Raw genomic sequence first — 98,154 nt, 5'->3', positions numbered from 1 at the left:
CCGGGGGGGTGGGGGGGGGGGGGGGGGGGGGTCCGGGGGGGGCGGGGTGAGGAGGCGGAGGAGTGCTCTCGGGGCGGGGGCCGGGGCGCGGGCCGAGCGGGGGGCCGGACGGTACGTACCGTGCAGGGTCCGGGAGCCGGGGCCGGCGAGGTAGCCGCCGGTGCCGCGGACGTCGACGCCGGGCGCCAGCCGGCCCACCGAGTTGGGGACCGTGTGGCCGGAGTGTCCGGTGAGCCAGATGTGACGACCGCCGCCGGGCGTGAGGATCACCACCGTCGGGGGCAGCACGATGCCGTGCGCCGCGAGCAGCGACTCGAACAGCCCCAGCGCATCCGTCCCCGGTTTCACGTCGAGGTCCAGCCCGATCAGGTGATGCGGCGGCCGGCCGCAGGCGATCCCGTACCCCGTCGCCCAGGGGGCGGCGGCGAAGAGGGTGTGGATCGCGCCGGTGTCCGTCGTCGCGTCGTACACGCCGTGGCCGATGCGCCCGCACTCCCCGCGGCAGGGCACCCGCGGCCAGTCTGCGTGGTGCGGGGAGCGGACCGCGGGCTGCTTCGCGCGGGACAGCGGGAAGACGGGCAGGCCGCGGCGGGCGGCGGCCAGCGCGGCGGTGAGGGCATGGCTGTGTACGGAGCTGTCCATCCCTCCAGTCTCGTACAAGTGTTCGAAACGCGAAAGTGGGCGACTGTGCGGGTTTACCCGCCGCCGATCATGCCTGCGGGGGAAATGGGCGCCGGTCCGCGAATGTCCGGGAGCGCGTGGGAAACGATGCTCTCGCGACGTCGCACAACCGCCGGAGAGCCGGCCGGAACCCCGTCCGGCTCCCGGCAACGGAACCGTCTTCCGTTACACAGGAGGAACCAGATGGCACGCACTCGCACGGCCCGCATCCTGGCCGCGGCAGCTTCACTGCCGCTCGCCGTCGCGCTCTTCGGAGGGGTCGCGCACGCGGACAACGGGGCCGGAGCGTTCGCCAACGACGACTCCAACTCCGCGATCGTCGGCCAGCTCGGCGGCGTCGGCGGCGACAACTACGGCAACAACGCCCAGACCCAGCAGGTCAACAACGGCGGGGGCTACAACGAGTCCAACACCGCCAACGTCCAGGGCTTCGGCAACGCCGTCGACCAATCGGACACGGTGGTCGTCTTCACCAACCTCTGGTAAGGCTCACGCAGTTCGGGGTGCTCATGGGGAGGGCCGCGCGGCCGCACCGTCACGGTGCGGCCGCGCGGTCGCGTCCGGCGCCCCGCGGCGGCGGTCGGCCCCCGGAGGCCCGTCCCGTACGGGCCATGCCTCGCGCGTACGTCCCGCGTCCCGCGCCCCCGCGTCCCGCGTACGGGTCTCCCTCCGCCGTCCGGACGGCCCACCCCGCGTGTCGTACCGGCCGCGCGCCGCCCGCCCGCGCCGTTCCCTGCTCGGCATGCCTCCCAGCCCCACGGCCGCCCCGCCCACCGCCCCGGCCGCAGCCGCCGGCTCTACAGCAGCGCGAACTCCGGCATCCGTGTGATCGAGCAGGCCCGCCGCCCCGGGCGGGACGGCCTGCCGTCCGTGCTCCGGGCGGCCCGCCGGCGCACCGCGCCGTCGCTGTACGGTGAGCCGCACGTCGACCCCGCGGCCTGGCGGCCGCACCGCCGGATCCACCAGTACGCGGGCATGGCCGAGGAGCGGCACGGCGGCAAGCGGATCGTCATCGACCGCAATGTCGTGGACGCGCCGGTCGCGATCACGGGCCCCCGGACGTAGTACCCCGAAGGGCCCGCCGGCCGGCCCTCCACCTACGGGAGGTCCGGCCGGCTCGGCACCTACTCCCTCGGGTGGAGCCCGCACCGCGACCTCCGGCCGATCCGCCGACCCGGGTACCGCTCCTAGCGTGGAGTCATGTCCACAGCCAGCACCACCGACGCCCCCGCGGCGGCGGACACCGCGCGACCGCCCCTTCCGACCTTCGCGGCGTACGTGCACCTGCGGGGGCCGGTGCTGCTGCGCACCGCGCGCTCCCTGACCACCAGCCCGTGGGACGCCGAGGACCTGCTGCAGACCGCGCTGGCGCAGACCTATCTGGCCTGGGACCGGATCGAGGACCCGCGGGCCGTCGACGGCTACGTACGCCGCGCGCTGCTCAACACCCGTACCTCGCAGTGGCGCAAGCGCCGCGTCGACGAGTACGCCGCGGGCGACGACCTCCCCGAGCCCGCCCCCGTGCCGCAACCCGACCCGGCCGAGCACCAGGCGATGCGCGACGCGATGTGGCGCGCGGTGCTGCGGCTGCCGGAGCGGCAGCGGGCGATGGTGGTACTGCGGTACTACGAGGATCTGAGCGAGGCGCAGACGGCGGCCGTGCTGGGGGTGTCGGTCGGGACGGTGAAGAGTGCGGTCTCGCGGGCGCTGGCGAAGCTCCGGGAGGACACGGGGCTGGGGGAGATGACGCAGGCGGCATAGGGGCCGCGCCGCGACTCCCGCAGGGGGTGCCGCGGCTCGCAGGGGTGGCGCCGCGCCTCCCGTACGGGCCCGCGCCGCCGCTCCTTTCCGGGCTTGCGCGGCGTCTCCCGCAGGGGTCTGCGCGGGGACGTACACAGGGGTGCGGGGGCGTACAGACAGCCTCTCCCGAGGTAGTGACAAGGTGCCCGGGCACCAGCAGAATCAGCGCCACCGTCTACTGGCGCGTAACCGCTGCGTATCTCTGCGTGTCCTACCCCAGGGAGGCCCTCCGTGCTGAGCACGATGCAGGACGTACCGCTGACCATCTCGCGGATCGTGACCCACGGCTCGACCATCCACGGCGCCGCCAAGGTGCTCACCTGGACCGGATCCGGCGAGCCTCCGCAGTCCAGGACCTACGCCGAGGTCGGTGCCCGCGCCGCGCAGCTCGCGTACGCGCTCCGGGACGAACTGGGCGTACGGCAGCAGGAGCCGGTCGGCACCCTCATGTGGAACAACGCCGAGCACCTGGAGGCGTACCTCGCGCTGCCCGCCATGGGCTCCGTCCTCCACACCCTCAACCTCCGCCTCGACCCGCGCCAGCTCGTCTGGATCATCAACCACGCCCGCGACCGCGTCCTCCTCACCAACGGCACCCTCCTCCCCCTCCTCGCCCCGCTGCTGCCGCACCTCCCCGGCGTCGAGCACGTCGTCGTCTCCGGACCCGGCGACCGCGCGCCCCTCGACGGCACCCACGTCACCGTCCACGACTACGAGGAACTCCTCGCCGGCCGCCCCGAGTCGTACGACTGGGCCGTCCTCGACGAACGCGAGTCCGCCGCCCTGTGCTACACCTCCGGCACCACCGGCGACCCCAAGGGCACCCTCTACAGCCACCGCTCCGTCTACCTGCACTCCCTCGGCGTCCTGGCCGCCGAGTCCTTCGGCATCACGGTCCACGACCTCGCGCTGCCGATCGTGCCGATGTTCCACGTCAACGCCTGGGGCCTGCCGCACGCCGCCTTCATGGCCGGTACGTCCCTGCTGATGCCCGACCGCTTCCTCCAGCCCGGCCCGATCGCCGAGATGATGGAGACCTGCCGCCCCACCATCAGCGGCGCGGTCCCCACCATCTGGCAGGCCCTGCTCGACGAACTCGACGCCCGCCCCCGCGACGTCTCCTCCCTGCGTACCGCCATCGTCGGCGGCACCGCCTGCCCGCCCCAGCTCATGAAGGGCTTCGACGAGCGGCACGGCATCCGCGTCGTGCAGGCGTGGGGCATGACGGAGACCTCGCCGCTGGGCTGCATCGCGCACCCGCCGCCGGGCCTCGAACCGGCGGAGGAGTTCCCGTACCGGCTGAAGCAGGGCCGTTTCCCCGCCACCGTGGAGGCGCGGCTGCGCGGCCCGGACGGGAGCCTGCTGCCGAAGGACGGCGAGTCGGCGGGCGAACTGGAGGTACGCGGGCCGTGGATCGCGGGCGCGTACTACGGCGGCGCGGACGGGGAGCCGTTCCGGCCGGAGGACAAGTTCAGCGAGGACGGCTGGCTGCGCACGGGCGACGTCGGCACGATCACGGCCGACGGTTATCTGACGCTGACGGACCGGGCGAAGGACGTCATCAAGTCGGGCGGCGAGTGGATCTCGTCGATGGCGCTGGAGAACCATCTGATGGCCCACCCCGACGTCGCGGAGGCGGCGGTCATCGCCGTACCGGACGAGACGTGGGAGGAACGGCCGCTGGCGGCGGTGGTGGTGCGCGAGGGGGCCGAGGTGACGTACGAGGAACTGCGGGCGTATCTGGGGGAGCGGATCGCGAAGTGGCAGTTGCCGGAGCGGTGGGCGCGGATCGGCGAGGTGCCGAAGACGAGCGTGGGGAAGTTCGACAAGAAGGTGCTGCGGCGGCGGTACGCGGACGGGGAGCTGACGGTGACGCAGTTGTGAGGGAGGCCGGGGCCGGGCCGCAGGGGGTGAACGCGGGGGAGGCGGCCGGTGTGCCGTCTACGTGGTGCCGATCTTGGCGAGCAGGTCGACGATTCGGTTCTGCACCTCCGCGCTCGTCGACCGCTCCGCCAGGAACAGCACCGTCTCCCCCGAGCGCAGCCGCGGCAGTTCCGCGCGGTTGATGTCCACGGCCGTGTAGACCACCATCGGGGTCCGGTTGAGCATCCCGTTCGCGTTCAGCCAGTCCACGATGCCCGTACGCCGGCGGCGGATCCGCATCAGGTCCATCACGACCAGGTTCGGCCGGAAGCGCGTCGCCAGGTCCACCGCCGCCTCGTCCGACGTGGCGTGCATGACCTGCATCCCGCGGCGCTCCAGCGTCGCCGCCAGCGCGTCCGCGATGTCGGGGTTCTCCTCGAAGAGGAGCACGCGCGGCGGGTGCTGCTCGCTGTCGCGCGGCGCCAGCGCCTTCAGCAGCACCGCCGGGTCCGCCCCGTACGCCGCCTCCCGCGTCGCCTGCCCCAGACCGGCCGTGACCAGCACCGGCACGGACGCCGCCACCGCCGCCTTGCGCAGCGACTGCAGCGCGGTACGGGTGATCGGGCCGGTCAGCGGGTCCACGAACAGCCCGGCGGGGGAGACGGAGATCTGCGCGTCCAGCTCCTCGCGGGAGTGGACGACGACGGGGCGGTAGTTGCGCGCGGTCAGCGCCTGCTGCGTGGCGGCGTCGGGCTCGGGCCAGACGAGCAGCCGGCGCGGGTTGTCCAGCGGCTCGGGCGGCATCTCGTCGTCGAGCCGCAGCGGGGTCGTCTCGGGGTCCTGCGCGGCGACCTCGATGACGCCGTGGCTGCCGTCGAGCGGCTCGGGGCCCTCGGCGGCGGAGGCGTCGGGGGCCCCTATGGCGAAGGCGCGCCCGATGGCGTCCCGCCGGGCGGTGGTGCCGGGGCGGGGCGCGGGGCGGTGGGGGGTGTGGGCGGCAGGGTGCTGCGGGGGCGCGTCGGTGGGCGGCGGGCCGTCCGCGGGACTGCCGGCGCCGAGGCGGCGCCGGCGGCCGCCGGTGTGCTCGTCGGCGGGGTCGTAGGGGTCGTGGGTGGGGGCCTGCGCGGGGTCGCCGGCGGACGCGTAGGGGTCGTACGCGGAGTCGTGGGCGGGGTCGTAGGGGTCGTGCGGGTCGTGGGCGGGGGTGCCGGTGGGGGTGCCGGTGCCGCTGTTCCGGGTGTGACCGCCGCGGCCGTCCTGGGGGGCCCGGCCGTCCTGGGCGGGCGGGCCGCCCCGGGGGTCCTGGCCGCCTTGAGAGGGCGGGCCGCCCGGGGAGGGCGAGCCGGGGGGCTGGTCGACGTAGGCGACGCCCTGGCCGAGGGTGCGCACGCTGATGGGGCCCGACTGCTGCGCGGGCAGCGCCGGCATCGCGGGGGTCGCGGCGGAGCGGGCGAAGCGGGTGACGCCGCCGCGGGCCGTGGAGGTCGGGGCGGAACCGGACGCGGCGGGGCGTTGTCCGGTGGCGTCGGCGGGGGTGGCCTGGGCGTGGGCGGGGTCCGGGGCGGACCGGGGCGGCCCCTGGGGCGCTGCCGCGGGCGGGGCGTCCTGAGCGGGGCCGGCGGTCGCGCGGCGCGGGTCGACGCCGCGGGCCGGGGTCTGCATCTCGTGCCGCGGGTCCACGGGCACGGGGGTGTGGCCGGAGGCGTGCGGGCCGGCGGCGGAGGCTTGCGCGGCGGCGGGCGTCTGCGGGCCGGGCTGCCGGGGGACGTTGCCGCCGTGGGTACGGGGGTCGTCCTGCGTCCGGGGGTCGTTCTGGGCCCGGGGGTCGTCCTCGGCGCGCTGGGCCCGGGGGTCGTCCTGCGTCCGGCCGTCGCCCCGGGTGCGGGGGTCGTGCTGGGCCGGGACGGCCGGGGCGGGGGAGCCGCGCCGGGGCTGCGGGGCCGGCGGAGTGCCGTGGCCGGGGTGCGGCGTCTGCGAGGTGCGTACGGTGCGGACCTCGCCCGTGTCGTCGCCGGCGGCAGCGCCGCGGTCGGCGTCGTGGGGGTAGGGGCCGGTGTCCGGGTCCTGCACGGGGCGGCCGGTGCCCCGGCGCGGCGCGGGGGCGGCGTAGGGGGGCGGGGCGTCGTCGTAGCCGCCGGGGTTCCGGGAGTGGGGGTACGGGCCGGTGTCCGGATCGGGGCTCGCCGGACCCGGGGGCAGGGCGGGGGCGCCGTGCGGGGCCTCGGCGGGCGCGGCGGGGCGGCGGCGACGCCCGGTGGGGTGCTGCGGCTGCGCCGGCCCGACGCCGCCGGGCGGCACGGGGGTGCCGGGTGCGTTCCGTACGGTGGGGTCGGTGGTGCCCTGGGGCAGTTGCGGAGCGGCGGAGTTCTGCCCGGCGGGCAGTGCGGCGGGGTTCCCCGCCCCGCCCCGGCGCCCGGCGGGATCGGCGGGCTCCAACTGCCCGGCGGACACCCCGCCACCAGGGTCCCCGGGTGCGGCGTAGCCGCCGGGGCCGCTCTGCGCCCGCGCGGGGCCGTGGCCGGGAGCCGTGTCCTCGACGTCACCGGGCCCGTGCGCCCCGTGGCCCGGGGTGCCCCGCCCACGAGCGGGGCCGCGGTCCGGGTCCGCGACGTCGTCGTACGCGCCGGACTCCCTCGGCTCGCCGCGGCCGGCGGGGCCGCCGGGCCCGGGGTGCGCGCCGGAGCCGCCCCGCGCAGGAGCGGGACCGCGGCCCCGGCCCGCGGGGTTGTCGTACTCGCCGTCGTCGCCGGGGCCGGCGAACTCGCCTTGGCCGCCCCGGCCGGGTGCCGCGTCGTCGTACTCGCCGGTGACCGGGGTGCCCGGGTCGCCGCGGCCGGCGTAGGCGCCGGGGTTGCCCGGTGTACGGGGGCCCGGCGCGGCGGAGTCGTCGTACTCGCCCGCCGGGCCGTCGTGCCCGCCGGGCAACTGCCGTGCACGGGAGGGGCCGCGGCCGTCGTCGTACTCACCCGGGCCCGCCGTGTAGCCGGGCCTGGGATGTCCGCCCGGTGTCCGTTCGCCACGGGACGGGCCGTGGCCGGTGTCGTCGTATTCACCCGGGCCCGCCGTGTACGCGGGCCCGCCGCGGCGGCCGCGCGACGGCCGGCCGCCGGGGGCTGCCGGGTCGTCGTACCCGGCGGGGTCCGGGGGTTCGACGTGGCCGGGGGCATGGCCCGTACGAGACGGGGGGTCCGCCGGATCCGCCGGGGCGCCGTGGCCCATGCGGGCGCCGCGGTCGGTGTGCGCGGTGGGGCCGCCGGGGGGCACGGGGCCGGGGCCGGCGGGCCCGTGAGGGCCGACCCGTCCGCCGGGGCCACCGGGCGCCGCGGGGCCGACGGGCCCGCCCGGTGCGCCGGGTCCGCCCGGTCCTGCCTGGCCACCGGGTCCGCCGCGGCCTCCGGGACCGGCGGGGCCGCCCGGACCTCCGGGGCCCATCGGGCCGCCCGGTCCCATCGGGTCGTCCGGTCCCATCGGGTCGTCAGGTCCTTCGGGTCCGTCCGGGCCCTCGTACCCGCCCGGACCGCCGCCGGGGCGCCCCCGGCCGCCACGCCCTTGCGGTCCGCCGGTGCCTCCCTGACCGCTCGTTCCGTCAGGCCCGATCGGGCCGCCGGGGCCGTGACCCTCGTCGTACGGGCCCTGACCGCCGCGCTCTCCGCGACCGCCGTTCTCCTCAGGCGCACCCGGCCCTTCGTACGCGCCCTGACCGTCACGCCCTCCGGGGCCGCCCGCGACCTGCCCCTCGAAGCCGCCCGGTTCGCCGAGTCCGCCCCGTGCGTCCGGGCCGCCCTGCCCGCCCGGGCCTTCGGGTCCTTCCGGCCCCGCCGGGCCCCGTCCTACGGGCCGGCGCCGGCCGACCGTCGTGGGCTCGCCCGACTCGGTCCGGTCCTGCTGCGGTTGGCTGCCCGGGCCCTGGCCCACGGGCCGGCGGCGACGGCCGCGGCCCTGCGTACCGGGGAGGGCGTGCCCGACCGCCGCCGCGCCGGTGTCGACGGGGCCGGTCTCCCCGCCCTCGCCCGCACCGCTCGCCGGGGCGGCGGCCCCGTCCTTGGCACCGTTCGTGCCGCCGCGACCCGGCGCCGGCACACCGTTTCCGCCGTCGTACGGGTCCTGCGCCCCCTCCGGCACCGCCCGCCGCCCGCGTCCGCCGGCCCCGCTCGCACCCTGCTGCGGCGTCGGGCCGCCGGGAGCCGCCTGCCCGGCGACGCCACCGACCGCCTCGGGCGCGGCGGCACCCTGCGGCGTACCGTGCCCCGGCGTGTGACCCGGCTCCAGCGCAACCGCCGGCCCACCGGCCTCCGTTGCACCGGCCCCGCGACCGCCTGCCGCAGCGCCGTCCGCACCCTGTCCCGGCGGCAGCCCCGCCACCGCAACGTCCTGGGCGGCGACCCCGGCACCGGAACCGGCCCCGGCCCCACCGGGGGCCCCGGCGCCCGCCGGCACCCCCGCAGCCGGTGTCGCCCCGCGCCGGCGCCGGCCCGTACCCGTACCGCCGACACCCGTACCGCGCGGGGGCGTCCCCGCACGGTCACCCGACTCCTCCGCGGGCGCGGCGCGTCGCCGCCGCCCACCGCCCGCACGCCCGCCACCGGCGGTTCCACCACCGGCAGCGCCGCCTCCGGGAACAGCGCCATCGGAAGCCCCGCCCCCGGCCGTACCGTCCCCCGCGGCGCCACCCGCACCACTCTCGGTCCCGGCAGACCCGGCCCGGGCCCCGGCCGACGACCCCGACGCCCCCCGCCCCGGCGCCTCCGCGCCCGGCATCACCGTCGTCTCGTTGCCCGTGTCCCGCCCGCGCCCCGCCGTCTCCCGGGCCCGCGCCACCCGCGCCGCCGGACCCGCCGCCTGCACCGGCACCTCCAGCAGATACGCTCCGCCGCTCTGCCCCGGCACCTCGTGCGTCTGCAGGATCCCGCCGTGCAGCAGCGCCACCCCCCGCGCCAGCGGCTCGTGCACCGAACCGCCCCCCGCACCACGGGAACCGGAACCGGCCGCAGAAGACCCACCGGCCCCCCGCGGCCCCTGCACCTCTATCCGCACCACATCGCCCCGCCGGGCCGCCGCCACCACCACCGGCGCGTCCGACGCGCCCGCCGTGCGCTGCCCCGTGGCGTCGATCCCCGCGACCTCCGCGATCAGGTGCGCCAGCGCCAGCGCCAGCCACCGCCCGTCCGCCTCGATCTCCAACTGCGGCGCGTGCACCACGAACTGCGCCCGCCCGGGGCCGATCAGCTCGTCCGCACCCTCGGTCGCGGCGTGCACCACGTCCTCGACGTTCACCGTCTCCACCGACAGCCGCGTCTTGCCGGAGTCCAGCCGCTGGAAGTCGAGCACGCCGTCGATGAGCGCGGTCATCCGCCCGTAGCCGGCGGAGAGGTGGCGCAGCGTCTGGTTGGCCTCGGGCCAGAGCTGCCCGGCCGGGTCGTCGACGAGCGTGTTCAGCTCCGCGCGCAGCGTGTCGAGCGGGCCGCGCAGCGCGACGTCGAGCACCGCCTGCAACTGGGCGAGCCGCGCCTCCAGCGCGTCGCGCCGCCGCCGGTCGGTGAAGGCGAGGACGGCGCCGACGAGTTGGTCGCCGTCGCGCACCGGGGCGGTCGTCATGTCCACCGGCACCGCCTGCCCGTCGCGGCCCCAGAGCACCTGGCCGCGTACGCGGTGCTTGCGCCCCGAGCGCAGGGTGTCGGCGATCGGGGTCTCCTCGTACGGGAGCGGGGTGCCGTCGGGGCGGGAGTGGTGGATGAGGGGGTGGAGGTCGGCGCCGCCGAGTTCGCTGGCGCGGTAGCCGAGGATCTGCGCGGCGGAGGGGTTGACGAGGACGACCTTGCCGGTGGTGTCCGTACCGACGATGCCCTCGGCGGCGGCGCGCAGGATCATCTCGGTCTGCCGGCGCTGCCGGTGCAGCTCCGCCTCGATCTCCGCGGAGCCCGTGAGGTCCCGTACGACGAGCATCAGCAGCTCGTCGCCCGTGTAGTGGTGGCCGGGCGCGTACGGGGACTCGCCGCCGGGGCCGTCTTCCAGGTCGGCGCTGGTGACCTCGGCGGGGAAGGCGCTGCCGTCGGTGCGGCGGGCGGCCATGCGCAGCGGCCTCGTCCGCTCCTCGGGGCGCAGCCCGGCGTCGGGCGCGACGGAACCGGTGGAGTCGCCGCGGGGGCGGCGCATCGAACCGGGGATGAGCTGCGGGTCGAAGTCCGGCAGCAGATCGAGCAGCCCGCGCCCGACGACCGCGGCGCCGGGCCGCTCGAAGGTCTCCAGCGCGACACGGTTGGCGGCGACGACGGTGCCGTTGGTGTCGACGAGGAGCAGCGCGTCGGGGAGCGCGTCGAGTATGGCGGCGAGGCGAGCAGCGCCTCGGGATGGCCTGCTGCTCACGACGAACTTCCTCCTCGACGACCGTTCTTGCTGTGCTCAGCGGCCGGCCTACGCGCCGTCGCGCATCCCGTACGCACCGTGTACACCCCGTGCGCGCCGGTGGCCGTGCCACGAGAGGATTCTACGGTCCCCCGTTGCCCGGGGGACGGCGGATGAGAATCGTCACGCCGCCACCACAACTCCGCCGGGTTCCCACGGGGAGCGGCCGGAGCGGTCCGGGCGTCGTGCGGTCCGCCGACGGTACGGGCGTTACGGCCCCGGGGCGCAACTGCCCGGCGCTGGCGGCAGGGTACGTGAAGAACGGAACCGGGGACGGCGGCATGAGGACAGAGCGCGACGATTCCGGCAGCCGCGCAGGCCGCTCCATCGCCGCCCCGCCCTCCCCGGCGGTCCGGGACGACAGGCCGTCACGCCATCCGCACCACCGCGTCGTCGGCCGTTTCTTCACCGGCCGGACACAGATCCCGATGCCGCTGGGTGCGGGGGCGTAGAAGCACACCGTCCGCCAAAAGCGCCCCAACGCAACACATCGCACTATCCCCCCGACGGCCCCCGACGGCCCCCGACGGCCCCCCGGCGGCCCTCCGCGGCCCCGGCTCTCCGCCGTACCTCTGCCACGGGCGAATCTGCCCCGGGCCAAGAACCCTCCCGTTCGCACCGCCTCCCGCCGACCGTGGAAGCAACGCAAGCAGCACCCGTCCACGAGGGAGGCACGATGACACCACCGGCCCGCACCGCCCTGACACCGCGCGCGGAAGAAGAAGACTCACCGCCCCCGTCGAGGTTCGACGACCACCTCGCCGCCCAACTCCTCGGCCAGCGCATCGTCCTCCTCGGCACCGAGGTCACCGACGCCTCCGCGAACCGCGTCTGCGCGCAGCTCCTCCTCCTCTCCGCCGAGGACCCGCGCACCGACATCGCGCTCTACGTCAACAGCCCCGGCGGCTCCGTCCACGCCGGCCTCGCCATCTACGACACGATGCGGCTGATCCCCAACGACGTGGCCACGCTCGCCATGGGCTTCGCCGCCAGCATGGGGCAGTTCCTGCTCACGGTCGGCACGAAGGGCAAGCGCTTCGCGCTGCCGCACGCGCGGATCATGATGCACCAGCCCTCGGCGGGCATCGGCGGCAGCGCGGCCGACATCGAGATCCAGGCGGACAACCTCGCGTACAGCAAGACGCTCATGGAACGCCTCCTCGCCGAGCACACCGGCCAGGACCAGGCGACGATCTCGCGCGACGGCGACCGCGACCGGTGGTTCACGGCGGAGCAGGCGAAGGAGTACGGGATGGTGGACCAGGTCGTCGAGTCGCTCGCCGACATCCGCCCGGCAGGTTCGAAGCGACGGATGGGGCTGTGACCATGAGCCAGTACACGATCCCGAACGTGGTCGAGCGCACCGCACACGGCGAGCGCGCGTACGACATCTACAGCCGGCTGCTCTCGGAACGGATCATCTTCCTCGGCACCGAGATCGACGACGGCGTCGCGAACGTCGTCATCGCCCAGCTCCTCCACCTGGAGTCGGCGAGCCCCGGCAGCGAGATCTCGATCTACATCAACTCCCCCGGCGGCTCGTACACCTCGCTGATGGCGATCTACGACACGATGACGTTCGTCGGCGCCCCCATCTCCACGTACTGCGTCGGACAGGCGGCGTCCACCGCGGCGGTGCTGCTCGCGGGCGGGGAGAAGGGCCGCCGCTTCGTCCTGGAACACGCCCGGGTGCTGCTGGGACAGCCGGCGAGCGGCGTGCGGCGCGGGACGGTGTCGGACCTGAGCCTGGAGGCGAAGGAGATCCTGCGGATCCGGGCGCAGATGGAGGAGGTGCTGGCGCGGCACACGGGGCACGAGGTGGCGACGCTGCGGGCGGACACGGACAGGGACAAGGTGTTCACGGCGCAGGACGCGGTGGCCTACGGCCTGGCGGACCAGGTGATCAGCAAGCGCGAACTGTGAGAGGGCCGGCACAGCGGGGGCGTCCCCCGCTGTGCCGCCGGGCCCGGGGGATCAGGCGGCGAGCCGCACGTCGCCGGGCCGCGAACGGGCGGTGGGCAGCTCGGTGACGGAGGACACCCCGGCGGCCCGCTCCCGGCCCCGGTCGCGGTCCTGCTCCCGGTCGCGTATGGCGGAGAGGCGGACGATGTCGCCGTGCACGAGCACGAGCAGGTCGGCCAGCCGCAGCCCGAGCGCCTGCGCGGCGGCGGCGAGGACTTCGGACGAGGCTTCCTTCAGGCCGCGTTCGACCTCGGAGAGATACGGCATGGAGATCCGCGCGGCGTCGGCGACGTCCTTCAACGTACGCTCCTGAGCCAACCGCTCCCGGCGCAGCACTCCCCCGACGACCTGCCGCCACAGGGGCTCGCGCCCGTCGGTCGCCTCGGGCGCGTGAGGGCGCAGGGGGAGGACGCGGGCGGGGCGGTTCGACGCGTGGTGGGTCACGGTCTCAGCGTAGGCGGGTGGGGGGCGGAGGGAAGGGGTGGGCGATCTGCCGTCGGCAGAATCGCCGAAGGCGAACGGGTGGCGGAAGTTCCAGCAGGAAACCCCAAGAAGGAGTCCCGAACAAAAGCCCCTCGGCGAAGAAGGCCCTCCGGCGCACAAGGCCCTCCGACGAAGACGGCCCTCCGGCGCAGAAGGCCGTCGGAGGGGAACCCCGGGCCGGCCCGGCTCACTGCCGCCCCTGAGCCTCCCGGGCCGCGTCCTCGACCTGCCGCCGGTAGGACTCCCACCAGGCGCGGTCGCCGTTCGTCATGTTGTCGTTGCCCCGCCGCATCCCGGCGGCGCCGTCGACCAGCTCCCGGACGATGTCGGCGTGCCCGGCGTGCCGGTGGGTCTCGGCGAGCATGTGGACGAGGACCCGGTGCAGCGACACCTCGGCCCGGTCGTCGGGCCAGTGCGGCACGCGGCCGAGGTCGTCCAGCGCGAACGCCGCGATGGTGGCGTCGGAGTGCGCGCAGACGCGCTCGTAGAGCTGGACGATGTGCTCGCGGGACTCGTCGGGGGTGGCCCACATGTCGATGTTGGGCACCTCGGCGTCGGGGCCGTCGAGCCACGGCACGGTCTCGCCGAAGGGCCGCCCGAAGGTGTCGCCGAAGTAGACGATCTCGCAGCCGATCAGGTGCTTGACGAGCCCCAGCAGGTTGGTGGCGGTCGGCGTCAGCGGACGCCGCACCTCGTACTCGGACAGCCCGTCGAGCTTCCACAGCAGCGCGTCGCGGGCTGCCTGCAGATAGCGGTGGAGGTCCGCCTTGGGATCGGTGTCGGCCATGCGCACCAGCATCGCACTGCACCGCACCGCACGAGGGGATGGCCACCACACCCCCGCGCCGGGGGCGCCGGCGGCGGGAGACGTAGGATCGGGGACATGTACTTCTTCCACCTGCGCTAGGCGCCGTCGGCGAGGCGAGGATCCCCCGCCGCCGACGAGGCGGGGCGGCGTAGCGCCGTCCCGGGCCTTGGCGTGGGAGAAGAACAGTCATCATGCGCGACGACGCACACTTCGTCGCTCGGTGCGCCCGCGGTCTGGAACCGCAGTTGGCGGCCGAGATCCTGCAACGCGAACTGGGCGGCATCACCGCGATCGCACACCGCTCCGTGCACGTCAGGGCCTGGCGCCCGTACGACACGGGGGTCACGGCGCTGCGGACGGCGGACGACGTGTTTCTGCTGGCGGCGAGGGGGAGGGACGTAGGAACGAGAAAGGCAGGCGTCCCGGCACTGACGAGACTGGCAGGGGAAGCCGCCCCGGACAGACTGCTCGACCACCGCAACACCCTGCTGGGGAACACCGTCAGTCCCCCGGGGGTGGAGGTATCGGCGTCGTTCCTGGGGAGGCGGAGCTTCAACAGGTACGACGCGGAGGACGCGGTCGGCAACGCACTGGCGGCGTGCCTGAAGGTGCCGTACCACCCGCGCCGGACGGGGACCCCGCCCCCACCGGACTACGCGTCGTGGCGCCTGACGCTGGACGGCGCCGAAGCAACCCTGATGCTCCGCCTCACCCCGCGCCCCCTCCACCGCCGCCCGTACAAGCAGTCGACCGTACCGGGCACCCTGCACCCACCGCTGGCGGCGGCGATGACCAGGCTGGCGGCCATCGGCCCGGGCCACACGGTCCTCGACCCCTGCTGCGGCGCGGGCACCCTGCTCATAGAGGCGGCGCTGGCCCACCCGGAGGCGGCGCAGTACCGGGGCTACGACATCGACGAGACCGCGCTGGAAGCCGCGAGCGCCAACAAGAGGAGGGCAGCGGCGGACCGCATCCGCCTCCAACGGGCCGACGCAGGCAGACTCCCCCTCCCCGACGGGACCGTGGACCGCATCGTGTGCAACCCCCCGTGGGGCACGCAGGTCGCAGCAAAGGCCCGCCTCGCCAAGGCCCCCACAGCCTGGTGGCGAGAACTCCACCGCCTCCTCACCCCCACCGGCACCGCAGTACTCCTCCTCCCCACCCCGACCCCCCTGGCCCCCGCCATCCAAGCCGGCCTCCTCCCCACCCACACCCAACGCATCCACCTCTCGGGCACAACCACCTACCTGATCAAACTGGAACCCAGAAACCCGCAATGACACCACTCCTCCCCAGCGCCAGGGGAGTCGACCGGCGAGCACTCGGTGGGTACGACCGCGCCCATGCGTTCATGACCCCGTTCGCTGCGGTTCGGCGAAGTCTCCGCTTTGTCAGCGTCGTTGGCCGCGCCCTTGCGAGGGGTGCGGTGGCCGGGGTCTCTTGCGTGGTGCCGTTGAGGAGGAGGTCTACGGCGCGTTGGGCCATGGCCCGTAGGGGGTTGTTCCGTGGCCGTCAGAGAGGGGGCCGTGTACGCCGCGTCTGGTGTGCCGTCGAGGCTGACGACGGCCAGCCGTTCGGATACGGGAACGCCGTGCGCCCTGGCCCCGGCGGGGACACCGATGGCCTGTTCGTCCGTTGCCGTGACGAGCGCCGCGGGCATCGCGCCCTCGCCGGTCAAGCACCCGGTCAGGTCGGCCGCCGCGGCACGCGGCCGGACGGCGGCAAGAAGTCGTCCCCCGCTGTCACCGGAACATGGCGCGGATGGCCCTCGCTCGGCGGCAGAGCCGGCGGCGGGGGCCACGACCGGGTTCGATTCTGCGATCCGGCGCAGATCGGAGCCCTCGCCGCCGGCAACGCGGAACGGAGTGCGCTGAGCCGTTTTGGCGTCGGTTGTGGCGTTTTCGTTGCTGGGCGGCTCCAGTCGGGGCAGGTCGGGGCGGGATGAACGATTGCGACGCGGCCGGGACTCGTGCTTGTGACGCTACGCGGTCTCCTGGCGCTGTAGGTGTGGGAGACCGCCCACGGTGGTGTGCCCGGAAATCCGTTAGCTCCCCTCTGAGGTTGCAGCATGAGTCGCCGTACACGAACCACCGGGGGCGGAGGCCATGTGCTGCCCCCGCGCCGGGGGGCCAGGTCGCAGGAGCGTGCTGCGAGCGGGCAGGTCTTCGTGGCCGACAACGGCCGGCGTCGGCGGATGGTCCGGTACGGGATGGCCGCGGCCGGTATCGCCTGTGCGGGCTATCTGATGGTGCTGGTGGCCGGTTTCTTCGGGGCGGGCCCCGGTGGCGGGGCGGCGCCGTGGGTGCGCAAGGGCTCCGAGGGCGGGCAGCCCGCCGCCTCCCCGGCACCCGTGGAATCCGGCAAGACGGCGCCCGCCTCAGCGCCGACGACCCCGCAGGCCGCCCCGTCGCGCACCGCGTCTCAGGCGCCTACCCCCGACAGCACGCAGGAGCCGTCCCAGACCGACGGCAGCGCGGCCTCTCCCAGCAGTGGCCCGACCGCCTCCGCTTCGGCGACATCGGTGCCCGGCGCCACGCGGGGGTCCGGCACCGGTGGAGCCGGTTCCGACAACCGGGCCGATCCTCCGGCGGGCACGGGCGGAGGAGGTCGCCGTTGAGCCGGCACGCGCGACGGCGTGATCCGCGCGCGCACTGGTTCCTGCTGCTGCTGACGCTGACGGTGTGCGTCGCCGCGTTGCTGTTCGAGGGCTTCACCTACCACCAGATCGGCACCGCCGCGCTCCCCGCCGAGTCCTGCGCTGCCCCCGCACCTCGGGAGGTCAGGGACGGGGGGCCTGTGCTCCGCGTGACCGGCGGCACGGTCGAGTCGGCGGCTCCGCCGGACGACGTCGCCGCCCTGACCTTCGACGGCGGGCCCGATCCGGTCCAGACCCCGCGGCTGCTGGATCTCCTGCGCGCGCACCACGCCCAGGCCACCTTCTTCGTCACGGGCGCGGAGGCCGCCAAGCACCCCGGCCTCGTCGAGCGCATCCGCTCAGAGGGCCATGAGCTCGGCTCCTACACCTACACCGCCACCGATCTCGGACAGGCGGGCGCGGTGCGCAGCGCGCTGGAGCTGTCCCTCACGCAGAACGTGCTGGCCGGCAGCGCCGGGGTGCACACCAGGCTGCTGCGCCTACCGCACACCACGACCCCGCAGAAGCTGTGCGCCGCTCAGTGGGAGGCGGCCGAGCGGGCAGGCGGCGACGGGTATCTGATCGTGGCCGCAGGAGACGGTGTTCTGCAATTCGGGCACACCCCCGGCGCCTATACGAAAGTGGCCGACCTGCTGGAGGGACGCTCCGCGGCTGCCAGGTTCACCACCCTTTCCGCGGCGATGAAGCTGCCGGCCGGGTCCGCCGACGCCTCGCTCGCCGCCCAGGTGCGCGGCACCGGGCTGCTGTGGGCACAGGCCGGTGCGCATGCCTTCGCGGTCGGCATGACGTGGCTGCTGGTGGTGGCCGGGGCGCTGACGGTGCTGCGCATGCTGCTGCTGTTCCATTTCGCCCGTCGGCATGTACGCCGGGTACGGCGTGGGCGCGTATCCCGGCGCGCCGGAGAGGTCAGCGAGCTGGTCACCATCATCGTCCCCGCCTACAACGAGGAAGCCGGGATCGAGGCGACGCTGCGTTCGCTGCTGGCCTCCACCCATCCGTACATCCAGATCATCGTCGTCGATGACGGGTCCAGCGACCGCACCTACGAGATCGCGAACGCGGTGGCGGCGCGGGACCGGCGAGTGATGGTCATCCGGCAGGAGAACGCGGGCAAGTCCGCGGCTCTGAACACCGGGCTGACCTGGGCCCAGTTCGACCTGATCGTGATGATCGACGGTGACACGGTCTTCGAACCGGACGCCGTGTACCGGCTCATCCAGCCGTTCGCCGACCCGGCCGTCGGCGCGGTCAGCGGCAACACCAAGGTCGGCAACCGGCGCGGGCTGCTGGGCCGCTGGCAGCACCTGGAATACGTCATCGGGTTCAACCTCGACCGGCGGATGTTCGACCTCCTGGAGTGCATGCCGACCGTGCCGGGCGCCATCGGCGGCTTCCGCCGCCAAGCTCTGCTCGGCGTCGGCGGACTGAGCGAGGACACCCTCGCCGAGGACACGGACCTGACCATGGCACTGTGCCGGGCAGGCTGGCGGGTGGTGTACGCGGAGGACGCCATCGCCTGGACGGAGGCACCCTCCACCGTCAAGCAGCTGTGGAAGCAGCGCTACCGATGGTGCTACGGAACGCTGCAGGCGATGTGGAAGCACCGCCGCGCCTTCGTCGAACGCGGAGCGGCGGGTCGCTTCGGCCGGCGGGGTCTGAGCTATCTGTGGGTCTTCCAGACCCTGCTGCCGCTGCTCGCGCCGATCGTCGACCTGTACGCCGTGTACGGGCTGCTCTTCCAAGACGCCGGGCAGGCGATGCAGGTCTGGTTGGGCTTCACGGCCGTCCAGTTCGTCGCGGCCGTCTACGCGCTGCGGCTGGACCGGGAGAAACCGGGCCCGCTGTGGACGCTGCCGCTGCAACTCTTCGTCTACCGCCAGCTGATGTACCTCGTCGTGATCCAGTCCGTGGTCACCGCGCTACTCGGCGCCCGTCTCGGCTGGCACCGCATGCAGCGCACCGGAACCGCCACCGACACCCTGCGACGCAGCACCCCGGTGGGCTGACCCTTCGACGCAGCTCTGGCGAGCATCACCATCGGCCGGGCCTGTCGAGTGCCTGCCGCGTCTCTCGCCCTCCGGTTCATCACCGAACAGATGGAGGAAGTCGCCTGATGGCCAAGCGACGCGCCCACGGCGGCGAAGGAACCGTCACCAAGCGAAAAGACGGCAGGTACCACGCTGCCGCGTACGTCTACAGGCCGGACGGCACCCGGGTCCGGAAGTCCGTCTACGGCAGGGCCCGCCCGACGTTGCCGAAAGGCTCTCGGAGTTGCAGGAGAAGACCCGGCAGGGGATTCCTGCTGCGACCTCCGCCATGCCGCTCGCGGACTACCTGACGTACTGGCCGGCCACCACCGCACCTGCTCGGCTGAAGCCCGCGACCCTGAGCAGCTACGAGGAACCGACCCGGCTCTACATCGCTCCCACTCCCGAAGGACATACGCCGCTTCCTTGCGGAGTTCAAGGACTCCTGCCTCTGCTGCCGCCGCGGGGTGGATGCGGCCCGCGGCGAGGGCGAGCAGGGGTGCTGCGCGAAGACGAAGTGCTGCCGGCGCCTCCCCTCCGCGCGCACCGTCCAGTACACGCACGTGGTCCTCCGCTCCGCCTTACAGCAGGCAGTGAGGGAGGTCCGGATACTGCTCAAGGCGGCCCGACCCCACCGGCTTTACCCCCTGTGGCCCGTGATGGTCAGCACCGGTCTGCGCCGCGGGGAAGTGCTCGCGCTCACCTGGGACGACATCGACCTGACGACCGGGAGGCTCCGGGTCCGGCGCAACCTCCAGCGGATCCGGCGGGAACTCATCTTCGGCACCCCGAAGACCGCGCGGTCAGTGCGCACCCTCTCATTGCCCAAGCGGTGCGTCTCCGCGCTCCGCGAGCACAGAGAGCAGCAGCTCAAAGAGCGGGCCGCCGCGGGGCTGAAGTGGGACCCGCTTCCGCACCAGCCGAACGGCCTGGTCTTCACCACCGTGACCGGGCGTCCGACCGACCCACGGAGCCTGAACCGCATGCTGACCGTGCTCTGCCGGCAGGCCAAGGTGCGCAGAGTCCGAGTGCACGACCTCCGGCACACGTGCGCGTCGATGCTCCTTGCACAGGGTGTGGACGCCCGCACCCTCATGGAGACCCTGGGGCACAGCGCGATCACGATGACGCTGGACCTCTACGCGCACGTGATGGACACGACCCTCCAGGAAGCGGCCAACCGCATGGATGACGCACTCGGGGAGGACGAGAGCGGAGACGATGACGACGGCTCCGCGGGGGTGCATGCTGTCGCCTGAGCAAGTCGGTTGATGTCAACCGCTGATGTCAAAGGCCCCTGGATTAACGTCCAGGGGCCTTTGACCTGTTGTGTGTGTGGTCGTTGCCGTCACGGTTGCCGTCAGTCCGTCATCCCGTGAGTGGGTAGCGGTGATGCTCTCAACGAGTCGTTAGCCTCAGGGCATGAGTGAGTTCGTACAGGTCTATACGGCGACCGAAACCCGGGAGGCGGCCGTGGCGCTCGGCCGGAGCGCGACACAGGCGCAATTGGCGGCAGGCGTGCAAGTGGTCGGCCCTGTGGTCTCGCTGTTCTGGCACCTGGGGGAGTTCGGCGAGGGCGAGGAATGGCAGGTGATCTTCAAGACCACCGCCGACCGCTACGCGGAACTTGAAACGCACCTGCTGGAGCACCATCCGTGGAACAACCCGGAGATCACGGCCGTCCCGATCACCGCTGGCGCACGGGGCTATCTGGACTGGGTACGTCGGACCGTGGGAGAGGAACCGGGGGGCGATGCGCCGGCCTGAGTCACGCAGCTCGGCGCAACACCTCGGCGACCCCTTCCCATGACCGGTGAGGGTGCAAGCGGGTCAGGAAGGTGCGGGCGCGCTGCCGGGGACGGACGGAGCCGACTCCGGTTGAGAGATCGATGGCCCTGCTGATCACCTTGACAGACTGCTCGACCTCCCCGGCGTCCAGATAGGCGTGAGCGAGCCAGGAGAGGTAAAGGGCCTTGTCCCGCGCATGTGCGTCGTCGAAGTCGGCAAGCGCGGCCTCAAGCTCGGGGACGGCACGCAGCGGGCGGCGCAACTCCGTCCAGCAGCGGCCCTTCATGATCTGCAACTCACGCCCGTCGACCCACGATGCCCAATCCGGCCCCGGCTCGTCGGCGCTGTCGCTCAGGGCCTCCTCTGCTTGAGCAAGCGCACGCTCCGTCTCTTTCGCCTCCCCGGCACGCGCATGAGCCCAGGCCCGGCGCTCGTACAGCAGACCTCGGACGGTGGGACGCACATCGGATCCCGCGGCATTGCACGATGCGACCGCGGTAGCCACCCCCGACGCTGCGCTACTGACCTGCTGGTATGCGAGGAAGGCAAGGGCGTTGCCCTCAAGGGCCGTGTCCTTCGCCTCTCTGGCAGCCTCGTGCGCCCGTCGGTAGAGAGTGGATGCCTCCCGCTGGTCTCCGGCATCGAATGCGGCCCAACCCGCTTGCTGCGCCTGTTCGGCGACAACGGTGAGCAACTGTCTGCCGGTCTTCTCCGAGTAACTGGCGCGGCTCATCAGGCGCACGGTCGCGTCCAGCTCGGCGCGGTAGACGTGGCGTGTGTCTGTCCCGCCTAGAACGTCGTCCAAGCGGCGGAGCCGGGAGGAACGTAACCGCAGGTGCTCTACGTCCCGCTGCCCGAGACGGGATCCCGCCCCGTTCTCGGGGAGCATGCCGGCGACTCCTGCGAGTCCCGTTGCCGCGAGGAACCTCCTGCGCTGCACGTCGTCTCCTTCTTGATCGGCTGTTGCCGCCCTGCTTGGCCAGGGGACACCTGCCGCCCTCGAATGATCAGGCGGGAGCGGCGGTCGATTCCCTTGGCCGCTCGGTGCCCCATCCGGTTCCGCTTGTTCCCACGGACGTGGCGCCAAACCGACGAGGTGACCGGGAACGGCCAGTGCGTCCACAACGCGCGTGATCTTCTCGTAAGTGGTGATCGCGCCTACGCCCCGGGCTAACTTCCCTACCCGCTCGGGCTTGATGTCGCAGGCATCGGCGATCTTTACGAAGCTGATTCCGCCCCATTGCCGTGCCAGCTTGAACACCTTGCCGAAATCATGGCACCGCAGCGCGGCCTGCACATCGGCACGGTTCAAGACGTGGGCCGGCAGAGCGGCTGGCGACATGCGGTCTGACATGCGACTTCCCCGCGATCTGGCTCAACGGATTCATCAGCCAATCCGTTCCCGGAGTGTACCCACCGTGGGTACCCCCCTCGCTGGGAATCGAGATCGGCACCTCCTCTTCCATCCTGTCGGTCATGCGGCTTCAGCAGCTAGACACAGACGGACAAGCGGTGACGTGGCAGTGGCGGCGGCATCCGGGGTGTGTGGCGCTGGCGCGGTCGCAGGTGCGTAAGGCGGTGGCCGGGTGGGGGCTGGTCGGGGTCGAAGAACGGGCTGTGCTGGTGGTCTCGGAGCTGGTCACGAATGCCGTTGTGCATGCCCGTGTGCCGGGTCGGGAGGTCGGGACGCGGTTTGTCCGGCTGGACTGTGGGGTGCGTATCGAGGTGCATGACGCCTCCGACACGCGGCCCGTGCCGCGTGCGCCGGATGACAACGGCGGCTTCGGGCTGCATCTGGTTGAGCAGTTCGCGGACCGGTGGGGGGTGGCGGAGCGTGCGATCGGCAAGACCGTGTGGGCCGTGGTGGTCGACCCGGAGAGCGCGGGGGGACCTCGGGGAGGGCGGGGGTGATGCGTCATGCGGTAACGGCTGATGGTCGTGGCGTGGATCGCGGTCTGCGTGGTGGTCGTGGTCGGGCTGGCCGCCGGGGGCAACTCCGCTTGACCGGGGCCGTGTGCACCGGCCGGCTCCCCCATCCGCGAGCAGGACGGTAGCGAGCAGAGTGAATCGAGGAGGACGGTCATGAAGATGGGTGTGCAGTGGTGGCTGTTGATGGCTGAGGGCGGTAACCCGCAGGATGACAGCGACAGCGGGAACAAGCACGGTGGAGGCGGCTCGGATGAGGGCGGCAACACCAACGACGGCCAGGGCCCGGCGGACGGACGCTGAATGACCACGCCCGAGGTTGCGGAGGCTGGCCCTGAACGGCTGGCCTCCGTGTTACTGGACAAGGGGGTGCTGACCTCCGACTGGCTTCCTGAGTTCGAGGCGGTGCCTCGGCATCTGTTCGTGCCGGATGTCATCTGGCCGGGTCAGGCGGGTATGAACCGGCCTCGCGACCGGGTGATCCGGTCCGAGGAACCGGAGTTGTGGTGGCAGGCGGTCTACCGGGATGCGCCGATCACCACGCAGTGGGATGACGGCGCCTACACCGGCCCCGGCAAAGGCAAGATCCCCTCAAGCTCCAACTCGATGCCTTCCATGGTCTTTTCCATGCTCAAAGCGCTGGACGTGGACGACGGGCACCGCGTGCTGGAGATCGGCACCGGAACGGGCTGGAATGCGGCCCTGCTGTCGCACCGGCTCGGCTCGCCCCACGTCGTCACTGTGGAGGTGGACCGGGCCGCCGCAGAGGATGCCCGCCCCCGCCTGGCCGTGGCCGGGTGCGATCCGGTGACTGTGGTCGGTGACGGCGCCCAGGGCTACGCGCCGCTCGCGCCGTATGACCGGGTGATCGCTACCTGCTCCGTCAGCCGGATCCCGGCCGCGTGGATCGAGCAGACCAGACCCGGCGGCGTGATCGTCGTCCCCTGGGGGCCAACGTACGGCGGGGAAGCAGTCGCCCGGCTCACCGTGGCCGACGACGGCACCGCCTCCGGCCACTTCGTGGGCTCCTCGGCATTCATGCGGTTGCGCGCGCAGCGCACTGCCCGCGCGCACGTGCGTGACTACCTCAAGGGCCGTCCCTGGCCAGCAGACGGTGCCAAGTCGGTGACCTCGCTGTCCCCGGATGACGTGGGGGACTGGGTGGTGATGTTCGCCATCGGTCTTCAGGTGCCGGCGGCGTTTCCATGGATGGAGTCCTACCCGGACGGCTCGTACACGCTGTGGCTGCGCGACGCTGCTGTCACCTCCTGGGCGACCGCGGACTACGAACCGGACCGCAGCGAATTCGAGGTGGTGCAGTCCGGGCCCCGGAAGCTGTGGGATGAGGTCGAGAGGGCCTACCGCTGGTGGAGCGAACACGACCGCCCCGGCTTCGACCGCTTCGGACTGACAGTCAGCCCGCACAGTCAGTGCCTCTGGCTCGACACCCCCGGCAACCGGGTACCGGTGACTGCCAGGTAGACCCCCGCCTGATCCTGCGTCGTAGCTCCGCAGGATCAGGCGAGCAGGGCGGGTCCTCGGGCATAGCTCGATCCGCGTGACCACGGACATCTACACGTTCGTGCGCCACGACGCACAGCGCTCCGCGTTCGAGCGCATGAGCGACGCCCTGGGCGCCGACGACGTTGACGGCAACGGGCATGACGATGACGCCGGTACGGCCGGGAGGCTGGTCGCGGTCTGATCTGCTCCGCCCGGCGGTTGCCGTCAACCACCGCCGTCAGCACTACGACAAGAGCCCCTGCCGATTACTCGACAGGGGCTCTGAGCTGCTGCGCGCTCGGCAGGATTCGAACCTGCAACCTTCTGATCCGTAGTCAGATGCTCTATCCGTTAAGCTACGAGCGCCCGCTTTCGGGCATTGGCGGCCCGGCTGGCGTTGCGGGCACAACTTTACATGACCCTCCGCGCCAGGTGAAATCCGATTCCCGCACCCCCGCCGACCTGCGGAAACCGTGTCTCCCCGGGACATGCAGAGAGCCCGCGCCGTACGGCACGGGCTCGCTGGTCGGGTGGCGGAGGCGGAGGGATTTGAACCCTCGATGGGGGGTAAACCCCAAACCGCATTAGCAGTGCGGCGCCATAGACCAGACTAGGCGACGCCTCCCGCACATCTGCCGGTCAAGCAGGTGTGTGCAGATGATGGCACAGGCGGCGGGGCCGCTGCCAATCGCACCCACCGTACCGGTCACCGGGCCGTCTGGGCAAAGGCATTGCCGGGGTGCGGGGTCGGGGCGAAGGGGAGGAGCCGGGGCGGAGCGGGCATAGCATCGGTGTACGGGCCGTTTCGGTTCGTAGGCCTGTGGTCACGATGCGACAGCACCGCTGGGAGGCGCACGATGGCGTCCGTCCGCCGGAAGGGCCGCGGCGCCCGCGTGAGCATCTGGCTCACCGGGCGGGCGCAGGGGCGGCGCAGGGGGTACGCACCTGCCGTGGGGGAGGCCGGCGGGCTGGATCTGGGGAAGATCGTCGCGGCCACCGTGCGGTTGCTCGACGCCGAGGGGCTGGGGCGGCTGTCGATGCGGCGGCTCGCCGCCGAGCTGGGCGTCACGGCCATGTCCGTCTACTGGTACGTCGACACCAAGGACGAACTCCTGGAGCTGGCCCTCGACCACGCCTACGCCGAGTTGGACCTCCCCGCCGAGGACGGCGGCGACTGGGCCGCGCAGCTCCGGCAGCTCGCGCACGAGCACCGGCGCATGCTCGTCGCCCACCCCTGGGTCTCCCGCCTCGCCGGCGAGTATCTGAACGTCGGGCCGCACGCCATGGCCTGCGTCACCGCCGCGCAGCGCGCGATGCGGCGGGCCGGGCTGCCCGAGGAGTGCCTGACGGGCGGGCTGTCGCTGCTGTTTCCGTTCTCGTACGGGTTCGGGGGCGCCGGCGGGCGCTGGGCGGAGCTGTGCCGGGCGACGGGCGTGTCGGAGGCGGCGGCGGAGCAGGCGGGGGTGCCGGAGGACGAGCGTTACCGCGAGTTCGTACGGACCCTGCGGGAGCATCCCGAGTACGTGCAGCCGCCCGCCGCGGCCGCTCCGGCGCCGGCCGTCCCCCTGCCTGCCGGTCCCGCTTCCCGGGGCTCCGTGCCCACCGGCTCCGCGTCCGCCGGCCCCGTTTCCGCCCTCTCCGGGCACGAGCAGCGCGACCGCGACTTCAACTTCGCCCTGGAGTGCGTCCTCGCCGGCCTGGCCGCCATGCGCGACCGCGTCGCCGAGCAGGTCGGGCCCACCATCACCCCCGCGTGAGTTCCTCGACCCGCCGCTCCGCCGGGGCCGCCTGCTGCAAGCCGCTGCGCGTCCGCAGCGCCACCTCCTTGATGCACGCCACCATCACGAACGCCAGCAGCGCCGCCGGCGCCGCGAACAGGAAGATGTCCGCCAGCCCGTGCCCGTACGAACTCTCCACCACCGTGCGCACCGGCACCGGCAGCTCCGCGAGGTCCGGGATCGCCGTGCCGTCGCCGCCGGCCTCGCCCGCGGCGCGGGCCGGGGGGATGCCGAGGTCGTGGAGGCCGTCGCGCATGTAGCCGGAGATGCGGCCGCCGAGGACCGCGCCGAGGGCGGAGACGCCGACCGCGCCGCCGAGGGAGCGGAAGAACGCGACCGCCGAGCTGGCGGCGCCGAGGTCGGCGGGGTCGACCTGGTTCTGGGTGCAGAGGACCAGGTTCTGCATCATCATGCCGATGCCCGTGCCGAGCGCGGCCATGTAGATCGCGATGTGCCAGTACGGGGTGTCGTAACGCATGGTGCCCAGCAGGCTGAGCCCCGAGGTGAGCAGCAGCCCGCCGGCGACGAGCCAGACCTTCCAGCGGCCGGTACGGGTGATGACCCACCCCGAGATCGTCGACGACAGGAAGATCCCCATGATCATGGGGATGGTCAGCAGGCCCGACTTCGTCGGGGTCTCGCCGCGGGCGAGCTGGAAGTACTGGCTGAGGAAGACCGTCGCACCGAACATCGCGATGCCGACGAAGAGGGAGGCGAGCGAGGCGAGGGTGATCGTGCGGTTGCGGAAGAGGCGTAGCGGAAGGACCGGCTCCGGCACCCAGGTCTCGACCCACAGGAACGCCAGCCCCAGCGCGACCGCGCCGCCGGTCATCGCGAACGTCTGCCAGGACAGCCACGCGTACGACTCGCCCGCCAGCGTGACCCAGATCAGCAGCAGCGAGACGGACGCGCTCATCAGCATCGCGCCGCGCCAGTCGATCGACACCTTCCGGCGCACCACCGGCAGCCGGAGGGTCTTCTGGAGGACGACGAGCGCGAGGATGGCGAACGGGATGCCGATGTAGAAGCACCAGCGCCAGCCCAGCCAGCTCGTGTCGGTGATCACGCCGCCGAGGACGGGGCCGCCGACGGTGGCGACGGCGAAGGTGGCGCCGAGGTAGCCGCTGTAACGGCCGCGTTCGCGCGGGGAGATCATCGCGGCGAGGATGATCTGCGCGAGCGCGCTGAGGCCGCCGACGCCGATGCCCTGGACGACGCGGCAGGCGATGAGCATGCCCGTGCTCTGGCTGAGGCCGGCGACGATCGAGCCGGCGACGTAGATCACGAGGGCGAGCTGGACCAGGAACTTCTTGCTCGCGAGGTCGGCGAGCTTGCCCCACAGGGGCGTGGAGGCGGTCATCGCGAGCAGGGCGGCGGTGACGACCCAGCTGTACGCGCTCTGCGTGCCGTCGAGGTCCGCGATGATCCGGGGCAGGGCGTTGCTGACGATGGTCGAGGAGAGGATGGCCACGAACATGCCGAGCAGCAGGCCCGAGAGGGCCTCCAGTATCTGCCGGTGGGTCATGCCGGGAGATTCGACTTTAGTTTGTTGCACTAAGCAACAGTATGACGAATGGTTGCCGAAGGCAATCGATGCCGGGGCGGGGGCGGCGGGGCCGGGCGGAAGGGGGCCTTCCCCCCGCTGACAGGCGTCCGGGGCGTTCGCTAGTGTCCTGCTCCATGGCTCACAATCCGCAAGGTCAACAGCCCGACCCCAACTACGACCCGGCCGGGAGCACGCAGATGTTCCGCGCCTTCGTGGACGAGGGCGGCGGCCCGCAGACGCGGGGGCCGCAGCAGCCGGCGGCCGCGGCGGCGAGTTCGGGGCCGCGGGTGGGGATGATCATCGGGATCGTCGTCGCGGTGGCGGTGCTGGCGGGAGTGGTGTGGCTCGCGGTGGGATGAGCCGCCGGCCGGGCCGGGGGCCGTGGGCCCGCATGAGGGGTGCCCGGTTCTGAGTTCGGGGCCGGATCCTGGTCCTGGTCCCGTCCCGGGTCCCGCGTACTGCGTCCGGGGCGGGCGCTTGCGTAGTCCCCGTGGTCTTCAGGGGTCGCCTACGGCGCCTTCGCCCTCCGCGCTCCCGTAGACGCGGCTTACGGTGCCGTCCAGGGCACCTGCGCGTACGGCATACGGCGTACGAGCCGGGGCCGGCCCCGCGCCGGCCCCCGTCGTCAGTCCGCGATCAGCCCTGCCCGAAGCTGCGCCAGGGTCCGCGTCAGCAGCCGGGACACGTGCATCTGGGAGATGCCCACCTCGTCGCCGATCTGGGACTGCGTCATGTTCCCGAAGAACCGCAGCATGATGATCCGCCGCTCCCGCGCCGGGAGTTGAGCCAGCAGCGGCTTCAGCGACTCGCGGTACTCCACGCCCTCCAGCGCCGTGTCCTCGTACCCGAGGCGGTCCGCGAGCGAGCCCTCGCCGCCGTCCTCCTCCGGGGCCGGGGAGTCGAGGGAACTGGCCGTGTACGCGTTGCCCACGGCGAGGCCGTCGACCACGTCCTCGTCGGACACCCCCAGGTACTGGGCGAGTTCCGGCACGGTCGGGGAGCGGTCAAGCTGCTGCGCGAGGTCGTCGCTCGCCTTGGTGAGCGCCAGGCGCAGCTCCTGCAGCCGGCGCGGGACGCGCACGGACCAGCTCGTGTCGCGGAAGTAGCGCTTGATCTCGCCGATGACCGTGGGCATGGCGAAGGTCGGAAACTCGGTGCCGCGCCGGCAGTCGAACCTGTCGATCGCCTTGATCAGGCCGATCGTGCCGACCTGGACGATGTCCTCCATGGGCTCGTTACGGCTGCGGAAGCGGGCCGCGGCGTAGCGCACGAGGGGCAGGTTCAGCTCGATCAGGGTGTCGCGCACGTACGACCGCTCGGGGCTGTCCCCGGGCGGCAGCTCGGCGAGGCGGAGGAAGAGGGCGCGGGAGAGCGTACGGGTGTCGATGCTGCCGGAGGGGGCGGTATCGGGCTCCGGGGCGGCGTCGTCGGCCGGGGCGGCGGGGGCCGGGATGGCCGGGGCGGCGGCGTCGGGCGGGTTCGGGGGCGCCGCGACCCCGAGGGGTGGTGGCGGTGCCGGTGGCGCCGGGGCGTGGGCCGCGGCCGCCGGGTCCGGGGACGGGTCCAGGATGCGGTCCGGGCCCTGGGCCATGGCGGCCCGGGCGTCGGGGAAAGCCGCTTGTGCGCCGAGAGGCGCGACTTCGGTGAGCATCTGCGAGCTGCCCAGTTCTGCGGACATGCCACCCCCTTGAGGTCGCGGACGGTTCCAGGCCGCCCCTCCCCGTGAACCGGCGGGAACCTCGACTCCCGCCGGACCGCCGAGAGAAGCAGCCTCCGACTGACTTACCGGGTGCCGGGGCATGCCAAACACCGTTCCAGCAGAATGTCACAAGTCGGCAACGCGCTGTAGCGCCAAGTCGACATATACGCGCAGATACGGAGCCTGCGCGTCAGGGGTGACCTCGAAGAGTCCTACCCGATCCGGTTAGGAATCGATCCGGTTTGCGGATCGCAGTCGTGCGAAGCTGCGCGACAGCAGCCGGGACACGTGCATCTGGGACAGCCCGAGCTCGGCGCTGATCTGCGACTGGGTCATGTTGCGGTAGTAGCGCAGCATGAGGATGCGCTGTTCGCGCTCCGGCAGTTGGACGAGGAGGTGGCGTACGAGGTCGCGGTGCTCGACGCCGGCCAGCGCCGGGTCCTCGTACCCGAGCCGGTCCAGCAGGCCCGGCATGCCGTCGCCCTCCTGGGCGGCTTCGAGGGACGTGGCGTAGTACGAGCGGCCGGCCTCGTGGCAGGCGCGCACCTCGTCCTCGCCGATCTTCAGATGCGCGGCGATCTCGGCGGTGGTGGGCGCGCGGCCGTGCCGTACGGTCAGGTCCTCGGTGGCGCCGCTGACCTGGGCCCACAGCTCGTGCAGCCGGCGGGGGACGTGGACGGTGCGCACGTTGTCCCTGAAGTAACGTTTGATCTCGCCGATCACGGTGGGCATGGCGAAGGTCGGGAACTGTACGCCGCGGGCCGGGTCGAAGCGGTCGATGGCGTGGATGAGGCCGATGGTGCCGACCTGGAGGACGTCCTCCATGGGCTCGTTGCGGCTGCGGAAGCGGGCGGCGGCGTAGCGCACGAGGGGCAGGTTGGCCTCGATGAGCGCGGTACGGACGCGGGTGTGCTCGGGGGTGCCGGGTTCGAGCGCGGTGAGCTGGGCGAAGAGCGCGCGGGTGAGGGCGCGGGAGTCGGGTTTACGGGGCGCGTCGGGGTCGCCGGGATCGCCGGGGTCGGCGGGATCGGGGTCGGCCGCCGCCGCCGGCCCGTCGGCGGCCGGAGGGCCGGGTGCGGCCGGCGCGGGAGCGGGGGCCGGGGCCGTCGTGGCGGCCGGCGCCTGGTCCGGAGCCGGGGCCGGAGCGGGGGGTGAGACCGGCGGGGAGGCGGGTGGGCCGGGGGCGGGCGGGGCCGTACGAGCGGACAACGGCTGCACCACACCACCACCCCTTCGCGACCACGTGACGTACGGCCGGCGTCACGGCGCGCACTGCAGACGAAACCGGCAAATCCGGAGAAGCGGTCATAGCATCACAAGAGATGCGCACTCTGTGCAAGCACCGTAATTTGCCGTGTTGGCGGCCAGTTGGCCGCCGCTGCGCGCCCCGGCCGGGAGCCGTTCGGCCAGGCAGGAGGACTGATCGCCTACGGGCGTACGGGGCCGATCGCGTGGTCGGCGATCACCCGGGTGGGCAGCCGCCCCGGGGCGGCCGTCCCCGGCGCGCGAACCCCGGTGTCACTCGGTGTCACCCGGTGTCACTCGGAGGAGGAGGCGTCGTCGAGCAGGTCGGACATCACGTCGCCGATGGCCTTGGCCAGCTCGGAGATCCACTCGAAGACGACCTGCACGAGGTCGGCCGCCTGCGAGGGGGAACTGATGATGGAGTAGACGGCGAAGAGCCCAAGGAGCCCCAGCGCTATCTTCTTGTAGTCCACGAGCGTCGATGCCTCCCCTGTGCGGCACACGCCCGTTCCCGCTCTCTCCCCAGGCGCAGTCGCACGATTCTATCCGCGCTTGGAGTGGTACCCAGGTTTTATGGACTAAAGGCCCGGTCACAGGGGGCTTTTGCGTCTCACGCCCGCGGTCGTGCCCGGCGCACCATGGACAGGGAGCCCCGCCGGGCCCGGCAGGACCCCGGCGGGCTCGGGGCGGGCCCGCTGCGCGTCCGCCGCGGCTACTCCCCCCTCGCTGCGGCAGGTCGTAGGGCCCACCCCTCCGCGGGGGGAGGCGGCCGGTTCCCCCCGGGGCCGCCTCCCCCTCCGCAGGGCCGCCTGCGGGCGGCGGGCCGTACCGGAGGAAGACGCCGCCGCACCGTGACCCGTGCCCCGGAACCCGGAACCGGGGCCGGGACCGCGCAGACGCGCCCACATCCGCGAAGCGTTCCTCGAACTCGCCTGCTGCCTCATCACCCACCGACAACTCAACTCACTGTGTCAGCCGTTGTCATCGACGCCAGTCCTGCACCAACCCCGGCTCTGCCGGGCAGCCTGGGCCCCGATCCGCTCTCAACGCCCGCCCGGGCCAGGCTGCTGCCACCGATCGTCGACCGGGGCTGATTGATAGCTCCGGGGGCGGTGATCCGCTCAGTCATCATGAGGACCAGGGGTACTTGACAAAGGGGCCCGTGGGCATCGCCATATACCTCACCGCAATCCTTGGTGCTACGCGTCCCCTGCCCCCGGGTGATACCCGGGCGTGAGCACATGCTGGGGATCGAATCGCTCCTTCGCTCGTCGGACCGTCGGCCAGACAGGGCCGAAGTGCTCCGCCCAGTCGTCCGCGGTGAGCTCCAGTGCGCTCACGGGATACAGACACCCGCCGGCGTCCCGGACGCGACGTACAGTGCCCGGTTCTGTTCCAGCATCCGCTCGATCCGGTCGGCGTCGTGTGGGCCCGACCGGATCAGGTGGAAGGTGAAGACGGCCGGCTCGTCGGGGAGCCGGACGAGGGGCGTCGCGATGCCGCGCGGGGTGATCGGGCAGAGCATGATCCGGCCGAGGTCACCGAGGTCGCCGGGCGCGAGATCACGAAGCACGCCGGTGTCAGCGTCCGGGCGGTGTCCATCCGGGGTCGCGGCCGCTGAGCCCCACCACCTGGTCCAGCAGCGGTGCGTCCTCCGGCACCGCGATGACCGGCCCGAACATGCCGGCCCGCGCGGGCCCGTCGGGCGTGGCCGCCAGCAGTTCGTAGGAGACGCGCAGCGTTTCGTCGTCCGGCTCGTACGTCCGGCCGGTGGCGCGGGCGAGGTCCCAGCCGTGCAGGAGCAGCTCGTTGAGGGCGACCCGGCCGGCCACCGCGGCCGGGAGGGTGATGCCGCCGGCCTGGGTGTCGCCCTCCCAGGCCGCGGGGTCGTGCCACGCCTCGGCGAGCTCGGGTAGCTGCCGGGCGAGCTCCTCGCGCCAGCCGGGGCCGATGTCGGGGCGCGGCCCGGAACTCGGGTCGGTGCCGGTGGTGGGGCCGAGGTCCTTGCGGCCCGCGTCGCGGAACGCGGCTGTGAGGCCGACCAGGTGGCCCAGCAGGTGGCGTACGGCCATGCCCTCGCACGGCGTGGGGTCCTCCAGCCGGTCGTCGGGGACGCCGGCGGCGAGCAGGGCGACAACGGTGGTCTGCGGGCCGAGGTCCGGGTGGGCGGCCGGTGCGGCGGGGCTTGTGTCGGTCATGCGGAGTTCCTTTCGTGGCGTTACTGCCTCCACTGATCGTGACTCGCGCAGGGCGCGAAACTCATCGCCGAACCGCCGGCCGTCCCACCCCGCGTATGTGCGGCTTCGTCGTCGGCCAGGAGGCTTACGGCGATCCGGAGTTCGCGGCGCCGGCGCCCGGTATCGACGAGACCCGCGGACCGGCGGGGCCGTGGGCGGGCTCGTCCGGAAGCCGGACGGAAACGGGCCGGACGATGAACCGGCCGGCTGAGACCCAACGAAGGCCCCGGCAGCACGAAGGGCGGACCCGGTCGGATCCGCCCTTTCGTCTACCTGCGGTAGCGGTGGGATTTGAACCCACGGTGGAGTTGCCCCCACACTCGCTTTCGAGGCGAGCTCCTTCGGCCGCTCGGACACGCTACCGCCACGCAGCTTAGCCCACCCGCCGCCGTGAGCAGAAATCGTTACGGGCGCGGTCCGTCCGCCGTCGGGGCGTCGCGGAAGAAGGCGGTGAGCAGGGCGGTGGCGGCCGGGGCGAGGACGTGGGGGATGACCTCGGGACGGTGGTTCAGGCGGCGGTCGCGGAGTACGTCCCAGAGGGAGCCCGCCGCGCCCGCCTTGGGGTCGCGGGCGGCGTAGACGACGCGGTCGACGCGGGCGAGGACCGCCGCGCCCGCGCACATCGTGCACGGCTCCAGCGTGACGACCAGCGTGCAGCCGGTCAGCCGCCAGCCGCCCAGCTCCGCCGCCGCCGCGCGCAGCGCCAGGATCTCCGCGTGGGCCGTCGGGTCGCCCGTCGCCTCCCTCTCGTTCCGTGCCCCGGCCAGGATCCGGCCCCGGGGAGGTGCCTCGATCAGGGAGGCGTACGAGGCTCCGGACGCGTTCACCGGGCCCACGACCACCGCGCCCACCGGCACGTCTCCCGTCTCCAGGGCGCGCTCCGCCTCGGCCAGGGCCAGCCGCATCGGCGGTGCCCACAGCTCCTCGTACGGGCCGCTCTCCCCTTCTCCGCCGGGCTCCGTCAGCGGACAGTCTCCAGCACGTCCGCGGCGCCGAGCAGTTCGGCGATCTCGTTGACCGCGTCGCCGTGCAGCGCCAGCAGTTGCTTCTCCGAGACCCCGAGGTCCTCCAGCAACTCCTTGTCGCCCACCGGGCCCGCCGGCGCGCCTGGCGGGGCGTCCGGGTCGGCGTCGGGGTCCGCGTCCGAGCCGGTGTCGGCGTCCGGCTCGCCGTCCTCCGTGCCGTCCAGGTCCGTCAGGCTGTCCAGGGCGCTGTCGTCCTCCGGCTCCCGGCCGAGCAACTGGGGGGTGAGCAGGATCTCCCCGTACGCGCTGCGCGCCGCCCCGGCGGCGTTCGAGACGAAGACGCGCGGGTCGTCCTCGCCGTCTATGCGGATCACGCCGAACCAGATGCCCTCTTGCTCGAGCAGCACCAGCACGGTCTCGTCGTCGTCGGCCGTCGCCTCGCGGGCGAGGTCGGCCAGGTCGTCCAGCGTCTCCACGTCGTCGAGCTCTGTATCGCTCGCTTCCCACCCGTCTTCGGTGCGCGCGAGCAGTGCGGCGAAGTACACCGTGACTCTCCCACTGGTCCTAGGTGTGCCGGGCCGGGTGGTCGAGCTTGCCTGCTCTCTCCCCCCGACCAGGGGCGGGGGACCCGCCCTCACCGGAATCGTGACAGAAACCTGCGCCGTCTGCGGGGTCTTCCGCTGTGCGTCGTGAATTGCGCCGCCGCGAGGCCTCCGTTCCGCCGCTCATCGGGCGTCTACCAGCGAAACGTCCGCATGCGGTGGACATGCCGCCGCCGCGCCGCCCGGGCGCGCCGCGGCTGGACGCGCGCCCGCAGCTCCTCGGCTTCGTGCAGGTCGTGGAGGAAGGCGGCGCGGCGCCGGCTGCGGTCGTCGGGGGCCTCGGCCAGCGGATCACCGCTGCGCAGATCACGATCCGGCATCACACACCTCCAGCGTCGAAGCGGGCCGGCCGGACATATCCACCTTGCACCCGGTTGGCGGTTGTGGGTGAACCGCGGCCCGTTTCTTCACGCGTACCCCCGCGGCACACAGGTATCCGTGCCCGGCCGGACCTCGGATAGATTCGGGAGCATGCGGATTCACGTGGTCGACCACCCCCTGGTGGCGCACAAGCTCACCACGCTGCGCGACGAGCGCACGGACTCTCCCACCTTCCGGCGGCTCGCCGACGAGCTCGTCACGCTCCTCGCGTACGAGGCGACGCGCGACGTCCGCACCGAACAGGTCGACGTGCGCACCCCCGTCGCCCAGACCACCGGCGTGCGGCTGGCCCGTCCCAGGCCGCTGATCGTGCCGATCCTGCGCGCCGGGCTCGGCATGCTCGACGGCATGATGCGGGTGCTGCCGACGGCGGAGGCGGGCTTCCTCGGGCTCATACGCGACGAGGAGACCCTGCAGCCCAGCACGTACGCCAACCGGCTGCCCGACGATCTGTCCGGGCGGCAGGTCTACGTCCTGGACCCGATGCTGGCCACCGGCGGCACCCTGGTCGCGTCGATCCGCGAGCTGATCCGGCGGGGCGCGGACGACGTCACGGCGATCTGCCTGCTGGCGGCGCCGGAGGGGACGGACGCGGTGGAGCACGAGCTGGCGGGCGCGCCGGTGACGGTGGTCACGGCGGCGATGGACGAGCGGCTGAACGAGGCCGGGTACATCGTGCCGGGTCTGGGCGACGCCGGGGACCGGATGTACGGGACCGCCTAGTGGCGGGCGACTGACGCCTGGCGGCGAGCGCCGAGGGCCGGGCCGGGGGCCGGAGGGCCGCCGGGTCGCCCTGGGCGTCGCGTTCGGCCGCGGGGCGGGGGCGGCGTGCGCGTGCGCCGGTGTCCCGGCCCCCTTCCGGGTCGTGCGCCGTAGGGGCCTCGGCCCGCCCGTGCGCGGGGCTCCGGCCGGTCCGTCACCCCGGCCCGGACGTCCTCAGTCGCACGCTCCCGGCTTCGTCTTCGCCGGTGTCGCCAGCGCCTTCAGCGCGGCCTTCGCCTCCGCTGGCTCGGTCAGCCCGCGGAACTCGTCGCCGATGATCAGGTCGACCACCGCGCCCTTGCGCTCCACCGCCTTCGGCTCCGCCCGCGCCAGTTGCGTGCCCAGGACCTTCAGCTCGCCGTCCACCGTCCCCGGGGCGCCGAGCAGGACGCCCTCGCCGCGGACCTTCTTGTCGTACGCCGCGGGCGCGTTGTCCACCTTGCCGATCTTGAAGCCGCGCTTCTCCAGCTCGTCGGCGGTCTTCTGCGCCAGGCCGGTCCTGGCGGTGGCGTTGAGCACGTTGACCTTGACGTGGCCCGGGGAGGGCAGCTCGGCCGGCTTCCCGCCGGGACCGCTCTCCCGTCCCTTGCCCTCGCCGGACTTCGCGCCCGTGTCCCGCGGGCCGCAGTCCCCGGGCGTACCGGCCTGCACCGCCTTCTCCTCCTCGCCGCCGCCGGTGAAGGCGTCGACGAGTTGGAGCGTGCCCCAGCCGACGACCGCGACCGCGAGCACGGCACCGAGCAGGGCCAGCACTCTCCTCCGCCGGCGGCTTCGCCGCATCCGCGGATATTTGGTGCCCTTGATGCGGTACGGCCCGCCCATCTCGGGGGGCGTCAGCATGCTCATGGCGGCAGCGTAGTAGCCGGAAGGGGCCGTGCCTACTAAATGATCTACGAGGGTGACCCGGGTCCCCCCGAAAGGGGCAACGGACTGGTCAGTCCAGCTCAAGGACGCGCGCGTGCAGCACCTGGCGCTGCTGCAGCGCCGCCCGCACCGCGCGGTGCAGTCCGTCCTCCAGATACAGGTCGCCGCGCCACTTCACGACGTGGGCGAAGAGGTCGCCGTAGAAGGTCGAGTCCTCGGCGAGCAGGGTCTCCAGGTCCAGTTGCTGCTTCGTCGTCACCAACTGGTCGAGGCGTACCGGGCGTGGCGCGACGTCAGCCCACTGGCGGGTGGACTCCCGGCCGTGGTGGGGGTACGGCCTCCCGTTTCCGATGCGCTTGAAGATCACACGGAAAGCCTACCGGGGATGCGCCTCCGGGCGCAGCAGTGAGGCACAGGAGCGACAAGTCAGCGGCAAGTGCGAAGCAAGGCGCAGGCAAGCGGGGGCCCGGCAGAACCAGGGCGGAACAGGACGGGGGCGAGGCGGCGGCAGGGCGGCGGCGGGACGGGCGGCGGGCGGCCGCGAGGGGGAGGAACGACAGGAGCCCGGGCCGTCCGCCGGCCCGGGCTCCCCTCGCGTCTGTGCTACGCCGTCACGCGCTCACCGCTCCGCGTGGTCGTCGTGCGCACCCCCGCCGCTGCCCTCGTTGCCCTCGGTGGGCACGAACGACACCGGCTCGCGCAGCGAGCTGACGTCGTGCGCGTACGTCCCGACCGCGTGGGCGATGACGTCGATGTTCGCGTCGAACGCCGGCATGCTGATGTTGTCCAGGTCGTCGCACGCCGTGTGGTAGCACGGGTCGTACGCCACGCCCGCCGTGCCGCCGAACTTCACGGCCTGCGCCTCGGTCTTGGTCCCCTCCGCGCCCGTGAAGGTACCGCCGGACGGGATGCCGACCGCGATGAACGGGCCGTAGTCGGAGCGGCCGGTGAAGTCGGTGCCCTCGTGCGGGATCCCCTTCTTGTCCATGAAGTCGGTGATCTGCCGCTCAAGCTGCGCCGAGCCCTCCGGGCCCGCGCCCTCGCCGACGCCGTCGGAGTCGTCGCCGTCGTAGACGAAGAGGCCGTAGTTCGGCGAGGCGACCATGTCGAAGTTCAGGTACAGCTCGATGTCCCGCAACTCGCGCGGGGTCAGCCGGCTCACGTAGTCCGTGGAGCCGACGAGGCTCAGCTCCTCCGCCGACCAGAACGCGAAGCGCACCTGGTTGCGCGGCTTCTTCTCGGCCTTCGCCAGTTCCTTCGCGACCTCCAGCAGGGCCGCGGAGCCCGAGGCGTTGTCGTTGATGCCGGCGCCCTCGGGGACCGAGTCGAGGTGCGCGCCGAGCATGACGGTGCGGTCCTCGGCGCCGCGCCTGGTCTCGGCGATGACGTTCCGCGTGGTCCGCGGCTCGACGATCATCTGGATGTCGACGTGGACGGTGACCTCGCCCTGCGCCAGCAGCGCGGTCAGCGCCTCGCCCTCGGCCTGGGTGATGCCGCCGGTGGGCACCTTGACGGCCTCGGCGTCGCCGAGGGTGCCGTTGAGGACGCCCGCGGTGTTGTTGTAGACGACGGTGGCGACGGCGCCCGCGTCCGCGGCGTTGGCCTGCTTGACGGCGAAGTTGCAGCCGCCGCGCTGGACGAGCGCGACCTTGCCGGTGTAGTCGCCGGCCCCGAAGTCGCCCGGCTCGCAGCCCGAGGTGCCGTCGGCGTCGACGGGCGCGGCGGCCAGCGGCGCGTCGAGGCCGCCCTCGGGGGTCGCCTTCGAGAAGGTCATCGCATATATCTCGATGTCCCGCACCTCGGGCGAGACGACGGCGAACTCGTCCTTCAGCGTCTGGGAGTAGGTGAAGTCGAAGGTGTCGTACTCGACGTCGTAGCCGGCCTGCTCAAGCTGGTCGTAGACGTACGCGGCGGACGCCTCGTACCCCGGTGAACCGGCCGCGCGGTGGCCGTCGTTGCGGTCCGCGATCCGCTGGAACGCCTTGAGGTGCTTGTACGCGTCCGAGGCGCTGGACTTGCGCACCAGCTCACGGGCCAGCTTGTCGCCGTCCTTCGCCGCGGGCGCCGCGCCGGCGGGGGCCGAGCTGGCCAGGAGCAGGGGGACGGCGAGGGCGGCCGCGCCCAGCGCAGCCGTGAATCTTCGAGGGAACACAGGAGTCCTTCCGACGTCAAAGGTGGGCGAACCTGTCCGGCGTGTGGGGTCTCCTGTCCGCAAGGCGGACGGGGTGCGAGCAACCTAGCGACTCGAACGGCGTTGCGGAATGGGCCGGTGGCCGACCCGTTCCGGTTCAGGTGGTCTTCTTCGCCTTCGGGTCCGTCGTCGTGCTCGCCTGCGGCCCGGCCGCCTTCGCCGCCGCCTTCGTCTCCTGCTTGAACGCCCGTACCTCCGCCAGCGTGTCAGGACCGGTGATGTCCGCGACCGACCGGCGGCTGCCGTCCTCGCCGTACGCGCCCGCCGCCTCGCGCCAGCCGTCGGGCGTGACGCCGTACTGCTTGCCCAGCAGCGCGGTCAGGATCTGCGCCTTCTGCTTCCCGTATCCGGGCAGCGCCTGCAGCCGCCGCACGAGTTCCCTGCCGCTGCCGGCGTCGCGCCAGAGCGCTTCGGCGTCGCCGTCGTACTCGTGCACGAGGTACGCGCAGAGCTGCTGGATCCGCTTGGCCATCGAGCCGGGGTAGCGGTGCACGGCCGGCTTCTCGGAGAGCAGCGCCGCGAACGCCTCGGGGTCCTGCGCGGCGATGGCGTGGGCGTCGAGGTCGTGGCCGCCCATGCGGTGGGCGATGGTGTACGGGCCGGAGAACGCCCACTCCATGGGCACCTGCTGGTCGAGGAGCATGCCGACCAGAACGGCCAGCGGGCTGCGGCCGAGCAGCTCGTCGGCCTCCGGCTGCTGCGCGAGACGGACGGTGACGTTCATCCGGGCATCATCGCAGCCGGCGGTCGCGGCCCCGCCGGGCAACACGCGGGCCCCCGGTGCGCGCCGTTGCGCACCGGGGGCCGGGTACCGGACGGCGTCCTGCTCAGGCGCCGGCCGGGAGCTGCTTCGCGCGGTGGCGGATGCGGACCGCGGTGGCGATCTCGATGACGCCGACGGCCAGCAGCCAGGCGCCGGTGAGGTAGGTGAGGATCGCGATCGACGTCAGCGGCGACACGATCAGCACGATGCCGGCCAGCGCCGAGATCACACCGAGGCCGATCTGCCAGCCGCGCGCCGGCATCGCCTCGTCGGAGCCGGCGGCCACCGCCTGGGTGATGCCGCGGAAGAGCCAGCCGATGCCGATCCACAGGGCGAGCAGCAGGACGGACTGCAGCGCGCTGCGGAAACACAGCAGGCCCAGCAGGATGCACAGGGCGCCGCTGATGAACGCCATCACGCGCAGCCCGGTGGAGGCGTGCGTACCGAATGCGGCGACGAGCTGCATCACGCCGATGACCAGGAGGTACAGGCCGAAGAGGATGCCGACGACGCGGAGCGTCTCGCCGGGCCAGGCCAGCGCGAGGACGCCGAGGACGAGGGCGGCGACGCCCGCGAGCAGCACCGCCTGCCAGGCGCCTCTGGCGAGGAGGCCGAGGGGGCCTTCCGGGACAATCTCGCGCTCGCGGTGGGCGGTACGTTCCGCGCCGCCGCCGGGCGGCGGGCCGGCGTGTTCGTCGCCTTCGACGACGCTGAGCCGGCGCTCCCGGGGGGTGGCCGGGGAGGCGGCCAGGGGGTCGTCCACGCGGCGGGTGCGGTCGCCGACGGGGCGTATGCCCTCGTCGGCGGAGTCGCCGGGCTTTTCGGGGCGGCCGCCGTGCGGCGCCGGTTCGGTGCTCATGCTCCAGGCTGTGAGCGGTTCCGGCCGGGCTGCCACCGGCGCTGGGCCGTACGGGTGACCCGTACGGCCGCGCGTCAGCCCCGCTCCAGCTCCTCCGCGAGCACCGTCAGGTGGCTGCGCCGCACTTCCTTCGTGCTGGTCACCAGCGTCAGCGGCCCCTGCTCGTACAGCGCGCGCAGATGCGCCAGCGCCGCCGCGCGGTCGTGGTCGGCCAGCTCCGCGCGGTAGCGCTTGACGAAGTCCGGGTAGCGGTCGAAGTCCGCGTGCAGGAAGTGGCGCAGCTCGTCCGAGGGCGCGATGGCCTTCAGCCACTCGTCGATGTGCGCCTTGTCCTTGGCCATGCCCCGGGGCCAGATCCGGTCGACGAGGACGCGGGTGCCGTCGTCGGGGGCGGGGGCGTCGTAGACACGTCGGATCCGAGGAGGTGCGTGTTTTGTCGCCATACGTCCACGGTAGCCGTGCGGCGAGCCCCCCGCGCCCGCCGCACGGCCCCGCTCACTCCTCGCCGGCCGCGTGTCCGTCGGCCGCCACCGCCCGGAGCAGGCCGCCCGCCGGCGGCACGGGCCCGCCCGCCGGAGAGCCGGCCGTCAGCCGGGGGAGCAACTGCGCCGTGAGGAGGGTCGAGAGCGCGGATCCGTCGACGCCGCCGCCCCCGCCGCCGTCCGTGCGGATGACCGTCGGCCGCGGCGCGCTGCCCGCGAGCACCGCGCCCACCTCCAGCCGCCGCCTGGCCAGCTCGTACTGCAGCACCGCGCGGTTGTCGCGGTACGCCTGCGCCAGCCGTCGCTGCGCCTTCGCCTCGTTCTCGGCGGCGATCAGGCCGCTGCGCCCGCGGGTCTCGATCTCGAAGCGGACCTTCTGCGCCTCGGTCTCCTGCTGCTCCAGCAGCCGGGCGACCTCCTCGCGGGCCCGGTTCAGCGCGGCCTTGACCTCGACGAACCGCGCGTCGCGCGCCTTCTTGGCCCGCTCGATGTCCATCTGCAGATTGTCGATGCGGCGCTTGCGGGTCAGACCCCACTCCTGCTCGTACGCGGTCCGCTCCTTCGCCACCCGCTCGCGGGTCGCCAGGTGCTGCTGGTACTGCGCGGGGAGCTGGACGTCGGGGATGTTGGCGCCGGTGATGCGCACGCCGTAGCGGGCCAACTGGCGGTTGAGCAGGTCCTGCATGTCCGCGACGTCCGAGCCGCGCAGGTCGTACGCCCGCTCCGTGCGCACCTGGCGGGCGCGCTGGCGGATCGCGTCCTGCACGGCGCTGGAGAGCACCAGGTCGAAGTTGCCGGCGCCGATGGTGCGGACGAAGAGCACGGCGTCGTTGATGCGGAACTTCAGGAAGAACTCGATCGAGCGCAGCGGCACGTTCTCCTGCGTCGGGCAGGCCATGACCGGTGCCGAGTACGGGATCTCCGTGGCCGTGTCGACGACGAAGTCCACCCGCGACCAGGGGTGCCAGACGAAGTGCCGGCCCGGGCCCAGCGTGCGGGAGATGGCGCCGTAGCGGGTGAGGACGCCGTTGGTGCCCTGCTCGATCTTCACGATCGAGGAGCGCCACCACCACAGCACGCCGACGACCAGCAGGAAGACCCCGGTGCCGTATGCGGCCGCCGCCAGCGCGTCGTACGCGCTCGCGCTCCAGCCGTCCTCGCTGCCGCTCTGCAGCCCGGCCATCACGCCGGTCGCGAGCGCCAGCAGCGACAGCCACAGCGGCACCATCCACCACAGCCGGCGGCGGTGGCGGGGGATGATGACGGGGATCAGGGTGCCGGCCTCGCCGCCGCGCAGCAGTTGGGGGATGTCGCCCCAGGCCGCGACGAGTTCGGAGATGACCGACCTGCGCTTCATGGCCGTCGTGCTCATGCTCCCGCCTCCTCGTGCCCGTGGTTCGCGGGCCCGAAGCCCGTGCTCTCGTGTCCGTGGCCCTCGTTGGCCACTCCGACTCCGACTCCGGCGCCGACCGCCTGCGGCTCCGTCCGCTCCTCCTCGGCGCCGCCCGCCGGGGCCGGCACCGGTGCCGGCCGCTCGGCCTCGCGCAGTGCCCGGATCTCCGGCTCCCGCTCGGCGATCCGCGCGGCGACCTCGGCCAGCCGCTCCCGTACGGCCGCCATCTCGGCCTCCGAGAACAGGTCCGCGCCGTGCTCGCCGATCAGCTCGCGGGCGAGCGCCAGGAAGTCGACGCCGGCGCCGCCGCCGTCCGCGCCGTCGACGGGGCCGCCGATGCGCAGCAACTGCGGCAGGTGGTCGGCGACCTGCTCCAGGGTGTCGAGGACCTGCTGCTGGTAGCGGTACTCCAGGATCTCCGGCGCCTCGGCCGTCGTCACCGCGCGGATGTCGAGCGCCTGCGCCTCCAGCAGCGCGGCGTTGGCCCGCGCCTCCGACTCGGCCTGGACGTACCGCTGCCGGGCCAGCGCCTCGGCGCGGTTGGTCTCGCGCTCGACGGCGGTGTCCATCTGGGCCTGGTACTGGGCGATGTCCGCCTGGATCGCGGACAGTTCCTCCTCGCGGGTCGCCAGCTCCTTGCTGAGGTCGCCCTCGTCCTGCTCCTTGCGGAGCTGGAGCGAGTACTCGTGGGTGTACGCCTCCTTGGCCATCCGCACCATCTCCGGCGCCGCGAGGTCCATGCGGTACGGCTGGTCGGAGGGCTCGGCGTGGGTGATGTTGGCGTTGGTCAGCTCGACCGCGGGCCGGAACTGGTGGTTCAGCGAGTCGAGCAGCCGGGTGGTGTCCTCGCCGACCATGTCGTAGATGCCGGCGGCCTCCTGCTCGTAGATGAGGCTGCGGATCGTCTCGCTGACGGCGTTGTTCAGCTTCTCCTCGAAGCCGCGCACGGCGCCGAGGGTGTAGACGAACTCGACCGGGTCGCTGATCCGGAACTGGATGAACAGGTCGATGGACGCCTTCACCCCGCCCTTCGTCGGGGCCTCGCGCACGGGCGCGTTGAAGGGGTACTCACGGGTGGTGTTGAGGATGTACGAGACCCGCTTCCACGGGTTCAGCAGGATGACGCGGCCGGGGCCGACGACCTGCTCCAGCTTGCCGAACTTGGTGATCAGGGCGTGACACCCGTCGGGCACCATCACCATGCCCTGCCGCCACCACACGAAGCCGACGGCGAAGATCGCCAGCACCCAGTAGTGGGCGCCGAACAGCGGGTTCGTCACCACGTCGTCGCCGGCGGCGGCCACCGCGATGGTGCCGACGGCGCCGACGACGAGCAGCAGCGAGACCGGCAGCATGCTGAGGAACGAGCGCCCGCGCGGCAGCACCATCGGGCAGATGGCGTGCACCTGCTCCAGCCCCTCGCGCTTCAGTTCGCTGCGGTTCAGCACCTCCCCGGCCTCGTCCAGCGGCACGGACTGCTGTGTCATGACGGTGTCGAGGCTGCCGCCCTGGTCGCGGGCGGCGGGGAAGTCGGCAGGATCCATCCCGTCCTCCCGGGGCGCGTCACTGCGCCGGCCCCGGCCGCCTTCCCTGCCCTCGCGGCCCTGTTCCCCGTCGGGCAGTACGCCGCGGCGGCGCAGCTCGTCCTGGGCGAGCTGCCCCGGGTCGATCCCCTGCATCACGGCCAGCCCCGCGTTTCTCATGGTCTGCGCACGCGAACGTGCCATATCGTCCCCCTCCTCAAGTCGCGTGATCACTCTCCGCAATCACCACCGTTTCGTACAGTCGGGCGCAAGCACAGGCGCGGATCGTGACAACACGGGTACGTGGTCATTGCACGATTCCGGCAGTGAGAGGGTTCAACGGAGCACCTGCTCCGCTATTTCGCTGGGGGGACACCCCGTTGCCGGCGTCCGCGCAGCTCTTTCGCCACGACCGCTACGGGGGCGGCAGGGGGATGGCGGTGAGCCAGGTGGCCAGGCGGCGGAGTTCCGCCGCGTGGGCTTCCGGGGCGTAGTCGTCGGCCGTGGCGGCCAGATAGGCCGCGTCGATCACGGTGACGGGCCAGCGGGCCGCCCGTGCCGGAGGGAAGGGGGGAGTGCGGCCCTTCGCCGCCAGGCGGTCCAGGAGCGTCGTCAGGGCCGCCAGGGTCCGGGCCTCGTCGTCGCCCAGGAGTGCGGCGAACTTCTCGTCGCGGCTCGCCTGGATCAGCGCCGCGGCGATCAGGCCCGGGGGTCGTCCAGGTCCGCGGTGAGGCGGTCGAAGAGGAGGGCGAAGCCCTCCTCGGGGTCGGCCAGCGCCAGGGCGCGGTCGCGGATCTCCGCCGTACGGGCCAGGTCGTCGGCGAAGAGGGCGTGGAAGATCGCCTTCTTGGTGGGGAAGTAGTGGAAGAGCGTTCCCGAACCGATGCCCGCCCGGCGGCAGATGCGCGCCGTCGACGTCCCGTCCACCCCGTTCGCCGCGAACTCCTCCGCCGCCGCGGCCAGGATGCGGGCCCGCTTGCACGCGTGCTGCTCGGGGTTGACGGTACGCATCACCGCCGAATATATCGGTGGGGGACCGGGGAGCGATCGGCGTAGGGTCCCGCCCATGTCTGCTGTCCGGATGCACGCCGACGAGGCGGAAATAGACGCCACTCTCGTGCGGCGCCTGATCGCCGCCCAGTTCCCGCAGTGGGCCGCGCTGCCCGTCGAGCGGGTCGCCTCCGGCGGCACCGTCAACGCCGTCTTCCGGCTCGGTGACGAGCTGGCCGTGCGGATGCCCCTGACCGCCGCCGGTGCCAAGGACGTGGATCTGGAGTTCTCCCATCTACCCCGGCTCGCCGCCGTCCTGCCCGTGCCCGTGCCCGAGCCGGTGGCCGTGGGCGAGCCCGGCGCCGGCTACCCCTGGCCCTGGAGCGTCTGCCGCTGGCTTCCCGGTGCGATCCTGCCGCCCGACGCCGGCATCGCCGCCCCCGGGCCGCTCGCCGGACAGCTCGCCGGCTTCGTCAACGCCGTGCGCGCCGCGGACCCGGCCGGCGGCCCGCCCTCGTACCGCAGCGAGACCCTGGCCGACCGGGACGCGGAGACCCGCGCCGCGCTCGCGCAGCTCAAGCCCGAGGACGGCGTGGACGTGCCCGCCGTGACCGCCGCCTGGGAGGCCGCCCTGCGCGCGCCCGCGTACGCCGGGCCGCCGGTGTGGCTGCACGCCGACCTGTCCCCCGGGAACGTTCTGCTCACCGACGACGGCCGCCTCGGCGGCGTCATCGACTTCGGCTGCATGGGCCTCGGCGAACCCGCCGTCGACCTGATCGCCGCCTGGAACCTCTTCACCGGCCCCGCGCGCGAGGCGTTCCGCGCCGCCGTGGCGGGCGGGGACGGTGCCGACGACGAAGAGGCCGCGTGGGCGCGCGGGCGCGGGTGGGCGCTGTCGATCTCGCTGATCCAGTTGCCGTACTACCGGCACACCAACCCGGTCATGGTCGCCAGCTCGAAGTTCGTCATCGACGAGGTGCTGGCCGACGGGTAGGGTGGCGGCATGACCTGGCGACATTGATTCGTACATACCGCCCGCCCCGAGCGGCGGTTGGCGGCCTGCTTCTACGCGTACTCCTTCCTGGACGACTTCGTCCTGCTCTACCCCGTGTACGCGCTGCTCTTCGCCGACCACGGGCTGTCGCTGTGGCAGGTCTCCTCCCTCTTCGTCATCTGGTCGCTGACGTCCCTCCTGCTCGAAGTCCCCGCCGGGGCCTGGGCCGACGCGTTCTCCCGCCGTCTGCTGCTGTGCGCGGGGCCGCTGTTGTCCGGTGTGGGGTTCACGCTGTGGATCCTGGCGCCGTCGTACTGGGCGTTCGCGGCGGGCTTCGTGCTGTGGGGAGCGAAGGGCGCGTTCGCGTCGGGGGCGCTGGAGGCGCTGCTCTACGAGGAGTCGGCCCGGGCGGGCGCGGCGGAGCGGTACGCGCGCACGCTGGGGCGGGGCCGCGCGGCGGGCACGGTGGGCGTGATGGCGTCGATGGCGGCGGCGGCCCCGGTGTTCGCGGTCGGCGGGTACGCGGCGGTGGGGGCGGCGAGCGTGGCGTCCTGCCTGCTGGGGGCGGCGGTGGCGACGCGGTTCCCCGAACACCGGGCCGCGGAGGGGGCGGAGGCTGCCGTACGGGACGGGGGCGCGGGGTCCGGCGCTCCCGGTGACTCGCCCGGCGCTGTTGACTCCCCCGGACCTGCCGGCTCCGGGCCCGACGCCGAACCCGATCCCGATCCCGGCTCCGACTCCGGCTCCGGCTCCGACGACCCCGACCTCGGCTGGGCCGGCACCCTCAGGGCCGGGCTCGCCGAACTCCGCGCCGACCCCTCCGTCCGCGGCGCCCTCCTCCTCGTCCCCGCCGTGGTCGCCGTCTGGGGCTCCCTCGACGAGTACACCCCCTACCTCGTCCGCGAGGCCGGCGTCGCCGACCCCGCCGTCCCGCTCTACCTGCTGCTCGTCTGGGCCGGCGCCGCCGCCGGCGGACTGCTGGCCGGGCGGGTCGAGGAGCGGGGCCGGGCCGCTCACACCCCTGCGGGGGTGCTGGCCGCGCTGCTCGCCGGGTCCGCGGTGGCGCTGGCGGCGGGCGGGCTGGCGGGGACGGCGATGGGGATCGCGCTGGTGGGGGTCGCGTTCGGCGGGTTCCAGGTGGCGACCGTGCTCGCGGAGGCCCGGTTGCAGGAGCGGATCACCGGCCCGGCGCGGGCGACCCTGACCTCGCTGGCCGGTGTCGGTACGGACCTGGGGACGATCGCGGTCTACGGCGCGTACGGCCTGCTCGGCTCGGCGGCCGGGCTCGGGCACGGGGTCGCGTTCGCGGTGTGCGCGCTGCCGTATCTGGTCGTCGCGCCGGTGCTGCTGCTGCGCGGACGGCGGCGGAGCGGAGCGTAGGAACGCGGCGGGGACCGGAGCCGGTGCGTCAGGACACCGCTCCGGTCCCCGACGCTGCTACGCGCCGCCCCCCGACACCGGTGCGCCGCTGGGCACCGAGGTCAGACCGGCGTACAGGACGTCCGGGTCGGCCGGGCTGACGGCGAGGGCGCCGATGCCGTGGTGGCCCGAGTGCCGGATCGTCAGCTTGTCGTCGTCCGCGTCGTGGCGGTAGAGGTTGGTGCCGCTCCACGGGTCGCCGTACTCGAAGTAGACGACGTCCGCGTCGGTCGGGTCGGGGCGCATCCAGCCGCCGTTGTAGATCACCACGTCCTCGCCGTCCTGGAACTGGTCGACCACGGTCCTGAAGGTGCGGCCGCCGTCGGTGGAGCGGTAGAGGTGCCGGCCGCTCTCGCCCGCCTCCAGCTCGGTGACGTTGAGCGCCTTCGCGTAGACCACCCGCGGGTCGACGGGCGAGATCGCCAGGGAGAAGCCGTTGACCTTGTCGCCCGCGGCGCCCAGCTCGGCGCGTCGCCAGGTGCGGCCGGCGTCGTCGCTGGTGAAGCCGCCGGCGTCGCTCACGCCGACGACGATGCGGTCGAAGTCCGCGGTGGAGACCTTCGCGTCGTAGAACATGGTGTGCGGGCCGACCTCGGCCAGCGGCACGGGCGTGCCGATGGGGCGGAAGCTGCGCCCGTGGTTGGTGGACTCCAGCACCCGGCCGTCGTCGGTGACGGCGCGCAGGTGGCCGGCGCGGCGCGGGTTGGCGGTGAGCCCGTAGAGCCCGCCCAGCTTCTCGCCGTCGAAGGCCGGCATCTTGACGACCTCGTTGCCGTCGACCCGGTAGACGCGGTCGCCGCGCAGCTCCCAGACGTAGGCGCTGCCGTCGCGCCCGGGGGCGACGAACCAGTGGCCCGCCCCGAGCCCCGCGATGGTGCGCCAGCGGCAGCCGGAGTCGGTCGACCGGGTGACCCGGCCGTTGATGTCGGTGGCCAGCAGCCGGTTCGGGGTGGCGAGGGTCTCCAGGCCGGTGACGAGCTGGTAGTACGGCGGCCGCTCGGCGGTGGTGGTCGGGGCGAAGGTGGCGCCGCCGTCCCGGGTGTGGGAGAGCGAGCCGTCGCTGACGACCTGGTCGCACTCCGGTGTGTCCCAGTGCCTGGGGTGCGCGGCGGCGTTGGCGGGAGCGGCGGCCGTGAACAGGCTCGCGACGAGCGCTGCGCCGACCGTCACGGTGGTAATCGCGCGGTGAAGGGGTCTCACCCGGATCTCCTCCTCGATGACGTTGTCCTCACCAGGAAGTACCGTGATCGTCTGGATGTCCACGTCCTTCGGCTGGCGGACGGACGCCATGGCGCCCATGCGCCGCTCGCACTGCCCCCATCAGGCGGGACATATCCGATACGCGCCCGGGGGTCCACGTCCATGTTCGAACCGTTCGGCGTCCTCGCGTCCGACGAGGCCCTGTACCGCCTGCTGCTCCGTCATCCGCCGCTCGACACCGCGCGGTTGGCGGCCGAGGCCGGGCGTACGGAGGCCGAGACCGCCCCGGCGGTCGAGCGGCTCGCGGAGCTGGGCCTGGTCACGCTGCTGCCCGGCGCCCCGGTCCGGCTGGTCGCGACCCGCCCCGACGCGGCCGTCGACCAGCTCACGGTCCGCTGGCAGGACCAGGTCGCCGTGGCCAGGACCGCGGCCACCGCGCTGGTCGCCGACCTGCCGGTCGACCGCCGGCACCGCCCCGAGGACCAGGTGGAGATCCTCTTCGGCCGCGGTTCTGTCGCGGCGCGCTTCGACCGGCTGCAGCGGTCGGTGCGGCGCGAGTTGCTGGTGCTGGACCGGCCGCCGTACGCGCAGGAGCCCGCCGAGCCGAACGGGGCGGAGCTGGAGATACTGGCGCGCGGCGCGCGGGTGCGCGGACTGTACGCGCCGGAGGCGCTGGAGGTGCCGGGCGCGTTCGACGTCTTCGAGGCGGTCGTCGCGGCGGGCGAGCAGGCCCGGGTGCACACGGACGTGCCGCTGAAACTGGCCGTCGCCGACGCCTCGACGGCCATCCTGCCCTTCAGCCGCGAGGCGCACGAGATGGTCGACAGCGCCTTCGTGATCCACGAAGGGGCCCTGCTGGACGCGCTGGTGCAGCTCTTCGAGCTGCTGTGGGCCGCGGCCGTGCCGGTGCCGGGGCGGGGGGAGCCGGCCGGCGGCGCCGCGGGCGAGCGGGCCGGCGAGGCCGAGACCGACCGGCAACTGCTGACGCTGCTCGCCGCCGGGCTGAAGGACGAGGCGGTGGCGCGGCGGCTGGGCGTGAGCGCCCGTACCCTCAACCGCCGGGTCAGCGCGCTGATGCTGCGCCTCGGGGCCCGTACCCGCTTCCAGGCGGGGCTGCAGGCCGCCCGCAACGACGCCATCGACCTCTGACGCAGCCGATGCATCGGAGGTGCCCGGCGGAGTGTCGACTCCCGGCCCCCGGGGCCGGGTCGGCTACAGGACGGCCGCCTGCCCGGTCCCGGGCAGCGCCTCGGCGAGCACCTCGCGGTGCGTGGGCCTGGCGTCCTCGTAGAGCCGCCGGCCCTTCTCCGTCAGCAGGATGAAGATGCCGCGCCGGTCGACGTCGCACATCGCCCGCTGCACCAGCCCCGCGCGCTCCAGCCGGGCCGTCAGCCGCGACGTCGCGCTCTGGCTCAGGTGCACCGCGCTTGCCAGTTCGGCCGCGCGGCACTTGTCGTGGCCGCAGTTCGCCAGGCCCTCCAGGGCCTCGAACTCGCTGACGCCGATGCCGTGCCTGCTCTGCAGCTCGCGCTCCAGCGCACCCCAGACCGCCGCGTGACAGGCCAGGAGGCCGTGCCAGCGGTCCACCAGGGCGCGTTCGGCGCCGACGTCGCTCACGCTCACGGAGCAAAGGTAACATGCGCGTGAACCTAATGCGACTTCATTAAATGCGTTGGCATTAGATGTCTCTGCATGTACTGTGGTCCGTCATGAGCTCTTCCGCACATCTGTCCACCACCTCGACGAAGTGGGACGCCCGCCTGTGGGGCATCCTGCTGACCGTCTCCCTCGTGGTCGGCCTCGACGCTCTCGACGTGTCGATGGTGGGGGTCGCCCTCCCCTCCATCCAGGCCGACCTCGGGCTGTCCACGAGCACCCTCCAATGGGTCGTCAGCGGGTACGTCCTCACCTACGGCGGTCTGCTCCTCCTCGGCGGCCGCACCGCCGACCTCCTCGGCCGGCGGCGGGTGTTCCTCGTCGCCGTCGCGGTGTTCGCCGTCACCTCGCTGCTCGGCGGGCTGGTCGACGACGGCGGGCTGCTGATCGCGACCCGGCTGCTGAAGGGCGTCTCCGCCGCGTTCACGGCGCCCGCGGCGCTCTCCATCATCACCACGACCTTCCACGAGGGCCCCGCCCGCAACAAGGCGCTCGGGATCTTCGCCGTCTTCGGCGCCAGCGGCTACAGCGCCGGGCTCGTCTTCTCCGGCCTGCTCACCGAGGTCGGCTGGCGCTGGACGTTCTTCCTGCCGTTCCCCGTCGCGGTCATCGCGCTGATCGCCGCCTTCCGCGTGCTGCCGAAGGAGGGGCCGCAGGAGCGTAACGGCGGCTACGACCTCCCCGGCGCGGTGACCGGAGTCGGCGCCATGCTGCTGCTCGTCTACACCGTCGTCGAGGCGCCGGAGGTGGGCTGGGGCGCGGCCCGTACGCTGCTGCAGTTCGTTGCCGCCGCGGTGCTGCTGGCCGCGTTCTTCGTCATCGAGCAGCGCAGCAAGCACCCGCTGATCCGGCTGGGCATCCTGCGCTCAGGACCGCTGGCCCGCGCCAACCTCGGCGCCGCCGTGTTCTTCGGCGGGTACCTGGGCTTCCAGTTCCTGGTCATGCAGTACCTGCAGTCCGTGCTGGGCTGGTCGGCGATGGAGACGGCGCTCGGCTTCCTGCCGGCCGCGCTAATCGTCGCGTTCGGCTCGCCGCGGATGGTCCCGCTGATCATGCGGTTCGGCACCGGGCGCACCATCGCGGGCGGCGTGGTGGCGCACCTGCTGGCGTACGTGCTCTTCCTCGCCATCGACCGGGACGCGCCGTACGCGGTCGGCACCCTGCCGAGCATGGTGCTGCTGGGCATCGGCTTCACGCTGGCGTTCGCGTCCTTCAACATCCAGGCCACCGCGGGCATCGAGGACCACGAGCAGGGGCTCGCGGGCGGGCTGCTGAACACCTCGCTCCAGGTGGGCGGGGCGATCGGGCTGGCGGTCGTGACCGCCGTGCTCACCGCCAACGCGGAGGGCGAGACCGGCTCGGGAGCGCTGCTGAACGGCTTCGACCCGGCGCTGTACGTGGTCGCGGCCATGGCGCTGCTGGGCCTCGTCATCGCGCTGACGGGCCTGCGCGGGGCGCGCCGCCCGGAGCGGGAGCAGAAGCCGGCGGAGGACCGCGAGTACGTCTACGCGGCCGACTGACCGACGCCGCCACGACCACGGGGAATCGGGGGTACGCGGACCCGGGCCGGTAAGGCCCGGGTCCGCGTCCGTGCGGGCTCACGCCACCGGGGCGTCCTCGTCGTCGTCCGGCGTCACCCCCAGGCTGTGGAGGAACGCCGCCGCGGCCGGGGAAGGACGGGTGCGGGGCCAGATGAGGCGCTCCTCCCGGGAAGGACCGTCGGCGATCCGCACGGTGGCCAGGCCCGGGAGGCGGGGGGCGAAGGCGCTGGGGAGGAGGGCGACCCCCAGCCCGGCCCGTACGAGATCCGCCATGAAGTCCATCGACGACACCTCGAAGCCCACCGTCCGCCGCAGCCCTGCCGCCGCGAACGCCTCCTCCGACTGCGCCCGCGCCGCCGTGCCCGCCGCGAAGTCGACGAACGTCTCCTCCGCCAGCCGCGCCAGATCCGTCTCGCCCGCGTCCGCGAGCGGGTGGTCCGGCGGCACGACGGCCAGATGCCGGTCCCGTACGAGGATCCGCTCGCGGACCCTCGTAGCCCGGAAACCCGCCGGGACGCCGAGCAGCGCCAGGTCGTACGTGCCCTCCGCGACCGCCCGCACCAGGTTCTCGCTCGCGCCCACCGCCAGGCTGATCCGCACCTGCGGGTACGCGTCGTGGAACTCCTTCAGCGCCGCGGGCAGGTCGACCGCCGCCACCGTCGGGATCGACCCGATCGCCAGCCGTCCGCGCACCTCCCCCGTCGCCGCCGCGACCTCTGCACGGGCCCGCTCCGCCGCCGCGAGGGTGGCGCGGGCGGCGGGCAGGAACGCCTCGCCGGCCCGGGTGGGGCGTACCTTCCGGCTCGTCCGGTCGAACAGCCGGGCGCCCAGCTCCCGTTCGAGCTTGCCGATCTGGTGGCTCAGCGCCGACTGGACGACATGGCAGCGCTCGGCGGCGCGGGTGAACCCGCCGGTGTCCGCGACGGCGACGACGTAGCGCAGTTGTTGCAGCTCCATACGATCCATCGTGATACGAGATGGATCAGATGACAACTATGTGTTGGACTCATCAATGGCGGTGGGCGGAGTCTGGGGTCATGACAACGGACTCGGTCTCCCCGCGTGCGGAGCCCGCCACCCTCGGCCGCGGCCTCCTGCTGCTCATGGCGACCGCCACCGGCCTGTCCGTGGCGGGCAACTACTTCGCCCAGCCCCTCCTCGACCTCATCGGCCGCGACCTGCACGTCGGCAGCACGCTGGCCGCGCTCGTCGTCACCGCCGCGCAGGCCGGGTACGCGCTGGGCCTCATCCTCCTCGTCCCCCTCGGCGACGTGACCGACCGGCGGCGGCTGTCCGTCGCGCTCTTCGTCGCCACCGCCGCGTTCCTCGCGCTCACCGCCGCCGCGCCCAACGGGCCCGTGCTGCTCGCCGGTACGGTCCTCACCGCGCTGGCGTCGGTCGGCGCGCAGGTCGTCGTCCCGTACGCGGCCGGGCTCGCGGCGCCGGAGGAACGGGGGCGGGTCGTCGGCGTCGTGATGTCCGGCATCCTGCTCGGCGGGCTGCTGGCCCGTACCGCCTCGGGGGCGCTGTCCGAACTCGGCGGCTGGCGCACGATCTACTGGGTCAACGCGCTGCTCATGGCCGGCATGGCCGTCCTCCTCCACCGCCACCTGCCCCGGCTGCCGGCACCGGGCACGGGGATGTCGCGCATGTCGTATCCCGCGCTGCTGCGCTCCACCGTCGCGCTGCTGCGCGAAGAGCCGGTGCTGCGGCGGCGGTCGGCGCTCGGCGCCCTGTCGCTGGCCTCGTACAGCGTGCAGTTGACGGCGCTGACGTTCCTGCTGGCGCGGCCGCCGTACGGCTGGTCGGAGTCGGCGATCGGGCTGTTCGGGCTGGTCGGGGCGCTGGGTGTGGTGACGATGACGTTCGCGGGGCGGCTCAACGACCGCGGCCACGTGCAGGCGGTGACGGGCGCGGGCGTGGTGCTGCTGACCGGCTCGTGGGTGCTGCTGGGGGTCGCGGGCGAGTCGCTGCCGTGGCTCGTCGTGGGGATCGTCGGCCTCAACGTCGCGCAGCAGGCGGTGCTCAACAGCAACCAGGCGGTCGTGTACGCCATCCGCCCGGACGCCCGCAACCGCATCAACTCCGCGTTCATGACCAGCTTCTTCGCGGGCGGGGCGGTCGGCTCCGCGCTGACGTCGGTGGTCTGGGCGCGGGGCGGCTGGCCGGCGGTGTCGGCGCTGGGCGCGGTGCTCGGGGCGGGAACGGTGGTGCTGTGGGTGGCGGAGCGCGTGGGGGAGGTGCGGGGTGCCCGGGGCGCCGGGCGAGGGACCGACCGGGACGGCGGGCTACGGACCGACCGGGACTCGGCGCCGCGGACCGACCCGGACTCCGTGAGGGCCCCTGACGCGAACTCCGCTACGGCCCCCGTTACCCGCCCCGCACGTCAGAGGAGCGCCGCCTGATGCGTATCACCGTCTTCGGAGCCACCGGCCAGATCGGCAGCCGCATCGTCGCCGAGGCGCAGGCCCGCGGCCACGACGTCACCGCCGTCGTCCGCACCCCGCGCCGGCCAGGCGACCTGCCCGCCGGCGCCGGGATCCGCATCGGCGACGCGACCAGCGCCGCGGACGTCGCGGCCCTCGGCGCCGGACAGGACCTGATCGTCGGCGCCACCCGCCCGGCACCGGGCGCGGAGGAGCAACTGCCCGCGATGGCACGGGCGCTGCTCGCGGGCGCGGCGGCGTCGGGGGTGCGGCTGCTGCTGGTCGGCGGCTCCGCCACGCTGACGCTGCCGGGCAGCGGCGGGGTGCAGGTGATGGACGGCCCCGACTTCCCGGCGCCGTGGCTGCCCATCGCCCGTGCCTGCGCGGTGCAGTTGGATGTCTGCCGGGCGGCGGAGCCGGGGGCGGACTGGGCGTACGCGAGCCCGCCGCACCTGATCCTGCCGGGGGAGCGCACCGGCGCGTACCAGCTGGGCGGGGACGAACTCGTCGTCGACGAGGCGGGCGAGTCGGCCCTCTCGATGGAGGACTTCGCGGTGGCGCTTCTGGACGAGGCCGAGCGTCCGAAGCACCACCGCACGCGCTTCACGGTGGGTTACTGACGGCCCCGGGAGGGGGACCGGCGCCGCGCGAACCCCGGCTAAGCCCCGCCGCCCTGCTGCAGCGGGGCGAGCGCCGCGGCGATGTGGGCCTCCACCGCCGCGCGGTCGACGCCGAGCCGGGAGAGCACGCCGTCGCCGTTCTCCTGTTCCAGCAGCGCCAGCAGGATGTGCTCCGTACCGATGTAGTTGTGGCCGAGCCGCAGCGCCTCGCGGAAGGTCAGCTCCAGGGCCTTCTTCCCCTCCGCGTTGTACGGGATCAGCTCCGGCACCGTGCCCTCCGCGGCCGGCGGCAGCGACGCGGCGGCCTCCTGCCGCACGGTGTCGAGGAGGATGTCCTGCGCCTTGATCGCCGCCCCGCCGATGGCGTCGGGCTCGGCGAGCAGCCCGAGGACGAGGTGGGCCGGGCCGATCTCGGTGTGGCCCGCGGCGCGGGCCTCGCTCTGGGACGCCATCACCACGTTCTTGGCGCGGGGGGTGAACCGGGCGAAGCCCTCGCTCGGGTCGAGCGTGAGGCCCTCGTCCGAGCCCTTGGTCACGAACCGCTTCTGGGCGGCCTGCCGGGTGACGCCCATGCTCTTGCCGATGTCGGTCCAGGAGGCGCCGGATCGCCGCGCCTGGTCCACGAAGTGGCCGATGAGGTGGTCCGCGACGTCGCCGAGGTGGTCGGCGGCGACGACGGCTCCGGTGAGCTGGTCGAGGACGTCGGGGTGGACCTTCTTGATGGCCTCGATGAGGTCGTCGAGGCGTACGGGATGCGTGGAGCGGTCGGGTTCCGTCATGCTGACAACCGTAGGTTGACACTTCAGCCTGCGTCAACCTGTGGTTGACAGTGTGCTGTCTACGGCTTTCCGGGGTTTACCGGCTCGATCCCTGTCCCCGCGTACAGCTCCGGCCGGAGCGAGAGCACGATCCGCCCCGACGGCCACTCCGCGGACGGCCGGGAAAGATGGACGGCATGGACGATCCGCCAGTCCGTGCCGCGACCGATCAGCGCCCCGGTGGCAAGCGCGGCGACAAGGTCGAGTGGTTCGACATCGAGGCCGGGCAGGCAGGCGATGTGCTCTCCCAGCCCTCCGCGTTCACTCTCGGCGGCGGCCAGGGAGAGCGCGGGAACGTGGCCGATCGCTTCCCCCTCGGCGGCTGCCACCACAAGCCCGGACAACTGCCGGTGACCGGCCCCCAGGGCGAGGAGCGCCGTGTGATCCATGAGGAACGGGGTCACGAAGCGGCCCCGCCCGGGCCACCGCGCATACGGCGCGCGATGGTGTCGAGCAGCTCACGGCCTGCGGCCTGGTCCTCGGCGGTGACCTCGACTCCCATGTGCTCGCGCAGGTATCCCCGGGCGATCTCACCACGGGCCCGGAGGTCTGCGCGGGTGGGGGTCTCCGCTGCCAGTTGCTCCACCAGCGCTCGAATGGTCGTGCCGTGTTCGGCGGCCAGTATCCCCAAGCGCTCGCGCGCAGCCAGTGAAACCTTGATGCTGGTGTCGGTGTCGTGACCCATGGCCCAACTCTACTCACAGTAGAGCCAGGTCGGAGGCGTCCAGAAGAAGGCAGCGGCCGAGGTCGCCGAGGCGTACGCATGCGTCGAGCGTGCGGGTTTCCGTCCTCCCGGCAGCCGTAGACCTGCACCCGGCTTGCGTCAACCTTCGGTCGGCACCGTGCGGAAATGGGTGGTCAGCCGGCCGTCCGCGTCCAGGACGTGGAACGCCACGGCGGGCGGCTGGTCGAGATGGACGTGGTCAGCGGCGTGCGCGCGCCGCTCCCAGGGCAGCCGGACGGTGTTGACGACACCGCCGGCGACGAGCAGCGGGCGGCCGGCGAAGGTGGTGGCGGCGGAGGTGTGGGCGTGCCCGGCGAGGAAGGCGGCCACCTGCCCGTGCCGCCCGGCCAGCGCGGCAAGCCGTGCTTCGTCGAACTGGCGGATCTCGTCGACGTACGGCACATGCAGCTCGACGGGCGGATGGTGGAACGCGACCAGCACCGGCTCCCCCTTCGGCGCCCGCCCCAACTCTCCCTCCAGCCACGCCAGCGTCTCGTCCCCGAGCCACCCCTCGGGCTTCCCGGGCACCGACGAGTCGCAGGCGAGCACCGTGAACCCCGCCCCGCGATGCACCTGGTCGACCGGCGCCGCGGACGCCGCCTCCCCGAGCAGCCCGGTGCGGAACGCGGCCCGGTCGTCGTGGTTCCCGGGGCAGACCAGCACCGGGTGCCGCGACGCGAGCAGCTCGCTGGCCGTCGCGTACTCGGCGGGGGCGCCGTGGTCGGCGACGTCCCCGGTGACGAGGACGAGGTCCAGGTCGTACGGCAGATCCTCCAGATACCCGACGACGGCACGCGTCCGCCGGACACTGCGCTCGTCGTCGATATGCACGTCACTGAGATGCGCGATTACGGCCATGGTGCATTCCCTCCCCGGCGGCACGCCGCCCGGCGTCCCGCCCCACCGACGCTACGACCCGCCCCGGGCGGCGGTGAACGGCCACTTCGGGGTCGGTGGCCCGGCAGCGGGCCGGGCGGCGAAGGCCGGTGACCCGGCAGCGGGCCCGGCGGCGAAGGCCGGTGCAGGGCCGGACCGATGGTGGGCAGGCCCGGTGGGCGGGGGCGAGGACTGGTGCGGGGCCGGGCCGGTTGCGGGTGGTGCCGGTCGGCCGGGGCGAGGACTGGTGCGGGGCCGGGCCGGTTGCGGGTGGTGCCGGTCGGCCGGGGCGAGGACTGGTGCGGGGCCGGACCGGTTGCGGGTGGTGCCGGTCGGCCGGGGCGAAGACCCGTGCGGGGCCAGATCGGTTGCGGGTGGTGCCGGCGCGGGGGCGGGAGCCCGGTGCGGGGCTGCCCCGCGTAAGGGGATGCTCGCGGTGGCGGGGTGGGGGCCCGGTGCGTGGTGGGGCGGGGGCGGGGTGCTCCCGGAGCCGGGGGCGGCGGCTCGGTGGATGCACGGCCCTGGTCGCCGGGCTGGCCGGCGTCGTAGGGAAGGCGGGCGTCGGGGTGGGCGGTCTCGTAGGTGAACCGCCTGACGTGGGTTTTGGAGCATGGGGCCCCCACGTCGGAGCCCGGCCACGTCCCCGGGGAAACCTGATCCGGCCGCAGCGGCGATCACACGTGACAGCCCGCGCCCGCCAGTGCCCGGAACCCGCGTTGCCCGGGGAAGCAACGCCCAACCCCCCGCCGCACCACGCGCGGCCACCCGGCCCCGGCGCGCCGGGGTCTGTGCGGCTCGACCGCGCAGCGCGTGCGCTGCGGGCTCGATCCGGCCCGGATCCGGGGGTGTTACCCCGAGTGACGACTCAATCCCTTCCCTCGGGCGCCCGGGACGGCGGTTGCAGGGTCTGGGAGCGGCTGCGTGCGCGCCGGTGGGCGAATGTCGGCCCGCGGGGGCGGTTTGCCCCAGCTTGCTGGGAGGGTTGCAGCGAGTTTCGCCCGATCCCCTCTATCCGGAGCGTCCTTGGGGTCGGCGTGCACGCGCGTGGGCGAAAGTCACGCTGAGGGGGTGATTTGGGCTGGTTTCGGCCGCCGGGTGTCGCGAGTTTGGTGCGCTTGGGTTCAATCGGGGTGGCCCAGACGGGAACTGGCGCGCCGGGGCGGGCGAAAGTCGGGGCAAGTGGGCGATTTGGGCTGGTTTTCGGGGCGGCTCCCGCGAGTTCTTCCCGGTCGCGTACGTTCCGCGCGATCCGGGTGGTGGAGGGTGGGCCGTGGCCCGCTGGGTGGGCGAAAGTCGGCGCCTGAGGGCTGATTCGGCCCGGATTGAGGGGGTTACCGCGAGTTACGGCCCAGTTTCTCCGCTCCGGCGGGCGGGGGATCGCGGGGCGGAGGCACGTCGTGCGGCAGGCGTTGGGCCTTGCTTCCCCGGGTGCACAGGTCCTGGGCACCGGCGGGCACCGGGTGCTGTGCGTGATCGCCGCTGTGGCCGGAGCCGGTTCCTTCGGGGACGTGGCTGGGCTCCGGCGGCCGGGGGGCCACTGCTCCAAAACCCCCGTACGGACCGCTCCCACGCGACACCGGCCCACCCCCCGCTCGGACCCCCCGACCCCGACAAGCCTCCCGTCCGCCAAGACCCGACTCCGGTGCCCGCGCCGGGCAGCCGTCGGCGCCGTCGGTGCCGTCGCCGACGAGAGGTGCGGCGCGCGTCCGGTAGCCGCGAGGTTCCTTCCGGCCTGCGCGGCGACCTGCGCGTCGACCTCGACGGACACGACGGGATGTGCCGTATCGGGTTGAGCGGGAAGAGGTCGCCGGTCCGGTGGAACATCCCGCGGAACTCGGCGTCGGGTGAGTGCAGGACGAGGCCGACCGGATCGGCACCGACGTGACCGGGTGTCTTCACGCTGTGCCTTCCTTCTCTGTGTCTGTGTCGGCCGAAGAGGGCGTCCCGCAGGGGATCTTGAACACTGTCCAGACGACTTTGCCGATGCCCAGGCGGTCGGAGGTGCCCCAGTCGTCGGCGAGGGCGTCGACCAATTGCAGCCCGCGACCGCGGTCGTCGGTTTCCGCGGGCGTAAGGAGACGCGGCAGCGCGTCACTCGCGTCGTGCACCTCGTGCTGCCGGGCGGGACGGCGGCGCCGAGGTCGGGAGGGGCGCGGGGCGCCGTGGGCTGTGGCGTCACCCGTAGGTGTGATCGTCACGAAATGTGCCCCCGGCCTGGCCGGGAGGGGCGAAGCTGGCGCTCGACTGGAAAGGAGGGCACCATGACGGTTATGGCCGAACGCACCACGTCTCACATGCTGGTAGAGGAGTTCGAAGAGATCGCCTCTGCCGCGCCCGAGACCGTCACGTTGGAGTTCCTCGACGGACGGATCGAGGAGAAGCGCGTGCCGGACGGAGATCACGACGAGATCATCAGGTGGCTTCAGGAGCGCTGCATGCAGCACCGACCTGATCTCTGGCTCTACCCGGCCGGGCGTGGGCTGAAGGTCGAGACATACCGGCAGGGGCGCGCGCGCCCGGACGGCGTCCTGGCGTCGAAGGGGCACTTCGCCGGCGACGGTGAGTGGTCCGACCCCGATGGCGTCCTGATGGTCGTCGAGGTCACGTCGTACGACGGGGACACCGACCGCCGTGACCGGCAGGACAAGCCCGCCGCCTACGCGGCGGCGGGCATCCCCGTCTACCTCCTCGTGGACCGCGAGGCAGGCGTGGTCGCCGTACACACCACCCCCGACGCCGCGCGCGGGTGCTACCTGGACATCCACCGGGCCCCCTTCGGCGAGGAAGTGACTCTCGCCGACCCGGTGGGCATCACGCTCGACACGGAGATCCTGAAGAACTACGTCGGCTGACCCACGGGGTCAGTTGTCCGCCAGGCGGGACAACGCCAGGTTCAGTTCCAGGACGTTGACCTTCTCGTTGCCCAGGAAGCCCAGTTCGCGGCCCTCCTTGTGGGTGTCCACCAGGTTCTCCACCTGAGGTGGGGACAGGCCGTTCTCCTTTGCCACCCTGTCCACCTGGATCTCCGCGTACTCCGGGGAGATGTGCGGGTCTATGGCCGAGCCCGAGCCCGTCACCGCGTCCTTCGGGACGGCCTTCACCGGGACGTCGTTGAACGACGCCACCTGCTGCTTCGCCTCCTTCACCGTCTTCACCAGCGTCGCGTCCGACGCGCCCAGGTTCGACGGGCCCGTGGCCAGGGGGTCGTAGGCGCTGTTGGACGGGCGGGGCTGGAACCAGCGGGGGTCGGGTGTGTCGGTGCCCTTGAGGTTCCAGCTCTGGCCTATCAGCTTCGAGCCCGCCTCCCGGCCCTCGTGTGCGACTTTCGAGCCGTTCGCCTTGTCGGAGAACGCGCACTGCGCGATTCCCGTGATCACCAAGGGGTAGATCACGCCGGTGACCACGGTCAGGACCAGCAGCGCGCGCAGCGCGCTGAAGAGCAGGCGGACGGTGGAGCGTGCGGAAGTGTTCATGTGTGGTCGGCCTCCGTCAGCCGATTCCGGGGATGAGTGAGACGACGAGGTCGATCAGCTTGATGCCGAGGAACGGGGCCACCAGGCCGCCGAAGCCGTAGACCCCGATGTTGCGCCGGAGCATGCGGTCGGCGCTGACCGGGCGGTAGCGCACGCCGCGCAGGGCCAGCGGCACCAGCGCGACGATGATCAGCGCGTTGAAGACGACCGCGGAGAGGATCGCCGACTCCGGCGAGGACAACTGCATGATGTTGAGCTTGTCCAGGCTCGGGTAGGCGGCGGCGAACATCGCGGGGATGATCGCGAAGTACTTCGCGACGTCGTTGGCGATCGAGAAGGTCGTGAGCGCGCCCCGGGTGATGAGGAGCTGCTTGCCGATCTCCACGATCTCGATGAGCTTCGTGGGGTTGGAGTCCAGGTCGACCATGTTCCCGGCCTCCTTGGCGGCGGAGGTGCCGGTGTTCATGGCGACGCCGACGTCCGCCTGGGCCAGCGCCGGGGCGTCGTTGGTGCCGTCGCCGGTCATCGCGACGAGCTTGCCGCCGGCCTGCTCGCGCTTGATGAGGGCCATCTTGTCCTCGGGCGTGGCCTCGGCGAGGAAGTCGTCGACGCCGGCCTCGTCCGCGATGGCCTTCGCCGTCTTCGCGTTGTCGCCGGTGATCATGACGGTCCTGATGCCCATGCGGCGCAGCTCGTCGAAGCGTTCGCGCATGCCCTCCTTGACGACGTCCTTGAGGTGGACGACGCCGAGGACCCGCGCGCCGCGGTCGTCCGCGACGGCGACGAGCAGCGGGGTGCCGCCGGACTCGGCGACGGTGTCGGCCATGTCCCCCACGGTGTCGGGGACGTCGCCGCCCCGCTCCCGTACCCACGCCGCGACCGCACCGGCCGCGCCCTTGCGGACCTGCCGGCCGTCGGCGTCGACGCCCGACATCCGGGTCTGCGCGGTGAACGGCACCCAGTCGGCCTGTGCCAGCGCGCCGGGCTCGCGCTCGCGCAGCCCGTAGCGGGACTTGGCGAGCACGACGATCGAGCGGCCCTCCGGCGTCTCGTCGGCGAGCGACGACAACTGCGCGGCGTCGGCGAGTTCCGCCTCGCCCGCGCCGGGCACGGGCAGGAACTCGTGCGCCTGCCGGTTGCCGAGCGTGATGGTGCCGGTCTTGTCCAGCAGCAGCGTGGACACGTCGCCGGCGGCCTCGACGGCACGGCCGGACATCGCGAGCACGTTGCGCTGCACCAGCCGGTCCATGCCCGCGATGCCGATGGCGGACAGCAGCGCGCCGATGGTCGTGGGGATCAGGCAGACGAGCAGCGCGGCGAGCACGACGAGGGACTGCTCGGCGCCCGCGTAGACCGCGAACGGCTGGAGCGTGACGACGGCCAGCAGGAAGACGATCGTGAGCGAGGAGAGCAGGATGTTCAGCGCGATCTCGTTCGGCGTCTTCTGCCGGGCCGCGCCCTCGACCAGCGCGATCATACGGTCGATGAACGTCTCGCCGGGCTTGGCGGTGATCCGTACGACGACGCGGTCCGAGAGCACCTTCGTGCCGCCGGTGACCGCCGAGCGGTCGCCGCCCGACTCCCGGATCACGGGCGCCGATTCACCGGTGATCGCGGACTCGTCGACGGAGGCGACGCCCTCGACCACGTCGCCGTCGCCGGGGATGACCTCGCCCGCCTCGCAGACGACGAGGTCGCCGACGCGCAGGTCGGTGCCGGGGACCCGTTCCTCTCCGGTGGCGGTACGGCGGCGGGCCACCGTGTCCGTCTTGGCCTTGCGCAGCGTGTCGGCCTGCGCCTTGCCGCGGCCCTCGGCGACCGCCTCCGCCAGGTTGGCGAAGATCACGGTGAGCCAGAGCCAGCCGGCGATGACCCAGCCGAACCAGTCACCCGGGTCGGTGACCGCGAGGACCGTGGTCAGCACCGAGCCGATCTCGACCACGAACATCACCGGCGACTTCACCAGTGTCCGCGGGTCGAGCTTGCGCAGCGCGTCGGGTACGGACCGGAGCAACTGCCGGGGGTCGAACAGCCCGCCGCCGACCCGGGGTCCGGGCTCGTGCCGTACGGGATCCGCGCCGGTGTGCGGCGCGGGGGCGGGTGTCTCGGTCTGGATGCTCATGCGGCTAGTCCTTCGGCGAGCGGCCCGAGCGCGAGCGACGGGAAGAAGGTGAGCCCGGCGACGATGGCGATGCACGCCACCAGCACGCCGGTGAACAGCGGCTTGTCGGTACGCAGCGTCCCGGCGGAGGCCGGCACGGGCCGCTGCCCGGCGAGCGAGCCGGCCAGTGCCAGCACGAACACCATCGGCAGGAACCGGCCGAGCAGCATGCACAGGCCGAGCGCGGTGTTGTGGAACTCGGTGTTCGCCGAGAAGCCCGCGAAGGCGCTGCCGTTGTTGTTGGAGGCGGAGGTGTAGGCGTAGAGGACCTCGGAGAAGCCGTGCGGCCCGGTGTTCGTCATCGACGACTCGCCGTTGCCGGTGGCCATCGCCAGCGCCGTGCCGGTCAGCACCAGCGCGGGGGTGACGAGGATGTAGCAGGCCGCGAGCTTCATCTCGCGGGGCCCGATCTTCTTGCCCAGATACTCGGGCGTACGGCCCACCATGAGCCCGGCGATGAAGACCGCGACGATCGCCATGACCAGCATTCCGTACAGTCCGGAGCCGACCCCGCCGGGTGCGATCTCGCCGATCATCATGCCGAACAGCAGCACGCCGCCGGACAGTCCGCCGAAGGAGTCGTGGAAGGAGTTGACCGCGCCCGTCGACGTCATCGTCGTGGAGACCGCGAAGAGCGACGAGGCGCCCTCGCCGAAGCGCTGCTCCTTGCCCTCCATCGCGCCGCCCGCCAACTGCGCGGCGGTGCCCGGGTGCGTGGCCTCCAGCACGGTCACCGCGACCACGCCGGCCAGCCAGATGCCGGCCATCGCGGCCACGATCGCGTAGCCCTGCCGGACGCTGCCGACCATCCTGCCGAAGGTGCGCGGCATGGCGAACGGGATGACGAGCAGGAGGAAGATCTCCAGGAGGTTGGACAGGCCGTTGGGGTTCTCGAAGGGGTGGGCGGAGTTGGCGTTGTAGAAGCCGCCGCCGTTGGTGCCCAGCTCCTTGATGGCCTCCTGGGAGGCGACGGCGCCGCCGGTGAGGTGCTGCGTCTGCCCGGTCACGGTGGTCACGGACTCGGTGCCGGAGAAGTTCTGGATCGCACCGCACGCGACGAGCAGCACGGCCGCCACGGCGGCCATCGGCAGCAGGACGCGTATCGTGCCGCGCACCAGGTCCGCCCAGAAGTTGCCCAGCTCGCCGGTGCGGGAGCGGGCGAAGCCGCGGATGAGCGCCACCGCCACGGCCATGCCGACGGCGGCCGAGACGAAGTTCTGCACGGCCAGGCCGCCGGTCTGGGTGAGGTGGCCCATCGCCGACTCGCCCGAGTACGACTGCCAGTTGGTGTTCGCGACGAACGACGCGGCGGTGTTGAACGCCTGGTCGGGGCTGATCGCCGCGAAGCCGAGCGAGAGCGGCAGCGTGTCCTGGACCCGCTGGAGCAGGTAGAGGAAGAGCACGCCGGCCAGGGAGAACGCGAGCACGGCGCGCAGGTACGCGGGCCAGCGCATCTCGGCGTCGGGGTCGGCGCCGATGGCGCGGTAGATCCAGCGCTCGACGCGGCTGTGCTTCTTGCCGGCGTAGACCCCGGCCATGTAGTCGCCGAGGGGGCGGTGGACGAGCGCGAGGGCGACGACCAGCGCCGACACCTGGAGCACGTCAGCGAGTATCGGGCTCATGGCGTAAACCTCAGAACCTCTCGGGGAAGACGAGGGCGAGGATCAGATAGCCCAGCAGGGCGACGGCCACGATGAGGCCCACCACGTTGTCGGCGGTCACAGCTTCGCTACCCCTCGGGCGATGAGCGCCACCAGCGCGAAGACCGCGAGTGTGGTGACGACGAAGGCCACGTCGGCCATCGGTGCTCCTAGACGGAATCGAATCGAACGGACGTGTCCAGAGAAACCCCGCGGAGGGACGGATGTGACATGCGTTGACGGCCCCCTGACGAGGTGGGGGGCGGCGTTGACGGGATTCATACGCAGGTGAGGGAGGTGCGGGCCGGTGGGGCGGCCCGCGGGGAGCGCGGAAGCGTAGCCTGGGGGTACGAGACGGCCGCCGGTGTGCCCGGCCGGGCCGTCCCGACGGCGGTGGGGCCCGCCGTACCCGAACCGCGGCGCCGGATGCCGCCAACGGTCCCTGCTTGCGACGAAGGCGTGCGCTGCCGTGCGCGCCGCGGCGAGTGGGTGAGGTGCGCACATGACGGAGGCCCCGCGGCCCGGCGGAGATGCCCGCCGGGGACACCCGGCCGAGCCGATCGACCCCGATGTCGAGGTGGCGCTGCCCGCGCCGGCCGAGCACCGGTGGCGCGGCCAGGGCGCGCCGGTGGCGATGGTGGCGCTGGGCGGCGGCGTGGGATCCGCGGCGCGCTACGGGGCCGGGTTGCTGTGGCCCGCGGAGCCGGCGGCCTTCCCGTGGACGACCCTGCTGGTGAACGTCGTCGGGTGCGCGGCGATCGGCGTGCTGATGGTCCTGATCACGGAGGCGCGGACGGCGCACCGGCTGGTGCGGCCGTTCCTGGGCGCGGGCGTGCTCGGGGGGTTCACGACGTTCTCGACGTACGCGGTGGACGTACAGCGTCTGGTGGCCGAGGAGGACCGGGCGGCGGCGGGGGCGGCGTACCTGGCGCTGACGCCGGTCACCGCGCTGGCGGCGGTGTGGGCGGCGCAGGCCGTGACGCGGGGGGCGGTGGGGCGCTCGGGCGGCTCACGGGCACCGGCGGGTGCGGGGGAGGGGGACGCGTGAACTGGCTGCTCGTGGTCGCCGGGGGGATGGCCGGGGCGCCGCTGCGGTACGTCACCGACCGGGCGGTGCAGTTGCGGCACGGCTCGGCGTTCCCCTGGGGCACGCTGATCGTCAACGTCACCGGCTGCCTGGTCCTCGGCACCCTCGCGGGTGCGACGCTGGCCGGCGCCGCCCCGGAGCCGGTGCGGCTGCTGCTGGGCACGGGGCTGTGCGGGGCGCTGACGACGTACTCGACGTTCTCGTACGAGGTGCTGCGGCTGGCGGAGACGGGCCGGGGGCGGTACGCGGCGGCGTACGTGGGGGCGAGCCTGGCGGTGGGGCTGGGCGGGGCGTTCCTGGGCGCGGTGGCGGGGGAGGCGGCGTGGGGGTGAGGTCCGCGGTGCGGTGGGCCGCGGGTCGGCATCGCGCGGGGCGTACGGACCGTGCGTACCGGAAACCGGCGTGCTTGTCCTGCGGGCGTTCGGGTAGCGTGCGCGTCATGTCGAGCCCCGAGTCGGACAGGGCGGGGGCTTTCGGTCACGCCGTCAGCCCCCTGCACCACTGAGTCCGCAGCCCCGCCGCCCAGTGCGGCCGGACGTGCGCGCCCACGGGCGCTGATCGCGGCGACCGAGACGGCCTCCCCTCTTCTTCTCCTCGTCTCGGAGCCTCTCGATGCCCCTCCCGCTCTATCTGCTCGCCCTGGTCGTCTTCGCTGCGGGGTCCTGATCTGTCAGTTTCCGCCCCCCGCAGTAGCGGGGGTCCACCTCCCCTTCAATCCGAATCGGAGGCAGGCTGACCCGCTTGAATGCCGGGACTCCCTCGTTGGGCACGTGACGCATGATCCGATCCCACATGCCGCGGTTGATCCAGTGCGCGCAACGCGAGTGGATTGTGCTGTGATGGCCGAACTCTGCGGGCAAGGCATCCCAGTTCATACCTGTGCGTGCCTTGTAGAGAATCGCCTCTACCAACTGGCGTGGAGGAATCGTCCGTGACTTCCCGCGCAAATCAGGCTCAATTTTCTCCCATACCTCGTCCGACACAGATTCAGGCACTAGCCGGTCGTTCTGGTAGAACCATTTCTCAAGCGAGCATGGGCGCCCCCTTCGTGTCTTCTGGCGAGGGCCCGTGATAGTCACCCTTACATTCCACAGCGCAAGGAATCTACGCTGATCTTCCAAGGGGAGATTTGGAAGATCCTTGGTTGCCATCGCAGCGAGATCTTCTAGATCCCTGGCGAGGATCTCGGAGGATTCTGTTTCGGCTTGCCACTCGACGGCATCGTCGCGAAGTGTTCGGAGTTTTGCCAACTCTCGCTTCAAGTCCTTTGTGGCCTCTTTGATGGCGGGCTGGGGGTCTTCGTCTCCCGATTCGACCGCCTCTTTGGCTGCCATGACGATTACAACAGCAATTGCCTTGTTCTGGACTTCGATTTGCCGATCAAGCTCTTTGATTCGGCGGGCATGGTTGCTCTTTTGGTCAGCCGAGATCTCTAGCCACTCGGCTGCCATCGACTTAAGCTGTTCCGGCGAACGGAAGAGTTCGCAAACTTCTTGCCAAACCCGTGCCTCAAGCGCGTCAGCATCTACGTGCTGGCAGGAGCATGGTTTGTCGCCCGGGTACTTTTCTTGCTTCCCGGAGCAGATGTACCAGCGCGCGTCACTCTCTGAGCGCCATGATCCGTTGTAACGACTCCCGCAGCCGTGGGAATTGAAGATCCGACCGGAAAGCGGGTAAGTGTGCTTGCCGCTCACTTGGCCCCGGCGTCCCGTGTCCAGTGCAAGCTTAAGCTTCCGCCTTTCGTCCTCATCGAAGATGGGCGGGATCGGGACCACAACCGTGTCCCCGAACATCGGTGAACCGTCCGGGTTCAACTTGGTCTTGCTGTAACTGCCACCCTCGTCGCGCGCAGGGTTGCGGAATACACTGCACGCATCCGCGACGGCATCCGACGACATTGTCTTTCGCAGACCCCAATGACGCCAGGGCTTTCCGTCCCGCCTGTGAAGCCCTTCTTGATTGAGTCCTTGAGCGGCCTGCCGACAGTTCTTTCTTTCCAGCACAATGAGTTCCCAGGCACGCCTCAATACAGCAGCCTCGGATTCGTTGATCGCAAGACGGGAGCGCTTCTTCTTTCCTTGATCTTTGATTCGATAGCCGAACGGTGGAATGCCGCCGACCCAACCGCCGTCTAGGGCCTTCTCCTGCAACCCGTCCTGCGTGCGCGTCCGAATGGTCTCCCATTCGGTTTCGGCATAATCGGCCTGCCGCCGCATTTCCGAACGGCCGTCTTTTGTGGTGTTGTCGACGTCGCCCTCAGCGATGGCTACGAATATTCCGAGATCTTCCAACTCCCACACCCAACGCCAGAATGCGCGCCCGGTGCGCCCAATAGCACGGCCTTCCTTTACGACCACGACATCGAAAAGTCCTGCGCGGGCATCCAGCATCAACCGCTGAAGGTCATCGCGCTGATCGGCTTCAAGGCTGCCGCTCACTCCGTCGTCTACGTAGGTGCCTACGTGTTTCCACGACTTCTTTTCGATGTAGCGGCCGGTCTTCTTTCCCTGACTGGCGACGCCATAACCCTTCTTCTGCTCCTCGGTCGACACCCGTAGGTAATCAACCGCGCGCAGGACGCGCCGCCCAACTAATTCGGTCGCTGCCTGGACAGAGGCAGGGGTGGGTGTGCTTATATGGGCCACGTCGGCTCCCTAGTAGTCGGCCAGCCCCGGGGCGGTGGCAGCCGCGTCCGGGGCACCCTGTGGTTCGGGTATCTTACGCCATCACTTGACGGGCCGTCACTAGTGCGTGACTCACCTTGCCTTTTCGCGGATTTCTGAAACAGAAGTCGCAGGAGCCACTGACGCTCGGTCTCGGTGAGAGTCGCGCCAGCGTGCCAAATCACTTCAACGGATGCTCCGTTGCTGGTCTCTTCGGTCTTCCGCCGAAGACCTGTGCGTTCCTCCGGAGCGTCGGATCGAATTGATGATTTGCTTTCGGATTCCTCCTTCATGGAACTTCCTCCATTTCTCGATGTTGGGCTTTTCCTCCTTCTCTGATCTGGGCTTGAATTCCGGTTCCGCCTGGGGCGTGACTGTCCCCAGACGGAACCGGCTGCCCGTTACTGACTGTGGTCGTCCACCGTGCACGTCCACGGACGAGTGCGTGGCCACCGCGCGCAGGCGCGCGCGAGGCGCATGGACGATGCGCGGACGAGGATGACTACTTTCCGTCGCGGTTGGGGGGTCGCTGCTGGATGCGGTCACGAGAGCGCCGCGCCCGCTCGGTAGTGCCGGGGCTGGTCGTGCCGCGCTGGTGGTGATCGGCGTTGGCAGCTCGCCACTTGCCGCGCGCGAGCTGCACCGCGCGCCCGGCGTCGGAGTGCTGACGAAGCCTGGAGTACACCCAGCTCCGCCCCATGCCGCACGCAGCCATGAGGCCGCCCACGGTGGCCCCTTGCGGGCCTGCCTCCCGCAGGGCCGTCCAGAGCGCAGTCTCCGGGTCGTTGGGCGTCTCCGGGGCGCTCCGAGGGCTATCCGGGCGTGCGGGGAGCTTTCTCGGCTGGCGGGCGACGTTCTGGGCGGTCGCCGCCCTGTGTCTGCCCGCCGCCCTCGGCATCCTCGCGGGGATCCCCGGGCGCCGGGCGCGGCCGGGCGAGAGGGGCGGGCCCGCGCTGCGGTCGGAGATCGCGCGGCTCAGGAGCCCGCGGCTGATCCTCGTCATGCTGCTCGGCGCGCTGGTGAACGCGGCCACGTTCGGCAGCTTCACCTTCCTGGCTCCGCTGGTGACCGACACCGCCGGGCTGGCCAAGCCGTGGATCTCGGTCGCGCTGGTGCTGTTCGGGGCGGGGTCGTTCGCCGGCGTCACCTTCGCGGGGCGGGTCGCGGACGTACGTCCCGGTGCGGTCGTCGCCGTCGGCGGGCCGCTGCTGCTGGCCGGCTGGCCGGTGCTGGGGCTGCTGGCCGGGTACCCGGTGGCGCTGCTCGGGCTCGTGTGCGTGCTGGGGGCGCTGTCGTTCGCCGTGGGCAGCACGCTGATCACGCGGGTGCTGTACGAGGCCGCCGGCGCACCCACGATGGCCGGGGCGTACGCCACCGCGGCACTCAACGTCGGCGCCGTGGCGGGTCCGCTCGTCGCCGCGGGGGCGATCGGCGCCGCGGGGAACCGCGGGCCGCTGTGGGCGAGCGGAGTTCTCGTCCTGGCGGCGCTGCTCGTCGCGGTGCCGTCCCGCCGGGTGCTCGTGGAGGCGCGGCACGCCGGGTGACCGTCGTCGGAGACGGCGGGTGCGCGTCCGTCAGAGGAGGCCGGGGAGGAGGGGGAGGTCGAGGTCGAGGCCGCCGCGGTCGGAGTCCTCGTCCGACCCGCCGCCGGAGCCGTTCGAGCCGCCGTCGTCACCGCCGTTGCCGGTGTCGCCCTCGTCGCTCGGCGTGGGCGTCGGGGTGCCGGTGGACGGGGACGACTCGGGTTCCGCGGTGTCCGGCGCCGTGACGCGGCCCTCGGCCGGGGTCGTGGCCGTCGGCTCCGGGCTGTCCGTCGTCGGCTCCGGGCTCTTCGTGTCCCGGTCCGCGTCGCGGGCCGCCTTCGTCGGCCCCGGCCGCGGGTCGGTGGGCTGCGCGCCGTCCGGCTTCGCCGCGCCCGAGGGGCGGTCGCCGTCCGGGGTGGCGCCGTCGTCGTCGGTCCCCGGCTCCTGGGACGGGAGCGGCTGCGCCGGTACGTCGTCCCGCGCCACGGCGTTGTCCGCGCGGGGGCCTCCGCCGCCCATGGCGTTCGCGGCGAGCAGCCCGCCGGACAGCACGGTCATCCCGGCCGCCGCCAGACCGGCCAGCCGCCGGCTGCGCGGCTTGTAGCGCCGGTGCCGCGACCGCGGCCGTACGGGCACGAGTTCTGCCCCCACGCCGCCGCGGTCGGCCGGGGCTTCCGCCGCCGCGGGCGGCGGCCTGTCATGGTCGGCGAACAGCTCCAGGTCCCCGGGCGCGGGTCCGCCCGACGTCGCCGCGGGAAGTTGCAGCGCGGGTGTGCCCAGGGTCCCGTAGATCTCGGGGACCGCGGTCACGTCGCGCGGCTGCGCGCACCACGGCGCTCCCGCCGGGTCGTGCCGGCTGTCGCAGCGCGGGCAGTAGATCGTCGTCACGGTCCTGGCGTCCCTTCCGTCGCGTGGGGGCGAGGGGTCCTCCGACGCCGGAACAATGTGCCAGCGCCGGAATCCCTCGGAGCACGAAGAATCCCCATAAGGAGTGCGGCGGTGTGACCTATTTCACACGGCCGGGGCCGGGGCAGACCGCCCCGCCTCCGGACATCGCGCCCACCGCGCCCGGCGTCCGGCGGCGGCTGCGAGACTGCGGCGATGACCGTTCAGCTCGTGTCCCCGCGCGAGGACGTCGGCCTCCTCGACGTGGTCGACCACCGCCCCCTCTTCGCGGAGCGCCACGGCGAGGCCGCGGCAGAGGGTGGAGTCACCGGCCCGGGGGCTGTTCGGCGCCGGGCACGCGGCACGTACGGGACCTGGAGTCGGCGGCGGCCCACCTGCGGGCGGAGACCGAGCTGACCCGCCGGGTGCCGGCGCGCACGCCGTGGCGGACGGTGCCGGTGAACACGGGCGAACTGGACGCCGGCGCGGCGTTCGCGTACACCTGCGCGCATTTGGTGCGCCGGCCGGAGCGGTTCTGGGCCCGCGGGAGGCGGGGGCCGTCCCCGCCGTCTCGCCGCCCGGGAGGACCCTGCCGTGACGGGCACCCCCCGCGGCCGGATGTCAGACCCGCGCGCGATGCTCGAATCCGAACCGTTTGTTGGTGACTTCCGTAAGGATCCGAGATGAGCAGCTTTGCCGAACTCCGTTCCGCCGTTCGCGGCCGGGTGCTCCTGCCCGGCGACGACGGCTTCGAGGCGGCCACCCAGCCGTGGAACGTGGCCGTGCCGCAGCCCGCCGCCGCCGGCGTCGTGGAGGCGGCCGACGCCGACGACGTCGCCGCGCTGGTCCGCCATGCGCGGCGGGCGGGTGTCGCCGTGGCCGCGCAGCCCGCGGGGCACGGCGCCTCGGGGGCCGTGGAGGGCGCCGTTCTGCTGCGCACCCGGCTGCTGGACGAGGTGCGGGTCGACCCGGTGGCGCGGATCGCGCGGGTCGGCGCCGGGGTGAAGTGGGGGCGCGTACAGGAAGAGGCGTCGCGGCACGGGCTGACCGGGCTGCCGGGCAGCTCGCCCGTCGTCTCCGTGACGGGCTACACGCTGGGCGGCGGCGTCGGCTGGTTCAGCCGCGCCCACGGCTGGGCGGCCGACTCCGTCACCGCCTTCGAGGTCGTCGACGCCGACGGCGTGCCCGCGCGGGTGACCGCCGAGACCGACCCCGAGCTGTTCTGGGCGCTGCGCGGCGGCGGGGGCGACTACGCGCTCGTCACCGCGACGGAGTTCCGCCTGTACCCCGCGCCCGCCCTGTACGGCGGCCAGATGCTGTGGCCCGGCACGCAGGCCCGGGAGGTGCTCGACGTCTTCCGCGCGGTGACCGCCGCGGCGCCGGAGGAACTGACCGTCTGGGCCGGGCTGCTGAACCTGCCCGGCGCCGACCCGGTGATCGCCGTCCACGCCACGTACCTCGGCGAGGGCGCCGGGGACGCCGGGCCCGAGCTGCTGCGCCCCTTCGACGCGATCGCGGGCCGGCTCGACGACAACCGCGCCGTGCTGCCCGTCCACGAGCTGGGCACCATCACCGCCGAGCCCACCGACCCCAGCCCCGGCATCGGCCGCGCGGAACTGCTCACGGCCCTGGACGACACCGTGATCGACACGCTGCTCGCGGAGCCGATCGCCCCGCTGCTCGGCGTCCAGCTCCGCCACGTCGGCGGCGCGCTGGCGCGCCCCTCGGACTCCCCGCACGGCGCGCTGCCGGAGCCGTACCTGCTGTATCTCTTCGGCGTCCCGTTCTCCCCCGAGGTGGCCGCCGGCATCCCCGCCCGCCGGAGCGCGCTGCTCAAAGCCCTCGACGCGTACGTCGCGGGCCGCAAGCCGTTCACGTTCCTGGGCACCGACGAGGGCGCGGCCGACGTCTTCGGCGCCGAGAGCCTGGCCCGCCTGCGGGCCGTCAAGCGCGCCCGCGACCCGCAGGGGGTGTTCCGCAGCAACTTCCCGGTCGGCAAGGAGTGACCACCTCACCGACCGCCCTGCTGACCGGCCCGCCGGCCCGCTTCACCGCACGACCGCGGTGAACTCCGCGGTGCGGACCTGGTCCTCGTGCTTGAAGTCGAGGAACAGCCGGTACGTCCCCGGGCCCGGCACCTGCGCGTGGAACGCCACGACGGGGCCGGGTTCGGTCGTGCCGTCGCCGGGCGAGCCGTCCGGGTGGACGTGGACGTACGCGAGGTCCTCGCGGCGCACCGCCACCAGGTGCCCGTACGCGGCGAGGTAGGGCTGCAGGTCGGTGACCGGCTTGCCGTCGCGGGCGACGGCGAACTCCAGCCGCCGCCCCTCGCCCGCCGCCGGCTCGCCGGTGAGCGTCACCTCGCGGCCGTCGACCGCGAAGGCCCGTGCGGGCGCGGGGAGTTCGTGCGCGGGCCCGGCACCGTCGCCGGCCGCCAGGTCCGCGCCGAGGGTGAGGGGGCGGCCGAGCGCGGCCGGGGCGAGGTCGGCGAAGACGCGGTAGGCGCCTGCCTCGGGGAGGCGGACGCGGACGGACCAGGTGCCGTCGGCTGCCTCGGCGGGGTGGACGTGGACGTAGCGGGTCAGATCGCGGCGTACGACGATCAGGTGGACCAGCTTGTCGTGGATGGGCGTGAGGTCGGTGACCGGGAGGCCGTCGGCGCCGAGGAGGCGGAAGCGCAGCTCGGTCCCGGTGTCCACGGGGAGCGCGGTGGTCTCCAGCGCCAGCGTGTAGCCGCCCTCGGTGCTCTCCAGTCCGGCGGGGCCGGCGGGGGCGTGGTGGCCGTGGTGGGCGTGGGCGTCGTGGTGGTGCGTGGCGTTCATGGTGGTGTCCTTGCCCTTCGAGTCCGGTGCGGTCTGTCTGGTGATCAGCGTAGCAGATATACCCCCAGGGGGTATATCGAGGTACGGTGGCGCGCGTCACGCGGGGTGGTTCGCTGCTACGCCGCGGTGGTCGTACGGTCCCGGGTGAGCCGCGCGCCGCGGGCAGGCAGGGAGGAACCGGCCGTACGCTCCGCGCCCGCCGGCCGCCACAGCAGCACCGCCGCCACCGCCGCCGCGAGCCCGATGACCGCCAGCGCCCCCGCCGCCACGGCCGTCCCGGCCCGCGCCGCGAGATAGCCGGCCAGCGGGTACGTCAGCAGCCACGCGACGTGCGACAGCGAGAACTGCGCCGCGAACGCCGCCGGCAGATCCGCCCTGCCCGGCACCGCGGCGCGGATCAAGCGCCCGGTCGGCGTCACCATCGCCGAGGTCGCCGCGCCGAGCACGGCCCATGCGGCGAGCAGCGCCGGCCAGGTCCGCACCCCCGCCGCGAGCCCCGCCCCGACGACGGCCAGCACCGGCGCCGGCACGAACGCCGCCGGCAGCATCACCGCGCGGTCGCCGACCCGCTCCAGCACCCGGGGGAGCGCCAGCGCGACCGCCATCGACCCGGCGCCGAAGGCGCCGAGGGCGAGCGACACGTCGCCGACCGAGCGGGCGAAGTGGTCGCGGACCAGGACCACGGTGTTGACGACCACCATCGCGCCGGCCGCCGCCACCGCGAGGTTGAGCGCGAGGAGGGCGCGGAGCTGGGGCGCGGAGCCGAACAGCTTCATCCCGTACGCGGCCTTGGCGAACGCCCCGCCGCTCTCCCCGCCGGTCTCGCGCGGCGTCGGCTTCGGCAGCGCCACGGAGACGACGAGCGCCGCGGAGGCGACGAAGCCGGCGGCGGTGCCGAGGAAGAGCCGGTCGTAGGTGAGGAGGGTCAGCAGCCCGGCGGCGAGCACGGGGCTGAACAGGCTCTCCATGTCGTACGCGAGCCGCGACATCGACAGCGCGCGGGTGTAGTCGCGCTCGGCGGGGAGCACCTCGGGGATGGTGGCCTGGAAGGTCGGGGTGAACGCGGCGGAGGCGGACTGGAGCAGGAAGATCAGCACGTAGATCTGCCAGACCTCGGTCACGAACGGCAGCGCGAGCGCGACGACGCCGCGCACGAGGTCGGCGCCGACCAGCAGGGCGCGGCGCGGGATGCGGTCGGCGAGGGCGCCGATGACGGGGGCGATGCCGACGTAGGCGACCATCTTGACGGCCAGGGCGGTGCCGAGCACGGCGGAGGCGTTGCCGCCGGCGAGGTCGTAGGCGAGGAGGCTGAGCGCGACGGTGGCGAGGCCGGTGCCGAGGAGGGCGATGGCCTGGGCGGCGAAGAGGTGTCTGTAGGTGCGGTTGCGGAGTACGGAGAACATGGCCCTGGCCTCTTCCTTTGCTCGTGTGCGCATATGCGCACATGTTAAACAGAGGAGGGCCCGGGCGCTATTCCCCAGGGGTGGGACGAGCTGTGGACGCGCCGTGGCTCAGGAGTGCCAAGGCTCGCCGGTCATGAGGTGATCGGCGTGGTTGAGGGCCTCGACGACGAGCCCGCGGAGGTGTCCGTCGCGCAGCGAGTACACGACGCGGCGGCCTTCCTTCCTGGAGTGCACCAGGCTGGCGAGGCGCAGCTTGGCCAGATGCTGGCTGACGGCCGGCCTGGCGGCGCCGCTGGCGGTGGCCAGCTCGGTGACGTCGGCCTCGCCCTCGGCCAGCAGCCACAGCAGGTGCAACCGCGTGGCGTCGGCGAGCAGGGAGAACACCGTGCTGGCGGCTTCGAGCTGCTCCCGGTCGGGCGTCCACTCGTGACGGTGGACGGCGGGGGTGGGCGAGGGGGCGGTGTCGCGCTCCGGCATGCGCCTATCGTATGGCCGTACGAGGCACGCGGCGGGCCGCGAGGCTGCTCAGCCGGTGCGGTACATGCCGATGGAGCCGTGCCCGGCGACGTCGGCGAAGCCGAACTTCTCGTACAGGAACCGCGCGGGCCCGTCGGCGACGAGCGACACGTACGCGGTGGCGGGCGCCCGCCGGTCCAGCTCCGCGACGAGCGCCGCCATGATCTGCTTGCCGAGCCCCTGCCCCTGGTGGCCGGGCAGCACGCACATGTCCACCACCTGAAAGGCGGTCCCCCCGTCCCCCACCACGCGCCCCATCCCCACGGGCACCCCGCGGTGGTACACCACGACCCCGTGCCACGTGTTCGGCAACGCGAGGGCGGCGGCCCCGGCCGCCTTGTCCGACAGCCCGGCCCCGGTCCGCAGCCGCCGGTAGTCCGCGACGGAGGGCACCCCGGCCCGTATCTCGTAAGGGTCGCTATTCGCTTCCATGCATTACACCCTAGCCGAACGGCCGGTCACTTCCCGGCCGCGGGCCCGTACCACTGCAGGGCCTGCCCGGTTGCGGCGGCGATGCGTTCGAAGTCCCGGTCGCGGTGCAGCAGGGTCAGCCCCTGCAACTCCGCGGTGGCCGCCACGACGAGGTCGACCGGACCCGCGCCGCGGTGCTGCCCGCGCCTGGTCAGCGCCTCCTGCACCTGCAACGCCCGGTCGTACGCCCGGTCGTCGACCGGCACCCACCCGAAGATCGTCCGCAGGTCTTCCACGCCCCGCTCCCGGTCGTCGGCGGAGCGGGCACTGTAAAGGAACTCCAGCTCGGTGACGGGGCAGACCGCGATGAGCCCGGCCGCGGCCGCACGGTCCCACCCGAACTGCTCGGCGTCGCCGCGCATCATCCGGGCGAGCGCGCTGGTGTCGACGAGGTAGTGCGCGGCGTTCACCCGCGGTAGTTCCTCTTGTCCTCAAGAAGGTCGAGCTCGAACGCGCCCTCGTCGGCGGCGGCCCGCAGCCGCGTGAGCGCGAGCGCCCTCCGCCGGTTCTCCAGCACCTCGCGCAGAGCGGTGTTGACCGTCTCCTTCTTGGTGCTCGTGCCGAGGGCCTGCGCCACGTCGGCGAGCAGGCCGTCCTCCAGATCGATCACCGTGCGACTCATCCTGCACCTCCCTTGATATCAACAAAACCATCCTTGATATCAAGGGTAGCACCCCTCTCCCCCGGAGGGGGCCTCGTCTGCGATGATGGGCGCCCAAAGGTGACGGCGGAACGAGGAAGCCGGTGTGAATCCGGTGCGGTCCCGCCACTGTGATCGGTGAGTCGACTCCGAACAGGCCACTGCCCCCGTGGGGGTGGGAAGGCCAGGAGCCGGCGGTGAACCGAGAGCCAGGAGACTCACGTCGTCGCCTCCTCGACGAATCTGGGGCGGATTTCCCCGGAGAGGAGCGTGCGTCGTCGTGCGTGCCCTGCTGCGCGGCCCGATGCGGTCGTTGCGTCTGTTCGTTCCCGTTTCCCTGCTCTTCGCCGCCGCCTGCGGTGGTCCCGCCCGGGAAGACGGTGGCGGCGGCTCGCCGGCCGGGTTTCCCGTCACCGTCGGCAACTGCGGGGTCGAGACCACCTACGAGCGGCCCCCCGAGCGGGCCGTGACCCTCAATCAGCACGTCACCGAGATCATGCTCGCCCTCGGGCTGGAGAAGTCCATGGTCGGCACCGGCTATCTCGACGACGAGATCCCGCCCGCGTACCGCGAGGCGTACGACGGCATCGAGGTGATCGCCGACGAGTACCCCTCCTACGAGACGCTGCTCGCCGCCGAACCCGACTTCGTCTACGGCGGGTTCGCCAGCACCTTCGAGGAGGGCCGCAGCCGCGACGCGCTCGCCGGGGCCGGCATCGACTCGTACCTCAGCCTGGAGGAGTGTGCCGACCCGCCGGTGACGGTGGACCTCATGGACCGCGAGATACGCACCGTCGCCGAGGTGTTCGGCGTTCCGCAGCGGGCGGAGAAGCTGCTCGGCGAGCTGCACGGGACGCTCGACGGCGTACGGGACGCGGTCGCCGGGGCCGGGGCCGCGGAGGTCTTCGTCTACGACAGCGGGGACAAGACCGCGTTCACCGCGGGCGGCGGCGGGATCGGCAACGAGATCATCGAGCTGGCCGGCGGCGCCAACGTCTTCGCCGGCCTCGGCAAGACCTTCGGCGACGTGTCGTTCGAGCAGGTCGCCGCCCGGGCGCCGGAGGCGGTCGTCATCTACGACTACGGCGATCAGTCCGTCGCCGACAAGAAGCGGTTCCTGCTCTCCCACCCCGCCCTCCAGGACGTCCCCGCGATACGCGACGAGCGCTTCGCGGTGCTGCCGCTGTCCTCGACCGTCCTCGGCGTACGGGTCCCGGAGGCCGTCGACTCGCTGGCCCGCCAGCTCCACCCGGAACGCTTCCGGTGACGAGGGCCCGGGCGCTGCCCTTTCCTCTTCTGCTCGTTCTCCTCCTCGGCCTCCTGCTCCTCTCGGGCACCGCCGCCGTCGCCCTCGGCTCCGTCCGCATCCCCGCGGGCCAGGTCTGGGGCATCCTCCTCCACCGCGTCCACCCCGCCCTCGCGGATCCCGGCTGGACTCCCGTGCGCGAGACCATCGTGTGGGACGTGCGCCTCCCGCGCGTGCTGCTCGCCGGGGCGGTGGGGTCCGGGCTCGCGGTGTGCGGGATGGCGTTGCAGGCGCTCGTCCGCAATCCGCTCGCGGATCCCATGCTGCTCGGCATCTCCTCGGGCGCCACGGTCGGCGCCGTGCTCGTCGTGGTCTTCCACGGCACGGTCCTCGGCCTCTTCACGCTGCCGCTCGCGGCCTTCGCCGGCGCCCTCGGCGCGCTCGTCGCCGTCTACTTCCTCGCCCGCGGCACCGACGGCCGCATGACGTCGCTGCGCCTCGTGCTCGCGGGCGTCGCCATGGCCGAAGTCCTGTCCGCCGTCGTCGGCTTCCTCATCGTCACGTCCGGCGACCCGCACAAGACGCAGGCCGCGCTGCGCTGGATGCTCGGCGGGCTCGCCGGCAGCACGTGGAAGCTCATCTGGATCCCGCTGGCCGTCGTCGTCCTCGGCACGGTCGCGCTGCTGGCCGTCGCCCGCCCGCTCAACCTGCTCCTCGCCGGCGAGGAGGCCGCCGCCGCCCTCGGCCTGGACGTGCACCGCTTCCGCTCCGGGATGTTCGCGCTCGTCGCCGTGATGGTCGGCGCGGCGGTCGCGGTCAGCGGGGCGATCGGGTTCGTCGGGCTGATCCTGCCGCATGTGGTGCGGCTGCTCACCGGGGCCGACCACCGGCGGGCGCTGCCCGCGGCGGCGCTGCTCGGCGCGGCGTTCCTGATCGCCGCCGACCTGGCGGCGCGCACGCTGATCAGCCCCGAGGAGATCCCCGTCGGGGTGCTGACCGCGCTCGCGGGCGGGCCGTTCTTCCTGTGGCTGATGCGCCGGGGGGTCACGCGGTGACCGCCGGCGCGCCCGACGTCCCCGCCGCGCTGCGGCTGGAGTCCGTCTCGGTGACCGCGGGCGGCCGTACGCTCGTCGACGCGGTGTCCCTCGACGTCGCGCCCGGCGAGGTCGTCGGCCTCGTCGGCCCCAACGGCGCCGGGAAGACGACGCTGTTGCGCACCGTCTACCGCGCCCTGCGGCCCGCCTCCGGGCGCGTACTCCTCGACGGCGAGGACGTCCGCGCCCTGCCCGCCAAGCGGCTGGCGCGGCGGCTCGCCGCGGTGCTGCAGGAGATCCCGGGCGCCTTCGAGCTGACCGTGTACGACGTGGTGGCCATGGGCCGGACGCCGCACAAGCGCGCCTTCGCCGGGGACGACGACGCCGACCGCGCCGTCATCGCCGACAGCCTCGCGGCGGTGGGTGCGGCGGAGCTGGCCGGGGTGCCGTTCGACCGGCTGTCGGGGGGCGAGAAGCAACGGGTGCTGATCGCACGGGCGCTGGCACAGCGCGCGGGCACGATGGTGCTCGACGAGCCGACCAACCACCTCGACCTGCGCCACCAGCTCGACGCGCTCCGGCTCCTCCGCGGCCTCGGCGTCACCGCCCTCGTCGCCCTGCACGACCTCAACCTGGCGGCCGCGTTCTGCGACCGCATCTGCGTGCTACGGGCCGGCCGCGCGGTCGTCGCCGGCACGCCGGCGGACGTGCTGACGCCCGCGCTGCTCGCGGAGGTGTACGGGGTGGCGGCGGAGGTCACCGTCCACCCGGCGACGGGCCGCCCCCACCTCACCCTGCTCCCCGACGCGATGCCGCCGGGGGCGGCCACGGCGGGGGGTGCGGATCAGCCGGGTGGTGAGCCGCCCGGGGGCCGGGGTTCGCCGGGTGACGCGGTCCCGCTCGGGGCCGGGGGTCCGCCCGGGGGTGCGGGCCCGATCGTCCCGCTCGGCCCGCCTCAGGACACCGCCCTGCCTCCGGCCGCGCACCCGCCCGGCCTGCCGGGTCCGGTCGCCAAGCGCCTCGGCAGCGGCCCGCCGGCGGCCGGGGAATCCCCCGGTCCGATACCGGCCGCCGATCCACCCGATCCACCCGATCCACCCGCGCCGCCCCCTGCCACCGACCCGCCCCGCCCCGCCCCGAAGGGAGCACCGTGACACCCGCCGACCAGCCCCTCCCCCCTGCCGCCGTCGCCGCCGCGCTCGACGACGTCGCCCGTCTCGGGCCGTTCTTCGCCCTCGCCGTCGCCGGGCCCGACGCCGGCTGGCACCCCGTCGCCGGCACCTACGCCCGCGGCGCCGCCGACCTCGTCGCCGCCACCGCAGGCCGCTACGGCACCGCCGAACTGCGCATCGGCGCCTCCCTCGTCCAGTTCGGCCACGCCTCCCGGCTCTGGTCCCCCGTCCTCGCCTGCGCACTCCTCCACGGCGTCGTGCCGGACCTGGCCGGGCTCCAGCGCGCCGACGACGGACCCGCCCTGCGGCTGCCCGTGCCCGCCGGGCGGCCGGCGCCCGCGGCGGCCCGGCTGCCGGAGGTGCTGTACGACGCGGTGGTGACCCGGCACCTGGAGCCGCTCGCCGCCGGCCTGCGCGTCAAGGTCGCCGCCGGGCTGCTCTACGGCAACGCCGCCTCCGCGCTCGTCGGCGCCGCCGCCGCGCTCCGCGCCGCCCGCCCGGCGCTGGGCGACCCGCTGACCCGGCTCACCGCCGCCCTGCTGGGCACCGGCCGGCTGGCCGGCACGGGGCATCTCACCGGACCCGGCCCGGCCTTCCGGCGCCGTAGCTGCTGCCTGTACTACCGGGTCCCCGGCGGCGGCACCTGCGGCGACTGCTCCCTGCGGACGTGACGGCCCCCAGGCCCCGCGCCCGTACGACGCCGTGCCCCGCAACGCCCGGCCCCCGGCGGCCTCACCGCTTCCCCCGCCCCCGCAGGAACCGGTCCGCCCCCTCCGCCAGGTCCACCACCGGCTCCGGATACTCCAACCCGGCCCGCTCCGCCGCCGGCAGCGTCCACGGCCGGTGCACGGCCGCCCCCGCCACTCCCGCCAGCTCCGGCACCCACCGCCGCACGTACGTCCCCTGCGGGTCGTAACGCCGCGCCTGCGCCAGCGGGTTGAGCACCCGGTTGGGCCGGGTGTCGGTGCCCGTCCCGGCCACCCACTGCCAGTTGAGCTGGTTGTTCGCGATGTCGCCGTCGACCAGCAGGTCCAGGAAGTGCGCGGCGCCGACGCGCCAGTCCACGTACAGCGTCTTCGTCAGGAAGCTCGCCGTCAGCAGCCGCCCGCGGTTGTGCATCCAGCCCTCGTGCGCGAGCTGCCGCATCGCGGCGTCGACGATCGGGTAGCCGGTGCGCCCCGCGCGCCACGCCTCGATCTCGGCCTCGTCCGTGCGCCACCGGTCGCCGCGCGGGCGGTAGTCGGCGTGCGCCGCGTCGGGGCGCGCGGCGAGGACCTGGTGGTGGAAGTCCCGCCAGGCGAGCTGCCGGACGAAGGCGTCGGCGCCCGCGCCGCCCGCCGCGCGGGCGCGGTGGACGAGTTCGGTGGCGGACAGCGTGCCGAAGTGCAGGTGCGGGGAGAGCCGGGAGGTGGCGTCGCCGGGGAGGTCGTCGTGGCGGACCTCGTAGGCGGGCGCCCCGGTGCGCAGCCAGGCCGCGAAGCGCCGCCTGCCCTCCTGCTCGCCCCCGCGGGCGAGCCCGGGGGAGGTGCCGGAGACCTCCGCACGCGCCGGCGGCGCCACGGAACGGACCCCGGCCGGCACCGGGACGCGGCGCGGCGCGGGCAGCGGCGTACGCGGCTCGGCGGCGCTCCAGCGGCGGAAGTACGGGGTGAACACCGCGAAGTGGTCCCGCGCCTGCGGCGTCACCGCGCCGGGCGCCAGCACCGTGACCGCCGCGTCGTGCACCACGAGCCGGCGCCCGTCCGCCGCCAGCGCCTCGCGCAGCCGGGTCTCGCGGCGCTGCGCGTACGCGCTGACGCCCGCGGCGACGTGCACCTCGTCCGCCCCCGCGGACGCCGCCACCCGGACCGTCTCGCGGACCGGGTCCCCGGTGCGTACGACGAGCCCGCCGCCGCGGGCCCGCAGCCCCTCGTCGAGACCGGCCAGGCAGTCCGCAAGGAACGCCCGCCTGTTGGGCGGCGCGAAGCCGATCCGGGCGAGGGTGTCGTCCGACACGAACAGCGGCACGACGTCGTCGGCGGCGCGCACGGCGGCGTGCAGCGCGGGGTTGTCGTGCAGCCGCAGGTCGGAGGTGAAGAGGCAGACGGCGACGGTCATCCCGGCATTCTCACGGGGCAGGGGCCGGCGCGTCGCCGCGCCATGCCGGTGGCGTACGACCGGACCCGCACCGTGACGTACGCCACCGAAGGCCCGCACTGAAGGGGCGTTTACCGATTCGTTACTCGGCAAGACGCCGTCCATGTCGAACAGAAGCAGACCCAGTGCGGCGGCGGTGCTCGTCGCCATAGCGGATCTGGCCGCGTTCGTGATCGGTCTCTGGATCCTCCTCTTCATCCTGGACGCGAACCGCACCAACGACTTCGTGGACTTCGTGCACGACCTCGCCGGCTGGCTGGCCGGCTGGTCCCGCGACATGTTCACCGTCGATCCCGACTGGTGGCGCGTGATGCTCAACTACGGGATCGCGGCCGTCGTGTACCTCATGATCGGACACGTGGCGGCCAGGGCGGTCAAACGGTGGTGACCTGACGCCGCGCGGCAGCGGCGACCCCGAGGGAGGGAGGGACGATGAGGGGCCATCGACTGACGTTGGACGTGCTCAGCTCCAGCGCCCAGTGCGCGGTGATCCGCGTCGGCGGCGAGCTGGACCACGGGGGCGAGCGGCTGTTCCTCGACACCGTGGGGTCGTGCGTGGACTCCGGACACCGCTTCGTCGTCCTCGACATGACCACGCTCAGCTTCTGCGACTCCCGCGGTCTCAACTGCCTCTTCGCGGTGCGCTGGCTGCTGCGCCGGCAGGGCGGCGAGCTGCTGCTCGCCGCGGTGGGCCGGCGGGTGATGTATCTGCTGGAGCAGACGGGCAGCACCGACCTGATCGCCGCGCACCGCAGCGTGCGGGAGGCGCTGGAGCACGTGCCGGAGGCGCTGCGGGCGAGCTGGCCCCCGGGCGCGGTCCCGGGAGCGGCGCGCCCCCCTGCGTTCTAAGTCGGTTCCGGCGTGCTGCAAATGGCCCAGGCACGGGCGGAAAAGCGAGCTGGAGGGGGTGTTGTCGGGCCACGTTGATTACAGGTGCAAAGTAACGGTCAGGTATAGCCGCCGTGATGACGGGTAGCTGCACACAACGCCTGTCGAGCAGAAGTCCACATCAGGGGGACACCATGACGACATTCGTGAAGCCCGACCACGGGCCCCGGACCGGCCCCGGCACGGCCACGGACGCCGGTACGGCCACCGATCCGGCCGCCGACCCGCTCGCCGGTCTCGACCTGCCGCCGCTGCCGGAGTTGCGCGAGGCGAGTACGGCCGACGCGCGCGCCCTGTCCCGGGTCCTCTTCGCACGGCTGGCGGAGCTGGAGGAGGGCACGTACGCGTACTCGTACGTCCGCAACACCCTGGTCGAGCTGAACCTCGCGCTCGTCCGCTACGCCGTCACCCGCTTCCGGCTGCGCAGCGAGTCCCGCGAGGACGTCGTGCAGGTCGGCACCGTCGGCCTGATCAAGGCGATCAACCGCTACGACCTCGGCGAGGGCACCGAGTTCCCCACGTTCGCGCTGCCCACGATCATGGGCGAGATCAAGCGCCACTTCCGCGACACCTCCTGGGCGGTGCGGGTGCCGCGGCGGATGCAGGAGCGGCGGCTGACGCTGGCGAAGGCGAGCGCACGGCTGGAGCAGACGCTCGGCCGCGGCCCGAACGTCGCGGAACTCGCGGAGCAGACCGGTCTCGACCCGGACGAGGTCGTCGAGGGGCTGGTCGCCGCCAACGCGTACAAGACGTCGTCGCTCGACTACCACACCGCCGACGAGGAGGGTGAGTCCTTCCTCGCGCGGCGCACCGGCGCGCCGGACCCGGACCTGGAGAAGGTCGAGAACCTGGTGTCGCTCAAACCGCTGGTCGAGGCGCTGCCGGAGCGCGACCGCAAGGTGCTCGACCTGCGGTTCGGCGCCGAGATGACGCAGAGCGAGATCGGTGCGGAGCTGGGCATCTCGCAGATGCACGTGTCCCGGCTGCTGACCTCGATCCTCAGACGCCTGCGCGAGGGACTGACCGAGCCGGCATGAGTACCGGCGCGCGCCTGCGCCGGGGCCGGCTCTCCGGCCGCGTACGGCGCCGGAAGGCGACCGGGATAGCCGAGGCCGGGCGCTCGGCGCGGGCCGCTGCCCGGGCCGCGGCCGAGGGCCTCGCCGCCGCCCGCGGCGGCGGGACCACGGTGGCCACGCGGCTGCGCCGGGCGGACCACGCGCTCTTCGCCCGGGTCGCCGCGACCCGCTGGCCCTTCGCCGAGCCGGTGCTGCCGCGGCTGAGCCGGGGCGCCGACCACGGCGTCCTGTGGTTCGGCACCGCCGCGGCCGTCGCCGCGTTCGGCGGCCCGCGCGGTCGCCGCGCCGCCATGCGCGGGCTCGGCTCCCTGGCGCTGGCCTCCGCGACGGTGAACACGGCGGGCAAGGGCGCGTTCCGCCGCGCCCGGCCCGTGCTCGACACGGTGCCCGTCATCCGGCATCTCGCGCGGCAGCCGATCACGTCGTCCTTCCCCTCCGGCCACGCCGCCTCCGCCGCCGCCTTCGTGTGCGGCGTGGCGATGGAGTCGCCGCGCTGGGGCGTGTTCCTGGCGCCGGTCGCCTGGTCGGTCGCCTTCTCCCGGATCTACACCGGCGTCCACTACCCCAGCGACGTGCTCGTCGGCGCGGGCCTCGGGCTGGGCGCCGCGCTCGTCGTACGCCGCCTGGTGCCGCCCCGCTCCCGCGGGACACATCCGACGCCGCCGCCCGCCGAGGCGCCCGCGCTGCCCGCCGGCGCCGGGCTGTACGTCGTGGTCAACCCTGCCTCCGGCGCACAGCAGTTCGTCGATCCGGTACAGCAGCTCGCTGCCGTGCTGCCGGAGGCCCGGGTGGCGATGGCCGGCACGCCGGCCGACCCCGGGGCGGGGCCGCTGCCCGAGCTGCTGGACACCGCCGCGCAGGAGGCCGCGCGCGACGGCGGTGCCCTGGGCGTCATCGGCGGGGACGGCACGGTGGCCGCGGCGGCGGAGGCGGCCATGCGGCACGGTGTGCCGCTGGCGGTACTGCCGGGCGGTACGTTCAACCACTTCGCCACCGACCTCGGGGTGGAGAGCATCGCCGAGGCCGGCCGCGCCGTGACGCGCGGCAGCGCCGTCGCCGTGGACGTCGGCCGGATCCGGCCGGGGACGCGGGACGGGGCGCCGGTCCACTTCCTGAACACCTTCAGTCTCGGCGTCTACCCCGAGCTGGTGCGGTGGCGCGAACGCTTGTCGCCGCCGCTCGGCGGGCCGCTGGGCACGGTCGCGGCGGTGCTGCGCGTCATCCGTACGGCGGAGCCGGTCAGCGCGCGGATCAACGGCCGGCGGCGGGAGGTGTGGCTGCTGTTCGCGGGTGCGGGCGCGTACCACAACGTGGGCATCGCGCCGGTGCGCCGCGACAACCTCGCCGACGGGGTGCTGGACGTGCGCGTCGCCCGCGCCGGGGACTTCGCCAGGACCCGGCTGCTGGCCACGGCGCTGGCCGGCGGACTGGCCAGGACCCGCTTGTACGCCGCGGGCCGGCTGCGCCGGATCGTCGTCTCGGGGCTGCCGGACGGCACGCGGATGGCCTACGACGGGGAGGTCGTCCCCGCGCCGACCGCGTTCGAGCTGGATAAGCTCGAAAGAGCGCTGACCGTCTACCGGCCGGCCATGGACTGACGCATCCCCCCGGGAGGTCCGCATGTTCGAGGCACACGACATCCGAGAGTGGCGCGGCCATCCCGTCCGCGGCGCGGACGGCGGCAAGATCGGCGAGATGGAGGCCGTCTACGTCGACACCCGCACGGACATGCCGTCGTTCGCCACCGTCAAGGCCGGCGTGCCGGGGCGCAAGCGGCTGGTCTTCGTGCCGCTGGACGGCGCGTCGGTCAGCCCCGGGTACCTGACCGTCGCGTACGACAAGGGCCGGGTCAAGTCGGCGCCGTCGATCGACACGGACGGCGAGCTGACGTCCGCGGAGGAGCCGGCGGTCTTCCAGCACTACGAGCTGGCGTACGAGGCGGGCGCGGCGGGCGAACGCCGGCTGGCCCGGCGCTGACCCCGCCCCCGGCCCCGCGCGTACGGCCGCCGCGTCCCTCACCGCGGTACGGCCGGCACCGCCGGGCGCCGCGGCGGACGGGCCGTCTCCGGCCTGTCCTCGCCGCGGGCCAGCAGCGCGTTGAACTGCGCGCCCGCCAGCAGCGCCAGGTTCGAGAACCACAGCCAGATCAGGAAGACGACGACCCCGGCGAGTGACCCGTACAGCCTGCTGTACGTCCCCGCCGCGTAGGACGCGTACAGCGCGAACCCCACCGACGCCAGCAGCCACAGCGCCCCCGCCACCAGCCCGCCCGGCACGGCGTGCGACACCGCGCGCGACTCCGGCGGCCCCGAGCGGAAGAGCAGCAGCACCAGCAGCGCCGCCACGAAGACCAGGAACGGCCAGCGCAGGAAGTCCCACAGCGCCGCCGTCTGCTCGCCCATCCCCAGCGGCCGCCCCAGCGCCCGCATGCCGGGACCGGTGACCACGAGCGTCAGCGCGCCGGACACCAGCAGCGTCAGCAGCAGCAGCGCCATCGCGAGGATCGCCGGTGCGCGGCGCAGCACGGGCCGGCTGTCGGGGGTGCCGTACATCGCGTGCAGGGCGCGGCGGAAGACGGACAGGAAGCTGCACGCGGACCAGACGGCGCTGGCGGCGCCCACGGTGGTGAGGATCCAGGCGGTGGAGTGGCCGCGGGTGACGTCGTGGAGGGCGTCGTTGAGCGCGGTGTCGGTGCCGGTGGGGGCGAGCCCTGCGATGTAGGCGATCAGCTCTTCGGTGCCGGAGGGGTCGGCGAGGCCGATGACGGTGAGGGTGACGAAGAGCGTGGGCAGGACGGTGAGTATGGCGTAGTACGTCAGGGCGGCGGCCCAGTCGCTGATGTCGTCGTTCCAGAGGGCCACGGGGGTACGGCGCAGGGCGGCGCGGTAGCGCGCCCCGTTCTCCCATCTGCCCCGCGCGTGCACCCCACGCTTCATCGGTCCATGCTCCGCTCTTCGTTCGCTCCGCACCCGCCCGGCACGCCGCCGTGGACCGTTCCTGTCTACCGCGTCCGGGCCGCCGGCTCTTCAACCGGCCGGGTCCGGTCCGCGGAAGAGCCGGTGCCACCAGCGCCGGCGCGGCGGGTGAACGGCGCGGCCGAGGCGGCGGCCGAGGAACAGGTAGCCGAGGAAGGCTCCGGTGGTGTTGAGGATGACGTCATCGATGTCGAACGCCCGGCCCGTGATGAAGGTGCCCTGGACCACCTCGACCGCCGTCATCACCGCGGCGGTGCACAGCCCCACCCGCAGCAGCCCCCGGGCGGGCGGTACGAGCACGGGCAGCAGCAGCCCGAAGGGCACGCCGAGCAGGATGTTGCCGCCGAGCTGCCGGACGGTGTCGACGAACGCCGGCTGGGTGAGGTAGTCGCGGATCGAGTCGCCGGGGCGCAGGTTGGTGTGCGTCATGGGCTCCGCCGCGGCGGACGCCTCCAGCGTCAGCCGCGCGAGCACCGCGGCGAACGCCACCATCAGGGCGAACGCCACCAGCATCGCGCCGGCGCGCACCCAGCGGCCCACCGGCGGTCTGCCGGCCCGCGGCTCCGCGGGCGGCTCGGCGGGCCCGTCCGCGGAGGCGGTGGCGGCGGTCGGGTCCCGGTCCTTGCGGGAGATGCCCATCACGCCTCCCCGAGGCCGAAGAACCGGGCGTGGTCGTCGGGGAGCCGGTCGAGGATCCGGCGCAGCAGGTCGGGGTCGACGGCCGCGGAAAGGGCACCGAGTACGGCCTCGGTGTCGCGGGTGGCGCCGGCCTTGCCGGTGTGCTCGCGGTCGGCGACCGCCTCGATGAAGCCGTCGGGTGTGAGGGCGTCGTCGGTCGGCGCGGTCCCGGCCAGCAGCGGTCCGCAGGCGGGTGGCAGCACCCTGGCCAGCTCGGTCCTCTCGTCTCCCATGAGCCGGGTGCCGAGCACTTCGACGACGGTGGTGACGGCCTGCGCTGCCTGGCGCAGGTCCGCGTACCGCCCCCGGCGCTGTACCTCGCGCAGCAGTCCGTCGGACGTCAGCCGCCGTTCCCCGGCGGCGGTGCCGCCGGCGGTTCGCGACTCGTCGGCGGACGGGGGCACGGATGACATGAACCCTCCCTTCCGAGGCCGGGCGGGTTGCCCGGCGACGTGTGAGCGGGCGGTTACCCGGCCGTCCGGACGGTATGCACGCGGCCGTGACGGGCGGGCCGGCCGCGGCCCGGTGGGGCTCCTGGGGAGGGGTGTGCCGGCGCGCCCGGGTCGCGACGGCGTTCGGCGGTCGTCTCCGTGTGCGACGGCGGATACGCCGCGGCGCGGGCCGGCCCCGTGTCCGGCCCGCCCCGCGGCTGTCCCGGTGCGGTGGAGGTGATCGGTGCGGGGTGCGCGCGGGAGGCGCACCGCGTGCGGTGTAAGTGAGGTACGGACATGACGCGGCGTCTGCTCACGCGCGCGTGTCGAGGACCTCCCGCAGCTTCGCGCCGAACTCCTCCGGCCGGCCCGCGTAGCCGAACTCCGCGTCGAGGAAGCCGCCGTGGTGGCTGGGGAAGACCGTCGCCTCCTGCCCGAGCAGCGCGGCCGTGCCGCGTGCCGTACGCGCCGTGAACGTGTCGCCGGACTCCTCGCCCACCGCGATGACCACGCGCGTCGGCGCGGCGGCGAGCGCGGCCGGGTCCGGGCGGTAGCCGCTGACGGCCCAGGAGCGGTCCGAGAGCAGCGGGTCGTCGCGGTTGCCGTCGTCGTCGGCGGGCATGCCGAAGGCCGCCGGGTCGGGGGCGGGCTGCGCGAAGTAGGCGTCGGTGAACTCGCCCTGCCACGCGGTCAGTCCCATGAACGCCGCCATGCCGGTGCCCCAGCCCTTGGCGTCGTACGCGTCCGTGACGCCCTGCCGGGCCCGCTCCGCGGCCTTCGCGTCGGGGAGCGCCGGGATGATCGGCGGCTCGTGCGCGACGAGCGTGGTCACGTCCTCGGGGTACGCGGTCACCAGCGCCAGCGCCGTGACCGCGCCGCCGCTGCTGCCGAACAGCTCGACCGGTCCCGTGCCCAGCGCGGCGATGACGGCGTGCACGTCGGCGGCCTGCGTCTCGGGCGTGTGGTCGTGCCGGCCGTCCTTGCGGGTGCTGCGGCCGAGGCCCCGCGGGTCGTAGGTGACGACGGTGCGGTCCGGGAACTGCGCCGCGAGCGCGCGGAAGCCGCTCGCGTCCATGGGCTGGCCGATGAGCAGCAGCGGGGGGCGGCCGTCGGCGGTGGGCAGAGGGCCGCGCACGTCGTAGACGAGGTCGACGTCGGGGGTGTTCAGCGTGTGTGTGTCCATGTCCGTGCAGACGATGCGGCCGGCCCGAACTCATCGGTGCCGGATGTGACACGCCTTACTGCAACTCTAAGGTTGCAGTAAGTGCCCTTTCTGTGCAACGCTGCGGTTGCAGATCAACGCACGAGGAGGAACCGTGAACGACACCGCCTACACCGACGCAGAGCTGGCGGAGCTGGACCGGGTCGCCCGCCAGATCGACATCGACGCCCCCGCGGACCGGGTCTGGGACCTGGTCGTACGGCCCGGCTGGTACATCAACGACGGCACCGTCGACCCCGAGCCCGACCTGCGCTACGAGGACGACGTGGCCGTCGTCCGGCTCGGGGAGTCCGGCGAGTTCCGGTTCCGCACCGTCGAGCTGGACAAGCCGCGCTACGCCTCGTTCCGCTGGCTCTCCGGCCGCAACCAGGAGGGGGCCAGGGACGCGACGCTCGTGGAGTTCTGGATCGACGAACGCCCCGGCGGCGTGACGCTGCGCGTGGTGGAGAGCGGCTTCTCCCGCCTCTACGACGAGCGGGCGGCGTGGGTGAAGGAGCGGGAGACCAACGACGAGGGCTGGGTGGAGGAGCTGGCGGCCGGCAAGGCGTACGTCGAGACGACCGCCGCCGCGGCGCCGCGGCCGTGACCGCGGCCGCCGGCCCCGCCGTCGTGTGCGCCGCGCTCGGCGAGCCGACGCGCTGGACGATACTCACCCGCCTCGGCGAGGGCCCGATGTCGGCGTCCGCACTGGCCAAGGTCATGCCCGTCAGCCGGCAGGCCATCGGCAAGCACCTCGACGTGCTGCGCGAGGTCGGTCTGGTGGAGTCGGAACAGCGCGGCCGCGAGGTCGTGTACGTGGCCGTGGGCGCCCGGCTGGGCGCGCTCGCGCGGGAGCTGGACCGGATCGGCCGGGCCTGGGAGACCCGCCTGCTGCGGATCAAGGAACTGGCGGAACACCCCGACCCCGACCCGCCCCCGCGGAGCTGACCCCGCGCGCACCCCCTCCCCGAGGCGGCCGGGGAGGGGGTGCGCGCGCTACCGGGCGGACCGGCTGCGTACCAGGAGGTACAGGAAGTACGGCGTGCCGATGACCGCCGTCATCAGGCCCGCGCCGAGCTGGGCCGGGGCGATCACCGAGCGGCCGATGACGTCCGCCGTGCACACCAGCACCGCGCCCAGCAGCACCGCCACCGGGACCACCCGCGTGTGCTGCCGGCCGACCAGCGCCCGCGCCGCGTGCGGCGCCACCAGGCCCACGAACCCGATCATGCCCGCCGCCGACACCGCCGTCCCGGCCAGCACGACGCTCAGGATCAGCAGCCACAGCCGGCTCCGCCCGAGGTCCAGGCCCAGCAGCCGCGGCGTGTCCTCGTCCAGGGAGAGGAGGTCCAGCTCCCGGCGCCGTACCGCCGCGATGGCGAGCCCCACGACCAGGACGATCGCCAGCGGGACGACGTCGGGCAGCGTCCGCCCGTACGTGGAGCCGGACAGCCAGGTCAGCGCCATCGTCGCGTTGAACGGGTCCGTCAGCACGATCAGCAGGCTGATCAGCGCCGTCGCGGCGGTGGCGAAGCCCATGCCGACGAGCACCAGCCGGTTCTGCTGGAACCCGCCGCGGGCGGCGAGCCCGAAGACCCCGACCGAGGTGAGCGCCGCACCGGCCAGCGCGGCGGCCGACAGGCCCCACGAACTGGGCACCGACACCGTCGTCACCAGCAGCACCGCGCCGAGCGCCGCGCCGTTGGAGACGCCGAGCACGCCCGGCTCGGCCAGCGGGTTGCGCGTCACGGCCTGCACGATCGTGCCGGAGAGCGCGAGCGCGGCGCCCGCGAGCAGGGCGGCGAGCACCCGCGGCACGCGGGTGTCGAGGACGACGTCGGTGGTCGGACCCGCCCGGCCCTGGACCCAGTTGGCGACGTCGCCGAGGAGCAGTTTGGTGTCGCCGACCAGCAGGGCGGTGAGCGTCACGGCCACCAGCGCGGCCAGCAGCACCGCCGTGGTGACGACGAACGTGCGGTGGCTGCGGATGCGCAGCTTGTCGGTGTCGGCCGCGCCCGCGGTGTCGCGCAGCCGGGTGGCCATCACCACGAGGAACACCGCCCCGACGAGGCTCGTGACCACGCCCGTCGGTACGGAGACCGCCGTGTCGGAGGGCACCAGGGCCCGCAGCAGCACGTCCGCGCCGAGCACCAGCGCCATGCCCAGCAGGGCCGCCAGCGGAATTCCCGCCCGCGACTTGCCGTACGTACGGAATCTGCGGGCGAACCCCCGCACCAGCGCCGGCGCACACAGGCCGACGAAGCCGATCGGCCCGGCGAGCGTCACCGACGCCGCGGAGAGCAGCACCGCGAGCAGCACCGCCGTGACCCGGGTGGCGCGCACCGGCACGCCGAGCCCGCGGGCGGCGTCGTCCCCGAGGGCCAGGGCGTCGATGCGCCGGGAGAGCAGCAGCAGCCCGGCCAGGCCGGCGAGGGCGAGCGGCAGCATCTGCGTGACGCCGTCCCAGCCGCTCTGTGAGATGCTGCCCTGCTGCCAGTCGTAGAGGCCCTCCGTCTCCTCCGGGAAGAGCAGCAGCATCCCCTCGGTGACCGCGAACAGCCCGAGCGTCAGCGCGGTGCCCGCGAGCACCAGCCGTACCGTGCCCGAGCCCAGGCCCGAGAGCCCCAGCACGACCGCCGCGGCGGCGAGCCCGCCGGCGAACGCGACGCCGGAGGACGCCAGCATCGGCAGCGACACCCCGGTGGCGGCGGCGAGCCCCAGCGCGGCGTACGAACCGGCGTTGACGGCGAGGGTGTCCGGGGAGGCCAGCACGTTGCGGCTGACCGCCTGGAGTGCGGTGCCGGCGATCGCCAGCGCCGCGCCGACCATCAGGCCCGCGGCCATCCGGGGCAGCCGGGACGAGATGACGACGGAGGAGTCGCCGGAGTCCGCCTGCCCGGTGAGCGCCTTCCAGACCTCGGCCGCGCCGGCGTCGGAGGTGCCCTGGGTGAGGTCGGCGACCGCGAGGACCGCGACCAGCAGCGCGAGCCCCACGGCCACCGCCGCCGCGCCCGTCCGCGACCGTACGGTCGGCGGCGGGGCGGGCGCGGCGGCGGGGGTGGTCGGGGCGGTGACGGCCATCGGCTACTTCGTCAGCGCGGCGACGAGGGCGTCGACGTACTGGTTCATGGACTCGACGCTGCCGAACATCCAGATGCCGTCGTCCAGCCGGTGGACGTCGCCCGCCTTGACGAACGGCAGGGACTTCCAGACGGAGTCGTCCTTCAGCTCGCCGGTGAAGGGCGTGCTGGCCTCGTCCTGGTCGTTGCCGATGTAGACGAACTGCGTGTCCTCGGGAAGCTTCGTCAGGCCCTCGACGTCGGTGGAGCCGAGGCCGTAGTCCTTGTCGCCCTCGACGTCCCAGGCGTTTTCGAGGCCCAGCCGCTCGTTGACGCCGCCGAGCAGGGAGCCGCTGGTGAAGGGGCGGATGGAGACCTGGTTGGAGACGACGTAGCCGTCGGCGAAGGCGATCTTCCCGCCGCCCAGGCCGGCGTCGTCGAGCGCCTTCTTGCCCTCGTCGAGCTTGGTGTCGAACTCCTTCTTCAGCTCCTCGGCCCGGTCGGTGGTGCCCGTGGCCTCGGCGATGAGGTCGAGGTTCTCGGTCATCTGGCCGACGGGGTCGGAGGCGTCGGCGGAGCGCAGGGTGAGCACGGGGGTCCGCTTGCTCAACTGCTTGACGGCCGACTCGGGGAGGTCGTTGGTGGCGATGATCAGGTCGGGGTTGAGCGCGGCGATGGTGTCGATGCTCGGCTCGCCGCGGGTGCCGATGTCCTCGGGCTCGCCCGTGAGCGGCACCGCGGAGTCCCAGGTGTTGTAGCCCTTGACGTCGGCGACGCCGACGGGGTCGACGCCGAGGGAGACGAGGTTCTCGACCACGTTCCACTCGGTGCCGACGACCTTCGTGGCGGGCCCGTTTTCGAGCGTCACCTTCTTGCCGGTGGAGTCGGTCAGGGTGATCGGCTGCGCGGCGCCCTTGCCGGCGCCGCCCTTGTCGTCGTCGTCCGCGGCGTCTTCGGTGGTGCCGCAGGCGGCCAGGGTGAGCGTCGCGGCGGTGGCGACCGCCGCGGTCAGCAGGAGGCGTGTCATGAGGAAGTGCTGAGCCTTTCGCTTCGCTTGTGGTGCCGGCCGATGGCGCGGGTGCGCAGCCGGCCCGTCAGGGGGTCGTCGTCGACGTCGATGCGGATGCCGTACGCCCTGCTGAGCAGTTCGGGCAGCAGGACGTCTTCCGGGCGGCCGTCGCCGACGATGCGGCCGTCGTCGAGCAGGACCATGCGGTCGGCGACGGCCGCCGCCTGGTCGAGGTCGTGCAGGACGGCGCCCACCGCGATGCGGTGGTCGTCGGCCAGGTCGCGTACCAGGTCGAGGAGTTCGACCTGGTAGCGCAGATCGAGGTGGTTGGTCGGCTCGTCGAGCAGCAGCACGCCGGTGTCCTGCGCGAGGCAGCCGGCGAGCCAGACGCGCTGCAACTGCCCGCCGGACAGGTGCTCGGCGCCGCGCTCGGCGAGGTCGGTGACGCCGGTCATCGCCAGCGCCCGGTCGACGGCCGCGCGCCCGCCGGGGTCGGAGGCGCCCCAGCGGCCGCGGTACGGGTAGCGGCCGAACTCCACGACATCGCGGACGGTGAGCCCGCTGGGCGTGGGCCGCCCCTGCGTGAGCAGGGCGACGTGCCGGGCGAAGTGCCGGGTGGACATCGCGAACCCGTCGGTGTCCTCGTCGATGACGAGGCTGGCCCGCCGGGCCCGTTGGAGCCGCGCGAGGGTGCGCAGCAGCGTCGACTTCCCGCTGCCGTTGGGCCCGACGAGGACGGTCACCTCCCCCGGCCGCAGCCGCAGCGAGGCGTCGTGGACGACGTCGACGCCGTCGTACGCCACGGTGACGTCGGCGGCGGACAGGGCGTGCCCGCGGGCTCCCGCGGCGGTGGGCGTGCTCTCTCCGGCTCTCACGGGAGCTTAGGTTAACCTAACCTCACCCCGGCTCGGCAGTCGGTACGCGAGAGAAAGCATGTGCGCCGCCGCCCCGGGACCGTCCCCTCGCCTTCCGCGGACCGGCCGCCTACGCTTCCCCGCGGCCCCATCTCCCGGAGGAGGCCGGCCCGGTGAACTGGTGGAAGACGCTCCGTACGGCCCTGGCAGGTGGCGAGAAGCACACCGGCCCCTGGTGCGACGCCTGTCGCAGACGGGTGCCGGGCCCGGTGACGAAGCCGCCGCCGCCCGGAGTGCTCTCCCCGTTCTACGTCGGCGCGCCCGGCCGGGTCGGCTCGACCGTCGTCAGGGAAGCCTGCGAGGACTGCTGGCGGCGGCACCGCGAACTCACCGCGGAAGGCGAGGCGGACTACCGCAGAAAGCACCCCGTCGGGAAGTACGTCGCGGCGCTGCGGGATCGCGACCTGTCCGTCCGCGAGGACGCCGCACGCGTCCTGGCGTCGCTGCGCGACCCGCGCGCCGTCGAACCGCTGATCACGGCCATCCGGTCGGAGATGCACCATCCCCGGGTGGAACGGTCGTACCACGTCAGCGCCCTGATGTTCGCGCTCGCCGACACCGGCGGCGAGGAGGCCCGGCGCTTCCTCGACGCACTGCTGCGCGCGCCGGCGTCCTGGCGGGAGCTCCACCGCCCGGACTTCTACCCGCTGGTCCCGGCCGTCGACTGGGTCGCCCCGGCGCTCGCCGTCCTGGGCGACACCGTGATGCTGCGCCCCCTGCTGGACCTGCTGGCGGAGGACCGGCCCGATCCGGTGCGCCGCACGACGGCGCAGCACCTGGTCCGCCTCACGAACGGCGGAGCGGGCCGGTGGTCGGTGGACGGTCCTGTGGTGTGCGAGATCACCGCGGAGGGGCGGAGGATGTTCACCGCGGGGATGCGGGCAGCGGCGGACGACGCGGACGAGACGGTACGCAGGTACGTCAGGAGCGCGCTGGCGCAGGTCGGGACCTGGTAGCCGGGCCGCTTCCGGGTATACGCGTGGGGCTTGTGCGGGGCCCGGCGGCGGCGGGAGGCGAACCTCACTGGCGCGCGAGGGGGGTGCCGGGGCGAGAATACGGGTGGGCGGCGTGCGGATGCCGGACCCACCCGCGAGCGCCAGGCACCCGCGGCGCCCGACGACGAGCACATCCTGGAGGCTCCGTGACCGCCGCACCACCGCGTACGACAGCCGCCCCCGCCGCTGGTGTGGAGGCCCCGCCGGCCACCGTGCCGTGGGCCGCCGCCGTGGGGCTGCGGGCGCCGTGGCTGGCGGCGCTGAGCCGCCGGGCGTTCTTCCCGCCCGCGCTGGCCGCGGTCGCCGGGGTGCTGCTCGCGCTGGCCTTCCCGCCGTACGGGCTGTGGCCGCTGGCCGCCGTCGCGCCCGCGGCGCTGTTCGTGCTGCTGCGCGGCGCCCGCCGCAAGCGGGACGCGTTCTGGCTCGGCACGGCCTTCGGCGTCGCGTTCTTCGTCCCCCTGCTGTGGTGGCTGTCCAACCTCGGCATCCTGCCGTGGCTGCTGCTCAGCGTCATCCAGGCCGTGATGCTCGGCGGCCTGTGCCTCGCCGTGCCGCCGCTGGTGCGGCTGCCGGTGTGGTGGCTGTGGGCGGCGGCCTGGTGGGTCGCGGTCGAGGCGGTGCGCTCGCGGGTGCCGCTGGGTGGCTTCCCCTGGGGCCGGCTGGCCTTCAGCCAGGCCGACGCCCCGACGCTCGGCTGGGCGTCGGTCGGCGGCGCCCCCGGGGTCAGCGCCGTCGTCGCGCTCGCCGCCGGCGCGCTCGCGGCGCTCGTCACCGCGCGGGCCGCGCGCCGGGTGGTGCCGGCGGTCGCGCTGGCCGGGGCGCTCGCGCTGGGGGCGTGCGGGACGCTGCTGCTGCCGAGCGCCGGCGAGTCGGGCGACGAGCGGGCGACCGTGGCCGTGGTGCAGGGCAACGTGCCGCGGGCGCGCAGCCTGGAGGAGCAGGCCCGGGTCGAGATGGTCGCCGAGAACCACATCGCGGCCACCGAGGAGCTGGTCGAGGACATCAGGGCGGGCCGCGTGGAGCGGCCCGACCTGGTGCTGTGGCCGGAGAACGCCACCGACCGCGACCCGCGCAACGACCCGGTCCTCAGCGCCCGGATCTCGCAGGTCGTGGACGACCTCGGCGCCCCCGTCGTCGTCGGCGCCATCCTCGACGCCCCCGGCGACCGCATCCGCAACGCCGGGCTCCTCTGGCTCCCGGGCAGCGGCCCCGGCGCGTACTACGCGAAGCGGCAGCTCGTGCCCTTCGGCGAGTACATCCCGATGCGCTCGCTGCTCGGCGGCTTCGGCGATCTCCAGCTCATCCCGCGCGACTTCGAGGCGGGCGACGAGGCGGTGCGCCTGGACGCCGGGGACGTGCGCCTGGCGGAGTCGATCTGCTACGAGGTCGCGTACGACGGCCAGGTCCGCGACCAGGTGCGTACCGGGGCCAACCTGCTGGCCGTACCCACCAACAACGCCACGTACATGCGCGACAACAACCTCGGCGAGCCCGAGCAGCAGCTCGCGATGTCGCGGCTGCGGGCCGTCGAGCACGACCGCTCCACGCTGGTCGCCTCCACGACGGGCATCAGCGCGATCGTCACGCCGGACGGCGAGACGGTCGACGAGACGGGCCCGTGGCGCCGCGAGGTGCTGACGGCGGAGGTCCCGCTGCGCACGGACGAGACCCTGGCGACGCGGGTGGGCTCGGCCCCGGAGTGGACGATCGCGGCCCTCGCGGCAGGCGCGGTGGGCACCGCCCTGTACCTGCGCCGCCGCGACACCGCCCCGGCCCCGGACGCCGCTTCGGACGCCGCTGCCGACGCCGCTTCCGACGCCGCTGCCGACGTCGAGGCCGCTTCCGCTCCCGGCACCTCCGGCGCCCGTACGCGGACGGAGGCCTGACCCGCCACCGTGACGGGCCTGGGGGCGGACTTCCGGCGGCTGTGGTTATCCTCCGCGGTCTCCAACCTCGGCGACGGCGTCCGCCTGACCGCCCTGCCCCTGCTGGCCGCCGCCGTGACCCGCGACCCGGTGGCCGTCGCCGCCGTGTCGGTGGCGGCCGAAGTGCCGTGGCTGCTGGTCAGCCTCCCCGCCGGCGCCCTGGCCGACCGCGTCGACCGCCGTCGGCTCATGGTCGCCGTCCAACTCGTCCGGATGTCGCTGGCCGCGCTCCTCACGGCGACCGTCCTGGCCGACCGCTCCTCGATCGCGGTCCTGTGCGCGTTCGTGTTCCTGCTGGGGATCGGGGAGGTGGTCTTCGACGCCGCGGCGCCCACGCTCCTGCCGCGGATCGTGCCGAGGGAGCAGCTCACCCGCGGCAACGCGCGGCTGTTCGGGGTGGAGCTGGGCGCCAACGAGTTCGCCGGACCACCGCTCGGCGGCTTCCTCTTCCGGGTGGGGCAGGCGGTGCCGTTCGTGCTCGACGCGGTGAGCTTCGCGGCGAGCGCGGCGCTGCTGAGCCGGCTGCGGGGCACGTTCCGGCCGGAGCGCGCCCCGGACGCCGACTCCTCGACCGCCGGGCTGCTGCGGGAGATAGGGGAGGGGTTTCGGTGGCTGTGGCGCCATCCGGTGATCCGCACCCTGTCGGTCGTCGTCACGTTCATGAACCTGGCGCGCGCGATGACCATGGCCGTCTTCGTGCTGTACGCCCTGGAGACGCTGCACCTGTCGGCGGTCGGCTACGGGGTGCTGTCCAGCGCCGTCGCGGTCGGCGCGGTCGCCGGGTCCTGGGCCGCCGGGCGGATCCGGCCCGCGGCGGCCGGGCCGTCCCTGGTGGCCGCCGTCCTCGGGCACGGGCTGACGACGGTCGCGATGGGCGCGACCTCGCATCCGTGGGTGGCGGGGGCGAGCAGCGCCGGATTCGGGTTCGCGACGATGACGTGGAGCGTGCTGACCGCGGCGGTCCGGCAGACCGTCGTGCCGGACCGGCTGCTGGGGCGGATCAGCAGCGTCCACCGGTTCCTGAGCTGGGGCAGCCTGCCGCTGGGCTCGCTGCTGGGCGGGGTGCTGGCCGCGACGTACGGGCTGCGCGTGCCGTTCGTCGCGGGCGGGGCGGCGGTCGTGCTGGCGGCGCTGGTCGCGGCCCGTACGCTGCTGGGGGTCTCGGCGCTGCTCGACGGGCCGGGCGGGCCGGGCGGTGTCGGCGGGCCGGGCGGTGTCGGCGGGGTCAGTGGAAGCGGGTCGTGACGATGCGGGCCTTGTAGATCTGGGCGCCGGGGCGGGTCTTCGACTGGCCGCCGGAGAAGTAGACGGTCGGGCCGCCCCACGGCGGGTCCGCGGGCGTCGGGTCCAGGGTCCACATCGCCTCGCCGTCGGTGTAACGGACGTAGGACTTGACGTAGTTCTCCTCGGAGATGATCGTCACCTTCCGCGTGGCCTTGTCCAGCGAGTACACCCGGCCGCTGTCGGTGACCCACAGCTTGCCGGGGTCGGTGTAGTCGGGCTGGATGTCGTGGCCGTTGCCCGCGAACGCGATGTCCGTACCCGACTTCACCAGCCGCGCCGTGGAGTTGGCGCCCGTGACCCGGTAGGTGCGGATGACCGTGCCGCCGGTCACCCACAGCAGGTCGTTCACGTCGTCCCAGAGCACGGCGTGCGGCTTGGGCATGTCGGTGATCGT

General features: G+C 73.4%; 93 protein-coding genes, 3 tRNA genes, 3 pseudogenes and 1 riboswitch (1 of these 100 cut by a window edge). Of the genes and pseudogenes, 43 read left to right on the top strand and 56 right to left on the bottom strand.

The window, feature by feature from the left end:
* A partial coding sequence (locus ABGA99_RS23495) for a bifunctional DNA primase/polymerase (RefSeq protein ID WP_347583375.1) occupies positions 1-642 on the bottom strand: 642 nt, incomplete at its 3' end.
* A gap of 222 nt (positions 643-864) precedes the next feature.
* On the opposite strand from ABGA99_RS23495, the gene ABGA99_RS23490 reads away from it, so the two are divergent.
* From ABGA99_RS23490 to ABGA99_RS23475, 4 genes are all read left to right on the top strand, one after another.
* On the top strand, positions 865-1,167 hold the full coding sequence (locus tag ABGA99_RS23490) for a hypothetical protein (protein ID WP_347579620.1): 303 nt from the start codon (positions 865-867) through the stop codon (positions 1,165-1,167).
* A gap of 339 nt (positions 1,168-1,506) precedes the next feature.
* Positions 1,507-1,746 (top strand): hypothetical protein, encoded by a 240-nt coding sequence (locus ABGA99_RS23485; protein ID WP_347579619.1) that lies wholly within the window; start codon positions 1,507-1,509, stop codon positions 1,744-1,746.
* Between the two features lie 135 nt (positions 1,747-1,881).
* Positions 1,882-2,442 (top strand): SigE family RNA polymerase sigma factor, encoded by a 561-nt coding sequence (locus ABGA99_RS23480; protein ID WP_347579618.1) that lies wholly within the window; start codon positions 1,882-1,884, stop codon positions 2,440-2,442.
* A 270-nt stretch (positions 2,443-2,712) separates the two neighbouring features.
* Positions 2,713-4,365: a long-chain fatty acid--CoA ligase gene (locus ABGA99_RS23475; RefSeq protein ID WP_347579617.1), complete on the top strand. Its 1,653-nt coding sequence runs from the start codon at positions 2,713-2,715 to the stop codon at positions 4,363-4,365.
* A 57-nt stretch (positions 4,366-4,422) separates the two neighbouring features.
* On the opposite strand, the gene ABGA99_RS23470 is transcribed toward ABGA99_RS23475, so the two are convergent.
* The gene (locus ABGA99_RS23470; RefSeq protein ID WP_347583374.1) at positions 4,423-10,707 is read right to left on the bottom strand and encodes a PAS domain-containing protein; all 6,285 of its coding nucleotides are present in this window, start codon (positions 10,705-10,707) and stop codon (positions 4,423-4,425) included.
* 715 nt (positions 10,708-11,422) lie between these two features.
* Here ABGA99_RS23470 and ABGA99_RS23465 point away from each other — a divergent pair.
* Entirely contained in the window at positions 11,423-12,070 is a 648-nt protein-coding gene (locus ABGA99_RS23465) for an ATP-dependent Clp protease proteolytic subunit (protein ID WP_047016681.1), read from the top strand.
* A gap of 2 nt (positions 12,071-12,072) precedes the next feature.
* Entirely contained in the window at positions 12,073-12,669 is a 597-nt protein-coding gene (locus ABGA99_RS23460; RefSeq protein ID WP_347579615.1) for an ATP-dependent Clp protease proteolytic subunit, read from the top strand.
* 51 nt (positions 12,670-12,720) lie between these two features.
* On the opposite strand, the gene ABGA99_RS23455 is transcribed toward ABGA99_RS23460, so the two are convergent.
* A complete protein-coding gene (locus ABGA99_RS23455) occupies positions 12,721-13,152 on the bottom strand; it encodes a helix-turn-helix transcriptional regulator (protein WP_347579614.1) in 432 nt (143 codons plus the stop codon).
* A gap of 226 nt (positions 13,153-13,378) precedes the next feature.
* The gene (locus tag ABGA99_RS23450) at positions 13,379-13,978 is read right to left on the bottom strand and encodes a DinB family protein (RefSeq protein WP_347579613.1); all 600 of its coding nucleotides are present in this window, start codon (positions 13,976-13,978) and stop codon (positions 13,379-13,381) included.
* A 212-nt stretch (positions 13,979-14,190) separates the two neighbouring features.
* Between ABGA99_RS23450 and ABGA99_RS23445 the strand changes: the two genes are divergently transcribed.
* Positions 14,191-15,279 carry a methyltransferase domain-containing protein gene (locus ABGA99_RS23445; protein WP_347583373.1) on the top strand — a complete coding sequence of 363 codons (1,089 nt, stop codon included), beginning with the start codon at positions 14,191-14,193 and terminating at the stop codon, positions 15,277-15,279.
* A 1,141-nt stretch (positions 15,280-16,420) separates the two neighbouring features.
* Here ABGA99_RS23445 and ABGA99_RS23440 read toward each other — a convergent pair.
* On the bottom strand, positions 16,421-16,549 hold the full coding sequence (locus tag ABGA99_RS23440) for a hypothetical protein (protein WP_347580968.1): 129 nt from the start codon (positions 16,547-16,549) through the stop codon (positions 16,421-16,423).
* Positions 16,550-16,612: 63 nt separating this feature from the next.
* Here ABGA99_RS23440 and ABGA99_RS23435 point away from each other — a divergent pair, with 63 nt between their 5' ends.
* The 3 genes from ABGA99_RS23435 to cutA all read left to right on the top strand — a co-directional run bounded on the left by ABGA99_RS23435 (position 16,613) and on the right by cutA (position 20,449).
* Positions 16,613-18,661 carry a bifunctional polysaccharide deacetylase/glycosyltransferase family 2 protein gene (locus ABGA99_RS23435; protein WP_347580967.1) on the top strand — a complete coding sequence of 683 codons (2,049 nt, stop codon included), beginning with the start codon at positions 16,613-16,615 and terminating at the stop codon, positions 18,659-18,661.
* A gap of 488 nt (positions 18,662-19,149) precedes the next feature.
* On the top strand, positions 19,150-19,941 hold the full coding sequence (locus tag ABGA99_RS23430; RefSeq protein ID WP_347580966.1) for a site-specific integrase: 792 nt from the start codon (positions 19,150-19,152) through the stop codon (positions 19,939-19,941).
* A 163-nt stretch (positions 19,942-20,104) separates the two neighbouring features.
* On the top strand, positions 20,105-20,449 hold the full coding sequence (gene cutA, locus ABGA99_RS23425) for a divalent-cation tolerance protein CutA (RefSeq protein ID WP_347580965.1): 345 nt from the start codon (positions 20,105-20,107) through the stop codon (positions 20,447-20,449).
* Position 20,450: 1 nt separating this feature from the next.
* Here the strand turns inward: cutA and ABGA99_RS23420 are convergent, their stop codons facing one another.
* Positions 20,451-21,824 carry an XRE family transcriptional regulator gene (locus tag ABGA99_RS23420; protein WP_347583372.1) on the bottom strand — a complete coding sequence of 458 codons (1,374 nt, stop codon included), beginning with the start codon at positions 21,822-21,824 and terminating at the stop codon, positions 20,451-20,453.
* 122 nt (positions 21,825-21,946) lie between these two features.
* Between ABGA99_RS23420 and ABGA99_RS23415 the strand changes: the two genes are divergently transcribed.
* The 4 genes from ABGA99_RS23415 to ABGA99_RS23400 all read left to right on the top strand — a co-directional run bounded on the left by ABGA99_RS23415 (position 21,947) and on the right by ABGA99_RS23400 (position 24,101).
* Positions 21,947-22,381, top strand: coding sequence for an ATP-binding protein (locus ABGA99_RS23415; protein WP_347580963.1), 435 nt, complete (start codon positions 21,947-21,949; stop codon positions 22,379-22,381).
* A gap of 171 nt (positions 22,382-22,552) precedes the next feature.
* On the top strand, positions 22,553-22,699 hold the full coding sequence (locus tag ABGA99_RS23410) for a hypothetical protein (RefSeq protein ID WP_347580962.1): 147 nt from the start codon (positions 22,553-22,555) through the stop codon (positions 22,697-22,699).
* The gene (locus ABGA99_RS23405) at positions 22,700-23,878 is read left to right on the top strand and encodes a methyltransferase domain-containing protein (protein ID WP_347580961.1); all 1,179 of its coding nucleotides are present in this window, start codon (positions 22,700-22,702) and stop codon (positions 23,876-23,878) included.
* A 76-nt stretch (positions 23,879-23,954) separates the two neighbouring features.
* Positions 23,955-24,101 carry a hypothetical protein gene (locus ABGA99_RS23400; protein ID WP_347580960.1) on the top strand — a complete coding sequence of 49 codons (147 nt, stop codon included), beginning with the start codon at positions 23,955-23,957 and terminating at the stop codon, positions 24,099-24,101.
* 91 nt (positions 24,102-24,192) lie between these two features.
* Here ABGA99_RS23400 and ABGA99_RS23395 read toward each other — a convergent pair.
* Positions 24,193-24,265 (bottom strand) — tRNA-Arg (locus ABGA99_RS23395).
* 165 nt (positions 24,266-24,430) lie between these two features.
* Positions 24,431-24,524, bottom strand: a tRNA-Ser gene (locus tag ABGA99_RS23390).
* Between the two features lie 232 nt (positions 24,525-24,756).
* Here ABGA99_RS23390 and ABGA99_RS23385 point away from each other — a divergent pair.
* On the top strand, positions 24,757-25,656 hold the full coding sequence (locus tag ABGA99_RS23385; RefSeq protein WP_347580959.1) for a TetR/AcrR family transcriptional regulator: 900 nt from the start codon (positions 24,757-24,759) through the stop codon (positions 25,654-25,656).
* On the opposite strand, the gene ABGA99_RS23380 is transcribed toward ABGA99_RS23385, so the two are convergent.
* Complete coding sequence (locus ABGA99_RS23380; RefSeq protein WP_347583371.1) at positions 25,643-27,202, bottom strand: MDR family MFS transporter; 1,560 nt, start codon at positions 27,200-27,202, stop codon at positions 25,643-25,645. The two genes, ABGA99_RS23385 and ABGA99_RS23380, sit on opposite strands and share 14 nt — an antisense overlap.
* Before the next feature lie 155 nt (positions 27,203-27,357).
* On the opposite strand from ABGA99_RS23380, the gene ABGA99_RS23375 reads away from it, so the two are divergent.
* A complete protein-coding gene (locus ABGA99_RS23375; protein WP_347580957.1) occupies positions 27,358-27,582 on the top strand; it encodes a hypothetical protein in 225 nt (74 codons plus the stop codon).
* Between the two features lie 266 nt (positions 27,583-27,848).
* On the opposite strand, the gene ABGA99_RS23370 is transcribed toward ABGA99_RS23375, so the two are convergent.
* The 9 genes from ABGA99_RS23370 to ABGA99_RS23330 form a co-directional block, all read right to left on the bottom strand.
* Positions 27,849-28,901, bottom strand: coding sequence for an RNA polymerase sigma factor SigF (locus ABGA99_RS23370; protein ID WP_347580956.1), 1,053 nt, complete (start codon positions 28,899-28,901; stop codon positions 27,849-27,851).
* A gap of 246 nt (positions 28,902-29,147) precedes the next feature.
* Positions 29,148-30,143, bottom strand: a complete 996-nt coding sequence (locus tag ABGA99_RS23365; RefSeq protein ID WP_347580955.1) for an RNA polymerase sigma factor SigF — start codon at positions 30,141-30,143, stop codon at positions 29,148-29,150.
* A 317-nt stretch (positions 30,144-30,460) separates the two neighbouring features.
* Positions 30,461-30,640, bottom strand: coding sequence for a hypothetical protein (locus ABGA99_RS23360; RefSeq protein ID WP_347580954.1), 180 nt, complete (start codon positions 30,638-30,640; stop codon positions 30,461-30,463).
* A gap of 863 nt (positions 30,641-31,503) precedes the next feature.
* Complete coding sequence (locus tag ABGA99_RS23355; RefSeq protein ID WP_347580951.1) at positions 31,504-31,740, bottom strand: hypothetical protein; 237 nt, start codon at positions 31,738-31,740, stop codon at positions 31,504-31,506.
* Between the two features lie 7 nt (positions 31,741-31,747).
* On the bottom strand, positions 31,748-32,365 hold the full coding sequence (locus ABGA99_RS23350; protein WP_347580950.1) for a TIGR03086 family metal-binding protein: 618 nt from the start codon (positions 32,363-32,365) through the stop codon (positions 31,748-31,750).
* Between the two features lie 315 nt (positions 32,366-32,680).
* Positions 32,681-32,767 (bottom strand) — tRNA-Ser (locus tag ABGA99_RS23345).
* 41 nt (positions 32,768-32,808) lie between these two features.
* Positions 32,809-33,309 (bottom strand): nucleoside deaminase, encoded by a 501-nt coding sequence (locus tag ABGA99_RS23340; protein ID WP_347580949.1) that lies wholly within the window; start codon positions 33,307-33,309, stop codon positions 32,809-32,811.
* A gap of 56 nt (positions 33,310-33,365) precedes the next feature.
* Positions 33,366-33,914 carry a hypothetical protein gene (locus tag ABGA99_RS23335; protein ID WP_347580948.1) on the bottom strand — a complete coding sequence of 183 codons (549 nt, stop codon included), beginning with the start codon at positions 33,912-33,914 and terminating at the stop codon, positions 33,366-33,368.
* 191 nt (positions 33,915-34,105) lie between these two features.
* Positions 34,106-34,291 (bottom strand): hypothetical protein, encoded by a 186-nt coding sequence (locus ABGA99_RS23330; protein WP_347580947.1) that lies wholly within the window; start codon positions 34,289-34,291, stop codon positions 34,106-34,108.
* A gap of 151 nt (positions 34,292-34,442) precedes the next feature.
* Between ABGA99_RS23330 and upp the strand changes: the two genes are divergently transcribed.
* Entirely contained in the window at positions 34,443-35,075 is a 633-nt protein-coding gene (gene upp / locus ABGA99_RS23325; protein ID WP_347580946.1) for a uracil phosphoribosyltransferase, read from the top strand.
* 213 nt (positions 35,076-35,288) lie between these two features.
* Here the strand turns inward: upp and ABGA99_RS23320 are convergent, their stop codons facing one another.
* The 9 genes from ABGA99_RS23320 to ABGA99_RS23280 all read right to left on the bottom strand — a co-directional run bounded on the left by ABGA99_RS23320 (position 35,289) and on the right by ABGA99_RS23280 (position 44,200).
* Positions 35,289-35,954, bottom strand: coding sequence for a LytR C-terminal domain-containing protein (locus tag ABGA99_RS23320; RefSeq protein WP_347583378.1), 666 nt, complete (start codon positions 35,952-35,954; stop codon positions 35,289-35,291).
* 94 nt (positions 35,955-36,048) lie between these two features.
* Positions 36,049-36,345: a type II toxin-antitoxin system VapB family antitoxin gene (locus tag ABGA99_RS23315; RefSeq protein WP_018836497.1), complete on the bottom strand. Its 297-nt coding sequence runs from the start codon at positions 36,343-36,345 to the stop codon at positions 36,049-36,051.
* A 252-nt stretch (positions 36,346-36,597) separates the two neighbouring features.
* Positions 36,598-38,130, bottom strand: a complete 1,533-nt coding sequence (locus tag ABGA99_RS23310) for a M28 family metallopeptidase (RefSeq protein WP_347583370.1) — start codon at positions 38,128-38,130, stop codon at positions 36,598-36,600.
* Positions 38,131-38,266: 136 nt separating this feature from the next.
* Positions 38,267-38,893, bottom strand: coding sequence for an HhH-GPD-type base excision DNA repair protein (locus ABGA99_RS23305; RefSeq protein ID WP_347583369.1), 627 nt, complete (start codon positions 38,891-38,893; stop codon positions 38,267-38,269).
* A gap of 103 nt (positions 38,894-38,996) precedes the next feature.
* The gene (locus ABGA99_RS23300) at positions 38,997-39,791 is read right to left on the bottom strand and encodes an HdeD family acid-resistance protein (RefSeq protein ID WP_347583368.1); all 795 of its coding nucleotides are present in this window, start codon (positions 39,789-39,791) and stop codon (positions 38,997-38,999) included.
* 74 nt (positions 39,792-39,865) lie between these two features.
* A complete protein-coding gene (locus ABGA99_RS23295) occupies positions 39,866-40,234 on the bottom strand; it encodes a DUF488 family protein (RefSeq protein WP_347580942.1) in 369 nt (122 codons plus the stop codon).
* 52 nt (positions 40,235-40,286) lie between these two features.
* Positions 40,287-41,645: an SPFH domain-containing protein gene (locus ABGA99_RS23290; protein WP_347583367.1), complete on the bottom strand. Its 1,359-nt coding sequence runs from the start codon at positions 41,643-41,645 to the stop codon at positions 40,287-40,289.
* Positions 41,642-43,393, bottom strand: a complete 1,752-nt coding sequence (locus ABGA99_RS23285; RefSeq protein WP_347583366.1) for an SPFH domain-containing protein — start codon at positions 43,391-43,393, stop codon at positions 41,642-41,644. The genes ABGA99_RS23290 and ABGA99_RS23285 overlap by 4 nt, the downstream gene beginning before the upstream one ends.
* 495 nt (positions 43,394-43,888) lie before the next feature.
* Positions 43,889-44,200 carry a TetR/AcrR family transcriptional regulator gene (locus ABGA99_RS23280; RefSeq protein ID WP_347583365.1) on the bottom strand — a complete coding sequence of 104 codons (312 nt, stop codon included), beginning with the start codon at positions 44,198-44,200 and terminating at the stop codon, positions 43,889-43,891.
* Between the two features lie 70 nt (positions 44,201-44,270).
* Between ABGA99_RS23280 and ABGA99_RS23275 the strand changes: the two genes are divergently transcribed.
* On the top strand, positions 44,271-45,173 hold the full coding sequence (locus ABGA99_RS23275) for an aminoglycoside phosphotransferase family protein (RefSeq protein ID WP_347583377.1): 903 nt from the start codon (positions 44,271-44,273) through the stop codon (positions 45,171-45,173).
* A gap of 57 nt (positions 45,174-45,230) precedes the next feature.
* A complete protein-coding gene (locus ABGA99_RS23270) occupies positions 45,231-46,553 on the top strand; it encodes an MFS transporter (protein WP_347583364.1) in 1,323 nt (440 codons plus the stop codon).
* Positions 46,554-46,610: 57 nt separating this feature from the next.
* Here the strand turns inward: ABGA99_RS23270 and ABGA99_RS23265 are convergent, their stop codons facing one another.
* Positions 46,611-47,882: a hypothetical protein gene (locus tag ABGA99_RS23265; protein ID WP_347580937.1), complete on the bottom strand. Its 1,272-nt coding sequence runs from the start codon at positions 47,880-47,882 to the stop codon at positions 46,611-46,613.
* Positions 47,883-47,954: 72 nt separating this feature from the next.
* On the opposite strand from ABGA99_RS23265, the gene ABGA99_RS23260 reads away from it, so the two are divergent.
* Positions 47,955-48,941, top strand: a complete 987-nt coding sequence (locus ABGA99_RS23260) for a helix-turn-helix transcriptional regulator (protein ID WP_347583363.1) — start codon at positions 47,955-47,957, stop codon at positions 48,939-48,941.
* Between the two features lie 63 nt (positions 48,942-49,004).
* Here the strand turns inward: ABGA99_RS23260 and ABGA99_RS23255 are convergent, their stop codons facing one another.
* Positions 49,005-49,409: a MarR family transcriptional regulator gene (locus tag ABGA99_RS23255; protein WP_347580970.1), complete on the bottom strand. Its 405-nt coding sequence runs from the start codon at positions 49,407-49,409 to the stop codon at positions 49,005-49,007.
* A gap of 92 nt (positions 49,410-49,501) precedes the next feature.
* Between ABGA99_RS23255 and ABGA99_RS23250 the strand changes: the two genes are divergently transcribed.
* Positions 49,502-50,968, top strand: coding sequence for an MFS transporter (locus ABGA99_RS23250; RefSeq protein ID WP_347583362.1), 1,467 nt, complete (start codon positions 49,502-49,504; stop codon positions 50,966-50,968).
* A gap of 78 nt (positions 50,969-51,046) precedes the next feature.
* Here the strand turns inward: ABGA99_RS23250 and ABGA99_RS23245 are convergent, their stop codons facing one another.
* Positions 51,047-51,946 carry a LysR family transcriptional regulator gene (locus ABGA99_RS23245; protein WP_347583361.1) on the bottom strand — a complete coding sequence of 300 codons (900 nt, stop codon included), beginning with the start codon at positions 51,944-51,946 and terminating at the stop codon, positions 51,047-51,049.
* Between the two features lie 80 nt (positions 51,947-52,026).
* Between ABGA99_RS23245 and ABGA99_RS23240 the strand changes: the two genes are divergently transcribed.
* On the top strand, positions 52,027-53,394 hold the full coding sequence (locus tag ABGA99_RS23240; protein WP_347583360.1) for an MFS transporter: 1,368 nt from the start codon (positions 52,027-52,029) through the stop codon (positions 53,392-53,394).
* Complete coding sequence (locus ABGA99_RS23235; RefSeq protein ID WP_347583359.1) at positions 53,394-54,035, top strand: NAD(P)H-binding protein; 642 nt, start codon at positions 53,394-53,396, stop codon at positions 54,033-54,035. Before ABGA99_RS23240 ends, ABGA99_RS23235 begins: the two co-directional genes overlap by 1 nt.
* A 38-nt stretch (positions 54,036-54,073) precedes the next feature.
* Here ABGA99_RS23235 and ABGA99_RS23230 read toward each other — a convergent pair whose 3' ends face one another.
* From ABGA99_RS23230 to ABGA99_RS23210, 5 genes and pseudogenes are all read right to left on the bottom strand, one after another.
* Positions 54,074-54,814, bottom strand: a complete 741-nt coding sequence (locus ABGA99_RS23230; RefSeq protein WP_347583358.1) for a Clp protease N-terminal domain-containing protein — start codon at positions 54,812-54,814, stop codon at positions 54,074-54,076.
* Positions 54,815-54,873: 59 nt separating this feature from the next.
* A complete protein-coding gene (locus ABGA99_RS23225; RefSeq protein ID WP_347583357.1) occupies positions 54,874-55,257 on the bottom strand; it encodes a hypothetical protein in 384 nt (127 codons plus the stop codon).
* On the bottom strand, positions 55,254-55,538 hold the full coding sequence (locus tag ABGA99_RS23220; protein ID WP_347580929.1) for a hypothetical protein: 285 nt from the start codon (positions 55,536-55,538) through the stop codon (positions 55,254-55,256). Before ABGA99_RS23220 ends, ABGA99_RS23225 begins: the two co-directional genes overlap by 4 nt.
* Positions 55,539-55,676: 138 nt before the next feature.
* The gene (locus ABGA99_RS23215; protein ID WP_347583356.1) at positions 55,677-56,435 is read right to left on the bottom strand and encodes a metallophosphoesterase; all 759 of its coding nucleotides are present in this window, start codon (positions 56,433-56,435) and stop codon (positions 55,677-55,679) included.
* A 1,913-nt stretch (positions 56,436-58,348) separates the two neighbouring features.
* Positions 58,349-58,564, bottom strand: a pseudogene (locus ABGA99_RS23210) (ATP-binding protein); the annotation flags it as partial.
* 150 nt (positions 58,565-58,714) lie between these two features.
* Between ABGA99_RS23210 and ABGA99_RS23205 the strand changes: the two are divergent.
* Entirely contained in the window at positions 58,715-59,305 is a 591-nt protein-coding gene (locus tag ABGA99_RS23205) for a Uma2 family endonuclease (RefSeq protein ID WP_347583355.1), read from the top strand.
* A 9-nt stretch (positions 59,306-59,314) separates the two neighbouring features.
* Here ABGA99_RS23205 and kdpC read toward each other — a convergent pair whose 3' ends face one another.
* From kdpC to kdpF, 4 genes are read right to left on the bottom strand one after another with little or no spacing between them, the layout of a single operon-like run.
* The gene (kdpC, locus tag ABGA99_RS23200) at positions 59,315-59,926 is read right to left on the bottom strand and encodes a potassium-transporting ATPase subunit KdpC (RefSeq protein ID WP_347583354.1); all 612 of its coding nucleotides are present in this window, start codon (positions 59,924-59,926) and stop codon (positions 59,315-59,317) included.
* A 16-nt stretch (positions 59,927-59,942) separates the two neighbouring features.
* Positions 59,943-62,048, bottom strand: a complete 2,106-nt coding sequence (gene kdpB, locus ABGA99_RS23195) for a potassium-transporting ATPase subunit KdpB (RefSeq protein WP_347580925.1) — start codon at positions 62,046-62,048, stop codon at positions 59,943-59,945.
* Complete coding sequence (kdpA, locus tag ABGA99_RS23190; RefSeq protein ID WP_347580924.1) at positions 62,045-63,709, bottom strand: potassium-transporting ATPase subunit KdpA; 1,665 nt, start codon at positions 63,707-63,709, stop codon at positions 62,045-62,047. Before kdpA ends, kdpB begins: the two co-directional genes overlap by 4 nt.
* Before the next feature lie 10 nt (positions 63,710-63,719).
* Positions 63,720-63,809 (bottom strand): K(+)-transporting ATPase subunit F, encoded by a 90-nt coding sequence (gene kdpF, locus ABGA99_RS23185; RefSeq protein ID WP_347580923.1) that lies wholly within the window; start codon positions 63,807-63,809, stop codon positions 63,720-63,722.
* A 420-nt stretch (positions 63,810-64,229) separates the two neighbouring features.
* Here kdpF and ABGA99_RS23180 point away from each other — a divergent pair, with 420 nt between their 5' ends.
* Positions 64,230-64,775: a CrcB family protein gene (locus ABGA99_RS23180; RefSeq protein WP_347583353.1), complete on the top strand. Its 546-nt coding sequence runs from the start codon at positions 64,230-64,232 to the stop codon at positions 64,773-64,775.
* Positions 64,772-65,146, top strand: a complete 375-nt coding sequence (gene crcB / locus ABGA99_RS23175; RefSeq protein ID WP_347583352.1) for a fluoride efflux transporter CrcB — start codon at positions 64,772-64,774, stop codon at positions 65,144-65,146. The genes ABGA99_RS23180 and crcB overlap by 4 nt, the downstream gene beginning before the upstream one ends.
* A 294-nt stretch (positions 65,147-65,440) precedes the next feature.
* Here crcB and ABGA99_RS23170 read toward each other — a convergent pair whose 3' ends face one another.
* The gene (locus ABGA99_RS23170) at positions 65,441-67,459 is read right to left on the bottom strand and encodes a recombinase family protein (protein WP_347583351.1); all 2,019 of its coding nucleotides are present in this window, start codon (positions 67,457-67,459) and stop codon (positions 65,441-65,443) included.
* Between the two features lie 821 nt (positions 67,460-68,280).
* Here ABGA99_RS23170 and ABGA99_RS23165 point away from each other — a divergent pair.
* Positions 68,281-69,021, top strand: a pseudogene (locus tag ABGA99_RS23165) (MFS transporter); the annotation flags it as partial.
* A 30-nt stretch (positions 69,022-69,051) separates the two neighbouring features.
* On the opposite strand, the gene ABGA99_RS23160 reads toward ABGA99_RS23165, so the two are convergent.
* Entirely contained in the window at positions 69,052-69,888 is an 837-nt protein-coding gene (locus tag ABGA99_RS23160) for a hypothetical protein (protein WP_347583350.1), read from the bottom strand.
* 213 nt (positions 69,889-70,101) lie between these two features.
* Here ABGA99_RS23160 and ABGA99_RS23155 point away from each other — a divergent pair, with 213 nt between their 5' ends.
* Together ABGA99_RS23155 and ABGA99_RS23150 are read left to right on the top strand one after the other, a co-directional pair.
* The gene (locus tag ABGA99_RS23155; RefSeq protein ID WP_347583349.1) at positions 70,102-70,302 is read left to right on the top strand and encodes a hypothetical protein; all 201 of its coding nucleotides are present in this window, start codon (positions 70,102-70,104) and stop codon (positions 70,300-70,302) included.
* A 266-nt stretch (positions 70,303-70,568) separates the two neighbouring features.
* Positions 70,569-71,891, top strand: coding sequence for an FAD-binding oxidoreductase (locus tag ABGA99_RS23150; protein ID WP_347583348.1), 1,323 nt, complete (start codon positions 70,569-70,571; stop codon positions 71,889-71,891).
* Between the two features lie 42 nt (positions 71,892-71,933).
* Here ABGA99_RS23150 and ABGA99_RS23145 read toward each other — a convergent pair whose 3' ends face one another.
* The 6 genes from ABGA99_RS23145 to ABGA99_RS23120 all read right to left on the bottom strand — a co-directional run bounded on the left by ABGA99_RS23145 (position 71,934) and on the right by ABGA99_RS23120 (position 75,719).
* The gene (locus ABGA99_RS23145) at positions 71,934-72,707 is read right to left on the bottom strand and encodes a hypothetical protein (protein ID WP_347583347.1); all 774 of its coding nucleotides are present in this window, start codon (positions 72,705-72,707) and stop codon (positions 71,934-71,936) included.
* 116 nt (positions 72,708-72,823) lie between these two features.
* Entirely contained in the window at positions 72,824-74,110 is a 1,287-nt protein-coding gene (locus ABGA99_RS23140) for an MFS transporter (RefSeq protein WP_347583376.1), read from the bottom strand.
* Between the two features lie 108 nt (positions 74,111-74,218).
* On the bottom strand, positions 74,219-74,587 hold the full coding sequence (locus ABGA99_RS23135) for a metalloregulator ArsR/SmtB family transcription factor (RefSeq protein WP_347580915.1): 369 nt from the start codon (positions 74,585-74,587) through the stop codon (positions 74,219-74,221).
* A 48-nt stretch (positions 74,588-74,635) separates the two neighbouring features.
* Positions 74,636-75,058 carry a GNAT family N-acetyltransferase gene (locus ABGA99_RS23130; RefSeq protein WP_347580914.1) on the bottom strand — a complete coding sequence of 141 codons (423 nt, stop codon included), beginning with the start codon at positions 75,056-75,058 and terminating at the stop codon, positions 74,636-74,638.
* Between the two features lie 26 nt (positions 75,059-75,084).
* On the bottom strand, positions 75,085-75,507 hold the full coding sequence (locus tag ABGA99_RS23125; RefSeq protein ID WP_347583346.1) for a PIN domain nuclease: 423 nt from the start codon (positions 75,505-75,507) through the stop codon (positions 75,085-75,087).
* A complete protein-coding gene (locus ABGA99_RS23120; RefSeq protein WP_347580912.1) occupies positions 75,504-75,719 on the bottom strand; it encodes a type II toxin-antitoxin system VapB family antitoxin in 216 nt (71 codons plus the stop codon). The genes ABGA99_RS23125 and ABGA99_RS23120 overlap by 4 nt, the downstream gene beginning before the upstream one ends.
* Before the next feature lie 68 nt (positions 75,720-75,787).
* A riboswitch (cobalamin riboswitch) is annotated at positions 75,788-75,978 on the top strand.
* Positions 75,979-76,017: 39 nt separating this feature from the next.
* Between ABGA99_RS23120 and ABGA99_RS23115 the strand changes: the two genes are divergently transcribed.
* The 4 genes and pseudogenes from ABGA99_RS23115 (at position 76,018) to ABGA99_RS23100 (ending at position 79,860) form a co-directional block, all read left to right on the top strand.
* Positions 76,018-77,004: an ABC transporter substrate-binding protein gene (locus tag ABGA99_RS23115; RefSeq protein WP_347580911.1), complete on the top strand. Its 987-nt coding sequence runs from the start codon at positions 76,018-76,020 to the stop codon at positions 77,002-77,004.
* Positions 77,001-78,038 carry an iron ABC transporter permease gene (locus tag ABGA99_RS23110; RefSeq protein ID WP_347583345.1) on the top strand — a complete coding sequence of 346 codons (1,038 nt, stop codon included), beginning with the start codon at positions 77,001-77,003 and terminating at the stop codon, positions 78,036-78,038. Before ABGA99_RS23115 ends, ABGA99_RS23110 begins: the two co-directional genes overlap by 4 nt.
* Positions 78,008-78,841: pseudogene (locus ABGA99_RS23105) on the top strand (ABC transporter ATP-binding protein); the annotation flags it as partial. The gene ABGA99_RS23110 and the pseudogene ABGA99_RS23105, both read left to right, overlap by 31 nt.
* A gap of 326 nt (positions 78,842-79,167) precedes the next feature.
* The gene (locus ABGA99_RS23100) at positions 79,168-79,860 is read left to right on the top strand and encodes a (2Fe-2S)-binding protein (protein ID WP_347583344.1); all 693 of its coding nucleotides are present in this window, start codon (positions 79,168-79,170) and stop codon (positions 79,858-79,860) included.
* Between the two features lie 61 nt (positions 79,861-79,921).
* On the opposite strand, the gene ABGA99_RS23095 is transcribed toward ABGA99_RS23100, so the two are convergent.
* Positions 79,922-81,286 (bottom strand): deoxyribodipyrimidine photo-lyase, encoded by a 1,365-nt coding sequence (locus ABGA99_RS23095; protein WP_347583343.1) that lies wholly within the window; start codon positions 81,284-81,286, stop codon positions 79,922-79,924.
* A gap of 142 nt (positions 81,287-81,428) precedes the next feature.
* Between ABGA99_RS23095 and ABGA99_RS23090 the strand changes: the two genes are divergently transcribed.
* The 5 genes from ABGA99_RS23090 (at position 81,429) to ABGA99_RS23070 (ending at position 85,266) form a co-directional block, all read left to right on the top strand.
* Complete coding sequence (locus tag ABGA99_RS23090; RefSeq protein ID WP_027741427.1) at positions 81,429-81,713, top strand: hypothetical protein; 285 nt, start codon at positions 81,429-81,431, stop codon at positions 81,711-81,713.
* A gap of 44 nt (positions 81,714-81,757) precedes the next feature.
* A complete protein-coding gene (locus tag ABGA99_RS23085; protein ID WP_347580907.1) occupies positions 81,758-82,174 on the top strand; it encodes an STAS domain-containing protein in 417 nt (138 codons plus the stop codon).
* A 173-nt stretch (positions 82,175-82,347) separates the two neighbouring features.
* Positions 82,348-83,250, top strand: a complete 903-nt coding sequence (locus tag ABGA99_RS23080) for a SigB/SigF/SigG family RNA polymerase sigma factor (RefSeq protein ID WP_347580906.1) — start codon at positions 82,348-82,350, stop codon at positions 83,248-83,250.
* On the top strand, positions 83,247-84,887 hold the full coding sequence (locus ABGA99_RS23075) for a phosphatase PAP2 family protein (RefSeq protein WP_347580905.1): 1,641 nt from the start codon (positions 83,247-83,249) through the stop codon (positions 84,885-84,887). The genes ABGA99_RS23080 and ABGA99_RS23075 overlap by 4 nt, the downstream gene beginning before the upstream one ends.
* Before the next feature lie 22 nt (positions 84,888-84,909).
* Positions 84,910-85,266: a PRC-barrel domain-containing protein gene (locus tag ABGA99_RS23070; protein ID WP_347580904.1), complete on the top strand. Its 357-nt coding sequence runs from the start codon at positions 84,910-84,912 to the stop codon at positions 85,264-85,266.
* Positions 85,267-85,304: 38 nt separating this feature from the next.
* Here ABGA99_RS23070 and ABGA99_RS23065 read toward each other — a convergent pair whose 3' ends face one another.
* From ABGA99_RS23065 to ABGA99_RS23050, 4 genes are all read right to left on the bottom strand, one after another.
* The gene (locus tag ABGA99_RS23065) at positions 85,305-86,225 is read right to left on the bottom strand and encodes a YihY/virulence factor BrkB family protein (RefSeq protein ID WP_347580903.1); all 921 of its coding nucleotides are present in this window, start codon (positions 86,223-86,225) and stop codon (positions 85,305-85,307) included.
* A gap of 90 nt (positions 86,226-86,315) precedes the next feature.
* Positions 86,316-86,903 (bottom strand): VanZ family protein, encoded by a 588-nt coding sequence (locus tag ABGA99_RS23060; RefSeq protein ID WP_347583342.1) that lies wholly within the window; start codon positions 86,901-86,903, stop codon positions 86,316-86,318.
* Entirely contained in the window at positions 86,903-87,355 is a 453-nt protein-coding gene (locus ABGA99_RS23055; RefSeq protein WP_347580901.1) for a DUF2267 domain-containing protein, read from the bottom strand. Before ABGA99_RS23055 ends, ABGA99_RS23060 begins: the two co-directional genes overlap by 1 nt.
* Before the next feature lie 331 nt (positions 87,356-87,686).
* Positions 87,687-88,556: an alpha/beta hydrolase gene (locus ABGA99_RS23050; RefSeq protein WP_347583341.1), complete on the bottom strand. Its 870-nt coding sequence runs from the start codon at positions 88,554-88,556 to the stop codon at positions 87,687-87,689.
* Positions 88,557-88,689: 133 nt separating this feature from the next.
* On the opposite strand from ABGA99_RS23050, the gene ABGA99_RS23045 reads away from it, so the two are divergent.
* Together ABGA99_RS23045 and ABGA99_RS23040 are read left to right on the top strand one after the other, a co-directional pair.
* Positions 88,690-89,181 (top strand): SRPBCC domain-containing protein, encoded by a 492-nt coding sequence (locus ABGA99_RS23045; protein WP_347580899.1) that lies wholly within the window; start codon positions 88,690-88,692, stop codon positions 89,179-89,181.
* Entirely contained in the window at positions 89,178-89,522 is a 345-nt protein-coding gene (locus ABGA99_RS23040; protein ID WP_347580898.1) for a metalloregulator ArsR/SmtB family transcription factor, read from the top strand. Before ABGA99_RS23045 ends, ABGA99_RS23040 begins: the two co-directional genes overlap by 4 nt.
* A gap of 48 nt (positions 89,523-89,570) precedes the next feature.
* Here ABGA99_RS23040 and ABGA99_RS23035 read toward each other — a convergent pair whose 3' ends face one another.
* Genes ABGA99_RS23035 through ABGA99_RS23025 form a run of 3 tightly spaced genes read right to left on the bottom strand, consistent with a single transcriptional unit; the run spans position 89,571 to position 93,517 of the window.
* Positions 89,571-91,655 (bottom strand): iron ABC transporter permease, encoded by a 2,085-nt coding sequence (locus tag ABGA99_RS23035; protein WP_347583340.1) that lies wholly within the window; start codon positions 91,653-91,655, stop codon positions 89,571-89,573.
* 3 nt (positions 91,656-91,658) lie between these two features.
* Entirely contained in the window at positions 91,659-92,660 is a 1,002-nt protein-coding gene (locus ABGA99_RS23030) for an iron-siderophore ABC transporter substrate-binding protein (RefSeq protein ID WP_347580896.1), read from the bottom strand.
* Entirely contained in the window at positions 92,657-93,517 is an 861-nt protein-coding gene (locus ABGA99_RS23025; RefSeq protein WP_347583339.1) for an ABC transporter ATP-binding protein, read from the bottom strand. The genes ABGA99_RS23030 and ABGA99_RS23025 overlap by 4 nt, the downstream gene beginning before the upstream one ends.
* A 152-nt stretch (positions 93,518-93,669) precedes the next feature.
* Between ABGA99_RS23025 and ABGA99_RS23020 the strand changes: the two genes are divergently transcribed.
* The 3 genes from ABGA99_RS23020 to ABGA99_RS23010 all read left to right on the top strand — a co-directional run bounded on the left by ABGA99_RS23020 (position 93,670) and on the right by ABGA99_RS23010 (position 97,721).
* Positions 93,670-94,512: a HEAT repeat domain-containing protein gene (locus ABGA99_RS23020; RefSeq protein ID WP_347583338.1), complete on the top strand. Its 843-nt coding sequence runs from the start codon at positions 93,670-93,672 to the stop codon at positions 94,510-94,512.
* Positions 94,513-94,697: 185 nt separating this feature from the next.
* Positions 94,698-96,437 carry an apolipoprotein N-acyltransferase gene (lnt, locus tag ABGA99_RS23015; RefSeq protein ID WP_347583337.1) on the top strand — a complete coding sequence of 580 codons (1,740 nt, stop codon included), beginning with the start codon at positions 94,698-94,700 and terminating at the stop codon, positions 96,435-96,437.
* Positions 96,438-96,446: 9 nt separating this feature from the next.
* Entirely contained in the window at positions 96,447-97,721 is a 1,275-nt protein-coding gene (locus tag ABGA99_RS23010; RefSeq protein ID WP_347583336.1) for an MFS transporter, read from the top strand.
* Here ABGA99_RS23010 and ABGA99_RS23005 read toward each other — a convergent pair.
* A protein-coding gene (locus ABGA99_RS23005) for a DUF6528 family protein (RefSeq protein ID WP_347583335.1) crosses the window boundary here: on the bottom strand, positions 97,702-98,154 show its 3' portion. The gene runs 501 nt beyond the window's last position; 453 of the gene's 954 nt are visible here — the last part of the coding sequence; its start codon lies beyond the right edge, outside the window; it ends in the stop codon at positions 97,702-97,704. The two genes, ABGA99_RS23010 and ABGA99_RS23005, sit on opposite strands and share 20 nt — an antisense overlap.

Source organism: Streptomyces sp. B5E4 (assembly GCF_039871555.1).
Classification (GTDB): Bacteria; Actinomycetota; Actinomycetes; order Streptomycetales; family Streptomycetaceae; genus Streptomyces.
Note: the sequence above shows the minus strand (reverse complement) of the source record. Positions and strands in the feature narration are given on the sequence as shown.

Bases quoted from the DNA above. Each gene is read 5' to 3' on its own strand.
- ABGA99_RS23490 (WP_347579620.1), top strand. From the start codon at position 865: ATGGCACGCACTCGCACGGCCCGCATCCTGGCCGCGGCAGCTTCACTG.
- ABGA99_RS23480 (WP_347579618.1), top strand. From the start codon at position 1,882: ATGTCCACAGCCAGCACCACCGACGCCCCCGCGGCGGCGGACACCGCG.
- ABGA99_RS23465 (WP_047016681.1), top strand. From the start codon at position 11,423: ATGACACCACCGGCCCGCACCGCCCTGACACCGCGCGCGGAAGAAGAA.
- ABGA99_RS23460 (WP_347579615.1), top strand. From the start codon at position 12,073: ATGAGCCAGTACACGATCCCGAACGTGGTCGAGCGCACCGCACACGGC.
- ABGA99_RS23450 (WP_347579613.1), bottom strand. From the start codon at position 13,978: ATGGCCGACACCGATCCCAAGGCGGACCTCCACCGCTATCTGCAGGCA.
- ABGA99_RS23445 (WP_347583373.1), top strand. From the start codon at position 14,191: ATGCGCGACGACGCACACTTCGTCGCTCGGTGCGCCCGCGGTCTGGAA.
- cutA (WP_347580965.1), top strand. From the start codon at position 20,105: ATGAGTGAGTTCGTACAGGTCTATACGGCGACCGAAACCCGGGAGGCG.
- ABGA99_RS23420 (WP_347583372.1), bottom strand. From the start codon at position 21,824: ATGTCAGACCGCATGTCGCCAGCCGCTCTGCCGGCCCACGTCTTGAAC.
- ABGA99_RS23415 (WP_347580963.1), top strand. From the start codon at position 21,947: ATGCGGCTTCAGCAGCTAGACACAGACGGACAAGCGGTGACGTGGCAG.
- ABGA99_RS23410 (WP_347580962.1), top strand. From the start codon at position 22,553: ATGAAGATGGGTGTGCAGTGGTGGCTGTTGATGGCTGAGGGCGGTAAC.
- ABGA99_RS23405 (WP_347580961.1), top strand. From the start codon at position 22,700: ATGACCACGCCCGAGGTTGCGGAGGCTGGCCCTGAACGGCTGGCCTCC.
- ABGA99_RS23385 (WP_347580959.1), top strand. From the start codon at position 24,757: ATGGCGTCCGTCCGCCGGAAGGGCCGCGGCGCCCGCGTGAGCATCTGG.
- ABGA99_RS23380 (WP_347583371.1), bottom strand. From the start codon at position 27,202: ATGACCCACCGGCAGATACTGGAGGCCCTCTCGGGCCTGCTGCTCGGC.
- ABGA99_RS23375 (WP_347580957.1), top strand. From the start codon at position 27,358: ATGGCTCACAATCCGCAAGGTCAACAGCCCGACCCCAACTACGACCCG.
- ABGA99_RS23370 (WP_347580956.1), bottom strand. From the start codon at position 28,901: ATGTCCGCAGAACTGGGCAGCTCGCAGATGCTCACCGAAGTCGCGCCT.
- ABGA99_RS23350 (WP_347580950.1), bottom strand. From the start codon at position 32,365: ATGACCGACACAAGCCCCGCCGCACCGGCCGCCCACCCGGACCTCGGC.
- ABGA99_RS23340 (WP_347580949.1), bottom strand. From the start codon at position 33,309: ATGCGGCTGGCCCTGGCCGAGGCGGAGCGCGCCCTGGAGACGGGAGAC.
- ABGA99_RS23330 (WP_347580947.1), bottom strand. From the start codon at position 34,291: ATGCCGGATCGTGATCTGCGCAGCGGTGATCCGCTGGCCGAGGCCCCC.
- upp (WP_347580946.1), top strand. From the start codon at position 34,443: ATGCGGATTCACGTGGTCGACCACCCCCTGGTGGCGCACAAGCTCACC.
- ABGA99_RS23320 (WP_347583378.1), bottom strand. From the start codon at position 35,954: ATGCTGACGCCCCCCGAGATGGGCGGGCCGTACCGCATCAAGGGCACC.
- ABGA99_RS23305 (WP_347583369.1), bottom strand. From the start codon at position 38,893: ATGAACGTCACCGTCCGTCTCGCGCAGCAGCCGGAGGCCGACGAGCTG.
- ABGA99_RS23300 (WP_347583368.1), bottom strand. From the start codon at position 39,791: ATGAGCACCGAACCGGCGCCGCACGGCGGCCGCCCCGAAAAGCCCGGC.
- ABGA99_RS23295 (WP_347580942.1), bottom strand. From the start codon at position 40,234: ATGGCGACAAAACACGCACCTCCTCGGATCCGACGTGTCTACGACGCC.
- ABGA99_RS23290 (WP_347583367.1), bottom strand. From the start codon at position 41,645: ATGAGCACGACGGCCATGAAGCGCAGGTCGGTCATCTCCGAACTCGTC.
- ABGA99_RS23285 (WP_347583366.1), bottom strand. From the start codon at position 43,393: ATGGCACGTTCGCGTGCGCAGACCATGAGAAACGCGGGGCTGGCCGTG.
- ABGA99_RS23280 (WP_347583365.1), bottom strand. From the start codon at position 44,200: ATGCGTACCGTCAACCCCGAGCAGCACGCGTGCAAGCGGGCCCGCATC.
- ABGA99_RS23275 (WP_347583377.1), top strand. From the start codon at position 44,271: ATGCACGCCGACGAGGCGGAAATAGACGCCACTCTCGTGCGGCGCCTG.
- ABGA99_RS23265 (WP_347580937.1), bottom strand. From the start codon at position 47,882: ATGGCGTCCGTCCGCCAGCCGAAGGACGTGGACATCCAGACGATCACG.
- ABGA99_RS23260 (WP_347583363.1), top strand. From the start codon at position 47,955: ATGTTCGAACCGTTCGGCGTCCTCGCGTCCGACGAGGCCCTGTACCGC.
- ABGA99_RS23250 (WP_347583362.1), top strand. From the start codon at position 49,502: ATGAGCTCTTCCGCACATCTGTCCACCACCTCGACGAAGTGGGACGCC.
- ABGA99_RS23245 (WP_347583361.1), bottom strand. From the start codon at position 51,946: ATGGAGCTGCAACAACTGCGCTACGTCGTCGCCGTCGCGGACACCGGC.
- ABGA99_RS23240 (WP_347583360.1), top strand. From the start codon at position 52,027: ATGACAACGGACTCGGTCTCCCCGCGTGCGGAGCCCGCCACCCTCGGC.
- ABGA99_RS23235 (WP_347583359.1), top strand. From the start codon at position 53,394: ATGCGTATCACCGTCTTCGGAGCCACCGGCCAGATCGGCAGCCGCATC.
- ABGA99_RS23230 (WP_347583358.1), bottom strand. From the start codon at position 54,814: ATGACGGAACCCGACCGCTCCACGCATCCCGTACGCCTCGACGACCTC.
- ABGA99_RS23220 (WP_347580929.1), bottom strand. From the start codon at position 55,538: ATGGGTCACGACACCGACACCAGCATCAAGGTTTCACTGGCTGCGCGC.
- ABGA99_RS23215 (WP_347583356.1), bottom strand. From the start codon at position 56,435: ATGGCCGTAATCGCGCATCTCAGTGACGTGCATATCGACGACGAGCGC.
- ABGA99_RS23205 (WP_347583355.1), top strand. From the start codon at position 58,715: ATGACGGTTATGGCCGAACGCACCACGTCTCACATGCTGGTAGAGGAG.
- kdpC (WP_347583354.1), bottom strand. From the start codon at position 59,926: ATGAACACTTCCGCACGCTCCACCGTCCGCCTGCTCTTCAGCGCGCTG.
- kdpB (WP_347580925.1), bottom strand. From the start codon at position 62,048: ATGAGCATCCAGACCGAGACACCCGCCCCCGCGCCGCACACCGGCGCG.
- kdpA (WP_347580924.1), bottom strand. From the start codon at position 63,709: ATGAGCCCGATACTCGCTGACGTGCTCCAGGTGTCGGCGCTGGTCGTC.
- ABGA99_RS23180 (WP_347583353.1), top strand. From the start codon at position 64,230: ATGACGGAGGCCCCGCGGCCCGGCGGAGATGCCCGCCGGGGACACCCG.
- ABGA99_RS23155 (WP_347583349.1), top strand. From the start codon at position 70,102: ATGACCGTTCAGCTCGTGTCCCCGCGCGAGGACGTCGGCCTCCTCGAC.
- ABGA99_RS23150 (WP_347583348.1), top strand. From the start codon at position 70,569: ATGAGCAGCTTTGCCGAACTCCGTTCCGCCGTTCGCGGCCGGGTGCTC.
- ABGA99_RS23145 (WP_347583347.1), bottom strand. From the start codon at position 72,707: ATGAACGCCACGCACCACCACGACGCCCACGCCCACCACGGCCACCAC.
- ABGA99_RS23140 (WP_347583376.1), bottom strand. From the start codon at position 74,110: ATGTTCTCCGTACTCCGCAACCGCACCTACAGACACCTCTTCGCCGCC.
- ABGA99_RS23135 (WP_347580915.1), bottom strand. From the start codon at position 74,587: ATGCCGGAGCGCGACACCGCCCCCTCGCCCACCCCCGCCGTCCACCGT.
- ABGA99_RS23130 (WP_347580914.1), bottom strand. From the start codon at position 75,058: ATGGAAGCGAATAGCGACCCTTACGAGATACGGGCCGGGGTGCCCTCC.
- ABGA99_RS23120 (WP_347580912.1), bottom strand. From the start codon at position 75,719: ATGAGTCGCACGGTGATCGATCTGGAGGACGGCCTGCTCGCCGACGTG.
- ABGA99_RS23095 (WP_347583343.1), bottom strand. From the start codon at position 81,286: ATGACCGTCGCCGTCTGCCTCTTCACCTCCGACCTGCGGCTGCACGAC.
- ABGA99_RS23090 (WP_027741427.1), top strand. From the start codon at position 81,429: ATGTCGAACAGAAGCAGACCCAGTGCGGCGGCGGTGCTCGTCGCCATA.
- ABGA99_RS23085 (WP_347580907.1), top strand. From the start codon at position 81,758: ATGAGGGGCCATCGACTGACGTTGGACGTGCTCAGCTCCAGCGCCCAG.
- ABGA99_RS23080 (WP_347580906.1), top strand. From the start codon at position 82,348: ATGACGACATTCGTGAAGCCCGACCACGGGCCCCGGACCGGCCCCGGC.
- ABGA99_RS23075 (WP_347580905.1), top strand. From the start codon at position 83,247: ATGAGTACCGGCGCGCGCCTGCGCCGGGGCCGGCTCTCCGGCCGCGTA.
- ABGA99_RS23070 (WP_347580904.1), top strand. From the start codon at position 84,910: ATGTTCGAGGCACACGACATCCGAGAGTGGCGCGGCCATCCCGTCCGC.
- ABGA99_RS23065 (WP_347580903.1), bottom strand. From the start codon at position 86,225: ATGAAGCGTGGGGTGCACGCGCGGGGCAGATGGGAGAACGGGGCGCGC.
- ABGA99_RS23060 (WP_347583342.1), bottom strand. From the start codon at position 86,903: ATGGGCATCTCCCGCAAGGACCGGGACCCGACCGCCGCCACCGCCTCC.
- ABGA99_RS23055 (WP_347580901.1), bottom strand. From the start codon at position 87,355: ATGTCATCCGTGCCCCCGTCCGCCGACGAGTCGCGAACCGCCGGCGGC.
- ABGA99_RS23050 (WP_347583341.1), bottom strand. From the start codon at position 88,556: ATGGACACACACACGCTGAACACCCCCGACGTCGACCTCGTCTACGAC.
- ABGA99_RS23035 (WP_347583340.1), bottom strand. From the start codon at position 91,655: ATGGCCGTCACCGCCCCGACCACCCCCGCCGCCGCGCCCGCCCCGCCG.
- ABGA99_RS23030 (WP_347580896.1), bottom strand. From the start codon at position 92,660: ATGACACGCCTCCTGCTGACCGCGGCGGTCGCCACCGCCGCGACGCTC.